This is a genomic window from Lelliottia sp. EB106-05-01-XG201 (assembly GCF_058791735.1).
On sequence record NZ_JBYTDV010000001.1, the window covers coordinates 2,872,501 to 2,985,250 of the forward strand.

115 protein-coding genes, 3 tRNA genes and 1 riboswitch (2 of these 119 running past the window's edge) are annotated in these 112,750 nt (G+C 55.8%); of the genes, 48 read left to right on the top strand and 70 right to left on the bottom strand.

All coding sequences use genetic code 11. The annotated features are described in order from the left end of the window. The 3 genes from AC3WS9_RS13505 to ldtC all read left to right on the top strand — a co-directional run. A protein-coding gene (locus AC3WS9_RS13505; protein ID WP_492488841.1) for an acyltransferase family protein crosses the window boundary here: on the top strand, positions 1 to 472 show its 3' portion. The gene continues 602 nt to the left of window position 1, outside the view; only the last 472 of its 1,074 coding nucleotides appear in the window; its start codon lies off the left edge, out of view; the stop codon is at positions 470 to 472. Positions 473 to 610: 138 nt separating this feature from the next. Then, on the top strand, positions 611 to 4,057 hold the full coding sequence (gene mfd, locus AC3WS9_RS13510; protein ID WP_492488843.1) for a transcription-repair coupling factor: 3,447 nt from the start codon (positions 611 to 613) through the stop codon (positions 4,055 to 4,057). Between the two features lie 142 nt (positions 4,058 to 4,199). Continuing rightward, positions 4,200 to 5,159 (top strand): L,D-transpeptidase LdtC, encoded by a 960-nt coding sequence (ldtC, locus tag AC3WS9_RS13515; protein WP_492488844.1) that lies wholly within the window; start codon positions 4,200 to 4,202, stop codon positions 5,157 to 5,159. 80 nt (positions 5,160 to 5,239) lie between these two features. Here ldtC and bhsA read toward each other — a convergent pair whose 3' ends face one another. Next, positions 5,240 to 5,497, bottom strand: coding sequence for a multiple stress resistance protein BhsA (bhsA, locus tag AC3WS9_RS13520; RefSeq protein ID WP_282494933.1), 258 nt, complete (start codon positions 5,495 to 5,497; stop codon positions 5,240 to 5,242). Between the two features lie 246 nt (positions 5,498 to 5,743). Here bhsA and comR point away from each other — a divergent pair, with 246 nt between their 5' ends. Together comR and AC3WS9_RS13530 are read left to right on the top strand one after the other, a co-directional pair. Then, positions 5,744 to 6,379 (top strand): TetR family copper-responsive transcriptional repressor ComR, encoded by a 636-nt coding sequence (gene comR / locus AC3WS9_RS13525; protein ID WP_282494932.1) that lies wholly within the window; start codon positions 5,744 to 5,746, stop codon positions 6,377 to 6,379. A gap of 202 nt (positions 6,380 to 6,581) precedes the next feature. Then, on the top strand, positions 6,582 to 8,774 hold the full coding sequence (locus AC3WS9_RS13530; protein ID WP_492488847.1) for a TonB-dependent siderophore receptor: 2,193 nt from the start codon (positions 6,582 to 6,584) through the stop codon (positions 8,772 to 8,774). 64 nt (positions 8,775 to 8,838) lie between these two features. Here the strand turns inward: AC3WS9_RS13530 and AC3WS9_RS13535 are convergent, their stop codons facing one another. The 8 genes from AC3WS9_RS13535 to hinT form a co-directional block, all read right to left on the bottom strand. Continuing rightward, the gene (locus AC3WS9_RS13535) at positions 8,839 to 9,378 is read right to left on the bottom strand and encodes a glycine zipper 2TM domain-containing protein (protein ID WP_095281609.1); all 540 of its coding nucleotides are present in this window, start codon (positions 9,376 to 9,378) and stop codon (positions 8,839 to 8,841) included. A gap of 190 nt (positions 9,379 to 9,568) precedes the next feature. Then, positions 9,569 to 10,873: an NAD(P)/FAD-dependent oxidoreductase gene (locus AC3WS9_RS13540; protein WP_095281608.1), complete on the bottom strand. Its 1,305-nt coding sequence runs from the start codon at positions 10,871 to 10,873 to the stop codon at positions 9,569 to 9,571. 235 nt (positions 10,874 to 11,108) lie between these two features. Continuing rightward, complete coding sequence (gene ycfP, locus AC3WS9_RS13545; protein WP_095281607.1) at positions 11,109 to 11,651, bottom strand: alpha/beta hydrolase YcfP; 543 nt, start codon at positions 11,649 to 11,651, stop codon at positions 11,109 to 11,111. Between the two features lie 35 nt (positions 11,652 to 11,686). Beyond that, positions 11,687 to 12,712, bottom strand: a complete 1,026-nt coding sequence (gene nagZ, locus AC3WS9_RS13550) for a beta-N-acetylhexosaminidase (RefSeq protein ID WP_492488850.1) — start codon at positions 12,710 to 12,712, stop codon at positions 11,687 to 11,689. An 11-nt stretch (positions 12,713 to 12,723) separates the two neighbouring features. Further along, complete coding sequence (gene thiK, locus AC3WS9_RS13555) at positions 12,724 to 13,548, bottom strand: thiamine kinase (protein WP_492488852.1); 825 nt, start codon at positions 13,546 to 13,548, stop codon at positions 12,724 to 12,726. Further along, on the bottom strand, positions 13,529 to 14,179 hold the full coding sequence (gene lpoB, locus AC3WS9_RS13560; protein ID WP_390888262.1) for a penicillin-binding protein activator LpoB: 651 nt from the start codon (positions 14,177 to 14,179) through the stop codon (positions 13,529 to 13,531). The genes thiK and lpoB overlap by 20 nt, the downstream gene beginning before the upstream one ends. 10 nt (positions 14,180 to 14,189) lie before the next feature. Next, the gene (locus tag AC3WS9_RS13565; protein WP_285145865.1) at positions 14,190 to 14,570 is read right to left on the bottom strand and encodes a YcfL family putative periplasmic lipoprotein; all 381 of its coding nucleotides are present in this window, start codon (positions 14,568 to 14,570) and stop codon (positions 14,190 to 14,192) included. Between the two features lies 1 nt (position 14,571). Beyond that, on the bottom strand, positions 14,572 to 14,931 hold the full coding sequence (gene hinT, locus AC3WS9_RS13570) for a purine nucleoside phosphoramidase (protein WP_006809243.1): 360 nt from the start codon (positions 14,929 to 14,931) through the stop codon (positions 14,572 to 14,574). Positions 14,932 to 15,281: 350 nt separating this feature from the next. Here hinT and fhuE point away from each other — a divergent pair, with 350 nt between their 5' ends. Then, positions 15,282 to 17,492, top strand: coding sequence for a ferric-rhodotorulic acid/ferric-coprogen receptor FhuE (gene fhuE, locus AC3WS9_RS13575; RefSeq protein WP_282494926.1), 2,211 nt, complete (start codon positions 15,282 to 15,284; stop codon positions 17,490 to 17,492). 191 nt (positions 17,493 to 17,683) lie between these two features. On the opposite strand, the gene ptsG is transcribed toward fhuE, so the two are convergent. The 14 genes from ptsG to yceD all read right to left on the bottom strand — a co-directional run bounded on the left by ptsG (position 17,684) and on the right by yceD (position 30,009). Then, positions 17,684 to 19,117, bottom strand: coding sequence for a PTS glucose transporter subunit IIBC (gene ptsG, locus AC3WS9_RS13580; protein WP_282494925.1), 1,434 nt, complete (start codon positions 19,115 to 19,117; stop codon positions 17,684 to 17,686). 297 nt (positions 19,118 to 19,414) lie between these two features. Then, the gene (locus tag AC3WS9_RS13585) at positions 19,415 to 20,209 is read right to left on the bottom strand and encodes a metal-dependent hydrolase (RefSeq protein WP_492488856.1); all 795 of its coding nucleotides are present in this window, start codon (positions 20,207 to 20,209) and stop codon (positions 19,415 to 19,417) included. A gap of 10 nt (positions 20,210 to 20,219) precedes the next feature. Next, positions 20,220 to 21,224 (bottom strand): DNA polymerase III subunit delta', encoded by a 1,005-nt coding sequence (holB, locus tag AC3WS9_RS13590; protein WP_285145863.1) that lies wholly within the window; start codon positions 21,222 to 21,224, stop codon positions 20,220 to 20,222. Next, on the bottom strand, positions 21,221 to 21,862 hold the full coding sequence (tmk, locus tag AC3WS9_RS13595) for a dTMP kinase (protein WP_285145862.1): 642 nt from the start codon (positions 21,860 to 21,862) through the stop codon (positions 21,221 to 21,223). Before tmk ends, holB begins: the two co-directional genes overlap by 4 nt. Continuing rightward, positions 21,852 to 22,874 carry a cell division protein YceG gene (yceG, locus tag AC3WS9_RS13600; protein WP_492488858.1) on the bottom strand — a complete coding sequence of 341 codons (1,023 nt, stop codon included), beginning with the start codon at positions 22,872 to 22,874 and terminating at the stop codon, positions 21,852 to 21,854. Before yceG ends, tmk begins: the two co-directional genes overlap by 11 nt. 2 nt (positions 22,875 to 22,876) lie before the next feature. Then, complete coding sequence (gene pabC / locus AC3WS9_RS13605) at positions 22,877 to 23,686, bottom strand: aminodeoxychorismate lyase (protein WP_492488860.1); 810 nt, start codon at positions 23,684 to 23,686, stop codon at positions 22,877 to 22,879. A gap of 122 nt (positions 23,687 to 23,808) precedes the next feature. Further along, entirely contained in the window at positions 23,809 to 25,050 is a 1,242-nt protein-coding gene (gene fabF / locus AC3WS9_RS13610) for a beta-ketoacyl-ACP synthase II (RefSeq protein ID WP_282494919.1), read from the bottom strand. A gap of 91 nt (positions 25,051 to 25,141) precedes the next feature. Beyond that, the gene (gene acpP, locus AC3WS9_RS13615; protein ID WP_003857954.1) at positions 25,142 to 25,378 is read right to left on the bottom strand and encodes an acyl carrier protein; all 237 of its coding nucleotides are present in this window, start codon (positions 25,376 to 25,378) and stop codon (positions 25,142 to 25,144) included. Positions 25,379 to 25,532: 154 nt separating this feature from the next. Beyond that, a complete protein-coding gene (gene fabG, locus AC3WS9_RS13620) occupies positions 25,533 to 26,267 on the bottom strand; it encodes a 3-oxoacyl-ACP reductase FabG (RefSeq protein WP_282494918.1) in 735 nt (244 codons plus the stop codon). Positions 26,268 to 26,279: 12 nt separating this feature from the next. Next, positions 26,280 to 27,209 (bottom strand): ACP S-malonyltransferase, encoded by a 930-nt coding sequence (fabD, locus tag AC3WS9_RS13625; RefSeq protein WP_285154872.1) that lies wholly within the window; start codon positions 27,207 to 27,209, stop codon positions 26,280 to 26,282. A 13-nt stretch (positions 27,210 to 27,222) separates the two neighbouring features. Further along, complete coding sequence (locus tag AC3WS9_RS13630; protein WP_282494916.1) at positions 27,223 to 28,176, bottom strand: beta-ketoacyl-ACP synthase III; 954 nt, start codon at positions 28,174 to 28,176, stop codon at positions 27,223 to 27,225. Positions 28,177 to 28,182: 6 nt separating this feature from the next. Further along, on the bottom strand, positions 28,183 to 29,217 hold the full coding sequence (plsX, locus tag AC3WS9_RS13635) for a phosphate acyltransferase PlsX (RefSeq protein WP_206732569.1): 1,035 nt from the start codon (positions 29,215 to 29,217) through the stop codon (positions 28,183 to 28,185). An 80-nt stretch (positions 29,218 to 29,297) separates the two neighbouring features. Further along, the gene (rpmF, locus tag AC3WS9_RS13640) at positions 29,298 to 29,471 is read right to left on the bottom strand and encodes a 50S ribosomal protein L32 (protein WP_071844907.1); all 174 of its coding nucleotides are present in this window, start codon (positions 29,469 to 29,471) and stop codon (positions 29,298 to 29,300) included. A 16-nt stretch (positions 29,472 to 29,487) separates the two neighbouring features. Then, the gene (gene yceD / locus AC3WS9_RS13645) at positions 29,488 to 30,009 is read right to left on the bottom strand and encodes a 23S rRNA accumulation protein YceD (protein WP_282494915.1); all 522 of its coding nucleotides are present in this window, start codon (positions 30,007 to 30,009) and stop codon (positions 29,488 to 29,490) included. Between the two features lie 140 nt (positions 30,010 to 30,149). On the opposite strand from yceD, the gene AC3WS9_RS13650 reads away from it, so the two are divergent. Next, a complete protein-coding gene (locus AC3WS9_RS13650) occupies positions 30,150 to 30,734 on the top strand; it encodes a Maf family protein (protein WP_492488864.1) in 585 nt (194 codons plus the stop codon). A 236-nt stretch (positions 30,735 to 30,970) separates the two neighbouring features. Here the strand turns inward: AC3WS9_RS13650 and rluC are convergent, their stop codons facing one another. After that, entirely contained in the window at positions 30,971 to 31,918 is a 948-nt protein-coding gene (gene rluC / locus AC3WS9_RS13655) for a 23S rRNA pseudouridine(955/2504/2580) synthase RluC (protein WP_282494913.1), read from the bottom strand. Between the two features lie 570 nt (positions 31,919 to 32,488). Between rluC and rne the strand changes: the two genes are divergently transcribed. After that, complete coding sequence (rne, locus tag AC3WS9_RS13660) at positions 32,489 to 35,653, top strand: ribonuclease E (RefSeq protein ID WP_492488866.1); 3,165 nt, start codon at positions 32,489 to 32,491, stop codon at positions 35,651 to 35,653. A gap of 55 nt (positions 35,654 to 35,708) precedes the next feature. Here rne and AC3WS9_RS13665 read toward each other — a convergent pair whose 3' ends face one another. Further along, positions 35,709 to 36,641, bottom strand: coding sequence for a LysR family transcriptional regulator (locus AC3WS9_RS13665; protein WP_492488867.1), 933 nt, complete (start codon positions 36,639 to 36,641; stop codon positions 35,709 to 35,711). A gap of 109 nt (positions 36,642 to 36,750) precedes the next feature. Here AC3WS9_RS13665 and AC3WS9_RS13670 point away from each other — a divergent pair, with 109 nt between their 5' ends. Then, the gene (locus AC3WS9_RS13670) at positions 36,751 to 37,965 is read left to right on the top strand and encodes an MFS transporter (protein WP_492488869.1); all 1,215 of its coding nucleotides are present in this window, start codon (positions 36,751 to 36,753) and stop codon (positions 37,963 to 37,965) included. 77 nt (positions 37,966 to 38,042) lie between these two features. On the opposite strand, the gene flgL is transcribed toward AC3WS9_RS13670, so the two are convergent. The 11 genes from flgL to flgB form a co-directional block, all read right to left on the bottom strand. Beyond that, complete coding sequence (gene flgL, locus AC3WS9_RS13675; RefSeq protein ID WP_282494909.1) at positions 38,043 to 38,996, bottom strand: flagellar hook-associated protein FlgL; 954 nt, start codon at positions 38,994 to 38,996, stop codon at positions 38,043 to 38,045. A 14-nt stretch (positions 38,997 to 39,010) separates the two neighbouring features. Continuing rightward, positions 39,011 to 40,654 (bottom strand): flagellar hook-associated protein FlgK, encoded by a 1,644-nt coding sequence (gene flgK, locus AC3WS9_RS13680; RefSeq protein ID WP_282494908.1) that lies wholly within the window; start codon positions 40,652 to 40,654, stop codon positions 39,011 to 39,013. A 73-nt stretch (positions 40,655 to 40,727) separates the two neighbouring features. Further along, positions 40,728 to 41,681: a flagellar assembly peptidoglycan hydrolase FlgJ gene (gene flgJ, locus AC3WS9_RS13685; RefSeq protein WP_285154867.1), complete on the bottom strand. Its 954-nt coding sequence runs from the start codon at positions 41,679 to 41,681 to the stop codon at positions 40,728 to 40,730. Then, positions 41,681 to 42,778: a flagellar basal body P-ring protein FlgI gene (locus AC3WS9_RS13690; RefSeq protein ID WP_282494906.1), complete on the bottom strand. Its 1,098-nt coding sequence runs from the start codon at positions 42,776 to 42,778 to the stop codon at positions 41,681 to 41,683. The genes flgJ and AC3WS9_RS13690 overlap by 1 nt, the downstream gene beginning before the upstream one ends. A gap of 12 nt (positions 42,779 to 42,790) precedes the next feature. Next, on the bottom strand, positions 42,791 to 43,489 hold the full coding sequence (gene flgH, locus AC3WS9_RS13695; RefSeq protein WP_282494905.1) for a flagellar basal body L-ring protein FlgH: 699 nt from the start codon (positions 43,487 to 43,489) through the stop codon (positions 42,791 to 42,793). Positions 43,490 to 43,546: 57 nt separating this feature from the next. Then, the gene (gene flgG / locus AC3WS9_RS13700) at positions 43,547 to 44,329 is read right to left on the bottom strand and encodes a flagellar basal-body rod protein FlgG (RefSeq protein WP_282494904.1); all 783 of its coding nucleotides are present in this window, start codon (positions 44,327 to 44,329) and stop codon (positions 43,547 to 43,549) included. An 11-nt stretch (positions 44,330 to 44,340) separates the two neighbouring features. Beyond that, the gene (locus AC3WS9_RS13705; RefSeq protein WP_282494903.1) at positions 44,341 to 45,096 is read right to left on the bottom strand and encodes a flagellar basal body rod protein FlgF; all 756 of its coding nucleotides are present in this window, start codon (positions 45,094 to 45,096) and stop codon (positions 44,341 to 44,343) included. A 20-nt stretch (positions 45,097 to 45,116) separates the two neighbouring features. Next, positions 45,117 to 46,325 (bottom strand): flagellar hook protein FlgE, encoded by a 1,209-nt coding sequence (gene flgE / locus AC3WS9_RS13710; RefSeq protein WP_285145851.1) that lies wholly within the window; start codon positions 46,323 to 46,325, stop codon positions 45,117 to 45,119. Between the two features lie 25 nt (positions 46,326 to 46,350). Then, positions 46,351 to 47,061 (bottom strand): flagellar hook assembly protein FlgD, encoded by a 711-nt coding sequence (gene flgD / locus AC3WS9_RS13715; protein WP_282494901.1) that lies wholly within the window; start codon positions 47,059 to 47,061, stop codon positions 46,351 to 46,353. Between the two features lie 11 nt (positions 47,062 to 47,072). Beyond that, positions 47,073 to 47,477, bottom strand: coding sequence for a flagellar basal body rod protein FlgC (flgC, locus tag AC3WS9_RS13720; RefSeq protein ID WP_282494900.1), 405 nt, complete (start codon positions 47,475 to 47,477; stop codon positions 47,073 to 47,075). Between the two features lie 3 nt (positions 47,478 to 47,480). After that, positions 47,481 to 47,897 (bottom strand): flagellar basal body rod protein FlgB, encoded by a 417-nt coding sequence (gene flgB, locus AC3WS9_RS13725; RefSeq protein ID WP_492488874.1) that lies wholly within the window; start codon positions 47,895 to 47,897, stop codon positions 47,481 to 47,483. A 158-nt stretch (positions 47,898 to 48,055) separates the two neighbouring features. On the opposite strand from flgB, the gene flgA reads away from it, so the two are divergent. The 3 genes from flgA to flgN all read left to right on the top strand — a co-directional run bounded on the left by flgA (position 48,056) and on the right by flgN (position 49,528). Further along, entirely contained in the window at positions 48,056 to 48,715 is a 660-nt protein-coding gene (flgA, locus tag AC3WS9_RS13730) for a flagellar basal body P-ring formation chaperone FlgA (protein WP_282494898.1), read from the top strand. Positions 48,716 to 48,807: 92 nt separating this feature from the next. Then, entirely contained in the window at positions 48,808 to 49,101 is a 294-nt protein-coding gene (gene flgM / locus AC3WS9_RS13735; protein ID WP_492488876.1) for a flagellar biosynthesis anti-sigma factor FlgM, read from the top strand. 4 nt (positions 49,102 to 49,105) lie between these two features. Further along, positions 49,106 to 49,528, top strand: coding sequence for a flagella biosynthesis chaperone FlgN (gene flgN, locus AC3WS9_RS13740; RefSeq protein ID WP_282494896.1), 423 nt, complete (start codon positions 49,106 to 49,108; stop codon positions 49,526 to 49,528). 59 nt (positions 49,529 to 49,587) lie between these two features. Here the strand turns inward: flgN and murJ are convergent, their stop codons facing one another. From murJ to rimJ, 4 genes are all read right to left on the bottom strand, one after another. Next, positions 49,588 to 51,123, bottom strand: coding sequence for a murein biosynthesis integral membrane protein MurJ (gene murJ / locus AC3WS9_RS13745; RefSeq protein ID WP_282494895.1), 1,536 nt, complete (start codon positions 51,121 to 51,123; stop codon positions 49,588 to 49,590). Between the two features lie 120 nt (positions 51,124 to 51,243). After that, positions 51,244 to 52,167, bottom strand: coding sequence for a Gfo/Idh/MocA family protein (locus tag AC3WS9_RS13750; protein WP_492488878.1), 924 nt, complete (start codon positions 52,165 to 52,167; stop codon positions 51,244 to 51,246). 2 nt (positions 52,168 to 52,169) lie between these two features. Further along, positions 52,170 to 52,820, bottom strand: coding sequence for a YceH family protein (locus tag AC3WS9_RS13755; RefSeq protein ID WP_492488880.1), 651 nt, complete (start codon positions 52,818 to 52,820; stop codon positions 52,170 to 52,172). Positions 52,821 to 52,831: 11 nt separating this feature from the next. Further along, entirely contained in the window at positions 52,832 to 53,416 is a 585-nt protein-coding gene (gene rimJ / locus AC3WS9_RS13760) for a ribosomal protein S5-alanine N-acetyltransferase (protein ID WP_282494892.1), read from the bottom strand. 289 nt (positions 53,417 to 53,705) lie between these two features. Between rimJ and mdtH the strand changes: the two genes are divergently transcribed. The 9 genes from mdtH to AC3WS9_RS13805 all read left to right on the top strand — a co-directional run bounded on the left by mdtH (position 53,706) and on the right by AC3WS9_RS13805 (position 60,451). Next, positions 53,706 to 54,914, top strand: a complete 1,209-nt coding sequence (gene mdtH / locus AC3WS9_RS13765; RefSeq protein WP_282494891.1) for a multidrug efflux MFS transporter MdtH — start codon at positions 53,706 to 53,708, stop codon at positions 54,912 to 54,914. 127 nt (positions 54,915 to 55,041) lie between these two features. Further along, a complete protein-coding gene (locus tag AC3WS9_RS13770) occupies positions 55,042 to 55,602 on the top strand; it encodes a lipoprotein (RefSeq protein WP_282494890.1) in 561 nt (186 codons plus the stop codon). Between the two features lie 140 nt (positions 55,603 to 55,742). Further along, positions 55,743 to 56,789 (top strand): dihydroorotase, encoded by a 1,047-nt coding sequence (pyrC, locus tag AC3WS9_RS13775; RefSeq protein WP_492488882.1) that lies wholly within the window; start codon positions 55,743 to 55,745, stop codon positions 56,787 to 56,789. A 74-nt stretch (positions 56,790 to 56,863) separates the two neighbouring features. Next, complete coding sequence (dinI, locus tag AC3WS9_RS13780) at positions 56,864 to 57,109, top strand: DNA damage-inducible protein I (RefSeq protein ID WP_285150779.1); 246 nt, start codon at positions 56,864 to 56,866, stop codon at positions 57,107 to 57,109. A 271-nt stretch (positions 57,110 to 57,380) separates the two neighbouring features. Next, positions 57,381 to 57,635 (top strand): biofilm formation regulator BssS, encoded by a 255-nt coding sequence (gene bssS, locus AC3WS9_RS13785; protein WP_095281565.1) that lies wholly within the window; start codon positions 57,381 to 57,383, stop codon positions 57,633 to 57,635. Between the two features lie 117 nt (positions 57,636 to 57,752). Next, the gene (gene solA, locus AC3WS9_RS13790; RefSeq protein ID WP_492488884.1) at positions 57,753 to 58,871 is read left to right on the top strand and encodes an N-methyl-L-tryptophan oxidase; all 1,119 of its coding nucleotides are present in this window, start codon (positions 57,753 to 57,755) and stop codon (positions 58,869 to 58,871) included. Positions 58,872 to 58,931: 60 nt separating this feature from the next. After that, complete coding sequence (locus tag AC3WS9_RS13795; RefSeq protein ID WP_282495016.1) at positions 58,932 to 59,045, top strand: YceO family protein; 114 nt, start codon at positions 58,932 to 58,934, stop codon at positions 59,043 to 59,045. A 261-nt stretch (positions 59,046 to 59,306) separates the two neighbouring features. Beyond that, positions 59,307 to 59,873 carry a cytochrome b gene (locus AC3WS9_RS13800; protein WP_492488886.1) on the top strand — a complete coding sequence of 189 codons (567 nt, stop codon included), beginning with the start codon at positions 59,307 to 59,309 and terminating at the stop codon, positions 59,871 to 59,873. Between the two features lie 2 nt (positions 59,874 to 59,875). After that, a complete protein-coding gene (locus tag AC3WS9_RS13805; RefSeq protein ID WP_282494885.1) occupies positions 59,876 to 60,451 on the top strand; it encodes a YceI family protein in 576 nt (191 codons plus the stop codon). 38 nt (positions 60,452 to 60,489) lie between these two features. Here AC3WS9_RS13805 and trhO read toward each other — a convergent pair whose 3' ends face one another. Further along, entirely contained in the window at positions 60,490 to 61,539 is a 1,050-nt protein-coding gene (gene trhO, locus AC3WS9_RS13810) for an oxygen-dependent tRNA uridine(34) hydroxylase TrhO (protein WP_492488888.1), read from the bottom strand. Between the two features lie 220 nt (positions 61,540 to 61,759). Between trhO and AC3WS9_RS13815 the strand changes: the two genes are divergently transcribed. The 3 genes from AC3WS9_RS13815 to AC3WS9_RS13825 all read left to right on the top strand — a co-directional run bounded on the left by AC3WS9_RS13815 (position 61,760) and on the right by AC3WS9_RS13825 (position 64,497). Next, a complete protein-coding gene (locus AC3WS9_RS13815; protein ID WP_282494883.1) occupies positions 61,760 to 62,686 on the top strand; it encodes a Kdo(2)-lipid IV(A) acyltransferase in 927 nt (308 codons plus the stop codon). A 123-nt stretch (positions 62,687 to 62,809) separates the two neighbouring features. After that, positions 62,810 to 64,036, top strand: coding sequence for a multidrug efflux MFS transporter MdtG (gene mdtG, locus AC3WS9_RS13820; RefSeq protein WP_492488889.1), 1,227 nt, complete (start codon positions 62,810 to 62,812; stop codon positions 64,034 to 64,036). A gap of 86 nt (positions 64,037 to 64,122) precedes the next feature. Next, positions 64,123 to 64,497: a MysB family protein gene (locus tag AC3WS9_RS13825; RefSeq protein ID WP_285145843.1), complete on the top strand. Its 375-nt coding sequence runs from the start codon at positions 64,123 to 64,125 to the stop codon at positions 64,495 to 64,497. Between the two features lie 6 nt (positions 64,498 to 64,503). On the opposite strand, the gene AC3WS9_RS13830 is transcribed toward AC3WS9_RS13825, so the two are convergent. Genes AC3WS9_RS13830 through mdoG form a run of 3 tightly spaced genes read right to left on the bottom strand, consistent with a single transcriptional unit; the run spans position 64,504 to position 68,862 of the window. Then, positions 64,504 to 64,731 carry a YceK/YidQ family lipoprotein gene (locus AC3WS9_RS13830; protein ID WP_285150786.1) on the bottom strand — a complete coding sequence of 76 codons (228 nt, stop codon included), beginning with the start codon at positions 64,729 to 64,731 and terminating at the stop codon, positions 64,504 to 64,506. A 56-nt stretch (positions 64,732 to 64,787) separates the two neighbouring features. Beyond that, positions 64,788 to 67,316 carry a glucans biosynthesis glucosyltransferase MdoH gene (mdoH, locus tag AC3WS9_RS13835; RefSeq protein WP_282494879.1) on the bottom strand — a complete coding sequence of 843 codons (2,529 nt, stop codon included), beginning with the start codon at positions 67,314 to 67,316 and terminating at the stop codon, positions 64,788 to 64,790. After that, a complete protein-coding gene (mdoG, locus tag AC3WS9_RS13840) occupies positions 67,309 to 68,862 on the bottom strand; it encodes a glucans biosynthesis protein MdoG (protein ID WP_282494878.1) in 1,554 nt (517 codons plus the stop codon). Before mdoG ends, mdoH begins: the two co-directional genes overlap by 8 nt. Before the next feature lie 255 nt (positions 68,863 to 69,117). On the opposite strand from mdoG, the gene mdoC reads away from it, so the two are divergent. Beyond that, positions 69,118 to 70,257, top strand: coding sequence for a glucans biosynthesis protein MdoC (mdoC, locus tag AC3WS9_RS13845; protein ID WP_492488891.1), 1,140 nt, complete (start codon positions 69,118 to 69,120; stop codon positions 70,255 to 70,257). Positions 70,258 to 70,287: 30 nt separating this feature from the next. On the opposite strand, the gene AC3WS9_RS13850 is transcribed toward mdoC, so the two are convergent. The 6 genes from AC3WS9_RS13850 to csgB form a co-directional block, all read right to left on the bottom strand. Further along, a complete protein-coding gene (locus tag AC3WS9_RS13850) occupies positions 70,288 to 71,772 on the bottom strand; it encodes a phospholipase D family protein (protein WP_492490335.1) in 1,485 nt (494 codons plus the stop codon). Beyond that, complete coding sequence (gene ymdB, locus AC3WS9_RS13855) at positions 71,708 to 72,250, bottom strand: O-acetyl-ADP-ribose deacetylase (RefSeq protein WP_282494876.1); 543 nt, start codon at positions 72,248 to 72,250, stop codon at positions 71,708 to 71,710. The genes AC3WS9_RS13850 and ymdB overlap by 65 nt, the downstream gene beginning before the upstream one ends. Before the next feature lie 107 nt (positions 72,251 to 72,357). After that, a complete protein-coding gene (locus AC3WS9_RS13860; protein WP_492488893.1) occupies positions 72,358 to 72,693 on the bottom strand; it encodes a YmdA family protein in 336 nt (111 codons plus the stop codon). A 114-nt stretch (positions 72,694 to 72,807) separates the two neighbouring features. Beyond that, the gene (gene csgC / locus AC3WS9_RS13865) at positions 72,808 to 73,131 is read right to left on the bottom strand and encodes a curli assembly chaperone CsgC (protein ID WP_492488895.1); all 324 of its coding nucleotides are present in this window, start codon (positions 73,129 to 73,131) and stop codon (positions 72,808 to 72,810) included. A gap of 60 nt (positions 73,132 to 73,191) precedes the next feature. Beyond that, entirely contained in the window at positions 73,192 to 73,647 is a 456-nt protein-coding gene (gene csgA, locus AC3WS9_RS13870) for a curli major subunit CsgA (RefSeq protein ID WP_282494873.1), read from the bottom strand. Positions 73,648 to 73,686: 39 nt separating this feature from the next. Beyond that, a complete protein-coding gene (gene csgB, locus AC3WS9_RS13875) occupies positions 73,687 to 74,142 on the bottom strand; it encodes a curli minor subunit CsgB (RefSeq protein WP_282494872.1) in 456 nt (151 codons plus the stop codon). A gap of 741 nt (positions 74,143 to 74,883) precedes the next feature. Here csgB and csgD point away from each other — a divergent pair. The 4 genes from csgD to csgG are packed head-to-tail and all read left to right on the top strand — an operon-like array spanning position 74,884 to position 77,230. Next, positions 74,884 to 75,534 (top strand): biofilm master transcriptional regulator CsgD, encoded by a 651-nt coding sequence (gene csgD, locus AC3WS9_RS13880; protein ID WP_282494871.1) that lies wholly within the window; start codon positions 74,884 to 74,886, stop codon positions 75,532 to 75,534. 4 nt (positions 75,535 to 75,538) lie between these two features. Beyond that, positions 75,539 to 75,928, top strand: a complete 390-nt coding sequence (gene csgE / locus AC3WS9_RS13885; protein WP_282494870.1) for a curli production assembly/transport protein CsgE — start codon at positions 75,539 to 75,541, stop codon at positions 75,926 to 75,928. Positions 75,929 to 75,953: 25 nt separating this feature from the next. Then, a complete protein-coding gene (gene csgF / locus AC3WS9_RS13890) occupies positions 75,954 to 76,370 on the top strand; it encodes a curli production assembly/transport protein CsgF (RefSeq protein ID WP_282494869.1) in 417 nt (138 codons plus the stop codon). A gap of 26 nt (positions 76,371 to 76,396) precedes the next feature. Next, complete coding sequence (gene csgG / locus AC3WS9_RS13895; RefSeq protein WP_282494868.1) at positions 76,397 to 77,230, top strand: curli production assembly/transport protein CsgG; 834 nt, start codon at positions 76,397 to 76,399, stop codon at positions 77,228 to 77,230. 45 nt (positions 77,231 to 77,275) lie between these two features. On the opposite strand, the gene AC3WS9_RS13900 is transcribed toward csgG, so the two are convergent. The 4 genes from AC3WS9_RS13900 to ghrA all read right to left on the bottom strand — a co-directional run bounded on the left by AC3WS9_RS13900 (position 77,276) and on the right by ghrA (position 80,191). After that, on the bottom strand, positions 77,276 to 77,767 hold the full coding sequence (locus AC3WS9_RS13900) for a DUF1097 domain-containing protein (RefSeq protein ID WP_492488899.1): 492 nt from the start codon (positions 77,765 to 77,767) through the stop codon (positions 77,276 to 77,278). Between the two features lie 87 nt (positions 77,768 to 77,854). Next, a complete protein-coding gene (locus AC3WS9_RS13905; RefSeq protein ID WP_282494866.1) occupies positions 77,855 to 78,409 on the bottom strand; it encodes a TorD/DmsD family molecular chaperone in 555 nt (184 codons plus the stop codon). A gap of 20 nt (positions 78,410 to 78,429) precedes the next feature. Then, positions 78,430 to 79,167 carry a phosphatase gene (locus AC3WS9_RS13910; protein WP_492488901.1) on the bottom strand — a complete coding sequence of 246 codons (738 nt, stop codon included), beginning with the start codon at positions 79,165 to 79,167 and terminating at the stop codon, positions 78,430 to 78,432. An 85-nt stretch (positions 79,168 to 79,252) separates the two neighbouring features. Next, positions 79,253 to 80,191: a glyoxylate/hydroxypyruvate reductase GhrA gene (gene ghrA, locus AC3WS9_RS13915; protein WP_492488903.1), complete on the bottom strand. Its 939-nt coding sequence runs from the start codon at positions 80,189 to 80,191 to the stop codon at positions 79,253 to 79,255. 232 nt (positions 80,192 to 80,423) lie between these two features. Here ghrA and AC3WS9_RS13920 point away from each other — a divergent pair. After that, positions 80,424 to 80,511, top strand: a tRNA-Ser gene (locus AC3WS9_RS13920). 205 nt (positions 80,512 to 80,716) lie between these two features. Further along, positions 80,717 to 80,804: transfer RNA gene (locus AC3WS9_RS13925), tRNA-Ser, on the top strand. 107 nt (positions 80,805 to 80,911) lie between these two features. Here AC3WS9_RS13925 and phoH read toward each other — a convergent pair. From phoH to efeU, 4 genes are all read right to left on the bottom strand, one after another. Continuing rightward, positions 80,912 to 81,703, bottom strand: coding sequence for a phosphate starvation-inducible protein PhoH (gene phoH, locus AC3WS9_RS13930; protein ID WP_174348619.1), 792 nt, complete (start codon positions 81,701 to 81,703; stop codon positions 80,912 to 80,914). A gap of 498 nt (positions 81,704 to 82,201) precedes the next feature. Beyond that, positions 82,202 to 83,485, bottom strand: coding sequence for an iron uptake transporter deferrochelatase/peroxidase subunit (gene efeB, locus AC3WS9_RS13935; RefSeq protein WP_492488905.1), 1,284 nt, complete (start codon positions 83,483 to 83,485; stop codon positions 82,202 to 82,204). A 5-nt stretch (positions 83,486 to 83,490) separates the two neighbouring features. Then, entirely contained in the window at positions 83,491 to 84,618 is a 1,128-nt protein-coding gene (gene efeO / locus AC3WS9_RS13940; protein WP_282492523.1) for an iron uptake system protein EfeO, read from the bottom strand. 44 nt (positions 84,619 to 84,662) lie between these two features. Further along, positions 84,663 to 85,496 (bottom strand): iron uptake transporter permease EfeU, encoded by an 834-nt coding sequence (gene efeU, locus AC3WS9_RS13945; RefSeq protein ID WP_282492522.1) that lies wholly within the window; start codon positions 85,494 to 85,496, stop codon positions 84,663 to 84,665. Between the two features lie 251 nt (positions 85,497 to 85,747). Between efeU and AC3WS9_RS13950 the strand changes: the two genes are divergently transcribed. Both AC3WS9_RS13950 and AC3WS9_RS13955 read left to right on the top strand, forming a co-directional pair. After that, positions 85,748 to 86,932 (top strand): NupC/NupG family nucleoside CNT transporter, encoded by a 1,185-nt coding sequence (locus AC3WS9_RS13950; RefSeq protein WP_492488908.1) that lies wholly within the window; start codon positions 85,748 to 85,750, stop codon positions 86,930 to 86,932. Positions 86,933 to 87,037: 105 nt separating this feature from the next. Further along, complete coding sequence (locus AC3WS9_RS13955) at positions 87,038 to 87,457, top strand: DUF3574 domain-containing protein (protein WP_492488910.1); 420 nt, start codon at positions 87,038 to 87,040, stop codon at positions 87,455 to 87,457. A gap of 110 nt (positions 87,458 to 87,567) precedes the next feature. Here the strand turns inward: AC3WS9_RS13955 and putP are convergent, their stop codons facing one another. After that, positions 87,568 to 89,076 (bottom strand): sodium/proline symporter PutP, encoded by a 1,509-nt coding sequence (gene putP / locus AC3WS9_RS13960; protein ID WP_095281532.1) that lies wholly within the window; start codon positions 89,074 to 89,076, stop codon positions 87,568 to 87,570. Positions 89,077 to 89,500: 424 nt separating this feature from the next. On the opposite strand from putP, the gene putA reads away from it, so the two are divergent. Both putA and AC3WS9_RS13970 read left to right on the top strand, forming a co-directional pair. Next, positions 89,501 to 93,463 (top strand): trifunctional transcriptional regulator/proline dehydrogenase/L-glutamate gamma-semialdehyde dehydrogenase, encoded by a 3,963-nt coding sequence (gene putA / locus AC3WS9_RS13965; RefSeq protein WP_492488913.1) that lies wholly within the window; start codon positions 89,501 to 89,503, stop codon positions 93,461 to 93,463. Between the two features lie 71 nt (positions 93,464 to 93,534). Beyond that, positions 93,535 to 93,930, top strand: a complete 396-nt coding sequence (locus AC3WS9_RS13970) for a lysozyme inhibitor LprI family protein (RefSeq protein ID WP_492488915.1) — start codon at positions 93,535 to 93,537, stop codon at positions 93,928 to 93,930. Here AC3WS9_RS13970 and rutR read toward each other — a convergent pair. After that, positions 93,927 to 94,565, bottom strand: coding sequence for an HTH-type transcriptional regulator RutR (rutR, locus tag AC3WS9_RS13975; RefSeq protein ID WP_285145379.1), 639 nt, complete (start codon positions 94,563 to 94,565; stop codon positions 93,927 to 93,929). The genes AC3WS9_RS13970 and rutR overlap by 4 nt on opposite strands. Positions 94,566 to 94,854: 289 nt before the next feature. Between rutR and rutA the strand changes: the two genes are divergently transcribed. The 7 genes from rutA to rutG are packed head-to-tail and all read left to right on the top strand — an operon-like array spanning position 94,855 to position 100,280. Beyond that, complete coding sequence (gene rutA, locus AC3WS9_RS13980) at positions 94,855 to 95,946, top strand: pyrimidine utilization protein A (RefSeq protein ID WP_282492517.1); 1,092 nt, start codon at positions 94,855 to 94,857, stop codon at positions 95,944 to 95,946. Next, the gene (gene rutB / locus AC3WS9_RS13985; RefSeq protein WP_492488918.1) at positions 95,946 to 96,638 is read left to right on the top strand and encodes a pyrimidine utilization protein B; all 693 of its coding nucleotides are present in this window, start codon (positions 95,946 to 95,948) and stop codon (positions 96,636 to 96,638) included. The genes rutA and rutB overlap by 1 nt, the downstream gene beginning before the upstream one ends. An 11-nt stretch (positions 96,639 to 96,649) precedes the next feature. Then, positions 96,650 to 97,036, top strand: a complete 387-nt coding sequence (rutC, locus tag AC3WS9_RS13990; protein ID WP_285158670.1) for a pyrimidine utilization protein C — start codon at positions 96,650 to 96,652, stop codon at positions 97,034 to 97,036. A gap of 7 nt (positions 97,037 to 97,043) precedes the next feature. Beyond that, positions 97,044 to 97,844 carry a pyrimidine utilization protein D gene (rutD, locus tag AC3WS9_RS13995; protein WP_492488920.1) on the top strand — a complete coding sequence of 267 codons (801 nt, stop codon included), beginning with the start codon at positions 97,044 to 97,046 and terminating at the stop codon, positions 97,842 to 97,844. Beyond that, positions 97,845 to 98,435 carry a malonic semialdehyde reductase gene (locus tag AC3WS9_RS14000; protein WP_492488922.1) on the top strand — a complete coding sequence of 197 codons (591 nt, stop codon included), beginning with the start codon at positions 97,845 to 97,847 and terminating at the stop codon, positions 98,433 to 98,435. It begins immediately after the preceding gene. Positions 98,436 to 98,444: 9 nt separating this feature from the next. Beyond that, a complete protein-coding gene (rutF, locus tag AC3WS9_RS14005) occupies positions 98,445 to 98,930 on the top strand; it encodes an NADH-dependent FMN reductase RutF (RefSeq protein ID WP_492488924.1) in 486 nt (161 codons plus the stop codon). Positions 98,931 to 98,951: 21 nt separating this feature from the next. Then, positions 98,952 to 100,280 carry a pyrimidine utilization transport protein G gene (gene rutG / locus AC3WS9_RS14010; protein ID WP_492488926.1) on the top strand — a complete coding sequence of 443 codons (1,329 nt, stop codon included), beginning with the start codon at positions 98,952 to 98,954 and terminating at the stop codon, positions 100,278 to 100,280. A 120-nt stretch (positions 100,281 to 100,400) separates the two neighbouring features. Here the strand turns inward: rutG and AC3WS9_RS14015 are convergent, their stop codons facing one another. The 4 genes from AC3WS9_RS14015 to AC3WS9_RS14030 all read right to left on the bottom strand — a co-directional run bounded on the left by AC3WS9_RS14015 (position 100,401) and on the right by AC3WS9_RS14030 (position 102,497). Next, positions 100,401 to 100,925 (bottom strand): GNAT family N-acetyltransferase, encoded by a 525-nt coding sequence (locus AC3WS9_RS14015; protein WP_492488928.1) that lies wholly within the window; start codon positions 100,923 to 100,925, stop codon positions 100,401 to 100,403. Positions 100,926 to 100,928: 3 nt separating this feature from the next. After that, the gene (locus AC3WS9_RS14020; protein WP_285145387.1) at positions 100,929 to 101,198 is read right to left on the bottom strand and encodes a type II toxin-antitoxin system TacA family antitoxin; all 270 of its coding nucleotides are present in this window, start codon (positions 101,196 to 101,198) and stop codon (positions 100,929 to 100,931) included. Positions 101,199 to 101,275: 77 nt separating this feature from the next. After that, positions 101,276 to 102,181, bottom strand: coding sequence for a DMT family transporter (locus AC3WS9_RS14025; RefSeq protein ID WP_285158668.1), 906 nt, complete (start codon positions 102,179 to 102,181; stop codon positions 101,276 to 101,278). 139 nt (positions 102,182 to 102,320) lie between these two features. Next, positions 102,321 to 102,497, bottom strand: a complete 177-nt coding sequence (locus tag AC3WS9_RS14030; RefSeq protein WP_100780659.1) for a con-10 family general stress protein — start codon at positions 102,495 to 102,497, stop codon at positions 102,321 to 102,323. Positions 102,498 to 102,888: 391 nt separating this feature from the next. On the opposite strand from AC3WS9_RS14030, the gene wrbA reads away from it, so the two are divergent. Together wrbA and AC3WS9_RS14040 are read left to right on the top strand one after the other, a co-directional pair. Further along, positions 102,889 to 103,485 carry an NAD(P)H:quinone oxidoreductase gene (gene wrbA / locus AC3WS9_RS14035; RefSeq protein WP_100780660.1) on the top strand — a complete coding sequence of 199 codons (597 nt, stop codon included), beginning with the start codon at positions 102,889 to 102,891 and terminating at the stop codon, positions 103,483 to 103,485. A 19-nt stretch (positions 103,486 to 103,504) separates the two neighbouring features. Then, positions 103,505 to 103,732 (top strand): YccJ family protein, encoded by a 228-nt coding sequence (locus AC3WS9_RS14040; protein ID WP_282492507.1) that lies wholly within the window; start codon positions 103,505 to 103,507, stop codon positions 103,730 to 103,732. Between the two features lie 34 nt (positions 103,733 to 103,766). Here the strand turns inward: AC3WS9_RS14040 and agp are convergent, their stop codons facing one another. Then, the gene (gene agp / locus AC3WS9_RS14045) at positions 103,767 to 105,008 is read right to left on the bottom strand and encodes a bifunctional glucose-1-phosphatase/inositol phosphatase (RefSeq protein WP_492488931.1); all 1,242 of its coding nucleotides are present in this window, start codon (positions 105,006 to 105,008) and stop codon (positions 103,767 to 103,769) included. Positions 105,009 to 105,117: 109 nt separating this feature from the next. Beyond that, positions 105,118 to 105,477 carry a winged helix-turn-helix transcriptional regulator gene (locus AC3WS9_RS14050; protein WP_492488933.1) on the bottom strand — a complete coding sequence of 120 codons (360 nt, stop codon included), beginning with the start codon at positions 105,475 to 105,477 and terminating at the stop codon, positions 105,118 to 105,120. A gap of 100 nt (positions 105,478 to 105,577) precedes the next feature. On the opposite strand from AC3WS9_RS14050, the gene AC3WS9_RS14055 reads away from it, so the two are divergent. Both AC3WS9_RS14055 and dgcJ read left to right on the top strand, forming a co-directional pair. Next, the gene (locus AC3WS9_RS14055) at positions 105,578 to 106,327 is read left to right on the top strand and encodes an SDR family oxidoreductase (RefSeq protein WP_492488935.1); all 750 of its coding nucleotides are present in this window, start codon (positions 105,578 to 105,580) and stop codon (positions 106,325 to 106,327) included. Between the two features lie 149 nt (positions 106,328 to 106,476). Beyond that, positions 106,477 to 107,994, top strand: coding sequence for a diguanylate cyclase DgcJ (dgcJ, locus tag AC3WS9_RS14060; RefSeq protein WP_492488937.1), 1,518 nt, complete (start codon positions 106,477 to 106,479; stop codon positions 107,992 to 107,994). 9 nt (positions 107,995 to 108,003) lie between these two features. On the opposite strand, the gene AC3WS9_RS14065 is transcribed toward dgcJ, so the two are convergent. Next, a complete protein-coding gene (locus AC3WS9_RS14065) occupies positions 108,004 to 108,507 on the bottom strand; it encodes a DedA family protein (protein WP_492488939.1) in 504 nt (167 codons plus the stop codon). Positions 108,508 to 108,665: 158 nt separating this feature from the next. Continuing rightward, positions 108,666 to 108,835, top strand: a riboswitch (M-box (ykoK) riboswitch). Between the two features lie 60 nt (positions 108,836 to 108,895). Between AC3WS9_RS14065 and AC3WS9_RS14070 the strand changes: the two genes are divergently transcribed. Beyond that, positions 108,896 to 109,897 (top strand): magnesium transporter, encoded by a 1,002-nt coding sequence (locus AC3WS9_RS14070; RefSeq protein WP_285149210.1) that lies wholly within the window; start codon positions 108,896 to 108,898, stop codon positions 109,895 to 109,897. Between the two features lie 88 nt (positions 109,898 to 109,985). Here AC3WS9_RS14070 and AC3WS9_RS14075 read toward each other — a convergent pair whose 3' ends face one another. Next, on the bottom strand, positions 109,986 to 110,681 hold the full coding sequence (locus AC3WS9_RS14075) for a ParB-like protein (RefSeq protein ID WP_492488942.1): 696 nt from the start codon (positions 110,679 to 110,681) through the stop codon (positions 109,986 to 109,988). Positions 110,682 to 110,944: 263 nt separating this feature from the next. On the opposite strand from AC3WS9_RS14075, the gene psiE reads away from it, so the two are divergent. Further along, a complete protein-coding gene (psiE, locus tag AC3WS9_RS14080) occupies positions 110,945 to 111,358 on the top strand; it encodes a phosphate-starvation-inducible protein PsiE (protein WP_492488944.1) in 414 nt (137 codons plus the stop codon). Between the two features lie 58 nt (positions 111,359 to 111,416). Here psiE and AC3WS9_RS14085 read toward each other — a convergent pair. Next, positions 111,417 to 111,504, bottom strand: a tRNA-Ser gene (locus tag AC3WS9_RS14085). A gap of 145 nt (positions 111,505 to 111,649) precedes the next feature. After that, a protein-coding gene (locus tag AC3WS9_RS14090) for an ABC transporter substrate-binding protein (protein ID WP_492488946.1) crosses the window boundary here: on the bottom strand, positions 111,650 to 112,750 show its 3' portion. It continues 528 nt past the right edge of the window; only the last 1,101 of its 1,629 coding nucleotides appear in the window; its start codon lies beyond the right edge, outside the window; its stop codon occupies positions 111,650 to 111,652.

Consider the following 112,750-nt stretch of genomic DNA (forward strand, 5'->3'; position numbering starts at 1 on the left):
GGCCTGGTTCGGTGCGCAGCTGATGGAGTGGATGAAGGGGATGACGATGCGCCGCACCTGGCTGCCGATTATGGCGTTTGGCGCGGTCTCGGTGGTGCTGTGGTTTGCCAACGTTCCCCTGCTGCTGTCGCTCCTGTCGATTCTGCTGATCATGAAACTCTTTTACAGCGTCGAGCAGCGTTACGCCGTGCATCCGAACAATCTGCTGAACGTCGTCGGCTCGAACACCATTGCGATTTACACCACTCATCGCATTTTAATTGAACTGTTTAGCCTGTTCCTGATCGGTCAACTCAACGCCGGGACCTGGCCGGTGTGGGCAGAACTGAGCCTGATTCTGGTCTATCCGTTTATCAGTCTGCTGGTCTGTACCCTGTTTGGCCTCGGCGCACGCAAAGTCTCCAGCGCCCTGTTTGGCGACGTGTTCTTCGCGCCTCCCGCTCGTCTCGCACCGGCTCAGGCCACGCGCTAACCTCTCTTCTCGCCCTCATCCGGGGGCGAATTTACCCTCTGTGCGGTTCCGGTTTGCTAATGCAAAACGATCAAGGATAATAATGGCATTGCGTATCAGTGATATGTCCCAAAACTCATAAGAGACTCTGACAAAGCCATGCCTGAACAATACCGTTATTCCCTGCCCAACAAAGCGGGCGACCAGCGCCAGCTAGGCGAACTGACGGGCGCAGCCTGCGCCACGCTGGTGGCAGAGATCGCTGAGCGCCACGCGGGGCCAGTGGTGCTCGTTGCCCCCGATATGCAAAACGCGCTCCGTCTGCACGACGAGATCCGCCAGTTTACCGACAGTCTGGTGTTTAGCCTGGCTGACTGGGAAACGCTGCCGTACGACAGTTTTTCCCCGCATCAGGAGATCATCTCCTCCCGTCTCTCCACCCTGTACCAACTGCCGTCGATGCAGCGCGGCGTGTTGATCGTGCCGGTCAACACCCTGATGCAGCGCGTCTGCCCGCACAGCTACCTGCACGGCCATGCGCTGGTGATGAAAAAAGGCCAGCGCCTGTCGCGCGATGCCCTGCGTGCACAGCTCGACAGCGCGGGCTATCGCCACGTCGATCAGGTGATGGAGCACGGGGAGTACGCCACGCGCGGCGCGCTGCTGGATCTCTACCCAATGGGCAGCGATCAGCCCTATCGTCTGGATTTCTTCGATGATGAAATCGACAGCCTGCGTGTCTTCGACCCGGACACCCAGCGCACGCTGGAAGAGGTCGAGGCGATAAACCTGCTGCCGGCCCACGAATTCCCGACGGACAAAACCGCCATCGAACTGTTCCGCAGCCAGTGGCGCGATAAGTTCGATGTGAAGCGCGACGCCGAGCATATCTATCAGCAGGTGAGCAAAGGCACCCTGCCCGCCGGGATTGAATACTGGCAGCCGCTGTTCTTCAGCGAGCCGCTCCCGGCGCTGTTCAGCTATTTCCCGGCGAAGACGCTGATCGTCAATACCGGCGATCTCGACGCCAGCGCCACCCGCTTTGAGAGCGAAACCCGCGCCCGTTTTGAAAATCGCGGCGTCGATCCCATGCGCCCGCTGCTGCCACCTGAGCAGCTGTGGCTGCGCACCGACGAGCTGTTTTCCGAGCTAAAAAAATGGCCGCGCGTGCAGCTCAAAACGGAAAGCCTGGCGGACAAAGCCGCTAACACCAACCTGGCGTTTACCACCCTGCCGGATCTCTCCGTTCAGGCGCAGCAAAAAGCACCGCTGGATAATCTGCGCAAGTTCCTCGAACACTTTATCGGGCCGGTGATTTTCTCGGTCGAGAGCGAAGGCCGCCGTGAAGCGCTGGGCGAACTGCTGGCGCGCATTAAAGTCTCGCCAAAACGCATTTTGCGTCTCGACGAAGCCGCCGACAGCGGGCGCTATCTGATGATCGGCTCTGCCGAGCACGGTTTTATCGATACCCTGAACAACCGGGCGTTGATTTGCGAAAGCGATCTGCTCGGCGAGCGCGTGGCGCGTCGTCGTCAGGACAGCCGCCGCACCATCAATCCGGACACGCTGATCCGCAACCTGGCCGAGCTGCACGTCGGCCAGCCGATTGTCCATCTGGAGCACGGCGTCGGGCGTTACGCGGGCATGACCACCCTCGAAGCGGGCGGGATCACCGCCGAATACCTGATGATCACCTATCTCGGTGACGCCAAACTCTATGTGCCGGTCTCCTCTTTGCATCTCATCAGCCGCTACGCCGGTGGCGCGGAAGAGAGCGCCCCGCTGCATAAACTGGGCAGCGACGCCTGGACGCGCGCGCGGCAGAAAGCCGCCGAGAAAGTCCGCGATGTCGCCGCCGAGCTGCTGGATATTTACGCCCAGCGCGCGGCGAAATCCGGCTTCGCCTTTAAGCACGACAAAGAGCAGTATCAGCTGTTCTGCGACAGCTTCCCGTTTGAAACCACGCCGGATCAGGCTCAGGCAATTAACGCCGTACTTAGCGATATGTGTCAGCCGCTGGCGATGGATCGTCTGGTGTGTGGTGACGTTGGCTTCGGCAAAACCGAAGTGGCGATGCGCGCGACTTTCCTCGCCGTCGAGAACAACAAACAGGTCGCCGTGCTGGTGCCGACAACCCTGCTGGCCCAGCAGCATTACGACAACTTCCGCGACCGCTTCGCCAACTGGCCGGTGCGTATCGAGATGCTGTCGCGTTTTCGCAGTGCCAAAGAGCAGACGCAAATTCTGGAGCAGGCCAGCGAAGGCAAAATCGACATTCTGATCGGCACCCACAAGCTGCTGCAAAGCGACGTGAAGTGGAAAGATTTGGGCCTGCTGATTGTCGATGAGGAGCACCGCTTCGGCGTGCGCCACAAAGAGCGCATCAAAGCGATGCGCGCGGATGTGGATATCCTGACGCTCACCGCGACGCCGATCCCACGAACCCTGAATATGGCGATGAGCGGGATGCGCGATCTGTCGATCATTGCCACCCCACCGGCCCGTCGTCTGGCGGTGAAAACCTTTGTGCGCGAGTACGACAGCCTGGTGGTGCGCGAGGCGATCCTGCGTGAGGTGCTGCGCGGCGGCCAGGTCTACTACCTCTACAACGACGTGGAAAACATCCAGAAAGCGGCGGATAAACTGGCGGAGCTGGTGCCGGAAGCGCGCATTGCCATCGGCCACGGCCAGATGCGCGAGCGCGAGCTGGAGCGGGTGATGAACGATTTCCACCACCAGCGTTTTAACGTGCTGGTCTGTACGACCATCATCGAAACTGGGATCGACATTCCGACGGCGAATACCATCATCATCGAACGGGCCGATCACTTCGGTCTGGCGCAGCTTCACCAGCTGCGCGGCCGCGTCGGGCGCTCTCACCACCAGGCCTACGCCTGGCTGCTGACGCCGCATCCGAAAGCGATGACTACCGACGCGCAAAAACGTCTGGAAGCGATCGCGTCGCTGGAAGATCTGGGGGCCGGTTTCGCGCTGGCGACGCACGACCTGGAGATCCGCGGCGCAGGCGAACTGCTCGGGGAAGATCAGAGCGGATCGATGGAGACCATCGGCTTCTCGCTGTACATGGAGCTGCTGGAAAACGCCGTCGACGCCCTGAAAGAGGGCCGCGAGCCGTCGCTGGAAGATCTCACCAGCCAGCAAACGGAAGTGGAGCTGCGCATGCCGTCCCTGCTGCCGGATGATTTTATCCCGGACGTGAACACGCGCCTGTCGTTCTACAAGCGGATTGCCAGCGCCAAAAACGAGGCTGAGCTGGAGGAGATCAAAGTCGAGCTGATCGACCGCTTTGGCCTGCTGCCGGATGCGGCGCGTAACCTGCTGGATATCGCCCGACTGCGCCAGCTGGCGCAGAAGCTGGGTATTCGCAAGCTGGAAGGCAACGAAAAAGGCGGCGTGATTGAGTTCGCGGAGAAAAACCACGTCGACCCGATGTGGCTCATTGGTTTGCTGCAAAAACAGCCGCAGCATTTCCGCCTCGACGGCCCGACGCGCCTGAAATTCATGCAGGAGCTGAGCGATCGCAAAACGCGGATGGAGTGGGTGCGTAACTTTATGCGCCAGCTAGAAGAAAACGCCGCAGCGTAACCCTTTGGCCGGGCGGCAATCTCCGCCCGGCCGATTAATTTACAAACTCTTTGCACTTCTCCTGATTTCCCGACACGCCCCTTCGCCATAATCATCCATTAACGTTTTGAATAACAATAACCCTGTTTTTACTCTGGATTTAGTGATGATGACTGTGCGTTTTACTCGCTGGATAACCTTGATTGCCCTTGCGGCAACCGTCGCGATCGCCCTGCCCGCGCGCGCCAATACCTGGCCGCTGCCCCCTGCCGGGAGCCGTCTGGTGGGCGAGAACCGCTTCCACGTAGTGGAAAATGACGGCGGTTCGCTGGAGGCGATCGCCAAAAAATACAACGTCGGCTTCCTGGCATTATTGCAGGCCAACCCTGGCGTCGATCCTTACGTCCCGCGCGCCGGCAGCGTGCTGACCATCCCGCTACAAACTCTGCTCCCGGACGCGCCGCGCGAAGGTCTGGTGATTAACCTCGCCGAACTGCGCCTCTATTATTACCCGCCGGGTAAAAACGAGGTGACGGTTTACCCGATCGGCATCGGTCAGTTGGGGGGTGACGCTTTGACGCCAACCATGGTCACCACCGTCTCGGATAAACGCGCCAACCCAACCTGGACGCCAACGGCCAACATTCGTGCGCGTTATAAAGCCCAGGGCATTGATCTGCCCGCCGTGGTTCCGGCAGGCCCGGATAACCCGATGGGCCATCACGCTATTCGCCTCGCCGCCTACGGTGGCGTCTATTTGCTGCATGGCACCAATGCGGACTTTGGCATCGGAATGCGTGTTAGCTCAGGCTGTATCCGCCTGCGCGATGGCGACATCGAGACCCTGTTCCGCGTGATCACGCCGGGCACCAAGGTCAATATTATTAATACGCCAATTAAAGTCTCTGACGAGCCGGGCGGGAAACGTCTGGTCGAGGTGCATCAGCCGCTGTCGAAGAACATTGGCGACGACCCGCAGACGCTGCCGATTACGCTCAACGCCGCGATGCAAACCTTTAAAGCGCGCGCGGACAGCGCGGTGATGGAAAAAGCAATGGACGTACGCTCTGGCATGCCGGTGGATGTCACGCCGCATCACGAGGTGACTCAGCAAGCGATGTAAGATCGTCAGAAACAAAAAGGCCCTGCTTTTCAGCAGGGCCTTTTTTTATGACAGTGGCATTAATGAGGGTTAAGCCATGCTTATTTGTAGATTACCGCAGTCCCGTGCAGGGTGTTCGGACCGGTGACTGAAGTGATGCGGAATGATTTCGCGCCCATCTGTTCAGCTTTCTGGGCTAACTGGTCTTCCAGTGAACCCAGGTTAGTCCCGGCATTCGCAGAGATGGTGCCGACTTTCTGCTGGTCAGCAGGGGTGGATTGCACTTCGACAGCGGCGAAGCTGGCGAATGACAGGGAACTCAGTACAGCAGCAGCGATCAGGGTGTTGATGGTTTTCATGATTTTTAGCCTTTAACAGATGAATTTGGGAGGTCGTTAGTTATTTACTTAACGATCGATAGGTAAATGATAGATGTGATCCAGGTCACACGTCAACATGATTTTATAACGATCATTAAATTAATTTTAAACCCCTTATTTTTCATACCCATATGATTAATTTATTTTTGTGAAATGAGTGCTGGTCGCCGCTGGCTATTATTTTTATAATGATCATTCAACAAACCAACAAAGGTACAACGGCATATGACAACCGACGTCACGAGTTGCGCAAAAAAAAGCCGTGGCCGACCAAAAGTGTTCGACAGGGATGCGGCGCTCGATAAGGCCATGACACTCTTCTGGCAGCATGGGTATGAAGCGACTTCGCTCTCCGACCTGGTCGAAGCGACAGGCGCAAAAGCCCCGACGCTGTACGCAGAATTCACCAACAAAGAAGGCCTGTTTCGCGCCGTGCTGGATCGCTATATCACGCGCTTTGCGGCTAAACACGAAGCGCAGCTGTTTTGCGAAGAGAAAAGCGTTGAGCAGGCGTTGCAGGATTACTTCGCGGCCATCTCGGCCTGCTTTACCAGTAAAGACACGCCTGCGGGCTGTTTTATGATTAACACCTCGGCGACGCTGGCGGCCTCCTCGAAAGAGATCGCCAATACCGTGAAATCGCGCCACGCCATGCAGGAAGAGACGCTGGGCGCCTTTTTACGCCAGCGCCAGGCGCGCGGCGAGATCCCGGCGCACTGTAACCCTGAGGAACTGACGCAGTTCTTAAGCTGCGTCCTGCAGGGGATGTCGATCAGCGCGCGCGAAGGCGCAAGCCTTGAGAAACTGCAAAGCATTTCCCGCACCACGCTGCGACTGTGGCCTGAGCTGCTGAAACTCTGATTTGAAGGGCGGGTCTCCGCCCTTTTCTTTTCCCCTCTCCCCCACTTTTTTCCCTTTCATCTCCTGTAAACCCTCTCATTTCAGCGGGTTGATAATGAGACTCTTTATCGGCAATATTCGCGTTTACATTTATTTCACAATGTTTCCATTGTGTGATTTGACCTGCCGATAAAAAAGAGCAAATGCTCAACAAGGAATGATGATGAAGAAGAGCCTCTGGGTGCTTAATCCCGTTCTGCTGGCTATCGCGATGCCGCTGTACGCAGAACAACAAAACGAAGAAAACCTGATTGTCAGCGCCAACCGCAGCCACCGCACCGTCGCCGAAATGGCGCAGACCACGTGGATTATTGAAGGTCAGGAGATTGAACAGCAGGTTCAGGGCGGGAAAGAGTTCAAAGATATTCTCGGCCAGCTGATCCCCGGTATGGACGTCAGCAGCCAGGGGCGTACCAACTACGGCATGAACATGCGCGGGCGCGCAATTGTGGTGCTGATCGACGGCGTGCGTCTGAACTCGTCGCGCACCGACAGCCGCCAGCTGGATTCTATCGATCCGTTCAACGTCGAGCATATCGAAGTCATTTCCGGCTCGACGTCGCTGTACGGCGGCGGCAGTACCGGCGGGCTGATCAATATCGTCACCAAAAAAGGGCAGCCGGAGACGCAGGTCGATCTGGAACTCGGCGGTAAAAGTGGCTTTAACAACAGCGACGATCGCGATGAGCGCGTAGCGACCGCCGTCAGCGGCGGGAATGACAATGCGTCGGGCCGTCTTTCAGTGGCTTATCAGCGCTTCGGTGGCTGGTACGACGGTAACGGCGACGCCCTGACCTTCGACAACACTCAGACCGGCCTGCAACACTCGGATCGTCTGGACGTCATGGGAACCGGCACCATCGAGATCGATGAGACCCGCCAGCTGCAGGTAGTCACGCAGTATTACAAAAGCCAGGGCGACGACGATTACGGGCTGTATCTCGATAAGAACATGAGCGCGGTGACGGGCAACGGCACGGCGCGCACCTCCAGCGGCTTTAGCTCGGACCGTATTCCCGGCACCGAGCGTCATCTGGTTAGCCTGCAATATTCCGACACCGATTTCTGGGGACAGGAGCTGGTCGGGCAGATCTATTATCGCGATGAATCCCTGCGCTTCTACCCCTTCCCGACGGTGGCGAAAGGACAAATCTCCAGCTTCTCCGCCTCCGAGCAGAATACGGATCAGTACGGTGCCAAGCTGACGCTGAACAGCAAACCCCTCGACGGCTGGCAGCTCACCTGGGGTATTGATGCCGACCATGAAACCTTTGATTCCAACCAGATGTTCTTCAATCTGGCGGATTCCGTCCCTTCCGGCGGGATGAATAACCAGTCGGCTTACAGCACGGGCCGCTATCCGGGCTACAGCATCACCAACTTCGCCCCGTTCCTGCAAAACAGCTACGACATTAACGACGTCTTTACCCTGAGCGGCGGCGTGCGCTATCAGTGGACCGAAAACCGCGTCGACGATTTCATCGGCTACAAAGAGCAGCAGAGCATTGCCAAAGGCGACGCCCTCTCCGCCGACGCCATTCCGGGCGGCAAAACGGATTACGATAATGTCCTGTTTAACGCCGGAATCCTGGCGCACCTTACCGAGCGTCAGCAGGTGTGGTTTAACTTCTCTCAGGGCGTTGAATTACCGGATCCGGGAAAATATTACGGCAACGGCTCCTACAGCAAAGCGGATGCGCAGGGCCATCTGGCGCTTCTCAAAAGCGTGAACCCGAATGATGCCAAACTCGAAGGAATTAAAGTCGATTCGTATGAGCTGGGCTGGCGCTTCACCGGCGATCAGCTGCGCACCCAGATTGCGGCCTACTACTCCCTGTCGGACAAATCCATTGATATCAACCGCGCGGACATGACCATCGACGTGAATCCGCAGAAGCGCCGGATCTACGGCGTCGAAGGGGCGGTGGATTACTTTATTCCTGACAGCGACTGGAGCCTCGGCGGGAACTTCAACGTCCTGAAATCCGAGATCAAAACCAACGGTTCCTGGGAGAAATGGGATGTGACTCAGGCGTCACCGTCGAAAGCGACAGCCTACGTCGGCTGGGCACCAGAGCCGTGGGCGTTGCGTCTGCAAACCCAGCAGGCCTTCGATCTGAGCGACGCGGCGGGCAATAAAATTGATGGCTACAATACCGTTGATTTTATCGGCAGCTATCAGCTCCCGCTCGGCAAGCTGACGTTTAGCGTCGAAAACCTGCTCGACAAAGAGTACACCACCGTCTGGGGACAGCGCGCGCCGCTGCTCTACAGCCCAACCTACGGGAATGCGGCGCTGTACGAATATAAAGGCCGCGGACGCACCTTCGGTCTGAACTACGCCCTGACCTTCTGACAGGCGAAAAAAAGGCTCCTCAGCCTGAGCGTTTGAGGAGCCAAATTCAAAAATACCGCTTTTTTTACACCTTGTTATTCAGAACCAGCTGACCGTTGCTATCCAGAGGGATCTGGGTACCCGGGTCTTTGTCCATTCGAATTTTGCCCTGCTGATCGCCAATTTTGTAGGTCACATCGTAGCCGAGCATTTTCTCTGATTTGTCATACACGGTTTTGCAGCGCTGCTGCGTGGTGGTGTACGTATCGCCGTCCTGCATCGCGCCCTGGACCTGGTTACCGGCATAGCCGCCACCCAGTGCACCGACCACGGTCGCGACATCTTTCCCGCGTCCGCCGCCAAACTGATGACCAATTACGCCACCCGCAACCGCACCCAGCACGGAGCCTGCGATACGGTTTTCATCCTGCACCGGACGACGGTGGGTCACCGCGACGTTGCGGCACTCCTGACGAGGGGTTTTCACCGACTCTTTGATCGGTGTGGCTGAAACAACTTGTGCGTACTGCGGGCCGCGTTCAAACACGTTCAGACTGGCCACTGCTGCCACGCCCAGCGCCGCAGCTACGCCAATCCCTATACCCGCCAACATAGATTTATTCACGGGACTTCCTCCTTTGTTGCTATTGGTAACAATTTTGCAATCAAAGAAAGAGTTCGCCAATCGGAATAACGCTCAAAAAGAGAGGCGTGAAATGAAAAGGTGCGCGTTTAGGAGAACTCTTAAGTACCCTGACGGATATTGTCAGCAGGAAATGCTAAAAATCCCTCCGGGAGCCGGAGGGATTGAAGGATCAGTGCAGTTTGAGGCGCGGACGGATGACGCGGTTGATACTGCCCACCAGCATCATCAGGCCGGTTTTGAAGTAACCGTGCAGCGCGACCTGGTGCATGCGGTACAGCGAGATATAGACGAAACGCGCGATGCGCCCTTCAACCATCATAGAGCCACGCATCAGGTTACCCATCAGGCTGCCCACGGTGGAGAAGTTCGACAGGGAGACCAGCGAGCCGTGGTCTTTGTAGACGTAGGACTTCATCGCTTTGCCTTTGGTCTGCGCCAGAATGTTGTGCAGCGCGAGGCTTGCCATCTGGTGCGCGGCCTGAGCGCGCGGAGGAACGAACCCGCCTTCCGGACGCGCGCAAGATGCGCAGTCACCGATGGCGAAAATGTTCGGATCGCGCGTGGTTTGCAGCGTCGGCTCGACCACCAGCTGGTTGATACGGTTGGTTTCCAGCCCGCCAATCTCTTTCATGAAATCAGGCGCTTTGATACCGGCAGCCCAGACCATCAGATCGGCCTGAATGTACTCCCCGCCTTTGGTGTGCAGACCGCCTTCGTCGGCGCTGGTGACCATGGTTTGGGTCAGCACGCGCACGCCCATTTTGGTCAGTTCGTTGTGCGCCGCACCGGAAATGCGCGGTGGCAGCGCAGGCAGAATGCGCTCGCCCGCTTCGACCAGCGTCACATTCAGCGCTTCGTTGGTCAGGCCTTTGTAGCCGTAGCTGTGCAGCTGTTTCACCGCATTGTGCAGTTCCGCAGAGAGCTCTACGCCCGTCGCCCCGCCGCCGACAATCGCGATGTTCACTTTGCCGCTGGCACCGAGGTTATTGGAATATTTCAGGAACAGATTCAGCATCTCCTGATGGAAACGACGCGCCTGATGCGGGTTGTCGAGGAAGATGCAGTTCTCTTTTACGCCCGGGGTATTGAAGTCGTTCGAGGTACTGCCCAGCGCCATCACCAGCGTGTCGTACGGCAGTTTGCGCTCAGGAACCAGCAGCTCGCCCTTCTCGTCACGCAGCTCGGCCAGGGTAATGGTTTTGCTTTCGCGGTTGATGTCCATCACCGAACCCAGCTGGAACTGGAAATCGTGATTACGCGCGTGCGCCAGATAGCTCAGGGCATCGACACCTTCGTCCAGGGAACCGGTGGCGACTTCATGCAGCAGCGGTTTCCACAGATGGCTGTGGTTGCGATCAACCAGCGTAATTTTGGCTTTCTTGCCACGGCCCAGCTTCTTGCCGAGTTGCGTAGCCAGCTCCAGCCCACCTGCGCCGCCGCCTACAATCACTATCTTTTTCAATGGCGTAGTCAATGTGACCCCCTCAAATTATTAACCAATTGTTAATTAAAAGTTATGAGAATAACCCTTAATTAACAACAGGTTACAGCACTGAAACCATTCAGGTGCATTGAGAATAACACGCCAGGCGCATTGGTCATACCAAAATTGATGTGAATCAAGTTTTGGTGATTTAAATTTGTACAATTGTAGCAAAGACAAAGCCCGGCTCGCTTTCGCGGCCGGGCTTTGAGTAAGTCAGAGGGGGTTAGCCCAGGGTCTTGAAGGCTTTGATGCGCTGCAGATGCGGGGAGATATTTTTGAATTTGTGGGTCTGCTCTTCGTCCCAGACAATTTCATAGTAGTGATGCAGCAGCTCCGCCGCGCGGAGGTTATCCAGCGCCTCGTCATGACGGGAGAGGATCGCCATGCAGCGGTCGCGGTTCTTCTCGCGGAAATTGCTCACGCATTTGGTTGCAATATCGGTGTACTCTTCCGGGCGGTCAATCTTGCCTTCCATGTTCTCGTCAGGGAACAAATTCGGATTGAACACCACCTGGCGAATATCGCAGAGAAAACCGATCCGCTCTGCCCAGTAGCCACCCAGACCCACGCCGCAAATCAGCGGACGGTCGTCGACGTTGAGCTGCAGCATCTTGTCCACCTCTTTTAGCAGATGCGCCATGTCATGCTTCGGATGGCGCGTGCTGTAGCTAATCAGCCGCACGTCCGGGTCGATGAACTGCAGTTGCAGCACTTTTTCATGGTTACCAGGACTGTTCGAATCAAAACCGTGCAAATAAATGATCATTGTTTCCTCACCACACGACGCCTTCCGAGAGGGGTTTATTGGCCCGCTTTATGTGCCTGCCAGCGCTCATTGAGTGCTTCAAGCTCGGCGTTCACTGTCTTCCAGCGAGACGAACCCATCAGCTCCTGACGGCTAAATGAACCTTTATGATACAATTGTGTAACACGTTCAGCATTGATCGGCGACAGGTTATCTAACACGCTAACCGCCCCTTTACGATTATTGCAGACCAGGATCATATCGCAACCCGCATCCAGCGACGCCTGACCGCGCTCGGCGTAGCTGCCCATGATCGCCGCCCCTTCCATCGACAGATCGTCGGAGAAAATCACGCCGTTAAAGCCCAGCTCCTGGCGCAGCACGGTTTTCAACCAGTGCGCCGACCCGCTGGCCGGACGCGGATCGACATCGCTGTAGATCACATGCGCTGGCATGATGGCGTCGAGCTTGTTGTCGGTAATGAGCGAGCGGAACACGGACATATCTTTGGCACGGATCTCCGCCTCAGGGCGCGGATCGCGCGGCGTCTCTTTGTGGGAATCCGCCGTGACCGCTCCGTGACCCGGGAAGTGTTTCCCGGTGGTTTTCATGCCCGCGTCGTGCATGCCGTCGATAAAGCGCGTCGCCATCGCCAGCGCAATCTGCGGATCTTCATGGTAGGAGCGCTCACCGATGGCCGCGCTGATGTGCCCGACGTCCAGCACCGGCGCAAAGCTTAAATCGATATCCATGGCGATCATTTCGCTCGCCATCAGCCAGCCCGCATCCTGCGCCAACTTACCGCCCTCTTCAGTGCCAAGCAGGGCAGCAAAAGATTGTGCCGCCGGCAGACGGGTGAAGCCCTCGCGAAAACGCTGCACGCGTCCGCCTTCCTGATCAACCGCGACCACCAGATGGTTGCGGGACGCCGCGCGGATCTGACGCACCAGCTCGCGCAGCTGCGCAGGATCGTGATAGTTGCGGGTAAACAGAATCAGCCCACCCACCAGCGGATGCGCCAGAATATCGCGCTCTTCCGCATCGAGTTCATACCCTTCAACATCCAACATCACTGGACCCACACGAACCTCTCTTATCCTTTAGTTTGTAACTCACGCCAGACGTCATCTGCCAGCGCGATAAATTGTTTGTCAGCCGATTGCTGAAAGCGTAATTCGAACCATCCGGCCATCATCATCAGTACCCAGGGCCGCCAGCGCTGGACCTGCTGTTGCAGCTGATACGCGTCCATATTCGCCCTATTGGCATAGGCTCTAATAAGCGTCTGCCGGGCCTTTTCCGACGGCATCCAGACCGCCGCCAGCTCGAGCGCCACGTCGCCATCGCCCGCGTATTCCCAGTCGATCAGCCGTTCTCCCGTTGGGGTATGGACGATATTTCCGGCATGCACGTCCATATGCAACGGCACCAGCCGCAGAGGGCGCGGTTCGCCGCGCTGGCGCAGACGTTTTAACGTCGCCAGCCAGAATGGCGATCGCCGTGAAGGCGCGGCTCCCTGCCAGTAGGCGTCGAGCAGCGGCAGGATCGTGATGCGCCACCCAAGACGGGATTGCCGGTGCAGATAATACAGCATGCCTGCCAGGGTTTGGGTATCAGGAAGCTCGCTTTTGATCTCGCCCACAAGATACTCGACCGCCATCCAGTCGTGATGAAAGAAGTGCGGCTCAGGCGCCAGATCGGCGGGAAGACGTTTCAGGGCGTGATACTGACGGCGAAACGCGAAGGCGGGCCCGGTGGCGTCATGACGCTGGCGCAACACCAGACGGTGCTCGCCGTGCTCAATAATGCAACTCGCGCCGCTAAACCCGGCGTGGGTTTGCGGCGCGATAAGGCGATATTGCGGAAAGTCGCGCGAAAGCAGGGTTTCGCGCGTGACGTTATTGTTGTGTAACGGCACCTTTACCTGACCAGATAATTTCACCTGTTTGAACCAGCATCAGCTGCATTTGCAGGGTTGGCGTGTTGACGTTGCCGGTCGCGTTGGAGTAGAGCACGTATTGCGCGCCAACATTACGGGCGATGCCAATGGCTTTGCTGCGCGAACCCAAGCTGTCCTGCGGTGACAGGCCCAACTGCTGTTTCGCCACGGACAATTGCTGGACGGAAACCAGCGTAAACTTGCCGTTGTTCGCCAGCGCATTGCGCAGGGTTTCCGTGGCTTCTCCCGCATTCAGCGAGCCGTTGGTACGGTTGTTGACGCTATCCACCAGCAGTACGCTGCCAGCGGTCACGCCCTGAGCCTGCAGCATTTTGCCCACCATCGGCTGCATGGCACCGTTCCAGTCATAGTGACGGACGCGCGGCGCAGGCTGCGAAGTTTGATCGGGATGTTCAATCGGGCCCGGCTGTTCCGGGATCGTCGGTACGGATGGCACCGTTGGCACTGGCTCGGTCGGCGTCACCGGCTGTTCAGTGCCAGGCTTCACCTCGTCAACAGGAGCAGGTTGCTGTTCCGTACGGTTGATACACCCCGACAGGAACAGCGCGAAAGCGGTAACGAGCGCGTAACGGCCCAAATTCTTAATCAAGGTTCACCCCTTACAAATAAAGATAAAGTCTGACCTTATGCGCACCCAGATAATTAGCGCTGCCATAAAGTGTGACCGACGAATTGGCCGGAATGATGACACTGCGTGGCGCTTCAAGCGGATGCATCTCGAGGCCTCTTACGTCATACCAGTAAAACCGATAGTGGATGGTAACTGGCTGGTTTCTTTCGTTATAAAGCCTGGAGGACGCCGACGGCTGAATTTCGCTGACCGTGAGCGACGGTGCCTCAGCGGTAATGCCCGCAGCCAGAACCGACGACTCCATCACCAGCGTCTGTTCATCGCTGACCGGGATCGCCGGACGCGAGCTACAGCCCGCGAGGACCATCGCCAGTGTCAGAGCCAGAACCGCTTTACGCCCTCTTTGCATATCAAAGACCTTTATGCGCCAGCATCGGACCCAGCGGACGACCGCCCAGCAGATGCATGTGAATATGATAAACTTCCTGCCCACCATGACGATTACAGTTCATGATCAGACGGTACCCGTCTTCGGCAATCCCTTCCTGTTCAGCAATTTTCGCTGCTACCGTCAGCATACGGCCTAATGCCACTTCATGCTCAGTTTTCACGTCATTGACGGTCGGAATCAGAATATTGGGGATAATAAGGATGTGTGTCGGAGCCTGAGGTGAAATGTCGCGGAAAGCTGTGACCAGTTCATCCTGATACACGATATCCGACGGGATCTCACGACGGATAATTTTACTGAAAATGGTTTCTTCAGCCATGACGTTTTCCTTTTTTGTTTAATCTGGCGTGACGTGACCGGCAAAGGCTGGCGTGCGGCGATTGCCCGTGACACAACACAAGAGTATGAGCGAGTTTCTCCTGTCCTTTCAACCTTATCCCGTGATTTCTTTCCTTTACCCACAATGGATGGTCGCTGATTGACCATCCTGCCCTAAGATATGACTGAAACATAATTTCAGGTGAAATGGTTACATCTGTTTACATGGTTAATTCAAATGCGTATATTTCGCATTTGCATTTTCATGCGCATTTTCAACATAGAAATGACCTCCGACCGTTACCGGGACTGGGGCAGACAATTTACCATTCACTCAGAAAGGGTTTGATGATGTCTTTCATTAATCACACCAGGGATGGGCAACGTCAGCCTGTCGCAACACCTTCGTTGCTGGCAGCCTGTATTGCTATGGCATTGATGCCGACCGCAAGTTTCGCAGAATCCAATCCGGAAGATACCGTCATCGTTGACGGGGCTGATAACGCGCAAGATCAGAATAGCGCGCAGGATCAGGATTACAGCGTCAAAACCACCACCACCGGCACCAAATTATTACTGGTTTCGCGTGATATTCCGCAGTCGGTCAGCGTCATCAGCCAGCAGCGTATGCAGGACCAGGAGCTGAACACCATCGGCTCGGTACTGGATAACACCGTCGGTGTCAGCGCTTCCCGCATTGATACCAGCCGTACCAACTTCTACTCCCGCGGGTTCTTCATCAGCAACTTTGCCTATGAAGACATGCCGACCTTCCTCGATAACCGCTGGAACTTTGGTGATACCGCGGGCGATACCGCTATTTTCGACAAAATCGAAGTGGTGCGCGGCGCGGCCGGTTTGATGAGCGGTACGGGCAACCCTTCCGCTTACGTCAACATGGTGCGTAAACACGCGGACAGCAAAGAGTTTAAAGGCAACGTCTCCGCCACCTATGGCAGCTGGGATAAGCAGCGTTACGTGATGGATCTCCAGGCGCCGCTGACGGAATCCGGCAACGTGCGCGGGCGCGTGATCGCCGGGTACGAAGACCGCGACTCCTGGGTGGAGCGTAACCACTATCGCAAGAAGTTCGTCTCCGGCATTCTCGATGCAGACGTGACGGATTCCACCACCCTCTCCCTGGGTTATGACTACCAGGAAAGCGAAGAGGACAGCCCGACCTGGGGCGGTTTCCCTTCCATGTTCAGCGATGGCAGCAAAACCGATTTCCGCCGCGGCTTTAACACCGCAGCCGACTGGACTTACTCGAACAACGATTCCACCAAAGTGTTTGCCAACCTCACTCAGCGCTTTGATAACGGCTGGGAAGCGAAGGTTAACGCCATGCACGCGGAAACTAACTTCGACAGCAAGCTGATGTACATCGACGGTTATCCGGACAAGGCAACTGGCCTGTACGATGCCTCCAAATGGTACGGTGCCTGGGGCGGCTGGAACCGCGGCGAGCGTAAACAGGACTCCGTGGACGCGTTCGTACGCGGCGGGTATGATCTGCTTGGCCGTCAGCACCAGATCATGTTCGGCGGGAGCTACAGCCGCCAGCGCAATAACTACGACAACTCCTATCCGGTTAACGACAATTACGGCCTGATGGATGTCGGCAGCATTTACGATTACAACGGCAATCTGGCCGACCCGACCTGGTCCGGATTCTCGCTGTACCAGCGCGACGTGATCCGCCAGAAATCTGTCTATGCCGCGACCCGTATCTCTCTGGCCGATCCGCTGCACCTGATTCTGGGCGCGCGTTACACCGAGTGGAGCGCCAAGTACAACCTGGAGCGTAAACCGGACGAGATCCGCAACAGCAAATTCGATGACGTCACGCCGTATGCGGGCCTGATCTATGACATCGACGATACCTGGTCGGTTTACGGGAGCTATACCTCCATCTTCCAGCCTTCTGGCCAGCGTGATATCAACAGCAACTTCATCGATCCGACCACCGGCAAGAGCTATGAAGCCGGCGTGAAAGGTGACTGGTTCAGCACCCGCCTGACCGCGACGCTCGCCGTCTTCCGTATTGAGCAGGACAACGTCGCCGTGAACACCGGGACAACCATTCCAGGCTCCGGCGGTCAGTCGGCGTATAAATCTGTGGATGGGACCGTCAGCAAAGGGATTGAGTTCGAGCTGAACGGCGCGTTGACCGACAACTGGCAGCTGACTTTCGGCGGCAGCCGCTACATTGCTGACGATGAGAACGGCGCTGCCGTCAACCCAGGCCAACCGCGTACCTCTCTGAAGCTGTTTACGCGCTACCAGTTGCCGATGCTGCCTGAGCTGACCGTCGGCGGTGGCGCGCGCTGGCAGAACAAAACCTGGCAGGATCTCGATAACGGCCCGAACGGCGTGAATCAGATCACTCAGGGCGGTTACACGGTGGTGGATCTCTTTACACGCTACCAGGTCACGAAAAACTTCTCGGTTCAGGGCAACCTGAACAACGTGTTTGATGAGGAGTATTACGATTACCTGGGCAGCTACGGCGTTTACGGCGCACCGCGTAACTTCTCGGTGAGCGGTACATACCGTTTCTAAGTCGTGAGTGATGACAAAGGGAGCCGAATGGCTCCCTTTTTTGTGGGCGGTGTGCGGGAATTGTCGGGTGGCGCTGCGCTTACCCGACCTACAAAACCCGTAGGCCCGGTAAGCGCAGCGCCACCGGCCTTAAATGTTGGCACAATAAAAAAGGCAGCCATTCGGCTGCCTTAGTCTCCCCAGGTCACAACTTAGTTGCTGCGGATGTACTCATCCATTTCGGTTTTCAGGTTATCGGATTTAGTACCGAAGATTGCCTGAACACCCGAACCTGCAACAACAACACCCGCTGCGCCCAGTTTTTTCAGGCCCTGCTGGTCAACTTTCGCTACGTCAGCAACGCTCACACGCAGACGAGTGATACACGCGTCCAGGTTAGTGATGTTTTCTTTACCGCCGAATGCTGCAATCAGAGCAGGAGCCATTTCGCTGGTAGAGGTTGCTTTCGCATCGTCAGTAGAATCTTCACGACCCGGAGTTTTCAGGTCCAGTGCTTTGATCAGCACGCGGAAGACGGTGTAGTACACCACTGCGTAGCACGCACCAACGATTGGGAACAGCCACAGTTTGCTGCTGTTACCGGACAGCACGATGAAGTCGATCAGACCGTGCGAGAAGGACGTACCGTCACGCATACCCAGCAGAATACAGATTGGGAATGCCAGGCCTGCCAGAATCGCGTGGATAACGTACAGGATCGGCGCAACGAACATGAAGGAGAACTCGATCGGCTCGGTGATACCGGTCAGGAACGAGGTCAACGCTGCGGAGATCATGATACCGCCCACTTTTGCACGGTTCTCTGGTTTAGCAGAGTGCCAGATAGCAATCGCTGCAGCCGGCAGACCGTACATTTTGAACAGGAAGCCGCCAGACAGTTTGCCTGCAGTTGGGTCACCTGCCATGTAACGTGGGATATCACCGTGGAATACCTGACCTGCGGCGTTGGTGTATTCACCAATCTGCATCTGGAATGGAACGTTCCAGATGTGGTGCAGACCAAATGGCACCAGGCAGCGCTCTACGAAGCCGTAGATACCAAACGCCACAACCGGGTTCTGGTATGCAGCCCACTGAGAGAAGGTCTGGATAGCCGTACCAATTGGAGGCCAGATGAAGGACAGCACAACGCCCATGAAGATCGCAGCCAGACCAGAGATGATCGGTACGAAGCGCTTGCCCGCGAAGAAGCCCAGATACTCAGGCAGCTTGATGCGATAGAAGCGGTTAAACATGTAGGCTGCAATGGCACCAGAGATGATACCGCCGAGAACACCGGTATCGGCCAGGTGTTTCGCTGCGATCTCTTCAGCAGGTAAATGCAGTACCAGTGGCGCAACCACAGCCATGGTTTTCACCATGATGCCGTAAGCAACAACCGCGGCCAGAGCAGATACACCGTCGTTATTGGTGAAGCCCAGTGCAACACCGATAGCGAAGATCAGCGGCATGTTAGCAAAAACAGAACCGCCTGCTTCGGCCATCACGTGTGAAACTACGGCTGGCAGCCAGCTGAAGTTTGCAGAACCGACGCCCAGCAGGATACCTGCGATAGGCAGTACGGATACTGGCAGCATCAGCGATTTACCGACCTTTTGCAGGTTAGCAAATGCATTCTTAAACATAATTGAGAGTGCTCCTGAGTATTTGTGCTTTTTTTACGCTTTCACGCATGGGCACGGGGGGAGAACCGCGCCGTGGACAGGACATCTAAGCGCCCTTTATTTATTACACAGAGTAAAATAAATCCCTGTGACTTTGTTTGACGGCTATCACGTTTCAGCTTCAGACGATCGAAAAACTTTCAGTAATTTACAAAAAGCATGTCCAGATATGTCTAAATACACCGTCACCGCCCTAAATAAGGCGGTGAACTTTACTCGCTTTGTTTATTAATTACGAGCCCAAAAAAAACAGGTGTATCAGACAGATTGCAGGCGGGAGGGGGCGATGTGGAACAGATTAGCGAAGTTTTCCGTCGTGGTGCGCGCCAGCTCTTCGAGGCTGACACCTTTCAGGACGGCCATATACTCAGCCACATCTCTCGTCATGGCTGGCTGGTTCTCTTTACCGCGGTGCGGTACCGGTGCCAGATAAGGCGAGTCTGTTTCCACCAGAATCCGGTCGAGAGGCACATAACGCGCAGCATCACGCAGCTGCTCAGCATTACGGAACGTCACGATCCCGGAAAACGAGATATAAAACCCCAAATCAAGCAGCTTACCCGCCGTTTCTCTGTCTTCTGTGAAACAGTGTAGTACGCCACCGCAATCCGTCACTTTTTCTTCCTGCAGGATCGTCAGGGTATCTGCGCGCGCATCGCGGGTATGGACGATGACCGGTTTGTTCAGCTCGCGTCCGATACGGATGTGGTTGCGGAAAGACTCCTGCTGGCGCGGTTTTGTTTCCGGCGTGTAAAAATAGTCCAGCCCGGTTTCACCCATGGCCACTACGCCCGCTTCCGCCGCCATCCGGCGCAGATCCTCGACGTCGTACTCTTCATCCTGATTGAGCGGATGCACGCCGCAGGAGAAGACGACATTGTCGCGCTCACCCACCAGATCGCGCATCGAACGATATCCGGGCAGCGTCGTGGCGACAGCCAGACAGAATTTCACATCGCGGGCGGCGGCTTTTGCCAGCACATCGTCCACGTCTTTATGCAGTGATTGATAATCCAGGCCATCGAGATGGCAGTGTGAGTCGACTAAAAACATAATGTCTCTCTCAGAGATGGGAAGCAGGCAGCAGCGTGCCTGGTTGCAGGTAATGTTCGATACGCAGTAAGAGGTCCGTGAGTAACAGCTCGCGATTCACGCCGGTTACGCTTAAGAGTTGTTCGCGGCATACGCTGACATCATGGAAAATCGCGCGCAGTATGGCCCCGGAAAGCTGATTCGCCAGGGTGTTGACCAGCGGCCAGACGTCGGCGTTGCTGAGCTGCTGCGCGCTTTGCTGCAGTTTGATCGCATCCAGAACCAGTGACGCCAGCCAGTGCAGACGCGCAGGAGCCTGTTCGTGGTTTAGTGCGGGCAGCAATCCAGGCCAGTCGCGGCTTTCCAGCGTGCTGCTCAGGGCATCGCAAAGCTGTGTGCGTTGCGCCCAGGTCTCTTTTTGCAGCAGTTCCAGCGCTGCAGCGGGTGCTCCGCTGCTTAAGCGCAGCGCCGTCAGCGCCGCGTCCTGTGACACCGTCACTTCGCGTTCAAGCCAGGTTAAAGCCCAGGATTCCTGCGGTGCAGCGAGGTGATGAAGTCGGCAACGGCTGCGCAATGTCGCCAGTAATCGACCCGGCTCACGGCAGGACATAAAGAACCAGGTATTGACCGGCGGCTCTTCCAGAGTTTTGAGCAGCGCATTCGCCGCCGCTTCCGTCAGCAGCGCCGCGTCTTTTAACCAGACGACTTTCGCCCCGCCGAGGCGCGCGTGTTCATACAGCTTTTCGCTGACTTCACGCACCGCATCGATACCGAGCGAGCTTTTGCCCTTCTCAGGCTCGAGCGTGTAGTAATCCGGATGCGTTCCCGCCTGCATCAGCTGGCAGCCGCGGCATTTGCCGCAGCTTTTATGCCCTTCGGGCTGCTGACACATCAGAAAACGGGTGATGGCATAAATCAGCGCGTCGTCGCCCATGCCGGGCAGCGCCTGAATCAGTAACGCATGATGCCCCCGACCGGCCTGATAGCTGCTAATCAGCTGATCAAAGTGCGGACGCAGCCATGGATACCATTTCATGCCTGCTGCTCCTGTACCCATGCGGTCACGGTTTCACGGATGGAACGCGTGACGTCTTCCAGGGATTGGGTGGCATCGATGGTGCGAATCGAGCTGTCCTGCGCCGCCAGTTCAAGATAGCGCGCGCGGGTGCGGTTAAAGAAATCCAGAGACTCTTGCTCAATACGATCCAGCTCGCCGCGCGCGCGGGCGCGCTTCAGGCCCACCGCCGGAGTGACATCCAGATACAGCGTCAGGTTTGGGCGGAAATCACCCAGCACCGCATCGCGCAGCGTCGCGAGCATGGTCTGATCGATTCCACGGCCACCGCCCTGATAGGCCTGCGTCGATAAATCATGGCGATCGCCGATCACCCAGCGCCCTTCTGCCAGCGCCGGTTTGATCACCGTTTCGACCAGCTGCACGCGCGCCGCGTAAAACATCAGCACTTCGGCTTTATCGCTAATCACTTCGTCGCCGACGGATTTAATGTCCAGCACCAGGCTTCTGAGCTTTTCAGCCAGCACTGTGCCGCCCGGCTCGCGAGTGAAGACCATCTCTTCGATGCCCAGCTCTTTCAGTGTGTCGACCACCACGTTGCGTGCGGTGGTTTTCCCGGCGCCTTCCAGCCCCTCTATGACGATGTAATTACTGCGCATTTTTTTCCTTAAGTGCCTTCAGATAGTCCTGAACAGAGCGATTATGGCTGGCAAGGTTGGTGTTAAAGGTATGCCCCCCTTTTCCGTCAGCCACAAAATAGAGATACGGTGTGTGTGCCGGATGCGCGGCGGCATCCAGTGACGCCTGGCTCGGCGTCGCAATGGGGCCTGGCGGCAAACCGCTAATCACGTAGGTATTATACGCCGTTGGCGTCTCGAGGTCCTTACGGGATATCTTCCCGACATAGTTCTCGCCCATGCCGTAGATCACCGTCGGGTCGGTTTGCAGGCGCATGCCGATACGCAGACGGTTGATAAACACCGATGCCACCTGATCGCGCTCGCTCGCCACGGCGGTCTCTTTTTCGACGATCGAGGCCATGGTCACAAACTGGTTTTGATCTTTGTACGGCAGACCGTCCGCGCGCCCTTCCCAGGCTTTATCGACGGCGGCCACCATTTTTTTGTGCGCACGCTTCAAAATCGCAACGTCCGTGGTCCCTGCGGTATACATCCAGGTATCAGGCCAGAACCAGCCCTCCACCCACTCAGGATGCTCCAGCTTCAGGACCTCAGCGACGGTAGCGTAGCTGTCATCTTTCAAAGTGTGGCTGATGTACGGCGCATCGCGCAGCTGTTTCAGGTAGTCGCTCAGGCGCATGCCTTCGACGAATCGCAGCGGGAACTGTGCCTCTTTGCCGCTTTCCAGCAGCGCCAGCATCTCACGCACCGTCATGCCCGGCGTAAAGCGATAGGTCCCGGCTTTGAAATGCGACAGCTCAGGCTCAAGGCGCAGCAGCCACTGGAAAACGCGCGGACGGTTAATAATTTTATCGCCGTAAAGCTGTTCGCCCAGCGCTAAGCGCCCGGTGCCGGCTTTCAGCGTGAAGACGGTTTCTTCTTTAATCAGAATGTGACTGTTCGCCATCTGACGAACCTTCCAGACTCCCACGCCGCCCGCGATAGCCATCACGACGAGAAGGAGGAGGACAAAGCGCAACATTTTTTTCATGACTATCTTGTTTGCTCACACAGTGGGGCTAAAAACGAGTACAACTCACGCGACGACCAGGTCTTGTCACCGTAAGCTCGAACCGGCACGACGGGCATTAAGGCATTGCAGACCACGACTTCATCGGCGTCCAGCAGCGCCTCAACGCCTGTGTGAACTTCGACAACGCGAAAGGCCGAGTGTGCCAGGTGCTGCAGACAAAACTGGCGCATGATGCCATTCACCCCGGCCTGATCCATCTTCGGCGTGAAAACGTCGTTGCCCCGTCGCCACAATAAATTGGCCGCACAGCATTCCGTAATGAGCCCGTCGCTGTCAAGAACCAGCGCCTCTTCGACGTCTGACTGTTCAAGATGAGCGCGGATCAGCACCTGCTCGAGTCGGTTGAGATGTTTTATTCCTGCAAGCATGGGGTTGCGCCCCAGACGAACCGGGCTGAGCGCCAGGCGGATGCCGTCGCGACGCCACAGGTCGTAGTGTGCGGGATAGGCAGAAACAGAGAGAATTCGGGTGGGATTCAGGCAACTGGCACCGCTGTAACCGCGTCCGCCCGCGCCACGGCTGATAATGACTTTCAGCACGCCGCGAGGGTTGCCCTTCGCCATGTCGATCATTTCACGCTGAAGTTCAGCCCAATCGGTAAAGGGAATCAGCAACCTTTCACACGCCAGCTGTAAACGCTGAAGATGGGCGTCGAGCAGGCAGACTTCGCCCTCAGCAATGCGCGCCGTGGTGAAGCAGCCATCGCCAAACTGGGTCGCCCTGTCGCTCGCAGGAAGAGAGTCCTGCTGTTGGCCATTGATGAAGAACATGGAGGCTCCTTTTTCGTGACCCGATAGTTTGGCAGGATGAATAAGGCAGAACAAGGGAAGAAAACTGAATAAAAAAGGCCCGACAAGCGGACCTTTTATTTAACGCAACCGGGCAGCAAGCCTTAGATCTTTTTAAAGATCAGAGAGCCGTTGGTGCCGCCAAAGCCGAAGGAGTTACACAGAGTGTACTCCAGACCGCTGACCTGACGCGCTTCGTGTGGAACGAAGTCCAGATCGCAACCCTCATCCGGGTTATCCAGGTTGATGGTTGGCGGAACAGCCTGATCGCGCAGCGCCAGGATCGAGTAGATAGACTCTACTGCGCCTGCAGCACCCAGCAGGTGGCCGGTCATGGATTTGGTGGAGCTGACCATAATGCGGCTTGCTGCATCACCAAATACGGACTTAACGGCCTGAGCTTCTGCTTTATCGCCAGCCGGCGTCGAGGTGCCGTGGGCGTTAACATAGCCAATCTGACCAGGTTCGAGACCCGCATCGCGAATCGCGTTAACCATCGCCAGTGCCGCACCCGCGCCATCTTCCGGCGGAGACGTCATGTGATAAGCGTCGCTGCTCATGCCGAAACCGACGATTTCAGCATAAATTTTCGCGCCACGCTTTTTCGCGTGTTCGTACTCTTCGAGTACGATCATGCCAGCACCATCGCCCAGAACAAAACCATCACGGTCTTTGTCCCACGGACGGCTCGCAGCCTGAGGATTGTCGTTACGGGTAGACAGCGCACGCGCCGCACCGAAACCACCCACGCCCAGCGGAGTACTGGCTTTTTCAGCACCACCGGCAACCATAGCGTCTGCATCACCGTAAGCGATGATACGCGCTGCCTGACCGATGTTATGCACACCAGAGGTACAAGCCGTTGCGATAGAAATGCTAGGGCCACGGAGGCCAAACATGATGGTCAGGTGACCCGCCACCATGTTAACAATCGTGGACGGAACGAAGAATGGGCTGATCTTACGCGGGCCACCGTTCACCAGAGAGGTGTGGTTTTCCTCGATCAGGCCAAGACCGCCAATCCCGGAGCCAATAGCGGCGCCAATGCGGGTTGCGTTCTCTTCCGTAATTTCAAGACCAGAATCCTGCATGGCCTGAACGCCAGCGACAATTCCATATTGAATGAAGGCATCCATCTTGCGCTGTTCTTTGCGCGAGATGATCTCTTCACAGTTAAAATCCTTTACTAAGCCAGCAAATTTCGTTGCATAGGCGCTAGTATCGAAATGGTCGATTAGGCTGATGCCGCTCTGACCGGCAAGAAGAGCTTTCCAGGTGGACTCTACGGTATTGCCGACAGGAGACAACATGCCAAGTCCGGTCACAACTACACGACGCTTAGACACGTTTGTCCTCCAGGGAGGGATAAAAAAAGGGATTCGTGGGACTAAAAAAGATAAAACTCAGGCGGTCGAATGACCGCCTGGAGATGTTCACTTACGCCTGGTGACCGTTGATGTAATCAATGGCAGCCTGAACGGTGGTGATTTTCTCAGCTTCTTCGTCCGGAATCTCAGTATCAAACTCTTCTTCCAGAGCCATTACCAGCTCAACGGTGTCAAGAGAATCTGCGCCCAGGTCTTCAACGAAGGATGCGGAGTTCACAACTTCTTCCTGCTTAACGCCCAGCTGCTCGCCGATAATTTTCTTAACGCGTTCTTCGATAGTGCTCATACTCTTAAATTTCCTATCAAAACTCGCTTTCGCGATGGTTTTCGTAGTGTATAAAATGTTGAAAAATTTGCAACTAAATCCCGGCAGGTCGTACCACGATTTTACGTTATTTTGAGGCCATTCGCCCTAATAACGCAAATATTTTCGATCGTGGTTAAACCATGTACATCCCGCCGTTGACGTGGAGAGTCTCACCAGTGATGTAACTCGCTTCGTCAGAGGCTAAAAATGCAACCGCGCTGGCGATTTCCTGAGCGCCGCCGAGGCGACCCGCAGGAACCTGCGCCAGAATACCCGCACGCTGATCGTCAGATAGCGCACGCGTCATGTCCGTTTCAATAAAGCCCGGAGCAACAACGTTTACAGTAATCCCGCGTGACGCGATTTCGCGCGCCAGCGATTTACTGAACCCGATCAGACCCGCTTTCGCCGCAGCGTAGTTGGCCTGACCAGCATTTCCCATGGTACCAACCACAGAACCGATAGTGATAATACGGCCATGACGCTTTTTCATCATAGCTCGCATTACCGCTTTTGACAGACGGAATACAGATGACAGGTTGGTTTCGATGATATCGTCCCACTCGTCGTCCTTCATTCGCATCAGTAAGTTGTCGCGAGTGATTCCGGCATTATTGACCAGAATATCCACTTCGCCAAACTCTGCGCGAATATTTTCCAGAACAGATTCGATAGATGCAGCGTCGGTCACATTCAGCATCAGACCTTTACCGTTCGCACCTAAGTAGTCGCTAATGGCCTGAGCGCCGCTTTCACTGGTTGCTGTACCAATGACTTTCGCGCCACGCGCGACCAGGGTCTCAGCAATGGCACGCCCGATACCGCGGCTTGCGCCCGTGACCAGCGCGATTTTTCCTTCAAAACTCATGGTAATCCTCTTTTATTGCGCGAGTGCCGCTGACAGCGCTTCTGGCTCGTTAATGGCCGATGCAGTAAGGGTATCAACAATACGTTTGGTCAGACCGGTCAGGACTTTACCCGGGCCTGCTTCATACAGGTGCTCAACGCCCTGCGCGGCCATAAACTCAACGGTTTTGGTCCACTGCACAGGGCTGTAGAGCTGGCGAACCAGCGCGTCGCGAATCGCTTCTGGCGCTGTTTCGCATTTCACATCAACGTTGTTCACAACCGGAACCGTTGGTGCGTTAAAAGTGATTTTTTGCAGCTCGGCAGCCAGTTTCTCAGCAGCCGGTTTCATCAGCGCACAGTGAGACGGAACGCTCACCGGCAGCGGCAGTGCGCGCTTCGCGCCCGCAGCTTTACAGGCTGCGCCTGCACGCTCAACGGCTTCTTTGTTACCCGCGATGACAACCTGACCCGGCGAGTTAAAGTTTACCGGAGAAACCACCTGCCCTTCGGCAGACTCTTCGCAGGCTTTAGCGATAGACGCATCATCCAGACCAATAATGGCGGACATGGCGCCGGTCCCTTCTGGTACCGCTTCCTGCATGAATTTGCCACGCATTTCGACCAGACGCACGGCATCAGCAAAACCAATGACGCCCGCACAGACCAGCGCAGAGTATTCACCCAGGCTATGACCCGCCAGCATCACAGGCGCTTTACCGCCCTGCTCCTGCCAGACACGCCACAGTGCCACAGACGCGGTCAGCAGCGCAGGCTGCGTCTGCCAGGTTTTGTTCAGCTCTTCCGCCGGACCCTGCTGAGTCAGCGCCCAGAGATCGTAACCCAAAGCGTCAGAAGCTTCACGGAAAGTGGCTTCAATAATTGGGTACTGTGCCGCTAATTCAGACAACATCCCAACGGACTGAGAACCCTGACCCGGGAACACAAAAGCAAATTGCGTCATTTTTAATCCTTAATTAGAAACGAACCAGCGCGGAGCCCCAGGTGAAACCGCCACCAAAAGCTTCAAGCAAGACCAGTTGGCCTCGTTTAATTCGTCCATCGCGTACCGCTTCGTCAAACGCGCAAGGTACCGATGCCGCAGAGGTGTTGCCGTGACGATCGAGCGTCACCACAACGTTATCCATGGACATGCCCAGCTTTTTCGCCGTAGCGCTGATAATGCGCAGGTTCGCCTGATGCGGCACCAGCCAGTCCAGCGCAGAGCGCTCGAGATTGTTCGCTTCCAGCGTCTCATCGACGATGTGCGCCAGTTCCGTCACCGCCACCTTGAACACTTCATTGCCTGCCATTGTCAGGTAAATAGAGTTTTCCGGGTTAACGCGATCGGCGTTAGGCAGCGTCAGCAGCTCGCCGTAGCGGCCATCGGCATGTAAATGCGTGGAGATAATGCCCGGCTCTTCTGACTGACCTAACAGTACAGCGCCCGCACCATCACCAAAAATAATGATCGTTCCGCGATCTTCCGGGTTGCAGGTCCGCGCCAGCACGTCTGCACCAATCACCAGCGCATATTTCACGGCACCCGACTTCACGTACTGATCGGCCACGCTCAGCGCATAGGTAAACCCTGCGCAGGCCGCCGCAACGTCAAACGCCGGGCAGCCTTTGATGCCAAGCTTAGCCTGAATCTCACAGGCTGCGCTCGGGAAGGCGTTCGGTGCTGAGGTGGTTGCCACCACGATCAGACCGATCTCTTCTTTATCAATACCGGCCATTTCCAGCGCGCGCAGGCCCGCTTCGTAGCCCATCGTGGTTACTGTTTCATCTGGACCGGCGATACGGCGTTCACGGATACCTGTGCGGGTGACAATCCACTCGTCAGACGTATCGACCATTTTTTCCAGATCGGCGTTGGTTCGCACTTGTTCAGGCAGAAAACTGCCGGTACCTAAAATCTTTGTATACATGTACGCTCAGTCACTTTTAGCTAATACAGATTCCAGGCGAGCGGCAATCCGCTGTGGGACTTGTCGCTGCACCGCCTGCACTGCCTGTTCAATCGCGACGGTAAAGGCTCGCTGATTGGCCGCACCATGACTCTTAATCACCGTGCCGCGCAATCCTAACAGACAGGCGCCATTATACTGGTCGGGGTTGAGGTGACTGAATCGCCGCGCCAGGCTTTTTTGTAACCAACGCTTTAATAAAATGAGCCACCAGGACCGTTTTTTCCCTTCGCCCTGCGATTTCAGCAGGGAGAGGAACATCCGTACCACCCCTTCCATCGTTTTTAACGTTACGTTGCCTGTAAACCCGTCACACACCAGAACATCGGTCTTGCCGGTCAATAATTCATTAGCTTCAAGATAGCCAATATAGTTGATTGACGGCATGGATTTTAGCAATTCTGCGGCATCGCGAATGCTATCGAGACCTTTCGTCTCTTCTTCGCCAATGTTCAGCAACGCAACGCGGGGATTCACAATCCCCACCACTTCTTCAGCCAGCACCGAGCCCATAATGGCAAACTGGGCCAGCATCGTACTATCGCAATCCACGTTGGCGCCCAGGTCGAGCACCACCGTTTTGCCCTTCTGCTGATGCGGTAACACCGTCACCAGCGCAGGACGCTCAATCCCCTCAATGGGCTTGAGCATTAATTTCGCCAGCCCCATCAGCGCACCGGTATTTCCGGCGCTGACGCAGGCTTCAGCCCGCCCTTCTTTCACCAGTTCCAGCGCAATTCGCATTGAGCTTCCGCGACTGTTGCGGATCGCGTGCGACGGCCTGGCATCACTGGCAATAACTGACTGCGCAGGGATAATCTGCAGACGTGAACGTTGTTCAAAGTCAGCTTTTGCAAGTAATGGCGTGATGGTGTCGGGATTGCCGACTAAAAGAAGTGTGAGTTGCGAATTAGAATTCAGTGCCTGCAAAGCTGCAGGCACTGTCACGGAAGGCCCAAAATCTCCTCCCATGACATCTAACGCCAGGGTTAGACGTGTCAAGGTATATTCGCTGCCCGGCTCGGTGTATCCCCCGCTTTCGCGGGGAATGCCTCACTAAGCTTCATCACGCTTGCGCGTGATTACTTAGTGATTACCTTGCGGCCACGGTAGAAACCGTCGGCAGTCATGTGGTGACGCAGGTGTTTCTCACCAGAAGTCTTGTCTACAGACAGGCTGGTAACTGCAGTCAGCGCGTCATGGGAACGACGCATGCCACGTTTGGAACGGGTTGGTTTATTCTGTTGTACGGCCATGGACCTTACTCCTTAATTACTTACGCTTTAAGCTGGCTAATACGGCAAATGGGTTTGGTTTTTGCGCTTCATCAGGCAGTTCCCCAAAGACCATGTCCGCGTCGGACACTTCACAGTGTTCAGAATCATGCACCGGAACTACAGGCAGGGCGAGGATGACTTCATCTTCAACGACTGCAAGCAGATCGATTTCACCGAATTCGTTAACCTCAATCGGCTCATACGCTTCCGGGAGTGCTTCAGCCTGTTCATCAGAACGAACCGGACTGAAACAATACGTTGTGTGAACATGACGTGTGAACGGTTTCCCGCAACGCTGGCACTCGAGCGTTACCGTGACCTTTGCATCACCGTTTAACACGGCCAGGCGCTGGTTATCGATAGCGAACGACATGGAGCATTCCACGTCAGTATCCACACTGACCACAAACTCGGCGATACGCTCAACCTGATCGGCGGTATAAATACCGTCGTAATCGAGGCGTTTTTGAGCCGTACGAACCGGGTCAAGAGTCAGGGGTAATTTTACTTTTTGCATAGGGCGCGCATATTAACTTTGTAACGTCATAGAGTCAAAGAAAAAGGCAACCAGGGCTGCCTTTTGCCAATTATTCGCACACATTGCGGGCTGTAGTTTAAAATGGCTGGCCTCGATACGCTATATCTGGTGAAAAAAATATGCCAAATCTCGTGCTCGCTTCCACTTCTCCCTACCGCCGTGCATTGCTTGAAAAGCTGGGAATACCTTTTGAATGCGCCGCGCCCGTCACCGACGAAACGCCGCAACCGGCTGAATCGCCACGTCATCTGGTGTTGCGCCTGGCGCAGGAGAAAGCGCAAAGTCTGGCCGCTCGCTACCCCAATCATCTGATTATAGGCTCCGATCAGGTTTGCGTGCTGGACGGCGAAATCGCCGGTAAACCGCAGACTGAAGAGAACGCGCGCCTGCAATTAATGAAAGCGCGTGGCTCGATCGTCACGTTTTACACCGGCCTTGCGCTCTACAACACCGCCACGGGCCATCTGCAAACCGAATGCGAGCCTTTCGACGTTCACTTCCGTCATCTGAGCGAGCAGGAGATTGAGGATTACGTGCGTAAAGAGCGCCCACTCAACTGCGCGGGAAGCTTTAAAAGCGAGGGGCTGGGGATTGCGCTGTTTGAAAAACTGGACGGCCGCGACCCAAACACGCTGGTCGGTTTGCCGCTGATTGCGCTGTGCCAGATGCTAAGACGCGAGCACTGTAATCCGCTTTCGGCGTGAGTGTTGCCGGGTGGCGCTTACGCTTACCCGGCCTACGAATCCACGGTGCGGGGGAATTGTCGGGTGGCGCTGCGCTTACCCGACCTACGTATGCACGGTGCGGGGTAATCGTCGGGTGGCGCTTACGCTTACCCGACCTACGTATACACGGTGCGGGGGAATCGTCGGGTGGCGCTACGCTTACCCGACCTACAAAACCCGTAGGCCCGTGCAAGCGTAGCGCCGCCGGGCAAAGATTAGCCGCGCAAGACTTTCAGACAGCGCTTCAACTGGTCATCCAGCGGCGCTTCGACCCGCATCACCTCACCCGTACCCGGATGGGTAAATTTCAGCGCGGCGGCATGCAGGAACAGACGTGAAAGCCCTGTCCCGGCCAGCTGTTTATCAAACTCACGGTCGCCGTAGCGATCGTCAAACGCAATCGGGTGTCCGGCGTGCAGCGTGTGGACACGAATCTGGTGAGTACGCCCTGTGACCGGGCTGCAGCGCATCAGGGTCGCGAAAGCGTAACGCTCTTCCACTTTAAAACGGGTTTCCGACGGTTTGCCTTCCTGGCTGACACGCACAATGCGCTCGCCGCTTTGCAAAATATTTTTAAGCAAAGGAGCCTGCACCGCTTTCACATGCGACTGCCACTGACCGCGCACCAGCGCCAGATAGTCTTTCTGCATCCCCTTCTCGCGCAGCTGTTCGTGCAGCGATCGCAGCGCAGAACGCTTCTTCGCCACCAGCAGCACGCCGGAGGTATCGCGGTCCAGACGGTGTACCAGCTCCAGGAAACGCGCTTCCGGGCGCAGGGCGCGCAACCCTTCGATCACGCCAAAGCTTAACCCGCTGCCGCCGTGCACTGCCGTACCGGAAGGCTTATTCAGCACCAGGATATGATCGTCTTCATACAGGATAGCGTCCGTCAGCGCGGCCACTTTATGCAGGTGCGGCGACACCGCCTCTTCTTCGCGCTCAGCGACGCGCACAGGCGGAATACGCACTTCATCGCCCGCTTCGAGTTTGTACTCAGGTTTGACGCGTTTTTTGTTCACCCGCACCTCGCCTTTACGCAAGATGCGATAAATCATGCTTTTTGGCACGCCTTTCAACTGGGTGCGCAAAAAGTTGTCGATTCGTTGCCCCGCTTCGTCATCAGCGATAGCAACCATTTTTACGGATGGAGTCTCTGTTTTCATGGTTGGCGATTCTAAATATCGATGCGCATTAGCGCCACTCATTTTTCTATGCTTATATTTACTTTTATCCGGGCAGCTTTCTTTGTACGCAAACGATTTGGTGGTTATTAGACCAATCGTCTCGTTGAAGTGGAGAAACTGTGAGTAACCGGGTGATAAATGGTAAAAGTCATCTTGCTATAACCGGGTTAGCAATGGAATAATGAAGTCGTATTCCGCGTTAAATCCGTGTTTTGTAAGGATGTCGACGGAATGACCCATTTTGTCTGACCGATCATCCACGCAGCAATGGCGTAAGACGTATTGATCTTTCAGACAGTTAGCGGGCTGCGGGTTGCAGTACTTACCGGTAAATGGAATCTTCTCTGGAGAGTGTTCCCAGGCTGTTCCCCTGATAATTGCGCTGTGTTTCCGTATGAAATACAGGCAACCGACACTTTGCGCCTCTTAAGCGAGCGACAACCGTGAGGTTGGCGACGTCAATAGTCACGAGGCCATCGGTTCAAACCCCGGAAAGCGTCACCTTGCCCGCAGCTTAGTCGTCAATGTAAGAATAATGAGTAAGTTACGATGAAAAGAATGTTAATCAACGCAACTCAGCAAGAAGAGTTGCGCGTCGCCCTCGTGGATGGGCAGCGTCTGTACGATCTGGATATCGAAAGTCCTGGACACGAACAGAAAAAAGCGAACATTTACAAAGGCAAAATCACCCGCATTGAACCAAGCCTTGAGGCCGCATTCGTCGATTACGGCGCTGAGCGTCACGGTTTCCTTCCTCTTAAAGAAATTGCCCGCGAATACTTCCCTGCTAATTACAACTCCCATGGTCGTCCGAACATCAAAGATGTGCTGCGCGAAGGCCAGGAAGTTATCGTTCAGATTGATAAAGAAGAACGCGGCAACAAAGGCGCTGCGCTGACCACCTTTATCAGCCTGGCAGGCAGCTATCTGGTTCTGATGCCGAACAACCCGCGTGCGGGCGGTATCTCTCGCCGTATCGAAGGCGACGACCGTACTGAGCTGAAAGAAGCGCTGGCAAGCCTTGAACTGCCAGATGGCATGGGTCTTATCGTTCGTACCGCAGGCGTTGGCAAATCTGCTGAAGCGCTGCAGTGGGACTTAGGGTTCCGCCTGAAGCACTGGGAAGCAATCCAGAAAGCCGCAGAAAGCCGTCCGGCTCCGTTCCTGATTCACCAGGAAAGTAACGTTATCGTTCGTGCCTTCCGTGACTATCTGCGTCAGGACATCGGCGAAATTCTGATTGATAACCCGAAAGTGCTTGAGCTGGCTCGCCAGCACATCGCGGCGCTGGGTCGTCCGGATTTCACCAGCAAAATTAAACTGTACACCGGTGAAATCCCGCTGTTCAGCCACTATCAGATTGAATCCCAGATCGAGTCGGCCTTCCAGCGTGAAGTGCGTCTGCCGTCCGGTGGTTCTATCGTTATCGACTCCACCGAAGCGCTGACCGCTATCGACATCAACTCCGCACGCGCAACCCGCGGCGGCGATATCGAAGAAACGGCCTTCAACACCAACCTTGAAGCCGCAGATGAAATTGCTCGCCAGCTTCGTCTGCGCGACCTGGGCGGCCTGATTGTTATCGACTTCATCGACATGACCCCGGTTCGCCATCAGCGCGCTGTGGAAAACCGTCTGCGTGAAGCGGTGCGCCAGGACCGTGCGCGTATCCAGATCAGCCATATTTCTCGCTTTGGTCTGCTGGAGATGTCTCGTCAGCGCCTGAGCCCGTCACTGGGTGAATCCAGCCATCACGTCTGCCCACGCTGTAGCGGCACGGGTACCGTACGTGACAACGAATCGCTGTCCCTCTCCATTCTGCGTCTCATCGAAGAAGAAGCGCTGAAAGAGAACACCAAAGAAGTTCACGCGATTGTTCCGGTGCCGATTGCCTCTTACCTGCTGAACGAAAAACGTGAAGCGGTGAGCGCCGTAGAAACCCGCCAGGGCGGCGTGCGTTGCATTATCGTGCCAAACGACCAGATGCAGACCCCGCACTACTCCGTTCTGCGCGTGCGTAAAGGCGAAGAGACCAGCACCCTGAGCTACCTGCTGCCGAAACTGCACGAAGAAGAGATGGCGATGCCGTCTGATGCAGAGCCTGCAGAGCGTAAGCTGCCTGAACAACCGGCGCTGGCCACCTTCATCATGCCAGAAGCGCCTCCGGCTCCAGCCATGGAAAGCGCACCAGCGAAAGCGGCTGCGCAGAAACCTGCCGCTGAAACCAGCGCTAAACCTGCTGAATCTGGCCTGCTGGGACGTTTCTTCGGCGCGCTGAAGAAAATGTTCGCCGGTGAAGAGCCTCAGCCGGAGCAGCCAGTCGTTGCACCGAAAGAAGAGAAACAAGAGCGTCCGCAGGATCGTCGTAAACGTCAGAACAACCGCCGCGATCGTAATGATCGTGACCGTCGTGATAACCGCGATAATCGTGGTGACCGTGACAACCGCGGTGAGCGCGATAACCGCTCCGACAACAACGAAGGTCGTGAGCCGCGCGAAGATAATCGTCGCAACCGTCGCGAGAAGCCACAGCAGCAAAAAGTGGAAGATCGTGAAGTCCGCCAGCCAGCGGGCGATGAGTCTGAAAACACCAGACAGCGTGACGAGCAGCAGCCACGTCGTGAACGTAACCGCCGCCGCAATGACGACAAACGTCAGGCGCAGCAGGAAGTTAAAGTCGTTAACACTGAAGCCCCTGTTGAGCAGGATGCGGATCAGGAAGAACGCGTTCAGGTGATGCCGCGCCGTAAGCAGCGTCAACTGTCGCAGAAAGTCCGCTTCGCCTCTGAACAAGCTGAAGTGGCGACCGTTGAGGCCGCTGAGCCGGTTGTTGAAGCCGCTCAGAACACCCAACTGGCGAAACTGGATCTGCCAGCCGTCGTTGAGTCTGCTGCAGAGCATGATGACAATGGCGAAGCCCGTGATAACAACGGTATGCCGCGTCGCTCCCGTCGCTCTCCGCGCCACCTGCGCGTGAGCGGTCAGCGTCGTCGTCGTTACCGTGACGAGCGTTACCCGACCCAGTCTCCGATGCCTCTGACCGTGGCCTGTGCGTCACCAGAACTGGCCTCCGGCAAAGTCTGTATCCGCTATCCGATTGTGCGTCCACAGGATCAGCAGTTCGACGAGCAGAACGTCGCGTCTGAAAACGTTGAGCCGATGGTTGAAGCGCCAGTTGAAGTGGCAGCCGCCGCTGTGGTCGCTGAAGCCGTGCAGCAGCCTGCCGTTGAACCACAGCCGGTTGTTGAAGTTGAGCCAGTGGCAGAGATTCAGCCGGTCGTTGAAACCGCAGAAATCGAAACCACGCATCCGGAAGTGATCGAAGCGCCAGTGGAAGAGCAGCCTCAGTTCATCGCACAAGAAGATGTCGCTGTGGCTGAACAGGTTGCAGAAGAAGCTGTACCAGCTGAAGCTGCGGTTGAAGCAGAAGTGGTGACAGAAGCGGTTGCTGAGCAACCGGTTGAAGTCACTCCTGAACCACAAGCGCCAGCCCCGGTTGCGAAACCAGAGCCTGTTGTTGCCGTAGTTGCTGAGCATCACCACGCCACTGCACCGATGACTCGCGCTCCGGCACCGGAATACGTACCAGAAGCGCCACGTCATAGCGACTGGGTGCGTCCTGCGTTCGATTTCGATGGTCGCGGTTCTGCAGGTGGTCACAGTGCCACCCACCAGGCAACGGCTCCGGCCACGCGCCCACAGCCTGCTGAGTAACTCGCAGTCATAACGAAAAGCCGACCTTAATGGTCGGCTTTTTTTTGGCCCTGATTTACGGGAGAGGTTTTCGCATCCCGCTCAATTGCGGCATCACCTCGCGCATCATCTCCAGAAAACGTCGCAAGCGCGCCGGATAATAGCGTGACCACGGGTAAACCAGATGCACCGGAAGCGGCGCGGGCTGCCAGTCGGGCAAGAGATGCACCAGCCTCCCGGCGCGAATATCCTCCTCCACCGTCCAGCTCGACACCACCGCCACCCCTAATCCATTCAGAGCCGTATTGCGTGTGACATACAGGCTGTCTGTGCTCAGACGCGGCGAAATCGCCACGCGCGCGGGCTGCGGGGAAACCCCATCGAAGAGTTCAATATGTTGCTGGTAGAAGGTGTTCAGCGCAATCCAGGGGAGTGCACTGAGGTCGTCCGGTTTCTCGGGTACGGAGTAGTGCGCCAGCAGCGCCGGTGTGGCGACCACACAGCGCGGAACCTCCGCCAGCAGAACTGAGACCGTCGCCGGGTCGATCTCCGCCCCCACGCGGATCGCGCAGTCGATGTTATCGCTCAGGAAATCGACCGAACGGTCATTAAGCTTCCATTCGACGGAGAGCTGCGGGTAGCGCTGCAAAAACTGGCACAGCGGCGCAAGAAGCTGCTCCTGCCCAAACGCATGTGGCGCACGCACCCGGAGCGTGCCGACGGGTTCATCCTCCGACTGCCCCACTTCATCTTCCAGCGCCAGCCAGCTGTCGATCACCTTTCTGGCGTGTTGATAACACCGCTCACCGTCGTCCGTTAGCTTAGTGGCGCGGGTGGTGCGCAGCAGCAGACGCACGCCGAGTAAAGTTTCCAGGGACTGCAGGCGACGGCTGACGGTCGCCTGCGTGGTGCCCAGCTGACGCGCAGCGGCAGAAAGCGAACCCGATTCCACTATACGCACAAAAGTACGCATCAGCTCAACCCTGTCTATACGCTCTGTTCGTTTCATTTTTATTCTGGATATACGTTTAACGTATAAACGTTTTACCACTCCGCTGGCTACCGCCTCAAGCGCGAATGCACAAGAATAGCCTCACTCCATGAATGAGGACCACCGAATGAACACCACGACTCTCGCCCATGCCACCCGCCGCTGGATAATTTTTATTCTCGCCATCGGCGCCGGTTTTAGCGTGGCATCGATTTACTACGCTCAACCCCTGCTGCCGTTGATGGGTGCCGATCTGCATCTGAGTATCGAGGGGATGGGTCTGGTCCCTACCCTGACGCAGACGGGTTACGCTCTCGGCATCCTGTTCCTGCTTCCGCTCGGCGACCGTCACGATCGGCGGACGTTAATTCTTATTAAAAGCGCGGCACTGGCGCTGTTTCTGCTGGCCTGTAGCCTGACCGGGCAACTGCACTCGCTCCTGCTGGCGAGCCTGCTGATCGGCATGGCCGCCACCATGGCGCAAGATATCGTCCCGGCCGCGGCAATTCTCGCCCCGGAAGGTCAACAGGGCAAAACCGTCGGCACGGTAATGACCGGCCTGCTGCTCGGGATTCTGCTGTCACGTACGGTGAGCGGCGTCGTCGGTGAAGCCTTCGGCTGGCGCGTGATGTATCAGCTGGCCGCCGCCAGCATTGCGTTGATCGGCGTGGTGATGTGGACGGTGCTGCCGCGCTTTGCGATTCACTCCACGCTCAGCTATCCGGCCCTGATGCGCTCGATGGAACACCTGTGGCATCGCTACCCGGCCCTGCGCCGTGCGGCGCTGGCGCAGGGTTTTCTCTCGATAGCTTTTAGCGCTTTCTGGTCCACGCTGGCGGTGATGCTGCTCGAGCGCTATCACCTCGGCAGCGCCGTGGCGGGCGGGTTTGGTATTGCAGGTGCCGCCGGTGCGCTGGCAGCCCCGCTGGCTGGCGGGCTGGCCGATAAACTCGGCGCGGGCAAAGTGACGCAACTGGGCGCGGCGCTGGTGACCGTTTCGTTTGCCCTGATGTTCCTGATGCCCGCCCTCGGCACTCACGGACAGCTCGTGCTGATTGCCCTCTCCGCCGTCGGGTTTGATCTCGGGCTTCAGTCGAGCCTGGTCGCTCACCAGAATCTGGTCTATAGCCTTGAACCCCAGGCGCGTGGCCGCCTCAATGCGCTGCTGTTTACGGTGGTGTTTATCGGCATGGCGCTGGGCTCGGCGTTAGGGAGCAAAGTGTACGCCGTGGCAGGCTGGCAAGGTGTGGTGGCGCTGGCAACGCTCTGCGGCGCGGTGGCGATGGTAATTCGCCTGATGGAAAGCGCCCGCGTGTTACACGCCCAGGCACAAAATCAGTAAAAAAAAGCCCAACCTGAAATCGGGTTGGGCAGACAAAACCTATCCAGTTTCAAGATAGGTTCTAAGAGGCTAAAAGATTATTTATTCAGCTGGAACAGCGACATGCCCTGCATATCACTGAACGCTTTGTACGAGGCCTGAAGCGCCGCCTGCTGCATGGTGTAAGACGAAATCGCTGAGTTCCAGTCCACATCGACCAGGTCACTCATCTGCTTCGTCTGACCGAGGGCGCGATCGGCGCCCAGCGCATCCAGCTTATCCAGTTCATTCATTTTGGTACCAACATCAGCTAATACGGTCAGGACGTTGTTCTGCGTATTCTTGATACCTACCGCGGAAGCCGCGACGATGGCCCCCTGAGTTTCGGCCGCCGCAGGATCATTGGCGACAGGCACTTTCAGTGCCGCGATGGCGTTATCCAGAATTTTGAACATATTGGTGTCACCATAACCGCCGCCTGGGATCTCTTGCGCGTTGCTGGTGATACTTTCAAATACCTGCTGCCCCGTGTGGCTGACGGACATGTTTCGGGCGGAATCCACCTGCTGAGAGATCGCTTCAGTGCCGCCGGAGTAAGCCCCGGTCGCCGAATCGAACGGCGCAGACTCGGTTTTGTAGCCCGCGAAAATATAGCGTCCATTACCATCGGTGGAGTTGGCCAGGTTCATCAGCTGATCGCGAATCCCCTGTAAATCTGTCGACAGGGAGAGACGGTCATCGTCGCTCAGCGTGCCGTTCCCGGCATACACCAGTTTTTCTTGCGCGCTGGTGATAGCCGTATTCACCTGGCTTAAAACGTTATCTTCCAGCGAGACTTTCTGCGAGGCGAAGGTACGTGCCAGCGCAAACTGGCTGTTCTGAGCCTGGGCCTGCGACAGGACAACCGCCTGTGAAGCTGCAATCGGGTCATCAGACGGGCGGTTCACACGCTTGCCCGTCGACATCTGTTCGCCATATCCCAGCCATTTGCTTTGGGAGTCCGTGATCCCGCGCATATTCTGCTGGTACATCATTTGGGTGCTAATACGCATTGTTGACCTCGGCCTTAGCGAATATTAATTAACGCATCGAAGAGCGTACTGGCAGTTTGCAGAACCTGCGCATTCGCGAGGTAATACTGCTGGAAACGCTGCAGGTTGCCATACTCTTCGTCGAGGTTAACCCCGGAGATAGACTGCTGCTGATTGCTTAACTGGGTGACCACGTTGCTCTTGGTCGCCGCACTGATTTTCAGTGAATCCGTGGTGCTGCCGACGGTACTGACCAGCGCTGCGTAGGAGTCGTTGAAGGTTTTATTTCCGCCGACGGCTTTGGCATTCTGCAACGCCACCAGCGCTTTACCGTTCACGTTATCACTCTCACCGCCCGTCGCCGAACCGGCCATCGCCAGTTTGGATTCGTCGCTGATGAGCAGATCCATGTTCACGATCGCATCGACGACCGGTTTCACCGTGAAGCTGTCTTTGTTGGCCGCCGCGCCGCTGACATTGACGGTTAAACCGTCGAAGGTCATGTTGCCGCTGCCATCAGGCGTCGCGGTAAATGAGGTTTTGTCAGAGCTGCGCGTCACGGTCCAGTTGGAGCCGTTATATTCGACCTTATAGTCAGTCGCCTGCACCTTAGTGCTGTCGGTAACTGTCGCGGTCATACTCGCGCCCGGCATACTGTTTTTCGCGTTGCCGGTGACAGCAGGAGAGCCGATGCTGAACAATGCGCCGCCTGCATCACCGTTGGCGTCGAAACCTTTTTCGTGCTGCTGGTTCATTGAATCCGCAAACGCGAGTGCCAGTTGGTTCAGGGAGTTACGCGCTTTATCCAGATCGTCGTTACGGAATGAAATCAGACCGCCCAATGAACCGGTCGTCAGCTCTTTATCAGGAATTTGGATATTGCCCGCAATGGGATCGACAAACGCCACGGTGGTACGCGCAGGATCCGCGTTCGATGGCACGGCCGCGAGCTGATTGGCTTTGCTGCCCTGCACCAGGTTGTAACCGTTACCGAAGGAGACGTTGTAGGTGCCGCCGTCCTGAACCGCGACTTCCACACCGACGATCTGGTTCAGTTCGCTCACCAGCTGATCGCGCTGATCGAGCAGGTTGTTTGGCGAAGCGCCTGCGCCGACGCCGGTCAGACGGGAGATCTGATCGTTCAGATTCGCAATCTGCTTCGCATAGGTATTGATCTGATCGACGCTGGTCGCCACCGCGGTATTCACCTGGCGGTCCTGATCGCGAAGATACTGGTCAGTGGTTTTGAACTGGTTCACCAGGCCATCGGCTTTCCCGAGCACGGTCTGGCGCGCCGCCGGATCTTCCGCGTTGCTCACCAGCGTTTGCATGCTGGTAAAGAAATCCTGCAGCGTGGCTGAAAGGGAGTTAGTGGTATCAGACAGCACGTCGTCAATTTTCGACATCTGCTGATAACGCGTGGTCAGGCCGCTGCTCTGGGTCTGGGCCGCACGCAGCTGGTTGGTGATGAATGAATCGTATTCGCGCTGCACGCCGGAAACATAAACGCCATTGCCAACCCAGCCGCCGCCGGTCAGGGTACTGTTCGCTGCACCCAGCACCGTGGTCTGGCGGGTATACCCGGCCACGTTATAGCTGGAAATGTTGTTACTGACGGTATTCAGTGCCGACTGTGCCGCACTGAGGCCACTCATGGCGCTGTTAATCAAACTGGACATTGAGGTTCCTTGTAAACTTTCAGACACGAGTCCTGATAAGGATTATCGACACCGCGCGCTCAAACTTGAGCCCTTAGAACAGATTTTCGATATCGGTGCTATAAGCCTTGCTCACTTTCTCGCCCATCGCTTTAAGCTGTTGAATCATCCCTGTCAGCTTGCGGGCATACTGCGGATCGGTCGCGTATCCAGCGTTTTGCAACGCCTGTGCGCCCTGCTCCGGCGTTGCGGCCTGCGTCACCGCGGCATAGCGCGGATTGCGGCTCAACAGCCCAACATAATCTGACAAGGCTTCGAGGTATGAACTGTAAACACGGAATTTGGCTTTGGTTTTCACCGCCGCGCCGTTTTCATATTCCGTGGTGGTGATCTCTGTGGTCGGCCCCTTCCATCCTGGCGTCGCTTTCACGCCGAAGATGTTAAAGCTCGGCTCGCCGTTCTCACGGCGAATCTGGCGTTGCCCCCAGCCGGATTCCAGCGCGGCCTGCGCCAGAATCAGGTGATGAGGCACCCCGCTCTGCTCACTCGCCAGACGTGCCGGGAGCGAAAGCTGTGCGAGGAAGTCTTTGCTGTCGCCGGACAGCGGTTCATCGCTCGGCCCGGACGGTTTCGGCATCGCTTTGCGCACCATCTGCGTCACGGCCTGGTTCTGATAACGGGTCACCGTTTCAGGGTCAAACTTCATTGGCACTTGCCGGGACAGCGTTTCAGTCTGGATCCCCTGCGCCTGCTCCATCTGTTTGACGATCATATCGGCGAAGCCCAGCCCTTTCCCGGCGGTCATCTGCTGGGCAATCTGTTGGTCATACATGCTGGTGTAGAGCCGCGTCGAATCGCTGCTGAACATTCCGTCCTTCGGCAGCGCATCACGCATGCTTTTGAGCATCATCTGTACAAACATCCCTTCCGCCTGGCGGGCGACCGGGCGGAGGTTGGCCGCCGGGTCAGTGCCTGCTTTAGCTTTCAGGTCGTTGAGCGACTGGGCATCCCAGGCCGCACTAGTCAACAGCTTGCTATCACCCAGCATTAGATGATTTCCAGTTTCGCGCGCAGGCATCCTGCACTTTGCATCGATTGCAGAATCGACATCAGATCCATCGGTGTCGCACCCAGCGCATTCAGCGCCCGGACCACGTTGTTCAGGTTGGCGCTGGAGCGCACGCTTTGCAGCGAGCCGCCGCTCTGGCGAAGATCGATCTGCGTTTGCGGTGTCACGACCGTCTGACCGCCGCCAAATGGCGTATCCGGCTGGCTGACGTTCGCCGAGCGGTTGACGCTGATCGAAAGGTTACCCTGTGCAACGGCACAGCTGTCCAGCGTCACTTCGCGGTTCATGACCACGGATCCGGTACGCGAGTTGATGATCACTTTCGCGTCCTGGACCGGCACGTTGACTTCCATATTCTGGATATCCGCAAGCATACGTACCTGATTGCTGCTGCCGCTTGAGGTGCGGATCTGCACGGTACGGGCATCCAGCGCTGTGGCGCTGCCAAAACCGCGGCTGCGGTTGATGGTGTCAGCGATCTGCTGCGCCATGGTGAAGTCTTCGTTATTCAGCTGCAGGTTGATGGTGTTCCCGGCGCCAAACTGCGTCGGCAGTTCACGTTCGATGATTGCGCCGTTGGTGATACGTCCGCCGTTGAGCTGGTTCACCTGCACGCTGCTGCCGCCCGCCGATGCACCCGCACCGCCGACCAGAATGTTACCTTGCGCCAGGGCATACACCTGACTGTCCACGCCTTTCAGCGGGGTCATCAGGAGCGTACCGCCGCGCAGGCTTTTGGCGTTACCCATCGAGGAGACGACCACGTCGATGGTCTGCCCCTGGCGCGCAAACGCCGGGTAGGATGCGGTAATCATGACCGCCGCCACGTTTTTCAGCTGCATGTTGGTGCCCTGCGGGACGGTGATCCCGAGCTGAGACAACATGTTGTTCAAACTCTGAGTGGTAAACGGCGTCTGGGTGGTCTGGTCGCCCGTTCCGTCCAGGCCGACCACGAGGCCATAGCCAATCAATGAGTTTTCACGTACGCCCTGTACACTGGTGAGATCGCGAATGCGGTCGGCCTGGGCGCAGGTCGCGACCAGGATCAACAGCATGGCGAAGAGGGATTTAAACATGGGTCACCTCGCTTACATCGGCGATAAATTAAGGAAGAAGCGTTGCAGCCAGCCCATATTCTGCGCTTCATTGATGTAGCCGTTACCGACGTACTCAATGCGCGCATCCGCCACCTGGGTGGACGGTACGGTGTTGGTGCCACTGATGGTGCGAGGGTTAACCACACCGGAGAAGCGAATGAATTCAGTGCCCTGGTTAATGGCGATCTGTTTTTCACCCACCACGTGTAAATTGCCGTTCACCAGAACCTGGTCGACGGTCACCGTCAGCGTACCGCTGAAGGTGTTGCTGGCGTTCGCGCCGCCTTTGCCGTTAAAGCTGTTGCCGCCAGAAGCATTCACATCGGCACGCGCATTGCCAAACAGGCCCTGCAGATAGCGCGGAACGGTATCAAAGCCGAAGTCGGTTTTGCCGTCGCGGCTGGCGTTCGCCGAGGAGCTTTTGCTCGCGCTGACGTTTTCCTGCAGCGCAATGGTCAGCGTATCGCCCACGTTACGCGGACGACGGTCTTCAAACAGCGGCTGATAACCGTAGTTAATCGGCTGCGCTGACTGGAAAATGGAGCCGTTTACCACCGGCGTCGGGCCGGGAACGGGTTGGGCGGTAGTCGCACCCTCTACCAGAGGTTTTGACGGGATCAAGGCACACCCGCTGAGGGTAACGGCCAGGACAGTCAGTATTGGATAACGAAAAACCGCGTTTTTTTGCATTGCCTTCATCTTCGAAAACAGGGAGCCGGTACGGCGGAAACCGTACCGGGCTACACCTTAAAGTTGCGTCAGTTTTTGCAGCATCTGGTCGGTCGTCGACACTGCTTTGCTGTTAATTTCATACGCGCGCTGAACCTGGATCATGTTCACCAGCTCTTCCGCCACGTTGACGTTAGAGGTTTCGACATAACCCTGATACAGCAGGCCTGCGCCGTTCAGACCCGGCGTACTTTCATTCGGGGTACCGGAGGACTGGGTTTCGGTGTAGAGGTTCTCACCAATACTTTCCAGACCGGTATCGTTCATAAAGGTTGTCAGGTTCAGCTGACCCACCTGAACAGGCGCGGCCTGCCCCTGCTGAGTCGCACTCACGATGCCATCACGCCCGATAGTAATGCTCAGGGTGTTCGCCGGAATGGTGATCGCAGGCTGGATCTGATAACCGCTGGAGGTCACCAGCTGACCATTCTGATCGACCTGGAAAGAGCCGTCGCGGGTATAGGCTGAGGTTCCGTCAGGCAGCTGCACCTGGAAGAAGCCCTGGCCTTTGATCGCCACGTCTTTGCTGTTGTTGGTCTGGGACAGGTTACCCTGGCTGTGCAGACGTTCGGTCGCAACCGGACGCACACCCGTACCAATCTGCAGCCCTGACGGCAGCGTGGTCTGCTCGGACGACTGTGCGCCCGGCTGACGAATGGTTTGATAAAGCAAATCTTCGAAGACGGCACGCTGACGCTTGAAACCATTGGTGCTCACGTTCGCCAGGTTGTTGGCGATCACATCCATGTTGGTTTGCTGCGCGTCGAGACCCGTTTTCGCGATCCATAAAGAGCTGATCATAAGAAATCCTGTTAACTCATAGACAGCAGTTGGTTAGCACGGCCTTCGTTTTCATCGACGCTGGTGATAACCTTCATTTGCATTTCGAAACGGCGGGCGTTGGCGATCATATCGGTCATGGCTTCAACCGGTTTGACGTTACTGCCTTCCAGTACGCCGGACATCACGCGAATGCTCGGGTCCGCCTGGAAGGTTGGGCCACGCGTGGTTTGCGCCTGTGCGGATGGACGGAATAAGCCGTCATCGCTGCGCACCACTTCCTTATCCTCGGCTTTCACCAGCTTCAGTTTCCCCACCGGGGCCACCGTGTTCGCCGGGTCGCCAGGGTTCAGGGCCGATACCGTCCCGTCCGCCGCAATCGTCAGCTGCGATCCTTCCGGAACCGTCAGCGGACCCGCTTCACCCATCACCGGACGTCCCTGGATCGTCAACTGACCCGCCGCATCAACCTGAATGTTTCCGTTGCGGGTATAGCCTTCAGTGCCATCAGCCGCCTGTACCGCCAGCCAGCCGTCCTGTTGCATCGCAACGTCCAGCGGGCGAGAGGTGTAATCCAGCTGACCAGGGGTCATATTGGCACCTGGCGTAGAGGCGATAACCAGCGTACGCGTCGGCAATGTCAGCCCCTGGACCGGCACCGCGCGCAGTGCATTCAGCTGCGCACGAAAGCCCGACGTCGAGGAGTTTGCCAGGTTACTGGCCGTTACTGCCTGCTGATTTAACGTCTGGCTGGCAGCGCCCATCGCCGTATATATTGCGTGATCCATGACATCATCCCGTTAGACGATTAACGCAGGTTGACCAGCGTGTTGAGGATCTGATCCTGGGTTTTGATGGTCTGCGCGTTCGACTGGTAGTTACGTTGCGCGACAATCATGTTCACCAGCTCTTTACTCAGGTCGACGTTGGAGGCTTCCAGCGCGCCGTTGGTCAGGGTACCGAAGTTACCGGAACCCGCCGTACCGAGGAGCGCCACGCCAGAGGACTGGGTGGAAGACCAGACGTTGTCACCTTCAGATTTCAGACCTTCGTTGTTGGCGAAGTTCGCCAGCACGATCTGGCCCAGAACCTGAGTCTGTTCGTTGGAGTAGTTACCCACAACGGTGCCGTCATCGTTGATCTGGTAGCTCACCAGGTCGCCCGGCTTGTAGCCGTTCTGGTTGGTTGCCACGATGTTGTTCGCGCCGGTGTTCTGCTGCATGGAGTTCGCAAAGTCCAGTGCAAAGGTCGCCGGTGTCGCGCCAGGCATGGTCGCGGTCGTGACGTTAACTTTGCCACCACCGGTCAGAACACCGTTGGCGTCAAAGGTCAGCGTGGTGGCCAGTGCTACAGGGCTACCTGCTACGCTGCCATCCTGGGAATAGACCTTCCAGCTGTTCGCGGCAGTGTCTTTGACGTAAAACAGGTTCATGTTGTGCGCATTACCCTGGCTGTCAAAGACAGTGATGGTCCCTTTTTTGTTGTAGGAATCCGGGTTGGTCGCATCAAACGGGGACACGGACGGCACGGCATCCGTGGAGTTCAGGTTGATCTGCTGAGACGCGTTGGTGGTGGACTTCGCCGCCATCAGCGTAGTCGGAATGGAGATCCCCTGTGGGTTCGCACCGGTCTGAACCGTTGGTGGCGTCCCGGCAACCGGATAGCCGGTCAGCTGCAGACCCTGCATGTTGACCAGGTTACGGTTTTCGTCCAGCTTGAACTGGCCGTTACGGCTGTAAAACACAGAGCCGTTTTGGTCGACCATACGGAAGAAACCGTTCTGGCTGATCGCCACATCCAGCCCGCGGCCAGTGTTAGTGGTGGTACCGTCGGTAAAGTCCTGGGTGATGCCCGCAACTTTAACACCCAGACCCACTTTAGAGCCGGCAAACATGTCTGCGAAAGAGGCTGAACCGGATTTAAAACCATAGGTCGCGGAGTTGGCAATGTTGTTGCCAATGACGTCCAGGTTGGTGGCCGCAGCATTCAGGCCGCTGACCGCTTGAGAAAAGGCCATGACTTACTCCTGATAATGTTAAGTCTTAAATAATCTGTCGAACTTCGTCGAGTGTGGTGGTGCCAGAAGTACCCAAATCCAGTTTGTTGCCATCAGAGCCACGAGTCACACCCTGCACCAGAGCGAACTGCAGTGGCTGAGCCACCAGCTGAGTCGACCCGTTGCTGGCAGAAATCGCCACTTTGTAAGAACCGTTAGGTGCCGTGGTCCCGTCAGTCAGGCTGCCATCCCAGGTAAAGGTATGGACGCCCGCTTTCAGATCACCAATGTCGATAGTGCGCACAACCACACCGTCTTTGTTGGTGATGGTGGCGGTGACTGTATCGGCCGGCTGTTGCAACTCAACGCCAAATGGCGTGGTTGTGGTGGTGCTGCTTCCCTCTGCGCCGCTGGTCCCAGCCAGAATGGTGGTCCCAGGGATCATCACGCCATGACCGATCAAGCTCGCAGCCTGCAAAGACTGGCTGTTGTCGATCTGGCCCGAGACAGAACCCAGCGTAGTGTTAAGTTTTTCGATGCCGCTCACGGTACTGATCTGCGCAAGCTGCGTGGTCAGTTCGTTGTTCTGCATCGGGTTGGTCGGATCCTGGTTTTTCAACTGCGCAACCAGTAACGTCAAAAAGCTGCTCTGTAAATCGGCAGCGTTATTCCCGGTTACCGAGCTGGAGCCGGCGGAACTACTCGCGCCGGTGACCCCAGATGTGGTCGGGTCATTCATATTGACGGTGATGGACATGGGCGTTTCCTTTACTGACCGAGAGTAAGCGTTTTGAGCATCATGCTCTTCACGGTATTGAGCACCTCAACGTTCGCCTGGTAGCTGCGCGACGCTGACATGGTGTTCACCATTTCGCCGACCACGTCGACGTTGGGCATCTTGACGTAGCCGTTGGCGTCCGCCAGCGGATTGCCTGGCTCGAACACCAGTTTGTCCGGCGCCTGGCTCTCAACCACATCCGCCACTTTCACGCCGCCGGTTGCCGCGCCCGGCGCAGCATTGACCTGAAACACGACCTGTTTGGCGCGATAGGGCTGACCGTCGGGTCCGGTCACGCTGTCGGCGTTCGCCATGTTACTGGCGGCCACGTTCAGACGCTGGGACTGCGCGGTCAGTGCTGAACCCGCGATATCAAATATGTTCAGTAAGGCCATAAATTAGTTGCCCCCCTGCAGGACGGTCTTCATGCTGTTGATCTGTCCGCCGAGAACGGTCAATCCCACCTGATATTTCAGGCTGTTATCGGCAAACTGGGTGCGCTCCCGGTCCATATCGACGGTGTTACCGTCCAGGGATGGCTGGTCGGGAATTCGGTAAAGTAAATCCGTAGAAGGCGCAGTCATTGCCTGAGCGGGAATATGGCGTGAAGACGTCAGCGCAAGGGAAACACCCGTCCCTTCCGTCCGTCCGCGATCCATCACTTTTTTAAGCTCACTGGAAAAATCCATATCGCGCGCCTGATACCCTGGGGTATCCGCATTCGCGATGTTAGAGGCCAGGACTTCCTGCCTCTGGGCGCGCAGATTGAGCGCTTCCTGTTGAAAACGTAACGCGGCGTCGAGTTTATCGAGCATGTCTCCTCCGCTGATGGCGAAATTTCAGCATGTAGCTTAAATCTCAACCCGTCCGCTTTATCGACGGAATAAACGCAAAATGCGTCGCTATTTGTTGCGTTGATAGGAAACCCTAAAGGGTAGAATTGTGTTAAATCCAGGAACCGCGGGAATTTGAGATGCTGACGTTTAAAAGTGGCCTTGCCGCAACCCTACTGCTGTTAAGCCCCCTGTCACAGGCGGCGGATCTTAACGCCCAGTTGAGCGCATTTTTTGCCGAGAAGCTGGCCGGGGTGAGCGATGACGTGACGGTCACGGTGAAGACGCAGCCTAATCTTCTTCCCTCCTGTGATCAGCCTTCGTTCAGCGTCAGCGGCAGCGCGAAGCTGTGGGGTAACGTGAACGTTCAGGCACGCTGTAATAACGAAAAACGTTTTTTACAGGTGGTGGTTCAGGCGACCGGCAATTATGTTGTCGCCGCCCAGCCGATCTCCCGCGGCAGCGTTTTACAGCCCGCTAACGTGGCCTTAAAACGGGGCCGTCTGGATGAGCTTCCACCGCGAACGATGCTTGATATTAATCAGGCACAGGACGCGGTCAGCCTGCGCGATGTCGCGCCGGGTCAGGCCATTCAACTGTCGATGCTGCGCCAGGCATGGCGCATTAAAGCCGGGCAGCGCGTGATGGTGGTAGCAAACGGAGATGGCTTTAGTATTAATGGTGAAGGCCAGGCGTTGAACAACGCTGCGGTCGCCCAAAGCGCCCGAGTAAGGATGTCTTCAGGTCAGGTGGTGAACGGAACCGTCGGAAATGATGGGATTATTCTGATTAACCTATAATCTTTTTAAAGATTTCACGGCGGCTGCCGATAAATATTCAACAAATGATGATGTCAGGCGCCCACGCCGCGAACCTCTATGAGGACAACACTATGAGCATTGATCGTACATCGCCCCTGAAGCCGGTTAGCACTGTACAACCTCGCGAAACGACCGACGCGCCAGCCCTTAAAGCGCGTCTGGAAAGATCGTCCACGGCCAACAGCACCAGCGTCACCTTAAGTGATGCGCAGTCCAAACTGATGCAGCCGGGGACTAACGATATCAACATGGAACGCGTCGAAGCGCTGAAAACCGCGATTCGTAACGGCGAACTGAAAATGGACACCAGCAAAATTGCTGATGCGCTGATTCAGGACACGCAGAACTTCCTTCAGAGTAAATAACCGTATGAGTCGACTGTCAGAAATATTGGATCAAATGACGGTAGTCCTGAACGATCTGAAGACGGTGATGGATGCCGAGCAGCAGCAGTTATCCGCAGGCTACGTCAGTGGCAGCGCCCTGCAGCGCATTACTGAAGATAAAAGCTCGCTGCTGGCGACTCTGGATTATCTAGAGAAGCAACGTCGTGCGGAGCAAGACCCGCGACGCAGCGCCAACGACGATATCGTTGAGCGCTGGCAGACCATCACGGAAAAAACGCAGCACCTGCGCGATCTCAACCAGCATAACGGCTGGCTGTTAGAAGGGCAGCTTGAACGTAACCAGCAGGCGCTTGAGGTGTTGAAACCTCATCAGGAGCCGGGACTGTATGGCGCAAATGGCCAGACATCCAGCTCGCGCGGTGGTGGGAAGAAGATTTCGATTTAATCGCCCGAGCGATTAAGCGGGAAACGGGGAGCACCAGCAGGTGACTCCCCTTTAGTCGTTTATGCCGTGCGGCGAGCGAACTCTTTCACCTTAAAGCCCAGCACGGCGAGTGTCGCGAAGTAAGCCACAATCCCCACCACCACCACCGCCATCAGGCGCAGCAGACGATACGGCATGGTGCCGAGCGACCATTCCGGCATGACGTACATCATGCCCACCAGCGCCGCCGCCATCACCACGACCGCAATCAGCAGGCGAATCAGGAAACTCATCCAGCCCGGCTGCGGCGTAAAGATCTTCTGCTTACGCAGCTGCCAGTACAGCAGACCGGCATTCAGACACGCCCCCAGACCAATCGACAGGGACAGACCGGCGTGTTTCAGCGGGCCAATAAACGCAAGGTTCATCAGCTGCGTCATCACCAGGGTGACAATCGCAATTTTGACCGGCGTTTTGATGTCCTGACGGGAATAGAAACCCGGTGCCAGCACTTTCACCACAATCAGCCCCATCAGGCCAACCGAATAGGCCACCAGCGCGCGTTGGGTCATCAGGGCATCAAAGGCGCTGAATTTGCCGTACTGGAATAAAGACACGGTTAAAGGTTTCGCCAGAATCCCCAGTGCCACGGCGCTTGGCAGCGCCAGCAGGAAGCACAGGCGCAGGCCCCAGTCCATCAGGCGGCAGTATTCGTCGTGATTGCCGCTGGCGAAGCTGCGCGACAGCGACGGCAGGAGAATCGTCCCCAGCGCCACGCCCAGCACGCCGGACGGGAACTCCATCAGACGGTCGGCGTAGTACATCCATGACACGGAGCCGGAAACCAGGAACGACGCGAAAATGGTGTTGATGATCAGCGAGATCTGGCTGACGGACACGCCGAGAATGGCCGGGCCCATCTGCTTGATGACGCGCATCGCCCCCGCATCACGGAAGTTAATACGCGGCAGGACCAGCATGCCAATCTTTTTCAGATGCGGAAGCTGGTACGCCAGCTGCAGCACACCACCGACGGTCACCGCCCACGCCAGAGCCAGCACCGGAGGATTAAAGTGCGGTGCGGCAAACAGGGCAAAACCGATCATGCTGACGTTTAAAAACGTCGGGGCAAACGCCGGAACGGAGAAGCGGTTCCAGGTGTTGAGGATCGCCCCCACCAGCGAGGCCAGGGAGATCAGCAGAATATAAGGAAAGGTAATGCGCAGCAGCTGCGTCGTCAGGGTGAATTTTTCCGCCGTATTGGCAAAGCCAGGTGCGGTCACCATGATCACCCAGGGCGCAGCCAGCATCCCAATGACGGTGACGACCGCCAGGGCCAGCGTCAGCAGGCCCGCGACGTAAGAGACAAACACGCGGGTCGCGTCTTCGCCCTGCTTGCTTTTGTACTCGGCCAGAATCGGCACAAACGCCTGCGAGAACGCCCCTTCGGCGAAAATGCGGCGCAGCAAATTAGGGAGTTTGAACGCCACGAAGAAGGCATCCGTTGCCATCCCGGCGCCAAAAACCCTGGCCACAATCGCGTCGCGCGCAAAACCGAGCACGCGAGAAAACATGGTCATCGAGCTGACGGCTGCCAGCGATTTTAATAAGTTCATTAACGTGAATTTCCACAACCACACGGCAAAACGCCTGCATAGCAGGCGTGAAAAGTGCGCTTAGTCTACCCGTATTTAAGCGAATTACTATCCGCAGATGTTACAGGGATTAAACTGTTTTTATTCGCTCATCGCCTCGCGCCAGAGCTTGTCCACGATGCGCTGGGCCAGGATCGCCTGTTCGCCCGCGGTTTCAGGAACCGTCTGATTTTGCACGCACTCGATGAAGTGACGCGCACAACCCGCAAAGCCGCGCTGCTCGAGCGTGCTCTGCCAGCCAGGGACTGGACGTGTCACCACCCCGCTGCCTTTTTCCTCACGCCATTCGCGCATATCGGTGACATCAATCAGTGCGCCATCGGTCACCGCCTGCACGGACTCGCGCTGGCTGCCCGCACGACGATGCATGCTGGTCGTCACCTGCAGATGCTCAAACGCAAAGTGATGCTCGGCATAAACCATCTCGCCCTGATCGTTGGTTTGCAGGGTCCCGCTTTTCAGCTGCGCGTTGCCGTTGGTCAGCCAAAGGGCGGTATCCACCACGTGGAGATAATCGTCCAGCAGGGTAAAACGCAGATCGTTCGGGCCAATGCTGTCGGTGCGATGCTTGTCCATGCGCAGCGACGCTGCCGCGCCGAGCTGAGCTTTGAGATCCTGATACAGAGGCGCGAAGCGACGGTTGAACCCGACCATCAGAGTCAGATTTTTACGCGCCGCCAGCTCAATCAGACGTTCGGCGTCCGGCACATTTTCCGCCAGCGGTTTGTCGACGCAGACGTGAACGCCCGCGTTGAGCAGCTCGCTCACCACCTGATAGTGCGTCGCCGTCGAGGTGTGAACAAAGACCGCGTCGCAGTCGCGCGCCAGATCCGCCATGGACGTGGCATAAGGGATGCGCCACGTATCGCAGATCCGCTGCGCTTTTTCGCGCGTTGGCGACCATGCGCCCTGCAGCGTCCAGTCGGTCGCCGCGCCGAGAACCGGCAGCCAGGCTTTTTGCGCGATCCCGCCCAGACCGACCACGCCAATGCGTAATTTACTCACCGTTAGTCTCCTAAATGGGCCAGCAGAGAATCCAGTCGTTGCTTGAGCTCCGCCACTTCGTTTTCCAGGACTTCAACGCGCGCCGCGAGGGTTTCGTCCTCGGCGGGAGAGACCGCTTCAACGACATTAATCAGCGTTTCCACGTCGCCGCTAAAGAGGTGCATATAGCGGCTTTCACGTTTCCCCGGCTCACGCGCCAGGCGCAGGACGAACGGGCCATCTTCGCGCGCGGCGAGGTTTTCCAGCGTCTGTTCCACCTCCTGCATATCGCTGAACTCATGCATTCTGCCGGCGCGGGAACGTAATTCGCCCGGCGTTTGCGGCCCGCGCAGCAGCAGCGTGGTGATCACCGCCACTTCGGCGCTGCTCAGTTTCAGATCGCCAAATTCGGAATTGCAAAAACGCTGTTCATATTTGGTGACGCGGTTGCCAAACCCGCTGACGGTGCGCAGATAGTGGCGTTTGACCAGCGCGTCCAGATGCTCCTGAACTTCATGCTCACTCAGGTTGAGCACCGGCTCGCGGTTGGTTTTCTGGTTGCAGGCGAGGGTTACAGCATTCACCGACAGGGGATATTGCTCTGGCGTGGTGACCTGCTTTTCCAGCAGGCAGCCAATCACGCGCGCTTCTGTGGCCGTTAACTGATATTTCATGAGAGAGCTCCTTAGCGACCTGCGGTCCATTCTTTGGTGGTTAACGCCGTCAGCACGTGGTCACGCCACTCGCCGTCGATCAACAGATAATCTTTCGCGTAGCCTTCTTTCTCAAACCCCAGACGCGCCAGCAGATCGCCGCTGCGCTGATTGTGGGGCATGTAGTTGGCCATGATGCGATGGATGTGCTGGGAGCGCTGCATGTAGCGAATCGCGCTGGTGAGGGCTTCGAACATCAGCCCCTGCCCCTGCCATTTCTGGCCGATGGAGTAGCCGAGATAACAGGCGTGGAATGAGCCGCGCACCACATTCGAGAAATTGGCGATGCCGATAATCTCTTTCTCTTCCGGGTCCAGCAGCGCGAAATAATAGGCGCTGCCCTGCTTATGAAATTCAGCAATCATTCCCAGGCGAGCCTGCCAGCCAGAGGGATAGCAGTGGCTTTCATCCCGAACGGGTTCCCAGGGCTTTAAAAACTGGCGATTCTCGGCGTAATAATCCGCCAGACGCCAGGCATCACGCTCATGCACCAGACGAACGACCAGTCTGTCTGTTGTCAGGCGCACTTTTGGCACATTACTGCGATAGCCAAACATCGATACCACTCCTTCCCGTCACTTCTGCTCTAGCTGTTAGCTTTACTATACCTGCGCCGGTGCTTTCTGTGAAAACAGTGACATACCCTTTTTCACAGAATTCACAAAATTCGATTAAAAAGCTGAATCAAACCACTCTTTTGATAAAAAAATATTGTCGCTGGATGGGTGGGAAAACAGACGCTAACCCCGCAGAATATTAGCGTGCTCACCTTTATATACACCTAAGCCTTCAGGCTCCCTTTTGGGCAGCCCGAAAGGTGATGTGTATTTCCCCTCTGGAGGGAAGATGTCCCGCGTATCACAGGCCCGGAGCCTGGGTAAATATTTCCTGTTGGTCGATAACATGCTGGTCGTGCTCGGCTTTTTTGTCGTATTCCCCCTGATCTCCATTCGCTTTGTCGATCAAATGGGCTGGGCGGCATTAATGGTCGGCATTGCGTTAGGGTTGCGTCAGTTTGTTCAGCAGGGGCTGGGCGTGTTTGGTGGGGCGATTGCCGACCGCTTTGGCGCAAAACCGATGATTGTCACCGGCATGCTGCTGCGCGCGGCAGGCTTTGCCACCATGGGCATTGCGCACGACCCGTGGCTTCTGTGGTTCTCCTGCTTCCTCTCCGGGATTGGCGGCACGCTGTTTGACCCGCCGCGCACCGCGCTGGTCGTCAAACTGATTCGCCCGCAGCATCGCGGTCGTTTTTTCTCCCTGCTGATGATGCAGGACAGCGCTGGGGCGGTCGTCGGCGCGCTGCTCGGCAGCTGGCTGCTGCAATACGACTTCCGCCTGGTGTGCGCTACCGGCGCGGTCCTGTTTATTCTGTGCGCCGGGTTTAACGCCTGGCTGCTGCCGGCCTGGAAACTCTCGACGGTGAAAGCCCCCGTCCGCGAAGGTCTGGGTCGCGTGCTGGCCGATAAACGCTTCGTCACCTACGTCCTGACGCTGACCGGGTATTACATGCTGGCGGTGCAGGTCATGCTGATGCTGCCGATTATGGTCAACGACATCGCAGGATCCCCTGCGGCCGTCAAATGGATGTACGCCATTGAAGCCTGTCTGTCGCTGACGCTGCTCTACCCTATCGCGCGCTGGAGCGAAAAACGTTTTCGTCTGGAACATCGTCTGATGGCGGGCCTGCTGCTGATGACCCTGAGCATGATGCCGATCGGATTAGTCGGCACCCTGCAGCAGCTCTTCATCCTGATCTGCACCTTCTATATTGGGTCGATCATCGCTGAACCGGCGCGCGAAACCCTCAGCGCCGGGCTTGCCGATCCGCGCGCTCGCGGCAGCTATATGGGCTTTAGCCGTCTGGGTCTGGCCTTTGGCGGCGCGCTGGGATACGCCGGTGGCGGCTGGCTGTTTGATGCGGGCAAAGCGCTGAATCAGCCCGAACTGCCGTGGATGATGCTCGGCGTGGTGGGCTTTATCACCCTCATCGCCCTGTGGTGGCAGTTCAGCCCGAAACGCAGCACCAGCGGGATGCTGGAGCCGGGCGCATAAAGAGACATTTCGGGCGAATGGGACTCTTTCCCCCCTGATTATCAGGTTTTTCTGCTGGTAACTGGTATACCCCCCTGACATACTGAGGCGTCAGGACAGAAGCGCCGACATCATGTTGAGGAACCCCATGAAAAAGATCGTTATTGCTGCTGCGTTCGTTGTCAGCGGCCTGCTGGTCGGTTGTAACCAGCTTACGCACTACAGCGTCAGTGAGCAGGAAATCAACCAGGCGCTGGAAAAACACAATAACTTTTCGAAGGATATCGGCGTGCCCGGCGTTGCCGATGCCCATATCGTACTGAACCACCTCGTCAGCCAGATTGGCCGCGAGGAGCCGAACAAAGTCACCCTCTCCGGCGATGCCAAACTGGATATGAACTCCCTGTTCGGTAGCCAGAAAGCGAACATCAAACTGAAGCTGAAAGCGCTGCCGGTGTTCAACAAAGAGAAAGGCGCGATCTACCTGCAGGAGATGGAGATCGTCGACGCGGAAGTGACGCCGGAGAAAATGAAACCGGTGCTGCAAACGCTGATGCCGTATCTGAACCAGTCCCTGCGGAACTATTTCAATCAGCAGCCGGCGTATGTGCTGAGCGAAGACCGAAGCAAAGGCGAGGCTCTGGCGAAGAAATATGCCAAAGGTATCGAAGTGAAACCGGGTGAAATTATTATTCCGTTTACGGATTAACCCTGAGGGCGCCACTGGCGCCCTTTTTTACACACCTATTTAACGGAAATGAGTGCAAACGAAAACGTTTCCGCCTATGATTTGTGTCCGGCAAAAACAGCCATCCTTATGACTGATTCCTGATAAGCCGGAGCATATCAATGACTGCACATCCCCAGGTTCTGAAAATCCGCCGCCCTGACGACTGGCATATCCATCTGCGCGATGGCGACATGCTGAAAACCGTTGTCCCTTACACCAGCGAAATCTATGGCCGCGCGATTGTCATGCCTAACCTGGTTCCGCCAGTCACCACAGTGGATGCCGCGATTGCCTATCGTCAGCGCATTCTCGACGCCGTTCCGGCAGGCCATGATTTTACTCCGCTGATGACCTGCTATCTGACCGACTCCCTCGATCCGAACGAGGTCGAACGCGGCTTTAACGAAGGCGTGTTTACCGCTGCCAAACTCTATCCGGCCAACGCCACCACCAACTCCAGCCACGGCGTCACCAGCACCGATGCAATTATGCCAGTGCTGGAACGCATGGAAAAACTGGGTATGCCGCTGCTGATCCACGGCGAAGTGACACACCCGGACATTGATATTTTTGACCGCGAAGCGCGTTTCATTGAGACCGTCATGGAGCCGCTGCGCCAGCGTCTGCAGGGGCTGAAAGTGGTGTTCGAGCACATCACCACTAAAGATGCCGCAGAGTACGTGCGCGACGGCAACGAGCTGCTCGCCGCGACCATTACCCCCCAGCATCTGATGTTCAACCGCAACCACATGCTGGTCGGCGGCGTGCGCCCTCACCTGTACTGCCTGCCGATCCTCAAGCGCAATATCCACCAGCAGGCGCTGCGTGAACTGGTCGCCAGCGGCTTTACCCGCGCCTTCCTCGGAACCGACTCGGCCCCGCATGCGCGTCACCGCAAAGAGGCCAGCTGCGGCTGCGCAGGCTGTTTCAACGCCCCAACCGCGCTCGCCAGCTACGCCACGGTGTTTGAAGAGATGGGTGCGCTGGAGCACTTCGAAGCCTTCTGCTCACTCAATGGCCCACGCTTCTACGGTCTGCCGGTGAATGAAAGCTTTATCGAACTGGAGCGCAAAGAGAGCCAGGTCGTCGATTCTATCGCCCTGACGGACGACACCCTGATCCCGTTCCTGGCCGGTGAAACCGTTAACTGGACGGTTAAACAGTAATTTTTTGTCGCCCCCTGTTGTAAGTTCGACATGATGCCTGTATAAATACACAGTATATTACACAGGGGGCCATTATGCGTATTGAAGTCACTATCGCCAAAACCACCGCTTTGCCTGCTGGCGCGCTGGATGCGCTGGCCGGAGAACTCTCCCGTCGCATCAACGAGACTTTCCCCGATCAAAACGGGAACGTCACCGTGCGTTACGCCACTGCCAACAATCTCTCCGTTCTCGGCGGGGCGAAAGATGATAAAGATCGCATCAGCGAAATCCTGCAGGAAACCTGGGAAAGCGCCGACGACTGGTTCATCACCGAATAATTATTTCTCCCTCATTGTCTTTTTTTGCCGGGTCGCCCCGGCTTTTTTTATGCTTTTAAAATAAGTTCAAATTAATTGCGTATCTTCTTAAAAAAACGTGAATAAGATGGCGTTTTATTGTTCAAACAATCCTAAAAAGCAGAAAAATGTGTTGCTGCCTGTTTATTTTCCCCTGCATATCCCTTATTTATTGATATACTGAAGTTGCTTCAGAAAAACACGCATTGAACCTCACAGTCGTTGTCTTCTAACACGTATTACGGGGGTTATGATGGAAAAGAATAATGAAGTCATCCAGACCCATCCTCTTGTCGGATGGGATATCAGTACCGTAGACAGCTACGATGCACTGATGCTGCGTTTGCACTACCAGACCCCGAATCAGCCTAGCCGTGAAGAAGCGGAAGTTGGTCAGACACTGTGGCTGACCACCGATGTTGCACGCCAGTTTATTTCTATTTTAGAGGCAGGTATTGCCAAAATAGAGTCTGGCGACTACCAGGAAAATGAGTATCGTCGGCATTAAATTTATGCCCTACATTCACTCAACAGGCACCTTAAGGGTGCCTCATTTATTTCTCCCTTGAATAAGCCTTTCATCTTAATTACTCTGCAAACTTAAGTCCTGGTTTAAGAGATTCTCATGAAATACGACTTGATTATTTTAGGCAGCGGCTCGGTCGGTTCTGCTGCGGGTTATTACGCCACCCAAGCTGGCCTGAACGTCCTGATGATTGATGCCCACCTTCCTCCACACGCTGAGGGGAGTCATCACGGCGACACCCGTCTCATCCGCCACGCCTATGGCGAAGGCGAGCGCTACGTCCCGCTGGTGCTCAGAGCACAGCAGCTCTGGGATGAATTATCGGCCCTGAGTGAAGAGAAGATTTTTGAGCGCACGGGCGTGGTGAATCTCGGCCCGGCGCATTCGGAATTTCTGGCGAACGTCGAGCACAGCGCGCGCGAATTCAATCTGGACGTTGAGCGCCTAGATGCCGCCGCCGTGATGAAACGCTGGCCGGAAATCACGGTCCCAGAGGATTACATCGGGCTGTTTGAATCGAGGTCCGGCGTGCTGCACTGCGAAACGGCGATCAAAACCTGGGTCTCCCTGGCAGAACAGGCTGGCTGCGCACAGCTCTTCAACTGCCCGGTAACGGCCATTCATCATCACGACGACGGCGTGACCGTCGACACGCCGGAAGGCCCATATTCGGCAAACCGTTTGCTGGTGAGCGCTGGAACCTGGGTGACGAAATTGCTTCCGAACCTGCCGGTTCAGCCGGTGCGTAAAGTCTTCTCCTGGTTCCAGGCCGATGGCCGTTTCAGTACACAGAACAAATTCCCGGCCTTTACCGGTGAACTGCCGAACGGCGATCAGTTCTACGGCTTCCCCTCCGAGAAAGACGCCCTCAAAATCGGCAAGCATAACGGCGGCCAGGTGATCTCCTCGCCGCAGGAGCGTAAACCCTTCGGCGATCTGCCGGGCGATGGCTCCGAGGCGTTTAACTTCCTGCGCAACGTACTACCGGGCGTCGGTGGACTGCTCTACGGCGCCGCCTGCACCTACGACAACACCCCGGATGAGGATTTCATCATCGATACGCTGCCGGGGCACAGCAACACGCTGCTGATCACCGGGCTGAGCGGCCACGGGTTTAAATTCGCCTCGGTGCTGGGTGAGATCGCAGCGCAGTTCGGGCAGGGAATAACCCCGCAGTTTGATCTGACGCCCTTCTCTCTCTCGCGTTTTGGCGGATAATCCTCTCTTCAGGCTCCGACATTCGGAGCCTTTCTCTTTCTACTCTCGGTAACAAAAATGATGCGCAGGATCTTCGATTATCTGGTTAACAATATTCGCGAACATTTCATGCTCTATATTTTGTTATGGTCCTTACTGGCTATCATCGATGTTATTTATATTGTATTTTTCTGAAAAGAGATGCTGACGATAATTGACAATACTTTATATTACCTTAATTTTGCAGCAAATAATTTGATTGCAACACACCTTCTGCATTGCCCTTTCTCACTCAAAACACCGACTTACCCACGAATGAATTGAAGCAAAACCGCAATACATAATCAAAAATATTGAAATAGAAAAATGAATATTCCTAATGCTTAAATATCAGTTGCAATAAACGTTTTCACAGGCCATTTTTACCCTTCAAATTAATTAGGAATGGTCATCATTATGCAACTGCGTAATTCTTCTGCACGCTATGGAATAATATCCATGAGTTTGCACTGGTTAATTGCTCTCGCGGTTTATGGCATGTTCGGCTTAGGTCTGTGGATGGTGACGCTGAGCTATTACGACGGCTGGTATCATCAGGCGCCTGAACTGCACAAAAGCATAGGCATTCTGCTGATGATGGCGCTGGTCGTCCGTCTCGTCTGGCGACATCTCTCTCCACCTCCCCCGGCGCTGCAAAGCTACAGCAAACTGACGCGTATCGGTGCCGCCGCTGCTCATATCATCCTGTATGTCCTGCTGTTTGCCATTTTGATCAGCGGCTATCTGATCTCCACCGCCGATGGCAAACCGATCAGCGTCTTCGGCCTCTTTGAGGTTCCGGCCACGCTCGCGGGTGCCGGTTCGCAGGCCGATCTGGCGGGCCAGGTGCATCTGTGGCTTGCCTGGGGCGTAGTGATCATCTCTGTCCTTCATGGCCTTGCGGCCCTTAAACATCATTTCATCGATAAGGACGCCACGCTCAAGCGGATGCTTGGCCGATCGTCTGTTGACTCTGGAGCATAAAAATGAAAAAACACCTGCTGGGTATCGCGTTAGGTTCGCTGGTATTTGCCACCGGCTCTGCCGTCGCCGCTGACTATAAAATTGATAAAGAGGGCCAGCACGCCTTCGTTAATTTCCGTATTCAGCACCTGGGCTACAGCTGGCTGTACGGCACCTTTAAAGATTTCGACGGCACCTTCACCTTTGACGAAAAAAATCCCGCAGCGGACAAAGTGAATGTGACCATCAACACCAACAGCCTGGACACCAACCACGCCGAGCGCGATAAACATCTGCGCAGCGCGGAATTCCTGAATGTGGCGAAATTCCCGCAGGCGACCTTTACCTCAACGGAAGTGAAAAAAGATGGCGACGGGCTGGATATTACCGGCAACCTGACCCTGAATGGCGTAACCAAACCGGTGACGCTGGATGCGAAACTCATTGGTCAGGGTGATGATCCGTGGGGCGGCAAGCGCGCAGGCTTCGAGGCAGAAGGGAAAATCCGTCTGAAAGATTTTAACATCACCACCGATTTAGGCCCGGCGTCGCAGGAAGTGGATCTGATTATTTCCGTGGAAGGCGTCCAGCAGAAGTAAAAAAAATCCCGGCCGCATTGCGCGCCGGGATAACTTTTTTACTCCGGGTCAGGAATACCCAGTTTGGTATTCAGTCGACCGCGTGATTTATTGAAGATCTTGTTGCCGTTTTCACGCCCCGCGCGACGGCGACGCTGCTCTTCTTCCGGCAGAACGCTCTCTTCGCTACAGAGTTCGCTACAGCAGCCGCGGAACTTCTCCGCACACGCCGGGCACTGGATAAACAGCAGGTGACAGCCGTCGTTTTTGCAGTTGGTGTGGGTATCGCACGGCGTACCGCACTGATGACAGTGCGCAATCACATCTTCGGAAATACGCTCGCCCATGCGCTCGTCAAAGACGAAGTTCTTGCCGATAAAGCGCACCGGTAAGCCCTGCTCACGCGCGCGACGGGCGTATTCGATAATCCCGCCTTCAATGTGCCAGACCTTATTGAAACCGCTGTGCTTCATGAAAGCGCTGGCTTTTTCGCAGCGAATGCCCCCGGTGCAGTACATCACAATTTTTTTATCTTTGTGCTCCTGCATCATCTCCACGGCTTTCGGCAACTGCTCGCGGAAGGTATCCGCCGGGATCTCCAGCGCGTTTTCGAAATGGCCCACTTCGTATTCGTAGTGGTTACGCATATCGATAAACACGGCGTCGGGATCGTCGAGCATGGCGTTCACTTCTGCCGCTTTCAGGTATTCCCCGACGTCAGCCGCGTTGAACGTTGGGTCGTCGATGCCGTCTGCCACGATGCGTTCGCGTACTTTCATGCGCAGCACCCAGAAGGATTTCCCGTCATCGTCGAGGGCCACGTTCAGGCGCAGGTTGTAGAGCGCGGGATCAAAACCGTAAAGCACATCGCGGAAGGCGCTCACTTTACTTTCTGGCACGCTGATCTGGGCGTTGATGCCTTCATGAGCCAGGTAAACGCGACCAAAGACATTCAGTGCTTCGAAAGCCTTGTAGAGTGCGTCGCGGGTTTCCTGCGGTTCTGAGATAGTAAAATATTTATAGAATGAGATAGTTACACGCGCTTCGGTTTCCGCCAGCATGCGTGCTTTCAGGGTCTCATTCGAAATGCGGTTGTGTAACACTGGCATGGTGTACGGTTCCTGCAATCGTTAAGAGAAAGAAAATCGGCGGCATCATATAGCATACAATGAGAATTTACATCCCCACATTTTGCGCTACATTTCTCTCATCCAAAAAATAATGTAGCAACAATTGCTGCAAAAGCGCTCATTCGGCGCCCATTCGTTTTGGTTATGGTTTTAAAAAATGCGAGAATGACGGCATAAGGACGAAAAAGACAGGAAAGACATGACCCGATTACCCCAATTTTCTGCGGCGCTGCTTCACCCACGTTACTGGCCAACCTGGGCCGGCGTCGGCCTTTTATGGTTGCTGGTACAACTGCCCTACCCGGTGATTTATCGCATCGGTTGCGGTCTCGGCCACATTGCTCAGCGTTTCATGAAACGTCGTGTTAAGATTGCGAATCGCAATCTGGAACTCAGTTTTCCAGAGATGGGCGCGCAAGAGCGCGAGCGTATGGTCAGGAAAAATTTCGAATCCGTCGGCATGGGCCTGATGGAGACCGGAATGGCCTGGTTCTGGCCTGATAAGCGCATGGCGCGCTGGTATGACGTCACCGGAACCGGCATGGAACCGGTGCACACGCTGCAGGCGCAAAAAACCGGCGTGCTGCTGATTGGCATCCACTTCCTCACGCTCGAAATCGGCGCGCGGATGTTTGGCATGCAGGCTCCCGGCATCGGTGTCTATCGCCCGAACGATAATCCGGTAATCGATCTGCTGCAAACCTGGGGCCGTATGCGTTCCAATAAGAGCATGATTGACCGTAAAGACCTGAAAGGCATGATCCGCGCCCTGAAAAACGGGGAAGTGATCTGGTACGCGCCAGACCACGATTACGGGAAGCAATCCAGCGTGTTTGTCCCCTTCTTCGCCGTTCAGGAGACCGCGACCACCACCGGCACCTGGATGCTGGCGCGCATGTCAAAAGCGGCGATTGTGCCTTTTGTACCGCGCCGCAAACCGGACGGGAAAGGCTACGAGCTGATGATGCTGGAGCCGGAATGCGCCCCGCCGCTGGACGATGCCGAAACGACCGCCCGCTGGATGAACGGCGTGGTCGAGAAGTGCATCATGCTCGCCCCGGAGCAATATATGTGGCTGCACCGCCGCTTTAAGACCCGACCGGAAGGTATGCCGTCGCGCTACTGATCTCAATGCGGCCTCCGAGGCCGCATCCCTTTTAGCTTTAAAAGCCCTTCGCATTGCAGCAATCATCACCCAGGCGCATAATTAGCAGGCTTACTACCTTCTCTTTTCGCGTTACGGATTGCTATGTCACCCTCAGATGTCCCCATAAACTGGAAACGTAACCTCGTGGTTGCCTGGCTCGGCTGTTTTCTGACCGGCGCCGGATTTAGCCTGGTGATGCCTTTTCTGCCGCTGTATGTCGAGCAACTCGGCGTCACGGGGCATAGCGCCCTGAATATGTGGTCTGGCCTGGTGTTCAGCATTACGTTTCTGTTCTCCGCCATTGCGTCCCCTTTCTGGGGCGGGCTTGCCGACCGAAAAGGCCGCAAAATCATGCTCCTGCGCTCCGCGCTCGGTATGGCGATCATCATGGTGCTGATGGGGCTGGCGCAGAACATCTGGCAGTTTCTGATTTTACGTGCGCTGCTTGGGCTGCTGGGCGGGTTTGTCCCCAATGCCAACGCCCTGATCGCCACGCAAATCCCGCGTCATAAAAGCGGCTGGGCGCTCGGAACGTTATCGACTGGCGGCGTCAGCGGCGCACTGCTAGGTCCCCTCGCCGGGGGGCTAATGGCCGACACTTACGGGCTGCGCCCGGTGTTCTTCATCACCTCCAGCGTGCTTTTCGCCTGCTTCCTGCTGACCGCGTTCTGTATCCGCGAAAAATTCACTCCGGTGCCGAAACGCGAGATGCTGCACGCACGCGATGTCATCGGCTCGCTAAAAAACCCGAAACTGGTGCTGAGCCTGTTTGTGACGACGATGATTATCCAGGTGGCGACGGGTTCTATCGCCCCGATTCTGACGCTGTACGTTCGCGAGCTGGCCGGAAACGTCAGCAATATCGCCTTTATCAGCGGCATGATTGCTTCCGTACCCGGCGTCGCGGCCCTGCTGAGCGCTCCGCGTCTCGGTAAACTGGGGGATCGCATTGGGCCGGAGAAGATCCTGATTGCTGCTCTGGTGATCTCAGTTGTGCTGCTGATCCCCATGTCGTTCGTGCAGACGCCGTGGCAGCTCGGCGTGCTGCGCTTTTTACTCGGCGCTGCTGACGGGGCGCTACTTCCGGCGGTGCAAACGCTGCTGGTCTACAATTCGACGAACCAGATTGCCGGGCGGATATTCAGCTACAACCAGTCTTTCCGCGACATCGGCAACGTCACGGGGCCGCTGGTCGGGGCCGGGATTTCCGCGAGCTTTGGCTTCCGCGCCGTGTTTATCGTTACCGCAAGCGTCGTGCTGTTCAACGCGATTTACTCGTGGTGGAGCCTGGCCCGCGCGTCGCAGCCCGCGCTTAATGCCCCCTCCTGATAACTTATTGGCGCATTCATACTTGCAAAATCGGAGAATCAGCTATTCTTTCCCTGAACACCACTGCGAATCACAGGGAGATACCGATGACCATGTATGCCACGCTGGAAGAAGCCATTGATGCCGCTCGTGAAGAGTTTCTCGCCGATAACACCAATATCGAGGAGGAAGATGCGGACATTCAGCAACTCAATATTCAAAAATATGTCCTGCAAGATGGCGATATCATGTGGCAGGCCGAATTCTTTGCGGACGAAGGTGAAGACGGTGAGTGTCTGCCGGTGCTGAGCGGCCAGGCGGCTCAGGCCGTTTTCGACGGTGATTATGAGGAAATTGAGTTGCGGCAGGAGTGGCTGGAGGAAAACACCCTTCACGAATGGGATGAGGGTGAGTTTCAGCTTGAGCCGCCGCTGGATACCGAAGAGGGGCAAACCGCAGCGGACGAGTGGGACGAACGTTAACCGACCTTATTCATAAGGACCGTGCTGCGCGTCGATAGGTAGCAATAGCGTGTCGAACACCAGCGAGAACGGCAGGTCGAGGATCGTGACATAGCGCCATGCGGAGTCGCGAACGTCCCATTGCACGCCGGGATAATACTGGTTGCCATGGCCCTGACCGGGAATGGTACGGCTGATAATGCTGCCGCACCCGCTGAGCAGCAGCGCCATCATCACCACGATGAGTATTCTCATTCAAACCTCATATAAAAAAATACCGGCCTTGGCCGGTATTTTTACTTTCGTTCGGCTTACTTCGCCTTCAGGGCCAGCGGATTAAGCTTAATCGTCGTGTAGTAGTTCACCCACGAAGAGTATCTCTCCGGGGAGGACCAGACGCGATAGTGCAAGCGGGCCATGGTGACCGGGTCGCTTAACAGCACCAGACGGCGATCGCGGTTCAGTTTTTCCGGCGTTTCGTTCAGCGCTTGCTCGATGTGGCGATCGCGGGCGATCTCCAGCACCTGGCTGGCGCGGTGACGCGCGGTGGCCATGGCAGTCGCGAGGGCGTTAAACGACGGGTTAAACACCGCGTGGATAAAGCCATCGTCCAGCGAACGGCTGCGGTTCAGCACCAGATACTTGTCAGTGTCCACCAGCACCTGCGGCGGAGAATACTCTTCCGGGATCAGGAACAGTTTCCAGCGTTTGGTACGCAAGCCCACCGTTGAACGGCTGGAGATCACGGAGACAAACGGCGACAGGATCAGGGAGAACACGATCGGCGCGAGCCAGAACAGGAAGCGTAAATCCAGCCACGCCATACCGGCAGCCCATACCAGACCCAGCAGCATCTGCGAGCCATGACGCATGAAAGCTTCGCTCCACGGCGTGGAGTCATCGTCACGCTGCGGTGAGTTCCAGACCACTTCCCAGCCGAGGAACGCGCTGACCACAAACACCGTGTGGAACAGCATGCGCACCGGCGCCAGCAGCACCGAGAACAGCACTTCGAGCAGCAGGGAGAGCGTCACGCGGCAGAAACCGCCGTACTCTTTCGAGCCTTTGCACCAGATCAGGATGATACTGAGCAGCTTAGGCAGGAATAGCAGGATCATCGTCGACGCAAAGAGCGCAATCGCCAGCTCAGGACGCCACTGCGGCCACACCGGGAACAGCTGGCGCGGTTGCAGGAAGTACTGCGGTTCGGTCAGAGCGTGGACCACCTGCAACGCCGTCGACAGGGCCAGGAACATAAACCACAGCGGCGCAGACAGATAAGACATCACGCCCGTCAGGAACACGGCACGGTGAACCGGGTGCATCCCTTTCACAAGGAACAGACGGAAGTTCATCAGGTTGCCGTGACACCAGCGGCGGTCACGTTTCAGTTCATCCAGCAGGTTCGGCGGCAGCTCTTCATAAGAGCCCGGCAGATCGTAAGCAATCCACACACCCCATCCTGCACGACGCATCAGCGCCGCTTCCACGAAGTCGTGAGACAGAATAGAACCGGCAAACGAACCTTCACCCGGCAGCGGTGCCAGCGCACAGTGTTCGATGAACGGCTGTACACGAATAATGGCGTTGTGACCCCAGTAGTGGGATTCACCCAGCTGCCAGAAGTGCAGACCGGCGGTAAACAGCGGACCGTAAACGCGGGTCGCAAACTGCTGACAGCGCGCATACAGCGTATCCATACCCGAGGCTTTCGGCGACGACTGGATGATCCCGGCGTTCGGGTTCGCTTCCATCAGACGCACCAGCCCGGTCAGACACTCACCGGTCATCACGGAGTCGGCGTCCAGCACCACCATGTAGCTGTACTGATTGCCCCAGCGACGGCAGAAGTCATCGATGTTACCGCTTTTACGCTTCACACGACGGCGACGACGACGGTAGAAGATCTGCCCTTCGCCCTGCACTTCGGCAATGAGTTCCATCCAGGCTTTCTGCTCGGCAACGCAGATATCCGGGTTGTAGCTGTCGCTCAGGATGTAGACGTCGAAATGCTCGGCGTTACCGGTCGCCTTCACAGACTCCCATGTGGCGCGCAGGCCCGCGAATACGCGGTCAACGTCTTCGTTACAGATAGGCATGATAAGCGCGGTGCGGTGCTCAGGATTGAGTGCTTCATCCCCGACCGTTGACGCCGAAATGCTGTATTTGTCACGCCCCATCAGCAATTGCAGGAAGCCCATCAGCGCGGTCCAGAAACCGGCCGAGACCCAGCAGAACAAGACCGCGAAGAGGAGGAGGATCCCACTTTGCAGAATGTACGGCAGGAGCTGCATGAAGGAGACCCACAGATCTTGCCCGACCATGTCAGCCGGATTGATCAGCGCCCAGCCCTGATAAGGCAGGATGGTTTTCATGTACCAGGTGGCGACCACGGTCTGGGCCAGGGTCAGCACCAGCAGGGTGTAACGACGGATCGTGCCGACGGTACGCCATTTCTGCTCAGACGCCTGCTGCTCTTTGGTCAGACGAGACAGATAGCGCGGCGCCACGTCGCGACCGCGCAGACGATCCCAGAAGCGGCCTACCGGGTTGGTACGCCACGGGTCCGGGAACATGGAAGAGCGCGTCGCTTTCGGCATCGCCTGAAGCTGGGTACGCCCTTCATCGTCTTTAATCAGCTGCCCTTCTGCCAGCGAATCTGGCCAGGCCTGCTCCAGGCGCGCCTTGACTGACCCCAGAGGCGTATCGTCATCACGGGTAAATTCGTGATGCTCGCCATCCAGCGCGGTATGAACCGCGCGGATGTCGCTCTTGGGCAGCGCCGCTTTCTCAATATCTGTCAGCGGCATGGCATCGATATATTCAGATGTATTATTCATTGGCAGGTAGCTGATAGCTCCAGGTTTCACTCAGCGTCTGATCGGCATTGACCAGCGCAGCGCGCATTTCCGTGGTCTGTTTAGGATCTTTCACTTTTACGCGCAGGGTTAAGCGCCACCCTTTGGTCACCGGGTTGTAACGCACGGTGTTTTCAACGATTTCACCGTTATCACCAATGCTGGTTTGCGCGGTGACAGGCGTATCCGGCGTCAGTTTTTTCATATCCTGACCGGCGAAATCAACCACAAACGCCACGGTACCATCAGGCTGGCGAATGAGATTCGACTGCTTCACATCGCCCGTTGAGCGGCGAGTCTGCATCACATACGCGTTGTCCGGCGCATGCAGTTTGTCTTCATCGCGGCTGAAGGTGATGGTGTACTTGAAGTTCATCTCTTTCCCGGCTTCCGGCAGCTGATCCGGCGTCCAGTAAGCGACGATGTTGTCGTTGGTTTCGTCGTTGGTTGGAATTTCAACCAGCTCGACTTTGCCTTTACCCCAGTCCCCTTTCGGTGTGACCCAGGCGCTTGGGCGCAGATCGTAACGATCGTCGAGATCTTCAAAGCGAGAGAACTGACGACCGCGCTGGAGCAGACCAAAGCCCTGCGGGTTTTCCATCGCAAAGCTGCTGACTGCCAGGTGTTTCGGGTTGTTCAGCGGACGCCAGATCCACTCGCCGTTGCCAGCAAGAATGGACAGACCGTTGGAATCATGCAGTTCCGGGCGGAAGTTGGTCGCCGGAGACGGCTGATTTGGCCCGAACAGGAACATACTGGTCAGCGGCGCAACGCCCAGTTTGCCCACTTTGTCGCGCAGGTAAACTTTGGACTGCACGTCAATCACCGAGTCACGACCCGGAATGATCACAAAACGGTAAGCACCGGTCGCACGTGGAGAATCCAGCAGTGCGTAGATAGTCAGGCGTTTGTCAGTTGGTTTTGGACGCTCAATCCAGAACTCACGAAAACGCGGGAATTCTTCACCAGACGGCAGCGCCGTATCGATTGCCAGACCACGCGCAGACAGACCGTAAACCTGGCCTGAACCGATCACGCGGAAATAGCTGGCCCCCAGCATGCTGACAATTTCGTCGTTTTTATCTTTGCTGTTGATGGGGTAAAGCACTTTAAAGCCTGCGAATCCCAGGTCTTTAACGGTGTCTTTATCGTGTTTCACATCGCCAAAATTAAAATAATCCGGGCTGTATTTGATCTTACGTACCGCAGTGGCCGTCACTTCATTGATAGCAACCGGGGTATCGAAGTACATGCCCTGATGATAAAACTCAAGCTTGAACGGGGTCTTAATGTTGTTCCAGTACGCTTTATCGTGATTGAACTGGATCTGCTGATAGTCCGCATATTTCATGTCGCGGAAGACGGAGGGCAGGTTACTTTTTGGCGCCTCATAGCCTTTGTCGGCCAGCGATTTTGCCTGTTTTGCGACATCATCGATGGAAAAAGACCATGCAGAAGAGGTATACAGTGACAACAAGACTGCTGCACCCAACCAACGCATTTTCATCATTTGTGGTTTATGTTTCATAATAAGTAAGCACTTCCCCCTTTGTGTGCTTAATTCGATCCGATCCATTTTACTGGAAATTCAGGCAATCCGACAACAATATCACTGCTTTGTTCAGCGCGCTGGCTCATGGATTAAGCAACCAGAAGAACCCTCTCTTCACTTTGCGTGCTTATCCTGGAGACAGGGTGTCGGTCTTGGTGTAGGGTTGGCTTCGAATGTAACCACTATTAGTCTTATGGATAAGACGAAAAGTCCGAGAATGCAAAAAGTTATATGACCACTGCACCCGTACAACGTGAATATTTCCTCGACTCGATCCGGGCATGGCTGATGCTGTTGGGGATCCCTTTTCATATCTCCTTGATTTACTCCAGCCACACCTGGCATGTTAACAGTATAGAGCCCTCATGGTGGCTGACACTCTTTAACGACTTTATCCACTCTTTCCGCATGCAGGTGTTCTTCGTCATTTCCGGCTATTTCTCCTACATGCTGTTTCTGCGCTACCCGATGAAACGCTGGTGGAAAGTGCGCGTCGAGCGCGTCGGCATCCCGATGCTGACCGCCATTCCGCTGCTGACGCTGCCCCAGTTCATCATGCTGCAGTATGTGAAAGGCAAAGCTGACAACTGGCAAAACCTGACCTTCTACGAAAAGTACAATACTCTGGTCTGGGAACTGGTATCACACCTGTGGTTCCTGCTGGTGCTGGTGGTGATGACCACCGTTAGCCTCTGGGTTTTCAGCAAGTTGCGCCGCCATCTGAGCCGCCACCACGAAACGCAATTCCCTCACATCACCTGGGCGAAACTCTCCCTGATTTTCCTGGTGCTGGGTATCGCCTACGGCGCGATTCGCCGCATTCTGTTCATTGTTTATCCGCCGATACTGAGCGATGGGCTATTCAACTTCGTGGTAATGCAAACCCTGTTCTACATCCCGTTCTTTATGCTGGGTGCGCTGGCCTTTATCTCGCCAAAACTTAAAGATCTGTTCACCACGCCGTCGCCGTGGTGCGCCGTGGGTTCCGCGCTGGCGTTTGCCGCCTATCTGCTTAATCAGCGTTATGGCAGCGGCGATGCGTGGATGTATGAAACGGAAAGCGTGATTACGATGCTGCTGGGACTGTGGATGGTCAACGTGGTGTTTGCCCTGGGGCACCGTCTGCTGAACTTTAAGTCGACCCGCGTGACCTATTTCGTCAACGCGTCGCTGTTTATCTACCTGGTTCACCACCCGCTGACGCTCTTTTTTGGTGCATATATCACCCCGCACATTAGTTCTAACGCATTAGGCTTTTTCACCGGGCTGGTGTTTGTGGTGGGCGTCGCCATCCTGCTGTACGAGATTCACCTGCGCATTCCGCTGCTGCGTTTCCTGTTTTCCGGTAAACCGCAAACCAAAACGGCTTAATGACGCTTCGCGCCGGGCCTTCCGGCGCGATTACAACAGCCACTCAACCGGTAACCACCACGCCAGACGCACCAGCACCCGCTGCCAGAAGCGTGTTTTTGGCTCTTTCTTCAGCACAATCTCTTCCCCGTCTTTTTGCTCGACCCAGTTCAGACGCCCGAAGTTATCGAGCCTAATCTGCCACGCCTCGTGCTGACGGCTTTTCAGGAAGCGGCGATGGATCAGGCGCGCCAGGGTTTCGCTTTCAATCACAAAGCCCATTTCCGTGTTGAGCATCGTCGAGCGCGGGTCAAAATTCAGCGAGCCGATAAACACTTTCTGGCTATCAATGCTGAAGGTTTTGGCATGCAGACTGGAGCCGGAATTCCCCGTCAGGCCGCGATCCCGCAGCCCCGGGACGAAGTCCTGAGTGGGTTTCAGCTCATAAAGCTCAATCCCGTGACGCAGCAGTTTTTTGCGCCAGCGCGCGTAGCCCGCATGCACTACGGCCACATCGTTAGCGGCGAGGGAGTTGGTAAGAATGGCGATTTTAACGCCCTTGCGCACCAGCTGCAGCAGCTGTGCAACGCCCGCGCGGGTGGGAACAAAGTAGGAGGAGATGATATCGATCTGCTCCGCCGGCGTGCCCATCACATCCAGCAGACGCTGAGGCAGCAGTGAGTGGCGCTTCGCGCGCCCTAAGCCTTTGCGCGGGTCATCGCTGAGTAACCGGGTTTTCGCCCAGATCAATGGCAAATCGCGCGCTTCAAGACGGGTAATAAACTGGCTCGATTCCAGTTTATCCAGATAGCGCTGGGCTATTTCGTTCTGATACCAGTCATCCGGCGGCTGGAGGCGAGATCCGATCTCCTCCTCCGATAATTCCAGTACCTGCTTTAGCGTCGAGACGCAGGCGCTCTGCCAGTAGCGTTCGAAATCATCAGCCACTTCCGCCACCACCGGCCCGATCGCCATCACATCCAGATCGGAAAAGAGCGGTGCCTCCCCTGCCCCGAAATAGGCATCACCGACATTGCGGCCACCGATGATGGTCGCTTCGCCATCGACGGTGAAACTTTTATTGTGCATGCGGCGGTTAAGCCTGGCGAAATCGGTGAGATAACCCAGCGCGCGCAGGGTGCGGAACGAGAAAGGGTTAAACAGGCGGACATCGATGTTGGGGTGGGAATCGAGCAGGCGCAGGATCGCGTCCAGCCCTTGCGTGTTGTTGTCATCCAGCAGCAGCCGGACGCGGACACCGCGTGAAGCGGCGGCCACCAGCACGGAAAACAGCAGCCGCCCCGACATATCGTCTTCCCAGATGTAGTACTGCACATCGAGGGTTTTCTCCGCCATTTCCGCCAGCCGGTAGCGGCAGGCGAAGGCATCGAGGCTGTCATCCAGGGGGAGCAGTCCGCACAGCCCCGGATGTTCGGCATTGACGGGCGCGATCGCCCGCCCGAGCCGCGTATTATGCGTCGAGTTCTTGTCCTCGTTGGGTAAGAAGTCGCTGGTAGAGCCGGGCATTTTCTTCATCATAGCAAACGAAGTATACCCGCTCCGGCAGGGGTTTGCGGGTGAGATAGTCTGAAACCGTCGCCACGGCTATCGCGGCGGCGGCGGCCTTTGGAAAACCATAAACGCCTGTGCTGATGGCCGGAAACGCAATAGTTTTATAACCATTGGCGGCCGCCAGGCGCAGACAATTAAGATAAGCATCCTCAAGGCTTCGCGCCTCATGATGCTCCCCGCCTTCCCAGATGGGGCCGACGGCGTGGATCACCGCTTTCGCCGGAAGATCCCCGGCAATCGTAATCACCGCATGGCCTGGCGCTAACTCACCCTGCTGTTGACGGACAATTTTGCAGGCTTCCAGCAGCTGCGGTCCGGCCGCACGATGAATGGCACCGTCAACGCCGCCACCGCCCATCAACGAGGGATTGGCTGCATTAACAATGACATCAACGTGCTGTGTGGTGATGTCCCCGAGGACAACGTCAATTTGCGGTTTCATATCCATTCCTCTACTACCCGACTTTTATTAAGTGTATAGCAGGGGCTGGTTGCGAAGAAGAGCCAGATGAGAAAAGCCCTCAGGTCCGAAGACGAGAGGGCTCTGTCCTAACGATAGTTGACTTGCACAACCGCCAACGTTTTTTCCGGATTGATATATTTCATACTTACCGTGGCGACATCTGGGTAAGGGTTACGCCCCCGCAGGGCTTCACCGTAACTTACCTGGGTGGTTTGCACGCGTCCTTCGTGCGGGCATGACAGCGCAAACTGATTATGCTGCGGGGAGATCACACACGGGTCTTCTACAATCGCCCCGCGAAAATGAATCACACCGCCGTTAACCGTGGTTGCCGCTAATGCTGGAGTCAGTGCCGATAAAGCAATAATACCTGATGCAATAATACCTGATGCAATAATACTTTTTACAATGGACGCTGCCATGGTTGGCTCCTCAATGAGAAATCATCCTTGAGGGGTCGCGCATTCCTTATTCAAATCATAGAAACATTCATTGGGAACCGCCAAATTATCCAATATATTGATTTCGTGAATATATTATTCAGAACCCGGCCATTGTTTTGATAAGTGTAGCGATTGCCCGTCAGAGACATTAACGACAATTCTCACGGAATCTTTAGGGCTAATATTCAAACTGAGGCGAGTTAAATCAATTGGCTGGTTAGCGGGAATAGAAATCGTGTTGCGCTGGCTGGACGTACTTTTCCCTCCCTGCCCTTCCCGCGAGGAAATAATTTGTACCTGACACACGCAGGGTTCAGTCAGAATGACCTGCGGAATAATGGTCGTCATCTCCCCGTCGTGGGTGGTTTTAAAGGTGATCTGGCTGGAGAGGGCAGCAAGCAGTAATAAGGTATGCATGATCAACTCCCGAAAAAAAACAGGGCAAGCGCCCTGTTTTTTTATAGTACAGATTCGAAATTAGTACTGATGCGCAGTCGCGTTGTTGCCGAAACCAACCTGGTGCACAGTTACAGTTGAACCGGAAGCTGTCTGGTCCACTGCCGCGCCGTTACCGCCGCCGAACTGTTTAACTTCCATGGTGGAGTTTTTACCATTCCACTGATCGAGGGTTGCGCTGTTACCAAAGCCTTTCTGCAGCAGGTCAATGGAGCTGTCATCAGAGCCCTGTCCTACGTCAGCACCGTTACCGCCACCGTGCTGAGTAATAGTCAGGTCAGAATTTTTAGCGTCAGATTGCAGAGCAACAGCTGAGTTGCCGCCACCGTACTGATAAATGCTCAGAGTTGAATTAGGGCCGCTGTTACCACCACCCCAACCACCACCGCCGCCACCGCCATATTGTGGAACCGCACCAGCCAGAGCACTGCCAGAAACAAAGATTGCTGCAATTGCTGCCACTTTGAAAAGTTTCATGGTAAACCCCCATCGGATTGATTAAGTCGTCGTAAATAGTTAGCGTTGGATAACGCGGATAGCCATTTGCGACTGTCTCTGAACTACAACTGCTGTTTTTTGCGTACCATACTGCGTAATATTCGCTTTGTTACCCGAGCCTTTCTGGATAATCATCGCGGTATTACCAAAAGCCCCTTGCTTAATACTCGCATCATTGCCGTTTCCGTCCTGATCGATATAAGCAAGGTTATAAGTCCCTGATTGATCAACTTTCGCTCTATTGTTCCCACCTTCCTGTGAAACAACGGACAGTAATTTAGAACCGCCCTGACGAACATCGGCATTATTTCCTGAACCGTGTTGACCAATAATGGCTGCCTGATTATATGAAGACTTGCTTAATTCATTAACCGCGAAGTTATATTCCGAACCTGCCAGGTCCGAACCTGCCGCGATTGATAACCCAGGCGCACCCAGTAATGTAAACATCATAAATAACGTTCTGTTTTTCATGTTGTCACCTGGACCTGGAAATAATTAACTGCACTGTGTTAACGCGATTCGTTTTTTGTTAACGCTGCGTTACGATGAAGAGTATGTCTATCGAAACAATTTAAATATCTCACCCGCGCGGCTTATTTTGATTTATTCGCTCACCTCAAAGTATTAATTCACGCCAAAAATTTCAGTCAGCAGCGTAAGTTAGTTTTTTTTAATTTATTTCTTCGGCAAGTTGGCGCTTCGTTCAGGGCAGCTTGTCACCCTTGTCACGTCTGTACTTTACGCTTTACAGAGTTCATTGCCTGACAGACTTGTCACAGGTCACTCGATTTCTTAAGGGCTTTCGCTTAGCATGCAAAGTCTTAGAGATTTCACCAATCTCATACCTGAGATCAGAGAATCACAAATAATAAATACTGATTAAAATCAACTCACTATAATTATTTGTATGATTTTTAAAATGTGTGCAGCATTATTAACGTGTACAACTTTTTTATCATTCCTGAACTTTTTTACCACTTGAAATTCACAAATTAATATTGATTTTTACATCTTGTTACACCATTAACACTTGATTTAAAAATCGTAATAGCTAGATTGAAATCAGCAGTACGAATTATTTTTTATATTTACCTCCTGCTGGAGGTTATGGTCTGATTCTACACACAGCAGTGCAACATCTGTCGGTACTTCTGGGTCCCCCGAATATATCGGGGGCAACTGCCGGGTGTAATAAAAAAGTGGGGTTTCATCATGTTTAATGAAGTCCATAGTTTACATGGTCATACATTACTGTTGATCACAAAGCCTTCTTTACAAGCGACAGCCTTATTACAGCATTTGAAGCAATCTCTGTCACTGAACGGGAAATTGCACAATATTCAACGTTCTTATGATGATATTGCTCCTGGCAGCATCATTCTCTTCGATATGATGGAAGCGGATAAAAAGCTTATCCATTACTGGCAGGATAACTTAAGCAGGAAAAACAATAATATCCGCGCGCTATTGTTGAATACGCCTGATGAGTATCCTTTCCGCGATATTGAAAGCTGGCCGCATATCAACGGCGTCTTTTACGTCACTGAAGACGAGACGCGTGTGGTCGAGGGGCTGCAAGGTATTTTACGTGGGGAATGTTATTTCTCGCAAAAACTTGCCAGCTATCTCATCACTCACTCCGGAAATTATCGCTATAACAGTTCAGAGTCTGCTTTGCTGACCCACCGCGAAAAAGAAATTCTGAATAAATTACGTATTGGTTCTTCAAATATTGAAATCGCCCGTTCGTTATTCATCAGCGAAAATACAGTGAAGACTCATCTCTACAATCTTTTCAAGAAGATAGCTGTTAAAAACAGAACTCAGGCAGTTTCATGGGCAAACGATAACCTCAGGCGTTAACAACATGAAACGCACGTCAAGATGGATAGTGGCAGCGGGCTTTCTGCTTGCTGCCGGAAATCTTCACGCTGTTGAGGTAGAAGTTCCTGGATTATTAACCGACCACACCGTCTCTTCTATCGGCCACGATTTTTATCGGGCGTTTAGCGACAAATGGGAAAGTGATTATCCAGGCAACTTAACAATCAATGAGCGGCCCAGTGCTCGATGGGGAAGCTGGATCACCATAACGGTTAATCAGGACGTGGTGTACCAGACCTTTTTATTCCCGACGAAACGAGATTTTGACAAGAACATCAGTATTGCACTGGCACAAACTGAAGAAGCGGTAAATCGCCTGCAAATCGACAAGGCTCTGTTGAGCACTGGCGATTTAGCAAAAGATGAATTCTAGCGACAAATAATCTCCGGAGGCTGTAATGCGTCTCGCACACACAGTGATTTCATTAATGCTGATTGCACCGTTGAGCTGGGCCGGGAATATGACTTTCCAGTTCCGTAACCCAAACTTTGGTGGCAACCCGAATAACGGGGCTTTTTTACTCAACTCAGCACAAGCTCAAAACTCTTATAAAGACCCCAGTTTTAATGACGACTTTGGGGTTGAAACGCCGTCCGCACTGGATAACTTTACTCAGGCTATTCAGTCGCAAATATTAGGCGGCTTATTAACCAATATTAATACCGGCAAACCCGGTCGCATGGTGACCAACGATTTTATTGTCGATATTGCGAATAAAGACGGGCAGCTGCAGTTGAATGTGACCGACCGGAAAACGGGCAAAACGTCCACCATTCAGGTTTCAGGTCTTGCCACCAATTCAACTGACTTTTAAACAACGACGAAATAAGGACAACGATCATGCAGCGCTTTCTGATTCTTGTTGCAGTGTGCTTATTGAGCGGTTGTTTAACTGCTCCACCTAAAGAAGCCGCCAAACCCACGCTGATGCCCAGGGCGCAAAGCTATCGCGACCTGACGCATCTGCCGGCGCCGACGGGTAAGATATTTGTCTCGGTTTATAACATCCAGGATGAAACTGGCCAGTTCAAACCGTATCCGGCAAGTAACTTCTCGACCGCCGTTCCGCAAAGTGCCACCGCCATGCTGGTCACCGCGCTCAAAGATTCACGCTGGTTTATTCCTCTGGAACGCCAGGGGCTGCAGAACCTGCTGAACGAACGCAAAATCATTCGTGCAGCGCAGGAAAACGGCACGGTTGAGGTGAATAACCGCGTACCGCTGCAATCGCTGGTTGCCGCGAACGTCATGGTGGAAGGGTCCATTATCGGCTACGAAAGTAACGTGAAATCGGGCGGCGTCGGGGCGCGGTATTTCGGTATCGGGGCTGACACGCAGTACCAGCTCGACCAGATTGCCGTCAACCTGCGCGTGGTTAACGTGAGTACCGGTGAAGTGTTGTCATCGGTCACCACCAGCAAAACGATTCTCTCTTATGAAGTGCAGGCCGGTGTATTCCGCTTCATCGACTACCAGCGTCTGCTGGAGGGTGAAATCGGCTATACCTCGAATGAACCGGTGATGATGTGTCTGATGTCAGCCATCGAAACAGGGGTCATTTTCCTGATTAACGACGGTATCGATCGCGGGCTGTGGGACCTGCAGAACAAAAACGACGTGAAAAATGAAGTGCTGGTGAAATACCGTGAAATGTCGGTGCCTCCGGAATCCTGATTCTGACAGCACCAAAAAAAAGCGAGGCTCTGCGGCCTCGCTTTTTTATTTGCTTAATTCCGGGAGATTTTGCGCTCGCGATCGCCGGGCAGCCAGCCAAAGCCCGCTGTTCTTCATCGCGTAGCCAAACACCAGCCCCAGCAAGAGAGACGGAACAATCATTTTCCAGTCGCCCTGCCCGGCAAAGGTCGCACACGCGCCGATGAAGGTGCCAGGAACAAACGACAGCAGCAGGTGTTTTGCCTGAATACACATCAGAAAAGCCACCACGCCCGTCATCATATAGCCGACGATCTCCAAGTGCGGAGCCATCGCGCTGCCGCGCATGATAATCAATGCCCAGACCACGCCGCTCATCATGGTGCAACCGGAGATAAACAGCCCTTTTATCCCGCCCTGCGGGCAGGCGAAATAGGCCGTACAGCCCAGGAAACCGGCCCAGCTGAGCAGTCCCAGAGACACGGCAACCCATCCCCATATCCCGGAGAGGATCCCTGTTGTGATGGCAATAGAAAGTAATATATTCATGGCGCGCATCTTATCAGATACGCGCCAATGAAATGAGATCACGAGCACATTTTATGCAAGATGAAATGTACCGTTACATTGACAATGTGACGCAAATCACTCTTCGTTCTCTTCCTGCAGTTCATCCCACATGGCGGAGATTGCTTCGCGGGTCAGCGGTGCCATGGTGCGCCAGAAAGGCGAGGTGGCGTGGGCTTCGATCTTACCGAGGAACGCGCCGCACCATGGAAGGATGTAGTCGCCAAACAGGGTTTCCAGTGCTTCACTTTCGTCTTCACCGGAGTGATCTTCAATCCAGGAGGCGGCCAGCAGCAGCGTACCGATATGATCTGCAGGCGCATCGCTCAGGGGCATACCGCGCTCGGAGAGGAACGCGCGCACTTCAGACTCCGTCGCCCCCTCTTCCCAGGAAGAGCGATACGGAGAAACGCGGCCCTCTTCGCCTACAAACAGGGCGTTGTAATCCGCCGAAATCTGCTGCATATCGCAGCTCTTTTGCAGGCGCTGCAACAGCTCGTCCTGCTCCAGCGGCCAGTTGTCCGCGAGCTTACCTTCGCGAATCAGCGTAAAGAGCGGAACCAGCAGCGGATCTTGCGGCTGGCGATAGTACAAAGTGCCCAGTACGCGGCAAAGGATTGAAAACTCGTTCATTTGATTATTCCATGACTATATTAAAGTTCAGCAAATTCTGGGATGGCAGGCATACCGCGTGACTCAAGGAAATCGAGCATCCGACGCGGCGTGACGTTCAGAATTCTCTCTTCCGGGAAGCCCACTTCATCTAACACTTTTCGGCACTCGCCGAATTCACCCAGCGTGAAGGCGGTGTGCGAGTCAGAGCCCAGCGCCACCATGCCACCTGCATCACGCACGGCTGCCGCCACGGCACGACAGTTGGCTTCGCTGCCGATGCGCGAATGGGTAAAGGAGGAGTTGTTGATTTCCAGCGCCACGCGATGTTTCGCCGCCGCTTGCGCCACGGCCTGAATATCAATCGGGAATTTCGGATTGCCGGGGTGGGAAATGATGTGGACGTTACCGCTGGCAATAGTCGCGATCATCGCCTGGGTATTCGTCTCTTTATCCTGTGGCGCAAACACCGGCTCATGAAAACCGGCGATAATCAGATCCAGAGAAGTCAGCATCGGGCCCGTACAGTCGATCTCGCCGTGCGTATTTTTGATATTCGCCTCAATGCCGCGCAGGATCCCGACGCCCTCCACCAGACGAGGCCAGATGCGCATATTCACAAAGTGCCAGTAGTGCGGCGCATCTGCCATATCAGGACCGTGGTCGGTAATCGCAAAGAGCTTAATCCCTTTCAGTTTGGCTTGCGCGATGTAGTCATGAAGGGTGCTGTACGCGTGGGTGCTGGCGACGGTGTGCATATGCAGGTCAACGGGATACATCTCTCTCTCCTCTGGTGTTTTACCCCAAGGATAGCAGGTCTGCCCGGCGTTTATTAGCAAAAACCCGGCGAATGCCGGGTTGCTGTTAGTAGCCGCGCTGTCTGTCGACCTGCCCCGTCGCCGGTTTCCCCTGCTCGAGGAGGCCGATGGTGCGGGTAATATAGTCAACCGCTTCCGCCGGACGCGTCACCGCCGCAATGTGCGGCGTCATGGCGACGCGCGGATGCGCCCACAGCGGGCTTTCCACCGGCAGTGGCTCACGGCTGTAGACATCCAGCATCGCGCCTTTCAGCTTGCCGCTATCGAGTGCTTTAAGCAGATCGGCTTCCACCAGATGCACGCCGCGCGCCAGATTCATCACGTAGCTTTGGTCCGCCAGCTGATTAAGCAGATCGTGATTGATAATTCCCACCGTCTCCGCCGTATTCGGCAGCAGGTTGATCAGTACGCGCGTCCCCTTCAGGAACGCCGGGAGTTCTTCGGCACCGGCAAAGCTTTCCACGCCCGGATATTCCTTGCGCGTGCGGCTCCAGCAGCGCAGCGGGAATCCCCACGGGGCCAGCGCTTCTGCCACTTTCGAGCCCAGCACGCCGGCGCCCAGCAGCCCGACGGTAAAATCTTCGCGCTGATAATCGGCCAGCGGCTCCCAGTGTGATTCCTGCTTCAACGCCTGATAGTCATCAAAGCGGCGGAACCAGTGCAGCACCTGGCTCACGGCATATTCCTGCATTTGCTGACCCATACCGGTATCTTCGAGTCGGAACAGGGGAATATGTTCTGGCAACATCTCTGGATGGGCTTTTAACTTGCTCAGGATGGAATCCACGCCCGCGCCGAGGGCAAACACCGCTTTCAAATCGCGCCCCTGTAACATCTCCACCGGTGGATGCCAGACCAGAGCGTAATCCGCGTGTTCGTTATCGCCCCGCTTCCACTCGCGAACGCGCGCGCCGGGAATGGCTTCCGACAGCGCCTTGATCCAGTAAGACGTATCAAACGTAGGGTGATAGAAGATGATATCCATAATGACTCCTGCCTTTTTATTGCGATGATTTATAGGTGTTTTCAAGAGGATTATCAGGATAACAAATAAACCGCCGCCTGTGTTGCTGATAAAAAAAGCGCTTTCAGCACATTCAGGAATCACATTGCTGAAACTTTGTCTAAACGCGCCAAATATCTGAAAAAGTTGATTGACGCCAGTGCCCCTTTTACTTACATTAGCGCCCGTCCCAGCAACAACGGGATGACAATACGGTGAGGTGTCCGAGTGGCTGAAGGAGCACGCCTGGAAAGTGTGTATACGGCAACGTATCGAGGGTTCGAACCCCTCTCTCACCGCCATATTTGAAGAAGAGCTCGCATGAAAATGCGGGCTTTTTTTTCGTCTGCAGAAAACCCACTCCCCGACCTTAACGCCAATTATTGTCCACAGTGATTAATGCTTAACCGAACAGCCACTCAGGCATAAAATTTGCTTGACCGTTTTAGCGCAACTCCCTATAGTAGCGCCCCGTTGCCCCCGAGAGGTCAGGCAGCGAAACAATACGGTGAGGTGTCCGAGTGGCTGAAGGAGCACGCCTGGAAAGTGTGTATACGGCAACGTATCGAGGGTTCGAACCCCTCTCTCACCGCCATATTTAGAGAAGAGCTCGCATGAAAATGCGGGCTTTTTTTTCGTCTGTCGTTTGGGTTTTACAGAAAGCAAAGCCCGGTTTCCCGGGCTTTGTCATCAAAAATCAATTCAGTCGTAGGCAAGAAGTGCGCGCTGGCACAGGACCGAACGCACGCAGTCATCTTTGTTGAAACGCACCACCCCAACCATGTCATCTTCCACAAAACGTGCCAGCGCATCGCTCAGACCGGATTTGACACCCGACGGCAGGTCGCACTGGGTGATATCGCCGTTGACGATCACCGTCACGTTTTCCCCGAGGCGCGTTAAAAACATCTTCATTTGCGCAGCGGTCACGTTCTGAGCCTCGTCAAGAATGACGACCGCATTTTCAAATGTACGTCCGCGCATGTAGGCGAACGGCGCGATTTCCACCTTACCAATCTCTGGTCGCAGGCAGTACTGCATAAAGGAAGCGCCGAGACGTTTAACCAGCACGTCATAGACAGGCCGGAAATACGGGGCAAACTTCTCTGACATATCGCCGGGCAAGAAGCCGAGATCTTCATCGGCCTGCAATACCGGACGGGTGACGATAATTCTGTCCACATCCTTATGGATCAGAGCCTCCGCCGCCTTGGCAGCACTTATCCACGTCTTCCCGCATCCGGCTTCACCGGTTGCGAAGATCAGCTGTTTACTCTCGATAGCATTCAGGTAGTGCGCCTGAGCCTCATTGCGGGCGGCAATTGGGGAGTTATCACGGCTGTCTCGCGCCATGCCAATTGCTTCTACGCCGCCACTCATCTGCACAAGCGAGGTGACCGATTCTTCTTCACGCTGTTTATGGCTACGTGAATCCCGTCTCAGCACACGTTTTGCTTCGCGACGAGCTTTGATCACTGCTTTTTGTCTTCCCATGGATAGCACCTTGAGTTGTTGGTATTCATCACACGCGCCGTTGTCAGCGCGATTATCTGAACTAACATCTGAAGTTTGGCTTCCTTGTAAGCCATTGCTTGCCTTTTGGAATGACGATGCCGAACGGCTATGCGCACCGCTCTGCACGTCGGGTGAGTTTTGTTGGGTGTTTGGGGAGGAGAATTTTGTGGTGAAGAAATCGCTGCCGGAGTCAGAGCCTCCGCGCCGGGTGCTGCGGTTGTTGTGTTTACCTTGTCCAGAACAGGACCCAACCATTCGCGATCTCCATAGTGAATCGTTATCACTGCCGGGAACTACCGCTGTCTTATATTAAGTACATCAGGATTTATCACAATTGCAACAACTTTTTTACCTGAACGCAACTTTTTCAGACTCGCCCTGCAGCTGAGTTCAGTCTCATACAGAAATATGACAGAAATATAACAGCGGCGGTCATAGGAAAAAATAATCTCCCCGCACGGCTGGCGGGGAGGATTATCAGGCTTCGATCAGCCCTTGTGCGAGGTACGCGTTGCTGTCGCGCACGCCCGGCAGGGCAAAGAAATAGCCGCCGCCGATAGGTTTTATATACTCTTCGAGCGCTTCGCCGTTCAACCGTTTCTGCACGGTTAAAAAGCCCTTCTCCAGATCGTGCTGATAGCAAACGAACAGCAGGCCCATATCGAGCTGCCCGGAGTTGGTCACGCCCAGCGAATAACTGTATCCGCGGCGCATCATCAGGCTGGACTGGGTTTCCGGCGTACGCGGGTTCGCCAGACGAATGTGGCTGTCGAGGGCGATGGTGTCGCCATCAGGGTCACGCGCGTAATCCGGCACATCGTGTTCGTTCTTCATGCCCAGCGGCGCGCCGCTCTGCTTGTCACGCCCGAAGATGGTTTGCTGCTCTTTCAGCGGCGTGCGATCCCAGAATTCCACGTGGAACTGGATGATGCGTACCGCCTGATAGGTCCCGCCCACGGTCCACGCCGGTTCGCCCTGATCCGCCGTGGTCCAGACCACGTTTTTCATCAGCGCCGTATCGCGACTGTCCGGGTTCGCCGTCCCGTCTTTGAATCCGAGCAGGTTAACCGGCGTCTCTTTCCCCTGGCTGCGCGCCGCGTGGTCGGAGATAAAGCCTTCCCGCTTCCAGCGCACGCTGAGCAGATCCGGCGTGTGCTTGATGATATCGCGCAGAGCGTGGATCACCGTGTCCTGGGTATTCGCGCAGATCTGGATCAGCAGATCGCCATGACACAGCGCCGCGTCGAGCGAATCATTCGGAAAACGCGTCATCTTTTGCAGCGTTTTCGGTTTATGTTTCGCAAGATTGTAGCGCGCGTCAAACAGCGACTCGCCGACGGAGACCGTGACGGTCAGGTTATCCGGGGCGATAAACGGCCCCAGAATGCCCGAATCCATCGGCGGCATACGCGGGTTTGGCGTTTCCGGCGCCGGGCCGCCTGCCGTCAGAAACGCAATGCGTTTCGTCAGCAAGCGGAACAGACGTTCCAGATCCGCTTTATCGCTCGCCAGAGAATCAAACGCCACCACCATCATCGCCGCCTGCTGCGGCGTCAGAATTCCGGCCTGATGCTCGCCGTAGAACGGCTGCGTCTCCATGCGGGCATTCGGGGAGAGCGTCCCCGGCGCGCTTTGCGGTTTGGCCGCATGCGCCACCGGGCAACCGCCCGCCAGAGCGAGCGCGCCGCCAAGCGCCCCCACCCCTTTTAACAGTCGACGGCGGGAAGGTTCCGCCACGTCGACTTCCTGATGTTTACTCATAATGCTTAGTCCAGACCCAGTACGCCGCGCAGCTGTGCCAGATCTTCCGCCAGGGTAGTGATAGGGCCTTTCAGCGCATTACGGTCGGCGTCGGTCAGCTTGTCATACGTCTCGTACCCGTCTTTGGTACGGTACTTCGCCAGAATGGTGTTCACTTTCTTGAAGTTGGCATCCACTTTCGCCAGCAGTTCGCTGTTGTCTTTCTGCAGCTGCGGACGCAGCAGGTCTACGATCTTCTGCGCGCCTTCAACGTTGGCCTGGAAGTCCCACAGGTCGGTGTGGCTGTAGCGATCTTCTTCCCCGCTGATTTTGCTCGCGGCCACTTCTTCAATCAGGCCCGCCGCGCCACCCACCACTTTTGACGGCGGGAAGGCCAGCTCGCTGATGCGTTTTTGCAGCTCCAGCACGTCGGTGTTCAGCTGTTCCGCGTATTTCTCCATCCCTTTGGTGGAGTTGTCGCCAAACAGCGCTTTTTCCAGACGGTGGAAGCCGGTGAATTTCGGATCGGCGGCTTTCTGCTCGTAATCGTCTTCACGGGCGTCGATGCTGCCGTCGAGGTCAGAGAACAGTTCGGCGATAGGTTCGATACGCTCGTAGTGCTGGCGCGTCGGCGCGTAGAGGGATTTCGCTTTCTCGATATCGCCCGCTTTCACCGCGTCGGTGAAGGCTTTGGTACCGGTCACGAGATCGGCCGTTTCTTTGGTGACGTAAGCTTTATAGGCGGTGATCGCCTCGCCCAGGCTCAGCAGCGCTTCGCCTTTTGCCGCATCCGCCGTGGCTTCGCCTTTGACGATCAGCTTGCCTTTCGGATTGGTCAGCAGGCCGCAGGTCATGTCGTACTCGCCCGGCTGCAGGTTAGCAGTCATCTTCTGACTAAAGCCAGGGGCGATGTTTTCACGCTCTTCCACCACCATCACGCCTTTGAGGATCTCCCACTCCAGCGCCTTCTGGCTATGGTTCTGAATGATAAACTGGGTTTTACCGCTGTTGACCGTGATGGTCATCGGCTCACACTGTTTGTCGTTCACGGTGACTTTTACCTGAGGAACATCCGCCGCGCCCGCAGAAAATGCATAAGCAAACAGCGCTGCCACACCGGCCTGTAACGCAGTACGTCGAAATTGAATTGCCATGACCCTTCCCTTTCTAAAAGTATGTATAAACAACACGAAGCACTTCAGGGCGCAGTACGCGACGGCTGAGTACTGGGGCGTGATGGCATAAAGAACAGCACCAGCGCCGGAATGAGATAGATGAAATACATCGCCACTTCGCTGACGCTCGGCGTTTCCTGATAGCCGAAGATACCTTCGAGCAGGGTGCCGGTCAGAGAATGGGTGGAGAGCGTGTTACTGAAATCGAAAGCCACGTCCTGGAAGTGGTTCCACAGGCCCGCCTCGTGGAAGGCGCGAATCGCCCCCGCGGCCAGCCCGGCGGCCACCAGCAGAATAAACAGGCTGGTCCATTTGAAGAACGCGCCGAGGTTGAGGCGAATACCGCCCCAGTAGATCATAAAGCCCAGCACCACTGCGGTCGCCAGGCCGAGCATCGCGCCGAGCGGCGGCCAGATCCCCACGTCCTGCTGGAATGCCGCCAGCAGGAAGAAGACCGACTCCAGACCTTCACGCGCGACGGCGAAAAAGACCATCCCAATCAGCGCCCAACCGTGGTGATTGCCCTTTTGCAGCGCGTTATCCACCGCCTGCTCCAGCTGAACTTTGACGTTGCGCGACACTTTGCGCATCCAGAACACCATCCAGGTGAGGATCACCACCGCGATGACCGCGACGATCCCTTCGAACAGCTCCTGCTCTTTTTGCGGGAACTCACCGGTGGTTTCGTTGATTAAAATACCGAGCCCCAGACAGAGTGCAGCGGCGAGGAAAACGCCCACCCACATCATCCCAATCCAGCGGCCCCGCTGGGTGCGCTTCAGATAGCTGGCGATCAAGCTGACAATTAAGGCCGCTTCGAGACCTTCACGTAACATAATGAGAAATGGAACAAACATGCCGACACCTTAAATGTTTATCGCGGTCAACTGATGCAAAGAAAGGTAAATAACTGTGATAGTGATTATCATTACGGCAGAGAGAAAAACAAGCGAAATGTGTTGGGTTTTGATGACGAGTTGTAAATCCATCGCCGGTTAATAGTTACGATCGTTATCGTTATGTATATAACTTATAACGTAAATGCCCATTTACGCTTCCCCCTCCCTATGGCTAAATAAGCGCTTCGTTTACCTGCTGAAAATTTAAAATGTATAACTTTGTTCATTTCCTGCTGGCGCTGGTGATTATTCTTGCGCTCGCCTGGCTGGTGAGTTTCGACCGCCGAAAAATTCGTATTCGTTATGTTTTACAGCTTATTGTGATTGAAATTGCGCTGGCGTTCTTTTTCCTGCACGCCGAAAGCGGTTTATTCGTGATTAAATATGTCTCCGGTTTCTTTGAATCCCTGCTGAAATTTGCCGCAGAAGGCACCAATTTTGTCTTTGGCGGGATGGGTGAAAAAGGGCTGGCGTTCATTTTCCTCGGCGTACTCTGTCCGATTATTTTTATTTCTGCCCTGATCGGTATTCTCCAGCACTGGCGAATTCTGCCGATTTTTATTCGCATCATCGGCACCCTGCTGTCCAAACTGAACGGTATGAGTAAGCTGGAATCCTTTAACGCCGTCAGCTCGCTGATCCTCGGTCAGTCGGAAAACTTCATTGCTTATAAAGGGGTGCTCGGCGATCTCTCTTCTCGTCGCCTGTTCACCATGGCGGCGACGGCGATGTCTACCGTCTCCCTGTCGATTGTCGGCGCCTATATGACCATGCTGGATGCAAAATTTGTGGTCGCGGCGCTGATCCTGAATATGTTCAGCACCTTTATTATTCTGTCGGTCATCAACCCGGCGCGCCCGGAAGCTGAGCCGGAAATCAAACTGGAAAAACTGCACGAATCCCAGAGCTTCTTTGAGATGCTGGGCGAGTATATTCTGGCCGGTTTTAAAGTGGCGATGATTATTCTGGCGATGCTGATTGGCTTTATTGCGCTTATTAGCGCGGTCAACACCCTGTTCTCCAGCGTATTTGGCATGAGCTTCCAGCAGATCCTGGGCTATGTGTTTTATCCCCTGGCCTGGCTGGTTGGCATTCCACTCAGCGATGCCCTGAATGCGGGCAGTATTATGGCAACCAAACTGGTGGCGAATGAATTTGTGGCGATGATTGAGCTGCAAAAAATTGCCGGTCAGATGACGCCGCGCGGGCTGGGCATTCTCTCCATCTTCCTGGTGTCGTTCGCCAACTTTGCCTCTATCGGCATTGTGGCCGGAGCGATCAAAGGGCTGAACGAGAAGCAAGGCAACGTGGTGTCACGCTTTGGTCTGCGCCTGGTGTATGGCGCAACGCTGGTGAGCCTGCTGTCGGCGAGCTTTGCGGGGCTGGTGCTGTAATTTTTTTTGCCCGGCGGCGCTGCGCTTGCACGGGCCTACAAAACCGTAGGCCGGGTAAGCGTTAGCGCCACCCGGCTTTTTTTCGAACAACGAGGATAACAAACAATGACCATCAAAACCGGGCTTATGGTTGCAGCACTTTTCCTGCTGGCCGGCTGCAACGCCCCCTCGCACACCTCCGCTGACGCCACCTGCAAAGCGGATAACCAGATGCAGCAAACCACCCTCTATTTCGGCCTGAACCGTCCGGCGGGTGCCGCGATCACCGGTCAGGAGTGGCAGCAGTTTGTCGATCAGGACGTGACGCCGCGTTTTCGCGATGGCTTAACGGTGTTTGATGCGCGCGGGCAATGGCTGGGTAACGACGGGAAAGTGGCTCGTGAGCCAAGCAAAGCACTGATGCTGATCCACGGGAAAGACGCCCAAAGCGAGAGCAATATCGAAGCGTTGCGCGGGATCTATAAATCACGCTTTGCGCAGGAGTCGGTGATGCGGGTTGATCAGCCGGTGTGCGTGCAGTTCTGACACAAAAAAAGCCGGGTGGCGCTAACGCTTACCCGGCCTACATAGTTTACGGATTTGCGGGTTTTGTAGGCCCGGTAAGCGCAGCGCCACCGGGCTTAAGACCCGAAAACTTATTCCGGCTGCAATTTCGACGGCGGTGCCGTGTGGTAATGCGCATCCGCTTCGGCAAAACGTTCCTGCATCGACGCCGACGGTGCTTTGCCCAGCAGACTGAACACCACAATCCCGATGCTGCCGAAGATAAAGCCTGGGATGATTTCGTACAGACCCAGCCACGCGAACTGTTTCCAGACGATCACCGTCACCGCCCCGATAATCATCCCCGCCAGCGCGCCGTTACGGGTCATGCGTGACCAGAGTACGGAGAACAACACGACCGGACCAAAGGCCGCACCAAAGCCCGCCCACGCGTAGCTCACCAGGCCCAGCACGCGGTTTTCCGGATTCGCCGCCAGGGCGATGGAGACCAGCGCCACCACCAGCACCATAAAGCGCCCGACCCACACCAGCTCTTTCTGGCTCGCGCCTTTACGCAGGAAGGCCTTGTACAGGTCTTCGGTAATCGCACTGGAGCAGACCAGCAGCTGACAGCTCAGGGTCGACATCACCGCCGCCAGAATCGCCGACAGTAAAATCCCGGCAATCCACGGGTTGAACAGAATTTGCGCCAGCTCGATGAACACACGCTCAGCGTTCTGGTTCACCGCGCCCGCCTGCGCCGGGTTATTGTTGAAGTACGCAATCCCGAAGAAGCCCACTGCCACCGCGCCCGCCAGACAGAGGATCATCCACGTCATGCTGATACGACGCGCGTGAACGATTGTGTGGTGGGAATCCGCCGCCATGAAGCGCGCCAGAATGTGCGGCTGACCGAAGTAGCCCAGACCCCAGCCCATCAGCGAGACAATCGCCACGAAGTTCAGGCCTTTCAGCATATCGACGTTTTCGATGCTCTTTTGCTTGATCACTTCCAGCGAATCGCCAAAACCGCCGACGGTGAAAATCACAATCACCGGCGTCAGGATCAGGGCGAAGATCATCAGGCTCGCCTGCACAGTATCGGTCCAGCTGACAGCCAGGAAACCGCCGACGAAGGTGTAGATGATGGTGGCGGCCGCACCGGCCCACAGCGCCGTTTCGTAGCTCATGCCGAAGGTGCTTTCGAACAGACGCGCACCGGCCACGATGCCCGACGCGCAGTAGATGGTGAAGAACACCAGGATCACCAGCGCAGAGATGATGCGCAGCACGCGGCTCTTATCCTCAAAGCGACCGGTGAAGTAGTCCGGCAGCGTCAGGGCGTTGTTGTTCACTTCGGTATGAACGCGCAAACGCCCCGCCACCAGCTTCCAGTTCACCCACGCGCCGACCGTCAGGCCAATCGCGATCCAGCTTTCTGAAATACCGGAGATGAAAATCGCGCCCGGCAGGCCCATCAGCAGCCAGCCGCTCATGTCGGAAGCCCCCGCAGAGAGCGCGGTGACCATCGGCCCTAAACTGCGCCCGCCCAGAATATAGTCGTCAAAACTGTTGGTTGATCGCCATGCCAAAAACCCTATCAGGATCATGCCAAAAATATAAACGAGAAATGTCACCAGCATCGGTGTGCTAATTGCCATTTAAAATCTCCAAAAATGTCGAGCGACAACCTTCCCGGTTGCCTTAATTATTCCATCACCGGAACGGGGTGATGATGAGTGTATTTCGGTTGGGCGCGCGTATCCTGCCGTAAGCGCTCCTCATGCACAAATGATTTAACACTGCATTTACATCAAATTCATCCCTGGTTTCATACGTCTTTTATATAGGTTGCACTCGCTCACGCTTTTACGGGTTGCACCTTTTAAAAGTGTTAACTGCCGCATAAAAACTGGCCTCACACGCAGAATTCCGGCTTATTTTCCAGCTAACTTATGCTTAACAATCCATTCATTTTTCAGCTTGCAGACCAGGTCACATTTAACACGGTTGCACAAAGTTGCAACATGGTGGATATTTCACGCTAACGACCGAACATCACTACAGATCAACAGGAGTTTTGGCATGGGCATGACCACCATGGGGGTTAAGCTGGATGACGCGACCCGCGAACGGATTAAGAGCGCTGCAACCCGCATTGACCGCACGCCGCACTGGTTAATTAAGCAGGCTATTTTTAATTATCTGGAACGTCTGGAAAACGAAGACGATTTACCGGAGCTGCCTGCCCTGCTGGCCGGTGCCGCCAACGAAAGCGAAGAAGCCGTGGCCGCCACCGATGAGAACCACCAGCCGTTCCTCGATTTTGCCGAGCAGATCCTGCCGCAATCCGTCAGCCGCGCGGCGATCACCGCCGCATACCGTCGTGCCGAAACCGACGCCGTGCCGATGCTGCTGGAGCAGGCCCGTCTGCCGGAGCCGATTGCTTCTCAGGCGCACAGCCTGGCGTATCAGCTCGCCGACAAACTGCGTAATCAGAAATCTGCCAGCGGTCGCGCCGGAATGGTGCAGGGCCTGCTTCAGGAGTTCTCCCTCTCCTCGCTGGAAGGTGTAGCCCTGATGTGCCTCGCGGAAGCGCTGCTGCGTATTCCCGACAAAGCCACGCGCGATGCGTTAATCCGCGACAAAATCAGCAACGGCAACTGGCACTCGCACATTGGCCGCAGCCCGTCGCTGTTCGTCAACGCCGCCACCTGGGGCCTGCTGTTTACCGGCAAACTGGTCTCCACCCACAACGAAGCCAACCTCTCCCGCTCTCTGAACCGTATCATCGGTAAGAGCGGCGAACCGCTGATCCGCAAAGGCGTGGACATGGCGATGCGCCTGATGGGCGAACAGTTCGTCACCGGGGAAACCATCTCCGAAGCGCTGGCCAACGCCCGTAAGCTCGAAGACAAAGGTTTCCGCTACTCCTACGACATGCTCGGCGAAGCGGCTCTGACCGCCACCGACGCGCAGGCGTACATGGTCTCTTACCAGCAGGCGATCCACGCGATTGGCAAAGCCTCGAACGGTCGCGGCATTTATGAAGGTCCGGGGATTTCCATCAAGCTCTCCGCCCTGCACCCGCGATACAGCCGCGCCCAGTACGACCGCGTGATGGACGAACTCTACCCGCGTCTGAAATCCCTCACCCTGCTGGCGCGCCAGTACGATATCGGGATTAACATCGACGCCGAAGAGGCCGACCGCCTGGAGATCTCCCTCGATCTGCTGGAAAAACTGTGCTTCGAACCGGAGCTGGCGGGCTGGAACGGCATCGGCTTCGTCATTCAGGCCTACCAGAAGCGCTGCCCGTTCGTGATTGATTACCTGATCGACCTCGCCTCGCGCAGCCGTCGCCGCCTGATGATCCGTCTGGTCAAAGGCGCGTACTGGGACAGCGAAATCAAACGCGCGCAGATGGACGGCCTGGAAGGCTATCCGGTCTACACCCGCAAGGTCTACACCGACGTCTCTTACCTCGCCTGCGCGAAAAAACTGCTCGGCGTGCCGAACCTGATCTACCCGCAGTTCGCCACCCACAACGCCCACACGCTGGCGGCGATCTACAGCCTGGCCGGACAGAACTACTATCCGGGTCAGTACGAATTCCAGTGCCTGCACGGCATGGGTGAACCGCTGTACGAGCAGGTCACCGGGAAAGTGGCCGATGGCAAACTGAACCGACCGTGCCGTATCTATGCCCCGGTCGGTACCCATGAAACGCTGCTCGCCTATCTGGTGCGTCGTCTGCTGGAAAACGGCGCCAACACCTCCTTCGTCAACCGTATTGCTGACACCACCCTGCCGCTCGACGAGCTGGTTGCCGATCCGGTGCAGGCCGTGGAAAAAATGGCCGCGCAGGAAGGCCAGCTCGGTCTGCCGCATCCGAAAATCGCCTTGCCGCGCGAGCTGTATGGCAGCGATCGCGCCAACTCTGCAGGTCTGGATCTGGCGAACGAACACCGTCTGGCGTCCCTCTCTTCTGCACTGCTGAATAGCGCCCTGCAAAAATGGCAGGCGAAACCGATCCTTGAGCAGCCCGTTGACGCAGGGGATATGCAGCCGGTGATCAACCCGGCGGAGCCAAAAGATATCGTCGGCTTTGCCCGCGAAGCCACCGCCAAAGAGGTGGAACTGGCGCTGGAAAATGCGGTGAACAACGCGCCGATCTGGTTCGCGACGCCGCCGCAGGAACGTGCCGCAATCCTTGAGCGCGCCGCCATCCTGATGGAAGGCCAGATGCAGCAGTTGATTGGCATTCTGGTGCGCGAAGCCGGGAAAACCTTCAGCAACGCCATCGCCGAAGTGCGCGAGGCGGTCGACTTCCTGCATTACTACGCTGGTCAGGTGCGTAACGATTTTGATAACGAAACCCACCGCCCGCTCGGCCCGGTGGTCTGTATCAGCCCGTGGAACTTCCCGCTGGCGATCTTCACCGGTCAAATCGCGGCCGCCCTTGCCGCAGGTAACAGCGTGCTGGCGAAACCGGCTGAACAGACGCCGCTGATTGCCGCCCAGGGTATTAACATTCTGCTCGAAGCCGGTGTCCCGGCAGGCGTGGTGCAGCTTCTGCCAGGACGTGGGGAAACCGTCGGCGCTCAGCTGACCTCCGACACCCGCGTGCGCGGCGTGATGTTTACTGGCTCCACCGAAGTGGCGACGCTGCTGCAACGCAACATTGCGACGCGTCTTGATCCGCAGGGGCGTCCGACGCCGCTGATCGCCGAAACCGGCGGGATGAACGCGATGATCGTCGACTCGTCCGCGCTGACCGAACAGGTGGTAGTGGATGTGCTGGCCTCGGCCTTCGACAGCGCCGGACAGCGCTGCTCCGCCCTGCGCGTGCTGTGTCTGCAGGATGATATCGCCGACCACACGCTGAAAATGCTGCGCGGTGCGATGGCAGAATGCCGGATGGGCAACCCAGGCCGCCTGACCACGGATATCGGCCCGGTGATTGACGCCGAAGCCAAAGCCAACATCGAACAACACATTCAGGCGATGCGTGCCAAAGGCCGTCCGGTCTTCCAGGCGGTTCGCGAGAACAGCGAAGACGCCCGCGAATGGAACACCGGCACCTTTATTGCGCCAACGCTGATTGAGCTCTCCAGCTTCGACGAGCTGAAAAAAGAGGTCTTCGGCCCGGTGCTGCACGTGGTGCGCTACAGCCGTAACAACCTGGAGGCGCTGGTCGATCAGATTAACGCCTCCGGCTACGGCCTGACGCTGGGCGTGCATACCCGCATCGATGAAACCATCGCCCAGGTCACGGGCAGCGCGAAAGTCGGCAACCTGTACGTCAACCGCAATATGGTCGGCGCAGTGGTCGGCGTGCAGCCGTTCGGCGGCGAAGGCTTGTCCGGCACGGGTCCGAAAGCCGGTGGTCCGCTCTATCTGTACCGTCTGCTGGCGAACCGCCCTGAGAATGCGCTCGGCGTGACCCTGGCGCGTCAGGATGCGGAACGTCCGGTGGATGCCCAGCTGAAAACGCTGCTCACCCAACCGCTGGAAGCCCTCGTGAAATGGGCGGAAAAACGCCCGGAACTGCGCGCCATTTGTCAGCAGTATGGCGAACAGGCGCAGGCCGGGACTCAGCGTCTGCTGCCAGGTCCGACCGGAGAGCGCAACACCTGGACGCTGATGCCGCGCGAGCGCGTGCTGTGCATCGCCGATAACGAACAGGATGTGCTGGTTCAGCTGGCCGCCGCCATGGCAACAGGCTGCGAAGTGCTGTGGCCGGAAGATGGTCTGCATCGAGATCTCGCCAAACAGCTGCCGAAAGAGGTCTCCGCGCGGATCACCTTCGCGAAACCAGACGTGATCACCACCCAGGCTTTCGATGCGGTGATCTACCATGGGGATTCCGATCAGCTGCGCGAACTGTGCGAGCAGGTCGCGGCGCGCGACGGCGCGATTGTCTCGGTGCAGGGCTTTGCCCGCGGCGAAACCAACCTGCTGCTGGAGCGTCTGTACGTGGAGCACTCGCTCAGCGTCAACACCGCTGCCGCAGGCGGTAACGCCAGCCTGATGACAATCGGGTAATTGTACAGCTAAAATGAAAACCGTAGGCCGGATAAGCGTAGCGTATCCGGCTTTTTTATACGGAGGGTAAAATGAAACGAGTATTGATTGCCGGAGCCGCGTTGCTGCTCAGCGCCAGCGCGCTGGCGGATGAATGCGCCAGTGCCACAACCCAGACCGATCTGAATACCTGCACCGCGCAGCAGTATCAGGCGGCAGATAAAAAACTGAATCAGACTTACCAGGCCGCGATGAAACGGGCCGCCGCACCCCAGCGTGAATTGCTGAAAAAAGCACAGCAGGCGTGGATTGCCCTGCGTGACGCCGACTGCGCCTTTGCCGGTTCCGGCAGCGAAGGCGGAAGCGTACAGCCGATGATTATCAACCAGTGCATGACCGAGAAAACCGCCGAGCGCGAAGCGTTTCTGGCCTCACTGATGCAGTGCGAGGAAGGCGATTTAAGCTGCCCGCTGCCGCCTGGCAATTAACGCAGGCGGATCCCTTCAATAATCAGGCGCTGCACGTTATCGACCGCACTCTGGAAAAACGCCTCGTCCTGGAGCGTTTTTCCGGTCACGGCTTCGACCTGGCTCGCAAAGTCCGCATAGTGCTGGGTCGAGGCCCAAATCATAAAGATCAGGTGCTGCGGATCGATTGGCGCCAGTTTTCCGCTCGCCACCCAGCCCGCAATAATCGCCGACTTATCGTCGATCAGCTGCTTTAAATCCCCCGTCAGCTCCGCCTGCAACAGCGGCGCGCCCTGCAGCATCTCCATGCAGAACAGTTTCGACGCCTGAGGATAGTCGCGGGAGACCTCCAGCTTGAGGCGGATGTACTCTTTGATCGCCACCAGCGGCGCGAGCTCTTCACGAAACGCCTTCAGCGGTGCCAGCCAGATATCGAGAATTTGTTGCAGCACGGCGACGTAAAGCGCCTCTTTCGACGGGTAGTAATAGAGCAGATTGGTTTTCGACACCCCGGACAACTCCGCGACCTGCTCGAGGCGCGTGCCGTGAATGCCGAACTGCGAAAAGGTCTCCAGCGCGGCTTTCAGAATCGCCTGCTTCTTGGCGCTCACCGCCCGCGAACGTTTACCTGGTGTCTGCACTGCGCCTTGTGTCATGCCTGCTCTCCTTGAAAATGTGCGTTTAGCATAGCAAAACCCCTCGCGTCTCACGACATTCTGCACCTCGATCGCGCATAAGTGCCTGTTTTGTGTGCACTGCTTTTGACCAGTTAGTCCACTTTACTCGGTATCTTTTTAACAACCACCAGTTAACACATTAATAACACAACACTTTTCAAAACTGGCATTCCCTTTGCAAAACCTTCATCACGAGGCTGAACAGGAAATGCAGGATGCAGCGCCACGTCTGACTTTCACCCCACACTGAGATGAAGAGAGGTTCGTGATGAAAATTGGCGTATTCGTCCCTATCGGCAACAACGGCTGGTTAATCTCCTCCCACGCGCCGCAGTACATGCCGACCTTTGAGCTGAACAAAGCCATTGTGCAAAAGGCGGAGCATTACCATTTCGACTTTGCGCTCTCGATGATCAAACTGCGCGGCTTCGGCGGCAAAACCGAATTCTGGGATCACAATCTGGAGTCCTTCACTCTGATGGCGGGTCTGGCGGCGGTGACGTCGCGCATTCAGATCTACGCCACTGCCGCCACGCTTACCCTGCCTCCGGCGATTGTCGCGCGGATGGCGTCGACCATTGACTCCATCTCCGGCGGGCGCTTCGGCGTGAATCTGGTGACCGGCTGGCAAAAACCTGAGTACGAGCAGATGGGCCTGTGGCCGGGCGATGAGTATTTCTCGCGCCGGTACGACTATCTGACCGAATACGTGCAAGTCCTGCGCGATCTGTGGGGCACCGGCAAGAGCGATTTCAAAGGCGACTACTTCACCATGAACGACTGCCGCGTCAGCCCGCAGCCCTCCACGCCGATGAAAGTGATCTGCGCCGGACAGAGCGACGCGGGCATGGCGTTTTCCGCCCAGCACGCGGATTTCAACTTCTGCTTCGGGAAAGGCGTCAACACGCCTGCGGCCTTCGCCCCCACCGCCGCACGCATGAAAGAGGCGGCGGAAGTGACCGGGCGCGATGTCGGATCCTACGTGCTGTTTATGGTAATCGCCGACGAAACCGACGAGGCCGCCCGCGCCAAATGGGAACACTACAAGGCGGGAGCCGACGAGGAAGCCTTGAGCTGGCTCACCGAGCAGAGCCAGAAAGATACCCGCTCCGGGTCAGACACCAACGTGCGCCAGATGGCGGACCCGACCTCGGCGGTCAATATCAATATGGGCACCCTGGTGGGCTCTTACGCAAATGTGGCGCGGATGCTCGACGAAGTCGCCAGCGTGCCGGGCGCCGAAGGCGTGTTGCTGACCTTTGATGATTTCCTGATGGGCGTTGAGACCTTTGGCGAGCGCATCCAGCCGCTGATGCAGTGCCGCGCGCACATCCCCGCGCTGACTCAGGAGGTGGCGTAATGATTTCATTAGATGCACGCCCGGAAGCTATTACCTTCACGCCTGAGCAGAGCGCGTTGATTGTGGTGGATATGCAGAACGCCTACGCGAGCCCTGGCGGCTATCTGGATCTGGCCGGGTTTGACGTCTCCGCCACCCGTCCGGTGATCGACAATATCAACACCGCCGTTGCTGCCGCGCGCGCCGCGGGGATGCTCATCATCTGGTTCCAGAACGGCTGGGACGATGAGTACGTCGAAGCCGGTGGCCCCGGCTCGCCTAACTTCCATAAATCCAACGCCCTGAAAACCATGCGCAAACAGCCAGAACTACAGGGAAAACTGCTGGCAAAAGGAGGCTGGGATTACCAGCTGGTCGATGAACTGGTACCCCAGCCCGGCGATATCGTGCTGCCGAAACCGCGCTACAGCGGCTTTTTCAACACCCCGCTCGACAGCTTGCTGCGCAGTCGCGGCATTCGCCACCTGGTCTTTACCGGCATTGCGACCAACGTCTGCGTGGAATCCACCCTGCGCGACGGCTTTTTCCTCGAGTATTTCGGCGTGGTACTGGCAGACGCCACGCATCAGGCCGGGCCGGAGTTTGCTCAGAAAGCCGCTCTGTTCAATATCGAAACCTTTTTTGGCTGGGTCAGCACCGTCGCCGAGTTCTGCGATGCCGTCTCCCCGCCGTCGTTAGCCCGTATCGCCTGAGGAGCCACACTATGCCGAAATCCGTGATCATTCCTGCAGGCACCAGCACGCCGATTGCCCCCTTCGTACCCGGCACGCTTGCCGACGGCGTGGTGTATGTCTCCGGCACGCTGCCGTTCGATAAAGAGAATAACGTGGTCTGGCCCGACGACCCAAAGGCGCAAACCCGCCACGTGCTCGAGACCATCAGGAGCGTTATCGAAACGGCGGGTGGCACGATGGAGGACGTGACCTTCAACAGCATTTTTATCACCGACTGGAAAAACTACGCCGCGATTAACGAAATCTACGCTGAGTTTTTCCCCGGCGATAAACCGGCGCGATTCTGCATTCAGTGCGGGCTGGTCAAGCCCGAGGCGCTGGTCGAGATCGCTTCTGTTGCCCACATCGGAAAATGAGGTTGCCATGAAAATATCCGTTTCACCGCCCCCGTTTGCCGACGCGCCGGTGGTGGTGCTGATCGCCGGGCTGGGCGGCGGTGGCAACTACTGGCTGCCGCAGCTGGCGGTGCTGGAGCAAGAGTATCAGGTGGTGTGCTACGACCAGCGCGGGACCGGGAATAATCCTGAGGTATTGCCCGAGGGTTATTCTCTGGCGCAGATGGCGGACGAGCTGTATCGGGCGCTGTCACAGGCCGGCATTCAACGCTTTTGCGTGGTCGGGCACGCGCTCGGTGCGCTGGTCGGGCTGCAGCTGGCGCTCGATCGTCCCGAGGCGGTCACCGCGCTGGTGTCGGTGAACGGCTGGCTGAAGCTCAACGCCCACACCCGCCGCTGTTTTCAGATCCGCGAACGTTTGCTGCACGCGGGCGGTGCGCAGGCCTGGGTGGAAGCGCAGCCGCTGTTTCTCTACCCCGCCGACTGGATGGCGGCTCGCGCCCCGCGAATGGAGGCCGAAGAGGCACTGGCCCTCGCCCATTTTCAGGGCAAAGCCAATCTGCTTAAACGCCTTCACGCGTTAAAAAAGGCAGATTTCAGCCGGGACGCGGCGCGCATTCGCTGCCCGGTGCAGGTGATCTGCTCCGCCGACGATCTGCTGGTGCCTGCCGTCTGTTCGTCTGAGCTGCACGCCGCGCTGCCCCACAGTGAAAAAGTGGTGATGCGCCAGGGCGGACACGCCTGCAACGTCACCGATCCCGATACCTTCAATACGCTGCTGCTGAACGGGCTCGCCAGCCTGCTGCATGCACAGGAAAGGGTTTTATAGATGAACGAAGCCATCAATCCGGGCGCGTTAAAAACGCTGTTTACCGACGCCCGAACGCACAACGGCTGGCAGGATATTCCGGTCAGCGACGAGACCCTGCGCGAGATCTACGACCTGATGAAATGGGGCCCAACCTCCGCCAACTGTTCCCCCGCGCGGATCGTCTTTGTCCGTACGCCCGAGGGCAAAGAGAAACTGGCCCCGGCGCTCTCCAGCGGCAATCTGGCGAAAACCCTTGCCGCGCCGGTCACAGCAATTGTCGCCTGGGACAGCGAATTTTATGAGCGCTTGCCGGAACTGTTTCCCCACGGCGATGCCCGCAGCTGGTTTACCACCAGCCCGGAACTCGCCCAGGAGACGGCGTTTCGCAACAGCTCGCTGCAGGCGGCGTATCTGATTTTTGCCTGCCGCGCGCTGGGGCTGGATACCGGGCCGATGTCGGGCTTTGATCCGCAGAAAGTGGATGCGGCCTTTTTCACCGGCACCACACTTAAAAGCAATCTGCTGATCAACATCGGCTACGGCGATGCCAGCAAAGTTTATGGCCGTCTGCCGCGTCTGACCTTTGAAGATGCCTGCGGGCTGGCGTAAGGAGCCAATATGGATCAACAAACTTTTCGTGATGCAATGGCCTGCGTCGGCGCGGCGGTGAATATCATCACCACCGACGGTCCTGCCGGGCAGGCGGGATTTACCGCCAGCGCCGTGTGCAGCGTGACCGACTCACCGCCCACCCTGCTGGTGTGCCTGAATCGCGGGGCGTCGGTGTGGCCGACATTCAGCGAGAACCGCACCCTGTGCGTGAATACGCTGTGCGCCGGGCAAGAGCCGCTGTCGAACCTGTTTGGCGGCAAAACGCCGATGGCAGAACGCTTCGCGGCGGCCCGCTGGCAGACCGGCGCAACCGGCTGCCCACGGCTCGAAGAGGCGCTGGCGTCGTTTGACTGCCGCATCAGCCAGGTGGTCAGCGTCGGCACCCACGATATTCTGTTTTGCGACATTGTTTCCATTACCCGCCACCCCGCGCCGCAGGGACTGGTGTGGTTCGACCGCGGCTATCACGCACTCCTGCGACCCGCCTGTTAACCCTCCTTAAGGAGACAGCTCATGGCCTTGTTCGGTTTTCCCCACTGGCAGTTAACATCGACCTCTACAGAGCGCGGCGTGGTCGCGCCGGATGAGAGGCTTCCCCTGGTGCCCACGGTGGTGATGGGCGTTCAGCACGCGGTCGCGATGTTTGGCGCGACGGTGCTGATGCCCATTCTGATGGGGCTGGATCCCAATCTGTCGATTTTGATGTCGGGGATCGGCACGCTGCTGTTCTTTGTCATCACCGGCGGACGGGTGCCGAGCTATCTGGGATCGAGCGCCGCCTTTGTCGGCGTGGTGATCGCCGCCACGGGCTTTAACGGCCAGGGGATCAACCCGAATCTGAGCGTCGCGCTCGGCGGCATTATCGCCTGCGGGCTGGTTTACACTTTGATTGGCGTTGTGGTGATGAAGGTCGGCACCCGCTGGATCGAACGCCTGATGCCACCGGTGGTGACGGGTGCGGTGGTGATGGCGATTGGTCTAAACCTCGCACCGATTGCGGTCAAAAGCGTCTCCGGTTCGTCATTTGACAGCTGGATGGCGGCGGTGACGGTGCTGTGTATCGGTCTGGTGGCGGTTTTCACCCGCGGGATGATTCAGCGGCTGTTGATTCTGGTCGGGCTGATTGCGGCGTGCCTGGTGTATGCCCTGATGACCAGCGTGCTGGGCCTGGGTAAACCGGTGGATTTTTCGCTGGTGCAACACGCCGCGTGGTTTGGTCTGCCGCACTTCACCTCCCCGACCTTTAGCGGTCAGGCGATGATGCTGATCGCGCCCGTGGCTGTGATTCTGGTGGCGGAAAACCTGGGCCATCTGAAAGCGGTCGCCGGAATGACCGGGCGCAATATGGACCCGTACATGGGCCGCGCGTTTGTCGGTGACGGGCTGGCGACCATGCTCTCGGGCTCGGTTGGCGGCAGTGGCGTGACCACCTACGCGGAGAATATCGGCGTGATGGCGGTGACCAAGGTTTACTCCACGCTGGTGTTTGTCGCCGCGGCGGTGATTGCCCTGCTGCTGGGCTTCTCGCCGAAATTCGGGGCGGTGATCCACACTATTCCGGCCCCGGTGATTGGCGGCGCATCGATTGTGGTGTTTGGCCTTATTGCCGTGGCGGGCGCGCGCATCTGGGTGCAGAACCATGTGGATCTCAACCAGAACGGCAACCTGATTATGGTCGCCGTGACGCTGGTGCTGGGCGCGGGGGATTTTGCGCTGACGCTCGGCGGCTTTACGCTGGGTGGAATCGGGACGGCCACCTTTGGCGCGATTTTGCTGAATGCGCTATTGAGTCGCCGGACGGCGGAGGTCTCTCAGGCTAAGGTGGTGCACCAGGATTCCTGACCGAGCCGGATGTTGCGCCGGGTGGCGCTGCGCTTACCCGGCCTACGTTTATTTGTAGGCCCGGTAAGCGCAGCGCCACCGGGCATTTTTCAGACCACACCATCGTTTGTTGTCGGGTGATTAATCTTCTTCGAATAACCGTTCGATAGATTTGGTTGGGTAGAAAAGCGAGTTGGCGTTTTCACGCACCAGGGGGATAAAACCCAGCTTTAGGTAGAAAGCTTTCGCACTTTCGTTTAACGCATCGACAAACATACCGTGCACACCCACTGCTTGCGAAGCCAGATACACCACCTTCATGGCATGCGTGACCAGGGTTGTCCCCCACTCCTGCCCTTGCAGCGTTTTATGAACGGCCAGCCGACCCAGCGTCACGCTGGGTACATTGGCATAAGGAATGTGGCGTTGCTGCGTTTTTGAGGGAAGCGCTTCACGTTCGAAACAACTGCCCGCGAGCGTGTAATATCCCCACACTTTAGGCTTCGCCTCCTGGCTTTTAAGGACGTAAGCCCGCAGGATGCGTCCGCTGTGCTGACGAGCCAGATGCTCAGTAAGAAAGACATTCAGAGAGGTTTCGCCGCAGTCAAAATCCGTAAAATCATAAACTGCTTCTTCTGAAAACATCTCTATGATCAGTTTGGCCACGACTTACTCCATGTCTTCGAGCCGTTTGGCGGCGCGTTTTAGCCTGTTGTCTGGTGATGGCGGATTGCTGATAGCATCCATCACCTGATTCCACGACGCTTCGTTAAGGATCAGGCGACGGTGCTGCTCGATCACTTCCGCTGCGCGCGCTGACGCGCTGTTGACCATAAACTGCGTGATGGTCTGATTGGTCATCGCCGCGGCTTCTTCGATCAGGCTTTTATCTTCATCCGATAATCGGAGATCGATTCGCTGTTTTTTTAGTGCTGACATTTTTACTCCATTTTGTACGGTGAGTATCCGTACACAAATGCATTGTAGAATTGCCGCGCTTTGATTGCAATACGACGCTATTCGAGCGTCAGATCGGCCGCTTCACGACGTTTCTTTTTTAACTTCAACTCACTCACCAGCACCCCGACCACAATAAATGCCGCACCCAACAGGGCCAGCAGCGGCAACCGTTCACCCGCCAGACGACCGAAAATCCCGGCCCAGACGGGTTCGCCGGTGTAGATGACCGTAGCCCGCGTCGGGGAGACGCTGCGCTGCGCCCAGTTCATCGTCACCTGAATGATGGCGCTGAAAATCCCCAGGCCGAGCGCGACGACCACCAGCCCCGTGGACATTGGCGGGACAGATTCTCCGGCGGGAACCATGGCGATAAACGCCACAATCGAGGCTGTCGCCAGCTGGACGACGGTGACGCGTTTGACGTCGACTTTCCCGGCCCAGGCGCTAATCAGGATAATTTCTGCCGCAATCGCCACCGCACCAATCAGCGTAATAATCTCACCCGGTCCCATCGCCAGCAGGTTGTCGCCGGGTCCTGCGAGAAAAATCAGCCCGATAAAGGCCAGCACGATGCCCACGCAGGACATCAGCCCCGGCATTCTGCCGAGACACAGCCACTGCAGCAGGGGGACCAGCGGAACGTACATCGCGGTGATAAACGCCGATTTACTGCTGGGAATGGTCTGTAATCCCCAGGTTTGCAGGCTATAGCCCATCGCGATAGAGACGCCAATCGCCACGCCCGCCTGTAGCTCCTTCAGGGTCAATCCGCGCAGAGTTTTCAGTGAGATCAGCGCCACCGCCACAGCCGCCGTAGCAAACCGCAGCCCGACGAAGAAAAACGGATCGCTGAGCGTCACGGCATACTGCACCGCGAGGAAGGTACCGCCCCAGAACATGGTGATCAGAATCAGGATCGCTTCCTGGGGTTTGATGGAAAAAGCGTAGCGAGAGGAGGACATGAGATACCAGCGACAAGAAGTAATCCGCTAGTGTGCGATGCCTTTGGTTACAGTTCAATGTTGCATAAATAAAAAAACCGCCGGGAGACCCGGCGGCAGGGGGATATTTCAGGTTGGGTGACACTGAAATGGGGAGACGCTAACTCTTATTACTGCTCCCATGACTATTTTTGCCCCCTTTTTTGCCAGCTTCAGATGCACGCTGCGGGTCATTCTTGAAGTTACCCCCGCTCTGCTGGCCACCTTTACGACCTGCTTCTGATGCTCTGTCACGGTCTTCAGCGAAATTACCTGACCCACCACGATGGTTTGCCATCTCTAACCTCCAGAGTGTGAAACATTAGACATCATACTGCATTCAGTAAAAGAGGATTCTTTCACCTGACGGCACAAGGCCAGAGCCTTTGTCTGCGCCGCGTGAAACTAAGCTTAGTGGAATGAGCCGATCCAGCCAGTAAACGGTAATATTCTGCAACATGAAATCAGCCGTTCGTGTGAGATCCCGCCGTCGTCACCAATAAGCTCCTCTTATCATTCAGAAAAGCCGACCCGCTAAAAATGTTTCATATTGCTACAAAGAAAGGTCCTAAATATCTTGTTATAAATCAAAGAAATGGCTTTCAGGTTTGCAGTCTGGCCGTGGCGTCTTATCTTTAAATGAACGCAGCGATTCGCTGCCAGAAACCACAATCGAGGAGTGATGCAAGATGGCAAAAGTTCTGGTGCTCTATTATTCCATGTATGGACACATTGAAACCATGGCTCATGCGGTGGCGGAAGGCGCAAGTAAAGTTGACGGAGTTGAGGTCGTGGTGAAACGCGTACCGGAAACCATGAACGCCGAAGCGTTCCTGAAAGCGGGCGGGAAAACACAAAATGCCCCGCAGGCGACCCCGCAGGAGCTGGCCGACTATGACGCCATCATCTTTGGTACCCCAACGCGCTTTGGCAATATGTCCGGGCAAATGCGCACCTTCCTGGATCAGACCGGCGGACTGTGGGCCTCAGGCGCCCTGTACGGGAAACTCGCCAGCGTCTTTAGCTCAACCGGGACCGGCGGCGGCCAGGAGCAGACCATCACCTCCACCTGGACGACCCTTGCACACCATGGGATGGTGATTGTGCCGATCGGCTACGGCGCGCAGGAATTGTTTGATGTTTCACAGGTGCGCGGCGGGACTCCGTACGGCGCGACCACCATTGCTGGCGGCGACGGTTCGCGTCAGCCAAGCCAGGAAGAGCTGGCCATCGCCCGTTATCAGGGTGAGCACGTCGCGGGCCTCGCTAAAAAACTGAACGGTTAACCTCAACAGGAGGACAAGCATGCCAACTCAACAATCCAAAGCTCATCACGTCGGTGAGTGGGCAAGTTTACGTAATACCTCTCCAGAAATTGCCGAGGCCATCTTTGAAGTCGCGAAATACGATGAGAAGCTGGCGGAGAAAATCTGGGAGGACGGGAGCGATGAAGTGCTGGTCCGTGCCTTCGACAAAACAGACAAAGACTCGCTCTTCTGGGGCGAGCAAACCATCGAACGTAAAAACGTCTGACCGTTTCCCCCCGCCAGCGCGGGGGGTTTTCCACTTATTTTGCCGCGTCGTTCATCAGAGTATTAAATTTATCAATCGGGCAGAAACCGTTGGTATCGACCGGGCATCCTTTCAGCTCAAGCGTCACGCGCTGCGCCGGAGATTTCAGCGACAGCACATCAGCGTTACGCAGCTGCTCTGAGCTTTGGTAGACATACTCAATTTTCATCAGCTCACGATTCGCGTTTTTATCATGCCAGCGCTGGAAGACAATCTTCCCGCCAATCGGTGTGCGCTCGTGCTGGTCATGCAGCTGGTACGGCTTGAAATCCAGCGCCGTCAGCAGCGAAGCGATGTTCGAGTCATGCCCCACCAGCACGGTGATTTTTGGCGCTTTCGCCTGATCGGTGACCAGCGCGTTATCGATGTATTTCACCAGCGGCTTGGCAACATTGCGCGCCACTTCGGTCGAAGTGAACAAGGAATCCTGATAGCCATTTTTCAGCTGTGACAGCACGCGCCACTGCTGGTCGGTTTTGATTTCCCCCCACGCCACCTGATCCAGCGGGAAGCCTTCGTAGTATTGCAGCGTGAACGCATCCACCAGCGAGTTACCCACTTTCAGCGGGCCGGAGACGCTCGGCTCTTTTTCATAGTCGGCGGTGAAGGTGTCTTTGGCCTCCGTCAGAGAGCACACTTTTTTCTCTTTGCAGGACGGGGAATCGGTGTATTGGGTGATCTGCTCCAGCAGCTTGTAGCTCTCATCGAGCTTCATGCCCTGACGCTCGGTCTCCATCGCTTTGACCGCTTTTTCGCGAAACTCCGGCGAATTGTCGGTGATCACCGGGTTAAAGGTCGGGTCCATGGTGCCCATTTTTTCCTGATGATGGACGGGCACGTCGCAGCCTGGGAATGCGCCGGTGATAAAGAACTGAGCCGTCGCAACGGTGCGTTGCAGGCTGTTGGCGTAGGTATAGACCGCGTCAGCCGGTGGGCATTCTCCGCTGGTGACCATCCCCTGCTCCGCCAGCCATTCACGCATGTAATGGCCCATATAGACTTCGAGCACGCCACCTTTGGTGGTGAGCTGCCCGCCTGGCACCTCCCATTCCGGCCATTTGCCCGGCGTGGATTGCTCGAGTACGCTGCCGTTATTCGCCAGCGGTGCGCGCAGGTTGTGGCGGCTCATGATCAACACCTGCTGTAACTGATAGCCTTCCGGGGCCGTTTGCGCCTGAGCGCCAGAGGTCATTGTTAAAGTGCCAGCCACTGCGATTGCGAGTAGTGCTTTTCTCATCCCTTTTTCCTCAGAGTTTATTTTCGTCAATCTGATTGTGACAGATTGATGACAAATTTCCGGGAACCATTTCTCAAACTGATAGATAACGCTTTTTTATGTTCGCGCCCTACCGCTCCAGCTGGTCGCCGTACTCTTGCATCCAGACGGCCAGCGGGGAGAGCGCACTCTGTAGCGTCAGTCCTAAATCCGTTATCTGATATTCCACACGCGGCGGGATCTCCGGATAGATCGTGCGCGAGACCAGTCCGCGCTGTTCAAATAAGCGCAGCTGTTTGGTCAGTTCTTTCTGGGTAATGGGTGCCGCGGCGCGGAGCAGATCGCCAAAGCGTACCGGGGCGTTGAGGACGATCAGCCGGTACAGGATCGGGATCGCCCATTTGCCCGAGATCAGATTGACAAACTGCGTCATCGGGCAGGATTCGGTCGCAGAATTTTTTTCACAGGTTGATTCGAGTCTTTCCGCCATTGCACACCCTTCGCCTCATTAGTATCCAAATGGTACCTGGTTTCTTTTGGATACTAACGTTTCTATAGTGCTTTCTCCAGTGACTTTTCAGGAGATAACCATGGGTCGTTTAACAGGTAAATATACGCTTATTACGGGTGGCACCAGCGGCATCGGTCTGGCGACGGCGCAGGAGTTTATCGCCGAAGGAGCGCACGTGGCGGTGACCGGACGTAACCCGGAAACTCTGGCCGAGGCGCAACGGGTGCTGGGCGATAACGCCTGGGTGATTGCCACCGACGCGGGGGATATTTCCGCGCAACAACAGCTGGCAGACACCCTCGCCTCACGCTGGCCGCGGCTGGATGCGGTGTTTATCAACGCCGGAGATGTGACGCACGGGCTTATCGAGGAGTGGCGCGAGGAGGCATGGGATCGGCTGATGGGTATCAATCTCAAAGGCCCCTTCTTTTTGGTTCAGGCGCTGCTGCCGCTGCTGAACAATCCCTCGTCGGTGATTTTATGCGGCTCGGTGAGCGCGCGGATCGGCCTGCCCACCAGCAGCGTGTATGCCGCCAGCAAGGCGGGTCTGCTCTCCCTGGCGCGCACGCTTTCTGCGGAACTGCTGCCGCGTGGGATCCGCGTCAACGGCTTAAGCCCCGGCCCGGTAGAAACACCGGCGCTGAATAAACTGGGGCTGAGCGCAGAGGCGCAAAAAGCGCTGCAGGGCGATATCGCAAGCCTGGTCCCGCTCGGGCGCATGGGCACCCCGACGGAGCTGGCGAAGGCGGCGATCTATCTGGCGTCGGATGAGTCCAGCTATACGGTTGGGATCGATCTGCTGGTGGACGGTGGCACCGGGAGTTTGTAATTCGAAAGGCGCTATATACTGAAGCTAAACCGGTATATAGCGCCCGGACTGATAGTGGCATTACAAATATAACTTCACTCAATAATAGTCCATTTCAGTGCTATACTTTGCGAAATATCTTAGGTGGTCTTACAAGGGAGTTAACCATCTTGTCACAACGTAAATATATCACTGCAACGATATTTATTATTGTTTGCACAACGTCAATATTCGCCACCTTGATTTCACATGAAGTGAGAAATCTTCAAAATTATATGGGCTATATTGCCGAGAATGGCAAGTCAGCGCTTTTCCATGAAGAGTTCATCAATCAGGATATTGCCTTTCGCTTATCCCGCGCCTTCTCTAAACAGGCAGCCTCTGGTGTGAATGGCGAGGAAAAAGCCAAATTACTCTGCGAGCATATTGAAAAGGTCGGAGCCATTTCCGGGTTTAATCTGGTGGCAAGAACCATCGTTAACCTGGAGGGTACGCTTCAGACGCGAAATCCCGACTGCGAAGCCTGGAGCCGCGATGTGCCTGCGCTGCCCGTGGTGAATCAAACCGAGACACCGGCGTCATCGAAGTACACCTTCTCCAACTATACGGGCTATACCTTCAACAACATCCGCTATTACATCGACCTTGCGCACAACTATATTTACATCAACCATCTGGTGAATACCTTTGATTATGCGTTCAGCAACTGGCTGGTGGCCGATAAAGATGGCGTCAATATTGTCCGCAGCGCGCACACTATTACCATTGATGATAATGCGCTGGAGGACCTGATCCACGGTGAGAATATCGTTTCGCACATTTATACAGACGGCTATACCCGACAAAATATTATCAGCATGATTACGCCGGTATTTCTTGGCGGAAAAATCAAAGGGCTGTTGATTACCGATATCAATATTCACGATCTGGCGACATCATTTGTCACCCCTGATCGCCCGTTATTGTGGAAATTCCTTTCCCTGTATGTCACCGATAATACGACGGGGGGGAATATTATCTTCCATGAGCCTGTAGTGAAATCGCGGGATGCGATTAACTATCAGGATGATATGACGCAGTATTACACCCTGCATGGAAAGCTCGATGCCATCTACGTGGTGATTGCGAATATCTGGCTGATTTTGCTTTACGTATTAACCACCTGGCTGCTGGTTCGCTACGCCCGCCAGCAGTTTATCCGTCAGAAATCCCTCTCCCGCGACAACGTGACCGATGCGATGACCGGGCTGTATAACCGCAAAGTGATTACCGGCGAACTGAACCAGAAAATTCAGTCTTTAGTGGAAAGAAATATTCCGGTCACGGTGATTGCCATCGACAGCGACGGGCTGAAAAGAATCAACGACACCTTAGGCCATCATATGGGCGATAAGGCGATCCAGTCTCTGGGACTTGCGCTGGCGCAGTCGATCCGTAAGAGCGATTACGGGATCCGCCTCGGCGGCGACGAGTTCTGTTTGATTCTTATCGATAATAATCTGGCCCGCTCGCGGGATGTGATTACGCGTATGCAAGGTTATCTCCAGACCATCGATACGGAAAAAATGGTGGCGTTCTCCTGGGGAAGTTACCAGATGCACGCGGGCGATACGCTGGAAGTGGCGATGCTGAAGGCGGATGAGCTGCTGTATCAGCATAAGCGCAGCAAATATGAAGACCGGAAGTGACAGCTAAGTTTACAAGGCGCTGATGCCGGTCACCGCGCCGACATACAGCGCCGCCCAGACGGTGGCAGAGAGCAGGCTCACCGCGTAAACCTTTCCTGCATTCACGCGCAGCATCCCCGCCGCCAGCGGGACGATGTAGCGCAGCACCGCCAGAAAACGGGCAGTGAACAACACCGCCACGCTGTTTTTCTCTAACTGATGCTGGATGCGTATAAGGCGATCGGCGTGTTTTGCACGCAGGCGCATCATCATCCGCGTATTGCCCATGAGCTGCCCCAAATGGTAATTCAACACGGAGCCGCACGTCGCGCCCGTCGTTACGGCAAGCCAGGCCAGCACAGGCGAAAGCGTTGCCTGACTCAGGGTAATCCCACCCAGCAACATCAGCGAGGCGGGCGGGAGAATGGAGGAGACGAAAACCGTTGATTTGCAGAACGCCATGACCGCCAGCAAGGCGAACAGCTGCGTCGGATAGTGTGCAAAATGATTAAGCAAATTATTGAGCCATTCCATCGCGACGCCTCTTTTGAAAGGTGAATCTGCTATTTAAAATGAAATGAATTAAATAAAACCTCAACGCCGATTAAATATATTTAACCTAAACCGTTCATCAACATTATTGATATTTTAAAGCAGCATTTAAAAACTCGCGTATTATCTCATCCGTTTTACTACGATCTCGTTATGGCGAGGCTCCTGTACAAATACACGTTATCGCTCTGGTGGTTTCGAGAGAAACTACACAGGGTAAAACAGGCACTGTCGAATCAAGGCTTTGTCAGTATAACTTCCCTTCGGGGATACGGTGTACAGTGCTGAACCCAGGACGTGGGGATCTCCTCTTCGACATGCCCTGTCTTGCTCGCCCCTGAGAGATAATTATATTCAAAGGGAATTCACTATGTCTTACACCATCCATAATTCAAATCCTGCATTTAATGACAGCGCCATCGCGCAATATATGAATACGGATTTTATTGTCCTCGACGCGTCATTATGTGTCGCGCTGGCGCGTGAACATTTCTTCGCACAATTAAAAGATGACGATATTCCAACGCATATTTTTATTGAAGATAATGGTCGATTGGCCGGGATGATTTCGGTCAGAACGTTATTACAGGAAGCGAATACCGTTCAGGCCGTTAGCGCGCTGATGGTTTCTCAGTTTTTGCAGGTTCAGCCCGACGATGAGCGTGCAAAAGTGGCCGCTCTACTCAGCCATGCCGGTGTTGACGTCGTACCGGTTGTCACCCACGGGAAACTGGTGGGTTGTCTCACCGAACGTGAAATTGCTCATTTGCTGGAAGATGACGTGACGGAAGATGCGCAGCGCCAGGGGGCTACGCTGCCTCTGGAGCGGCCTTACCTCGAGACCAGCGCTGTGCAGCTTTGGAAAAAACGTGCCGTCTGGCTGCTGCTGCTGTTCGTCGCAGAGGCCTATACCAGCACCGTGCTTCAGCATTTTGAAGATGCGCTCGAATCCGCTATCGCACTGGCGTTCTTTATTCCATTGCTCATTGGCACCGGCGGCAACAGCGGCACACAGATTACCTCAACGCTGGTCCGCGCGATGGCACTGGGTGAAGTTGGCCTGAAAGACCTGGGGCGCGTGCTGCGTAAAGAGATGACCACCTCGGTGATGATTGCCATTACGCTCGGGCTGGCAGGCTGTGTGAGGGCCTGGATGATGGGAATTGGAATGGACATTACGCTTATCGTCAGCCTGACGCTGGTGTGCATTACCCTATGGAGCGCCATTGTCTCGTCAGTGATCCCGATGGTGCTTAAACGCTGTGGCATCGACCCTGCCGTCGTATCCGCGCCGTTTATCGCCACCTTTATCGACGGAACCGGCCTGATTATCTATTTCAAAATTGCACAGTACACGCTGGGTCTGGAGTGACAGATTTGTAGCCTGAACAAAGAAAATAAAGCCAAAAAAAGGGGTTACCTTTCGGTAACCCCTTTTTTCGCAGGCATCCCGCACTGCTTCACATTGCCGAGCCCAAACACTTCTCACCTGGATAGCCAGGCAACGCTTTAGCATCCGGCTCACAAGCCAGCGTCTTTGCCTGGTTTAGCCGCTCCTTCAGATTGCCAGCATTGACGGACTGCCAGCCCATCTTTTCCCCGAGCCAACTGGCCCAGGCAAACTCAACAAAATAGACCTGCTTTTTCTTGTCAAAATAGCCTTCATCCTGCAACAGGCCCGCCAGCGAACGGTAAGGATAATCAGGCAGATCGGCGATACGCTTCGGCAGTTGCTCCGGCGTGATGGATTGCCCCTTTTCGTTTTTCAGCCACACCCAGTGGTTTTTCTCCATCTGCGGCCAGAAGGTGGCTTTATCCTGCAGATGCGCGATAACCTTCACCGTGGTTTTTTTCACGCCCAGTTGCCAAAGGGTGCGAGTGAGATGGTGCCTGTCGACCAGCCAGTACTCGCCCTGCGGAGAAATCACCACCGGGATCTCTTTTTTAACAGCGTACTTTTCGAGCTTTCTAGCGCTCTTATCCGCAAGTTTTTTCTGCTCTTCATCCACCTGCAGCTGACCAATGCCCGCCTGAGTGGGCCGTAGCTGGTCGATAGCCACCTCACATAACTCCCCGGGAGCGGTGTCTGGTGTACAAGGTGCAGCCGCGAAAGCTTGTGGGCTGAGTATCGCCGCGAGCAAAAGCCATTTTTTCATTGATGATTTTCCTGACATAAGGTGTGAGTGGCTGGAGAGATAACAGCATTGAACACCCGGAATAATCAACAGGATTGTCCCTTCAGGCGTGAAAGTTGTGGCCTGCACAGACAGTTAACCCGGCGAGAACACTTTCATTTGTCTCCAGTCCTTATTCGGTTAATGAATACCTGGACGATTTCGCAGCGCTAAGAGCCCAGGATGAGTATGAGCGACTTTTGTCTATACTCACGATAACAGGGGACAGAGATAACGAGCTGAAAATGAAAACGATTATTAATGCGTCTTTTGAAACGGGGATTCCGACCTTTCTGCAGTTTGTACTCAACGTCAGTATGTTCTGCCTGGCCATCATTCTGATTGTATTCCTTGGTAAGGAATCCTGGTCACTGGCAGATACCTTCTTTAACTTTCCGGCCACCAAGAGCTATGACTTCGTTGAGGGACTGCTAACGTGGTTTCTGTACTTCGAATTTATCGCGCTGATCGTCAAGTACTTTAAATCCGGCAGCCACTTTCCGTTGCGCTATTTTGTCTACATCGGCGTGACCGCCATCATCCGCCTGATCATCGTCCACTATGACTCACCGATGAACGTGCTGCTGTACTCGCTGTCCATTCTGACGCTGGTTATCACGCTGTGGGTTTGCAGCAGCTCACGGCTGACGCGCGATTGAGCGTTGAGACCGCCCAAGCAAAAAACCCCAGTTCATTGCTGAACTGGGGTTTCGTATTTGGCGGAAGCGTAGAGATTCGAACTCTAGAACCCTTTCGGGTCGCCGGTTTTCAAGACCGGTGCCTTCAACCGCTCGGCCACGCTTCCGGTATGGGGCGCACTATAAACACCTCCGTACTTCGTGTAAAGCATCAATGTGATCGTTTGCTTCAAAAATAGCCAAATTGATGTTAATCGGTTGAAATAACAACGCATTGGCTATTTTGTCAGCATAAAATCGCCTGTTTCAGGCTTAATGCTTTTTGATGTACATGTCCTTCGTGAAGTAGTACCCCAGTTTATCCGGTGTAAATCCACCCACCCACGGCTTGATCAAATGCGTGCGCACGTAGTGATACACCGGAATGGCGGGCACATCCTGGCCCAACAGGTCTTCTGCCTGCTGGTAATACTTGCCGCGCTCCTCGGTGGTTTTGGCTTTTGCCGCATCCACCAGCGCTTTGTCATAGGCCGGGTTGCTGTACTGGCTGGTGTTTTCGCTGTCGCCGGTGCGGAAGTTATTCAGGAAGGTCGCGGCATCGTCGTAATCGGCAATCCAGGCGTAGCGCACGGCATCGAAGTTATGCGTATGCATGGTATCGAGCATGGTTTTCCACTCCTGGTTTTGCAGCTTCGCTTCCACGCCGAGATTTTTCTTCCACATGGAGCTCGCCGCAATGGCGATGCGCTGATGCGATTCCGAGGTGTTATAGAGCAGATTGAAACTGAGCGGATGCGAGTCGTTGAATCCGGCTTCGTTCAGCAGCTTTTTGGCTTCCGCGATACGTTTGTCCATCGGCCAGCTGGCGTATTCCGGCGCATGAAGTTTCACCCCACCGATATCCGGCTGACTGATTAACCACGCCGGGCGTTGCCCCTGCCCTAACACTTTCTCGGCGATGATGTCCTTATCCAGCGCCATATTCAGCGCCTTACGCACACGCACATCGTTGAACGGCGGTCGGGTGGTGTTGAATTCGTAATAATAGGTGGCGAGCTGCGGGGAGACATCCAGCTCTGAGCCGAGGGTTTTCTTCAGCTGCGCAAACTGGTTAATCGGCACCGTATAAACGATATCGATCTCACCCGCTTTGTAACGGTTCACGTCCGAGGCTTCAGAGGTGATCGGCAGATAAGTCACCTTGTTGATCACCGTGTGGGCGTTATCCCAGTAGCGCGGGTTGCGCTCCGCCACGATGCGCTCGTTCACGACCCACTGCGAGAGTTTATACGCCCCGCTGCTGACAAAATGTTCCGGCTTGGTCCATTTATCGCCGAAGCGGCCAATCAGCACTTTATCGACCGGCACCAGCGACGGGTGCGCCAGCATGGCGAGAAACGCCGCATTCGGCTG

Bases quoted from the DNA above. Each gene is read 5' to 3' on its own strand.
- csgB (WP_282494872.1), bottom strand. From the start codon at position 74,142: ATGAAAAACAGAACGTTATTTATGATGTTTACATTACTGGGTGCGCCT.
- holB (WP_285145863.1), bottom strand. From the start codon at position 21,224: ATGAAATGGTATCCATGGCTGCGTCCGCACTTTGATCAGCTGATTAGC.
- rutB (WP_492488918.1), top strand. From the start codon at position 95,946: ATGATTTCATTAGATGCACGCCCGGAAGCTATTACCTTCACGCCTGAG.
- csgF (WP_282494869.1), top strand. From the start codon at position 75,954: ATGCGTCTCGCACACACAGTGATTTCATTAATGCTGATTGCACCGTTG.
- rutF (WP_492488924.1), top strand. From the start codon at position 98,445: ATGGATCAACAAACTTTTCGTGATGCAATGGCCTGCGTCGGCGCGGCG.
- mdoC (WP_492488891.1), top strand. From the start codon at position 69,118: ATGACCACTGCACCCGTACAACGTGAATATTTCCTCGACTCGATCCGG.
- AC3WS9_RS14020 (WP_285145387.1), bottom strand. From the start codon at position 101,198: ATGTCAGCACTAAAAAAACAGCGAATCGATCTCCGATTATCGGATGAA.
- AC3WS9_RS13830 (WP_285150786.1), bottom strand. From the start codon at position 64,731: ATGAGAATACTCATCGTGGTGATGATGGCGCTGCTGCTCAGCGGGTGC.
- rutR (WP_285145379.1), bottom strand. From the start codon at position 94,565: ATGACACAAGGCGCAGTGCAGACACCAGGTAAACGTTCGCGGGCGGTG.
- rutC (WP_285158670.1), top strand. From the start codon at position 96,650: ATGCCGAAATCCGTGATCATTCCTGCAGGCACCAGCACGCCGATTGCC.
- mdtG (WP_492488889.1), top strand. From the start codon at position 62,810: ATGTCACCCTCAGATGTCCCCATAAACTGGAAACGTAACCTCGTGGTT.
- AC3WS9_RS13755 (WP_492488880.1), bottom strand. From the start codon at position 52,820: ATGAAATATCAGTTAACGGCCACAGAAGCGCGCGTGATTGGCTGCCTG.
- flgG (WP_282494904.1), bottom strand. From the start codon at position 44,329: ATGATCAGCTCTTTATGGATCGCGAAAACGGGTCTCGACGCGCAGCAA.
- csgE (WP_282494870.1), top strand. From the start codon at position 75,539: ATGAAACGCACGTCAAGATGGATAGTGGCAGCGGGCTTTCTGCTTGCT.
- csgG (WP_282494868.1), top strand. From the start codon at position 76,397: ATGCAGCGCTTTCTGATTCTTGTTGCAGTGTGCTTATTGAGCGGTTGT.
- murJ (WP_282494895.1), bottom strand. From the start codon at position 51,123: ATGAACTTATTAAAATCGCTGGCAGCCGTCAGCTCGATGACCATGTTT.
- acpP (WP_003857954.1), bottom strand. From the start codon at position 25,378: ATGAGCACTATCGAAGAACGCGTTAAGAAAATTATCGGCGAGCAGCTG.
- putA (WP_492488913.1), top strand. From the start codon at position 89,501: ATGGGCATGACCACCATGGGGGTTAAGCTGGATGACGCGACCCGCGAA.
- trhO (WP_492488888.1), bottom strand. From the start codon at position 61,539: ATGCCAGTGTTACACAACCGCATTTCGAATGAGACCCTGAAAGCACGC.
- efeU (WP_282492522.1), bottom strand. From the start codon at position 85,496: ATGTTTGTTCCATTTCTCATTATGTTACGTGAAGGTCTCGAAGCGGCC.
- efeB (WP_492488905.1), bottom strand. From the start codon at position 83,485: ATGAGTAAACATCAGGAAGTCGACGTGGCGGAACCTTCCCGCCGTCGA.
- flgA (WP_282494898.1), top strand. From the start codon at position 48,056: ATGCTGACGTTTAAAAGTGGCCTTGCCGCAACCCTACTGCTGTTAAGC.
- flgJ (WP_285154867.1), bottom strand. From the start codon at position 41,681: ATGCTGGGTGATAGCAAGCTGTTGACTAGTGCGGCCTGGGATGCCCAG.
- AC3WS9_RS14075 (WP_492488942.1), bottom strand. From the start codon at position 110,681: ATGAAAAAATGGCTTTTGCTCGCGGCGATACTCAGCCCACAAGCTTTC.
- mdoH (WP_282494879.1), bottom strand. From the start codon at position 67,316: ATGAATAATACATCTGAATATATCGATGCCATGCCGCTGACAGATATT.
- AC3WS9_RS13805 (WP_282494885.1), top strand. From the start codon at position 59,876: ATGAAAAAACACCTGCTGGGTATCGCGTTAGGTTCGCTGGTATTTGCC.
- AC3WS9_RS13705 (WP_282494903.1), bottom strand. From the start codon at position 45,096: ATGGATCACGCAATATATACGGCGATGGGCGCTGCCAGCCAGACGTTA.
- wrbA (WP_100780660.1), top strand. From the start codon at position 102,889: ATGGCAAAAGTTCTGGTGCTCTATTATTCCATGTATGGACACATTGAA.
- AC3WS9_RS13530 (WP_492488847.1), top strand. From the start codon at position 6,582: ATGAAGAAGAGCCTCTGGGTGCTTAATCCCGTTCTGCTGGCTATCGCG.
- rpmF (WP_071844907.1), bottom strand. From the start codon at position 29,471: ATGGCCGTACAACAGAATAAACCAACCCGTTCCAAACGTGGCATGCGT.
- ymdB (WP_282494876.1), bottom strand. From the start codon at position 72,250: ATGAAACCGCAAATTGACGTTGTCCTCGGGGACATCACCACACAGCAC.
- AC3WS9_RS13950 (WP_492488908.1), top strand. From the start codon at position 85,748: ATGTATAACTTTGTTCATTTCCTGCTGGCGCTGGTGATTATTCTTGCG.
- flgN (WP_282494896.1), top strand. From the start codon at position 49,106: ATGAGTCGACTGTCAGAAATATTGGATCAAATGACGGTAGTCCTGAAC.
- rutG (WP_492488926.1), top strand. From the start codon at position 98,952: ATGGCCTTGTTCGGTTTTCCCCACTGGCAGTTAACATCGACCTCTACA.
- AC3WS9_RS13565 (WP_285145865.1), bottom strand. From the start codon at position 14,570: ATGCAAAGAGGGCGTAAAGCGGTTCTGGCTCTGACACTGGCGATGGTC.
- rne (WP_492488866.1), top strand. From the start codon at position 32,489: ATGAAAAGAATGTTAATCAACGCAACTCAGCAAGAAGAGTTGCGCGTC.
- csgD (WP_282494871.1), top strand. From the start codon at position 74,884: ATGTTTAATGAAGTCCATAGTTTACATGGTCATACATTACTGTTGATC.
- AC3WS9_RS14000 (WP_492488922.1), top strand. From the start codon at position 97,845: ATGAACGAAGCCATCAATCCGGGCGCGTTAAAAACGCTGTTTACCGAC.
- tmk (WP_285145862.1), bottom strand. From the start codon at position 21,862: ATGCGCAGTAATTACATCGTCATAGAGGGGCTGGAAGGCGCCGGGAAA.
- AC3WS9_RS14055 (WP_492488935.1), top strand. From the start codon at position 105,578: ATGGGTCGTTTAACAGGTAAATATACGCTTATTACGGGTGGCACCAGC.
- phoH (WP_174348619.1), bottom strand. From the start codon at position 81,703: ATGGGAAGACAAAAAGCAGTGATCAAAGCTCGTCGCGAAGCAAAACGT.
- AC3WS9_RS14040 (WP_282492507.1), top strand. From the start codon at position 103,505: ATGCCAACTCAACAATCCAAAGCTCATCACGTCGGTGAGTGGGCAAGT.
- AC3WS9_RS13970 (WP_492488915.1), top strand. From the start codon at position 93,535: ATGAAACGAGTATTGATTGCCGGAGCCGCGTTGCTGCTCAGCGCCAGC.
- AC3WS9_RS13955 (WP_492488910.1), top strand. From the start codon at position 87,038: ATGACCATCAAAACCGGGCTTATGGTTGCAGCACTTTTCCTGCTGGCC.
- bhsA (WP_282494933.1), bottom strand. From the start codon at position 5,497: ATGAAAACCATCAACACCCTGATCGCTGCTGCTGTACTGAGTTCCCTG.
- AC3WS9_RS13825 (WP_285145843.1), top strand. From the start codon at position 64,123: ATGACCATGTATGCCACGCTGGAAGAAGCCATTGATGCCGCTCGTGAA.
- flgL (WP_282494909.1), bottom strand. From the start codon at position 38,996: ATGCGTATTAGCACCCAAATGATGTACCAGCAGAATATGCGCGGGATC.
- putP (WP_095281532.1), bottom strand. From the start codon at position 89,076: ATGGCAATTAGCACACCGATGCTGGTGACATTTCTCGTTTATATTTTT.
- AC3WS9_RS14050 (WP_492488933.1), bottom strand. From the start codon at position 105,477: ATGGCGGAAAGACTCGAATCAACCTGTGAAAAAAATTCTGCGACCGAA.
- agp (WP_492488931.1), bottom strand. From the start codon at position 105,008: ATGAGAAAAGCACTACTCGCAATCGCAGTGGCTGGCACTTTAACAATG.
- AC3WS9_RS13815 (WP_282494883.1), top strand. From the start codon at position 61,760: ATGACCCGATTACCCCAATTTTCTGCGGCGCTGCTTCACCCACGTTAC.
- AC3WS9_RS13900 (WP_492488899.1), bottom strand. From the start codon at position 77,767: ATGCGCGCCATGAATATATTACTTTCTATTGCCATCACAACAGGGATC.
- mdoG (WP_282494878.1), bottom strand. From the start codon at position 68,862: ATGAAACATAAACCACAAATGATGAAAATGCGTTGGTTGGGTGCAGCA.
- rluC (WP_282494913.1), bottom strand. From the start codon at position 31,918: ATGAAAACAGAGACTCCATCCGTAAAAATGGTTGCTATCGCTGATGAC.
- ptsG (WP_282494925.1), bottom strand. From the start codon at position 19,117: ATGTTTAAGAATGCATTTGCTAACCTGCAAAAGGTCGGTAAATCGCTG.
- rutD (WP_492488920.1), top strand. From the start codon at position 97,044: ATGAAAATATCCGTTTCACCGCCCCCGTTTGCCGACGCGCCGGTGGTG.
- yceG (WP_492488858.1), bottom strand. From the start codon at position 22,874: ATGAAAAAAATGTTGCGCTTTGTCCTCCTCCTTCTCGTCGTGATGGCT.
- flgC (WP_282494900.1), bottom strand. From the start codon at position 47,477: ATGGCCTTACTGAACATATTTGATATCGCGGGTTCAGCACTGACCGCG.
- pabC (WP_492488860.1), bottom strand. From the start codon at position 23,686: ATGTTCTTCATCAATGGCCAACAGCAGGACTCTCTTCCTGCGAGCGAC.
- efeO (WP_282492523.1), bottom strand. From the start codon at position 84,618: ATGGCAATTCAATTTCGACGTACTGCGTTACAGGCCGGTGTGGCAGCG.
- AC3WS9_RS13910 (WP_492488901.1), bottom strand. From the start codon at position 79,167: ATGTATCCCGTTGACCTGCATATGCACACCGTCGCCAGCACCCACGCG.
- csgC (WP_492488895.1), bottom strand. From the start codon at position 73,131: ATGCATACCTTATTACTGCTTGCTGCCCTCTCCAGCCAGATCACCTTT.
- AC3WS9_RS13905 (WP_282494866.1), bottom strand. From the start codon at position 78,409: ATGAACGAGTTTTCAATCCTTTGCCGCGTACTGGGCACTTTGTACTAT.
- flgD (WP_282494901.1), bottom strand. From the start codon at position 47,061: ATGTCCATCACCGTCAATATGAATGACCCGACCACATCTGGGGTCACC.
- flgE (WP_285145851.1), bottom strand. From the start codon at position 46,325: ATGGCCTTTTCTCAAGCGGTCAGCGGCCTGAATGCTGCGGCCACCAAC.
- flgH (WP_282494905.1), bottom strand. From the start codon at position 43,489: ATGCAAAAAAACGCGGTTTTTCGTTATCCAATACTGACTGTCCTGGCC.
- yceD (WP_282494915.1), bottom strand. From the start codon at position 30,009: ATGCAAAAAGTAAAATTACCCCTGACTCTTGACCCGGTTCGTACGGCT.
- AC3WS9_RS13850 (WP_492490335.1), bottom strand. From the start codon at position 71,772: ATGAAGAAAATGCCCGGCTCTACCAGCGACTTCTTACCCAACGAGGAC.
- ghrA (WP_492488903.1), bottom strand. From the start codon at position 80,191: ATGGATATCATCTTCTATCACCCTACGTTTGATACGTCTTACTGGATC.
- AC3WS9_RS13800 (WP_492488886.1), top strand. From the start codon at position 59,307: ATGCAACTGCGTAATTCTTCTGCACGCTATGGAATAATATCCATGAGT.
- comR (WP_282494932.1), top strand. From the start codon at position 5,744: ATGACAACCGACGTCACGAGTTGCGCAAAAAAAAGCCGTGGCCGACCA.
- mdtH (WP_282494891.1), top strand. From the start codon at position 53,706: ATGTCCCGCGTATCACAGGCCCGGAGCCTGGGTAAATATTTCCTGTTG.
- dinI (WP_285150779.1), top strand. From the start codon at position 56,864: ATGCGTATTGAAGTCACTATCGCCAAAACCACCGCTTTGCCTGCTGGC.
- AC3WS9_RS14025 (WP_285158668.1), bottom strand. From the start codon at position 102,181: ATGTCCTCCTCTCGCTACGCTTTTTCCATCAAACCCCAGGAAGCGATC.
- mfd (WP_492488843.1), top strand. From the start codon at position 611: ATGCCTGAACAATACCGTTATTCCCTGCCCAACAAAGCGGGCGACCAG.
- bssS (WP_095281565.1), top strand. From the start codon at position 57,381: ATGGAAAAGAATAATGAAGTCATCCAGACCCATCCTCTTGTCGGATGG.
- solA (WP_492488884.1), top strand. From the start codon at position 57,753: ATGAAATACGACTTGATTATTTTAGGCAGCGGCTCGGTCGGTTCTGCT.
- flgB (WP_492488874.1), bottom strand. From the start codon at position 47,897: ATGCTCGATAAACTCGACGCCGCGTTACGTTTTCAACAGGAAGCGCTC.
- flgM (WP_492488876.1), top strand. From the start codon at position 48,808: ATGAGCATTGATCGTACATCGCCCCTGAAGCCGGTTAGCACTGTACAA.
- AC3WS9_RS14065 (WP_492488939.1), bottom strand. From the start codon at position 108,507: ATGGAATGGCTCAATAATTTGCTTAATCATTTTGCACACTATCCGACG.
- AC3WS9_RS13650 (WP_492488864.1), top strand. From the start codon at position 30,150: ATGCCAAATCTCGTGCTCGCTTCCACTTCTCCCTACCGCCGTGCATTG.
- AC3WS9_RS13860 (WP_492488893.1), bottom strand. From the start codon at position 72,693: ATGGCAGCGTCCATTGTAAAAAGTATTATTGCATCAGGTATTATTGCA.
- AC3WS9_RS13670 (WP_492488869.1), top strand. From the start codon at position 36,751: ATGAACACCACGACTCTCGCCCATGCCACCCGCCGCTGGATAATTTTT.
- AC3WS9_RS13795 (WP_282495016.1), top strand. From the start codon at position 58,932: ATGCGCAGGATCTTCGATTATCTGGTTAACAATATTCGCGAACATTTC.
- rutA (WP_282492517.1), top strand. From the start codon at position 94,855: ATGAAAATTGGCGTATTCGTCCCTATCGGCAACAACGGCTGGTTAATC.
- AC3WS9_RS13770 (WP_282494890.1), top strand. From the start codon at position 55,042: ATGAAAAAGATCGTTATTGCTGCTGCGTTCGTTGTCAGCGGCCTGCTG.
- hinT (WP_006809243.1), bottom strand. From the start codon at position 14,931: ATGGCTGAAGAAACCATTTTCAGTAAAATTATCCGTCGTGAGATCCCG.
- fhuE (WP_282494926.1), top strand. From the start codon at position 15,282: ATGTCTTTCATTAATCACACCAGGGATGGGCAACGTCAGCCTGTCGCA.
- flgK (WP_282494908.1), bottom strand. From the start codon at position 40,654: ATGTCCAGTTTGATTAACAGCGCCATGAGTGGCCTCAGTGCGGCACAG.
- pyrC (WP_492488882.1), top strand. From the start codon at position 55,743: ATGACTGCACATCCCCAGGTTCTGAAAATCCGCCGCCCTGACGACTGG.
- fabG (WP_282494918.1), bottom strand. From the start codon at position 26,267: ATGAGTTTTGAAGGAAAAATCGCGCTGGTCACGGGCGCAAGCCGCGGT.
- AC3WS9_RS13665 (WP_492488867.1), bottom strand. From the start codon at position 36,641: ATGAAACGAACAGAGCGTATAGACAGGGTTGAGCTGATGCGTACTTTT.
- AC3WS9_RS13690 (WP_282494906.1), bottom strand. From the start codon at position 42,778: ATGTTTAAATCCCTCTTCGCCATGCTGTTGATCCTGGTCGCGACCTGC.
- AC3WS9_RS14030 (WP_100780659.1), bottom strand. From the start codon at position 102,497: ATGGCAAACCATCGTGGTGGGTCAGGTAATTTCGCTGAAGACCGTGAC.
- fabD (WP_285154872.1), bottom strand. From the start codon at position 27,209: ATGACGCAATTTGCTTTTGTGTTCCCGGGTCAGGGTTCTCAGTCCGTT.
- csgA (WP_282494873.1), bottom strand. From the start codon at position 73,647: ATGAAACTTTTCAAAGTGGCAGCAATTGCAGCAATCTTTGTTTCTGGC.
- rimJ (WP_282494892.1), bottom strand. From the start codon at position 53,416: ATGTTTGGCTATCGCAGTAATGTGCCAAAAGTGCGCCTGACAACAGAC.
- AC3WS9_RS13630 (WP_282494916.1), bottom strand. From the start codon at position 28,176: ATGTATACAAAGATTTTAGGTACCGGCAGTTTTCTGCCTGAACAAGTG.
- AC3WS9_RS13585 (WP_492488856.1), bottom strand. From the start codon at position 20,209: ATGTTTTTAGTCGACTCACACTGCCATCTCGATGGCCTGGATTATCAA.
- ycfP (WP_095281607.1), bottom strand. From the start codon at position 11,651: ATGATCATTTATTTGCACGGTTTTGATTCGAACAGTCCTGGTAACCAT.
- AC3WS9_RS14070 (WP_285149210.1), top strand. From the start codon at position 108,896: ATGTCTTACACCATCCATAATTCAAATCCTGCATTTAATGACAGCGCC.
- psiE (WP_492488944.1), top strand. From the start codon at position 110,945: ATGAAAACGATTATTAATGCGTCTTTTGAAACGGGGATTCCGACCTTT.